Source organism: Cellulophaga algicola DSM 14237 (assembly GCF_000186265.1).
Classification (GTDB): Bacteria; Bacteroidota; Bacteroidia; order Flavobacteriales; family Flavobacteriaceae; genus Cellulophaga; species Cellulophaga algicola.
Genome location: NC_014934.1, coordinates 2,709,209 through 2,824,551 on the forward strand (window position 1 = coordinate 2,709,209; position 115,343 = coordinate 2,824,551).

At 34.5% G+C, this 115,343-nt stretch carries 84 protein-coding genes and 1 tRNA gene (2 of these 85 running past the window's edge); 57 read left to right on the forward strand and 28 right to left on the reverse strand.

Translation table 11 applies throughout. The annotated features are described in order from the left end of the window. The 14 genes from CELAL_RS11840 to CELAL_RS11905 form a co-directional block, all read left to right on the forward strand. Positions 1–969: the final stretch of an Ig-like domain-containing protein gene (locus CELAL_RS11840; protein WP_013551146.1), read on the forward strand. It extends 3,039 nt beyond the left edge of the window; only the last 969 of its 4,008 coding nucleotides appear in the window; its start codon lies off the left edge, out of view; the stop codon is at positions 967–969. 37 nt (positions 970–1,006) lie between these two features. Then, complete coding sequence (locus CELAL_RS11845; protein ID WP_013551147.1) at positions 1,007–1,957, forward strand: PorP/SprF family type IX secretion system membrane protein; 951 nt, start codon at positions 1,007–1,009, stop codon at positions 1,955–1,957. 9 nt (positions 1,958–1,966) lie between these two features. Further along, on the forward strand, positions 1,967–3,904 hold the full coding sequence (locus CELAL_RS11850) for an OmpA family protein (RefSeq protein ID WP_013551148.1): 1,938 nt from the start codon (positions 1,967–1,969) through the stop codon (positions 3,902–3,904). A gap of 269 nt (positions 3,905–4,173) precedes the next feature. Next, positions 4,174–8,664 (forward strand): Calx-beta domain-containing protein, encoded by a 4,491-nt coding sequence (locus CELAL_RS11855; protein ID WP_013551149.1) that lies wholly within the window; start codon positions 4,174–4,176, stop codon positions 8,662–8,664. Positions 8,665–8,790: 126 nt separating this feature from the next. Next, a complete protein-coding gene (locus CELAL_RS11860) occupies positions 8,791–11,697 on the forward strand; it encodes a thrombospondin type 3 repeat-containing protein (protein WP_013551150.1) in 2,907 nt (968 codons plus the stop codon). Between the two features lie 351 nt (positions 11,698–12,048). Beyond that, the gene (locus CELAL_RS11865) at positions 12,049–13,395 is read left to right on the forward strand and encodes an immunoglobulin domain-containing protein (protein WP_013551151.1); all 1,347 of its coding nucleotides are present in this window, start codon (positions 12,049–12,051) and stop codon (positions 13,393–13,395) included. A 356-nt stretch (positions 13,396–13,751) separates the two neighbouring features. Continuing rightward, complete coding sequence (locus CELAL_RS22510) at positions 13,752–19,703, forward strand: collagen-like triple helix repeat-containing protein (RefSeq protein ID WP_013551152.1); 5,952 nt, start codon at positions 13,752–13,754, stop codon at positions 19,701–19,703. Continuing rightward, the gene (locus CELAL_RS22515) at positions 19,645–20,754 is read left to right on the forward strand and encodes a collagen-like domain-containing protein (protein ID WP_013551153.1); all 1,110 of its coding nucleotides are present in this window, start codon (positions 19,645–19,647) and stop codon (positions 20,752–20,754) included. Before CELAL_RS22510 ends, CELAL_RS22515 begins: the two co-directional genes overlap by 59 nt. 28 nt (positions 20,755–20,782) lie before the next feature. Then, positions 20,783–22,801, forward strand: coding sequence for a T9SS type B sorting domain-containing protein (locus CELAL_RS11880; protein WP_013551154.1), 2,019 nt, complete (start codon positions 20,783–20,785; stop codon positions 22,799–22,801). A gap of 1 nt (position 22,802) precedes the next feature. Then, positions 22,803–23,756, forward strand: coding sequence for a PorP/SprF family type IX secretion system membrane protein (locus tag CELAL_RS11885; protein WP_013551155.1), 954 nt, complete (start codon positions 22,803–22,805; stop codon positions 23,754–23,756). Positions 23,757–23,906: 150 nt separating this feature from the next. Next, positions 23,907–24,440 carry an isopentenyl-diphosphate Delta-isomerase gene (gene idi, locus CELAL_RS11890; RefSeq protein WP_013551156.1) on the forward strand — a complete coding sequence of 178 codons (534 nt, stop codon included), beginning with the start codon at positions 23,907–23,909 and terminating at the stop codon, positions 24,438–24,440. Beyond that, on the forward strand, positions 24,437–24,853 hold the full coding sequence (locus CELAL_RS11895; protein WP_013551157.1) for a 6-pyruvoyl trahydropterin synthase family protein: 417 nt from the start codon (positions 24,437–24,439) through the stop codon (positions 24,851–24,853). The genes idi and CELAL_RS11895 overlap by 4 nt, the downstream gene beginning before the upstream one ends. Before the next feature lie 35 nt (positions 24,854–24,888). After that, positions 24,889–25,851 (forward strand): type I phosphomannose isomerase catalytic subunit, encoded by a 963-nt coding sequence (locus CELAL_RS11900; RefSeq protein ID WP_041558124.1) that lies wholly within the window; start codon positions 24,889–24,891, stop codon positions 25,849–25,851. A 65-nt stretch (positions 25,852–25,916) separates the two neighbouring features. Next, the gene (locus CELAL_RS11905) at positions 25,917–26,186 is read left to right on the forward strand and encodes a hypothetical protein (protein ID WP_013551159.1); all 270 of its coding nucleotides are present in this window, start codon (positions 25,917–25,919) and stop codon (positions 26,184–26,186) included. A 72-nt stretch (positions 26,187–26,258) separates the two neighbouring features. On the opposite strand, the gene CELAL_RS11910 is transcribed toward CELAL_RS11905, so the two are convergent. The 5 genes from CELAL_RS11910 to CELAL_RS11930 form a co-directional block, all read right to left on the reverse strand. After that, entirely contained in the window at positions 26,259–26,966 is a 708-nt protein-coding gene (locus CELAL_RS11910) for a DUF4369 domain-containing protein (protein ID WP_041557714.1), read from the reverse strand. Positions 26,967–27,053: 87 nt separating this feature from the next. Further along, positions 27,054–28,316 carry a DUF819 family protein gene (locus CELAL_RS11915; RefSeq protein WP_013551161.1) on the reverse strand — a complete coding sequence of 421 codons (1,263 nt, stop codon included), beginning with the start codon at positions 28,314–28,316 and terminating at the stop codon, positions 27,054–27,056. A gap of 25 nt (positions 28,317–28,341) precedes the next feature. Beyond that, a complete protein-coding gene (locus CELAL_RS11920) occupies positions 28,342–29,160 on the reverse strand; it encodes a Cof-type HAD-IIB family hydrolase (protein WP_013551162.1) in 819 nt (272 codons plus the stop codon). Between the two features lie 10 nt (positions 29,161–29,170). Next, positions 29,171–31,369, reverse strand: a complete 2,199-nt coding sequence (locus CELAL_RS11925; protein WP_013551163.1) for a DUF5916 domain-containing protein — start codon at positions 31,367–31,369, stop codon at positions 29,171–29,173. A gap of 403 nt (positions 31,370–31,772) precedes the next feature. Beyond that, positions 31,773–34,019, reverse strand: a complete 2,247-nt coding sequence (locus CELAL_RS11930) for a transglycosylase domain-containing protein (RefSeq protein WP_013551164.1) — start codon at positions 34,017–34,019, stop codon at positions 31,773–31,775. 117 nt (positions 34,020–34,136) lie between these two features. Between CELAL_RS11930 and CELAL_RS11935 the strand changes: the two genes are divergently transcribed. Then, entirely contained in the window at positions 34,137–34,913 is a 777-nt protein-coding gene (locus CELAL_RS11935; RefSeq protein WP_013551165.1) for a S1/P1 nuclease, read from the forward strand. A gap of 8 nt (positions 34,914–34,921) precedes the next feature. Here the strand turns inward: CELAL_RS11935 and CELAL_RS11940 are convergent, their stop codons facing one another. Continuing rightward, on the reverse strand, positions 34,922–35,521 hold the full coding sequence (locus tag CELAL_RS11940) for an alpha-ketoglutarate-dependent dioxygenase AlkB family protein (RefSeq protein ID WP_013551166.1): 600 nt from the start codon (positions 35,519–35,521) through the stop codon (positions 34,922–34,924). Then, a complete protein-coding gene (locus tag CELAL_RS11945) occupies positions 35,521–36,393 on the reverse strand; it encodes an AraC family transcriptional regulator (RefSeq protein WP_013551167.1) in 873 nt (290 codons plus the stop codon). The genes CELAL_RS11940 and CELAL_RS11945 overlap by 1 nt, the downstream gene beginning before the upstream one ends. 217 nt (positions 36,394–36,610) lie before the next feature. Here CELAL_RS11945 and CELAL_RS11950 point away from each other — a divergent pair, with 217 nt between their 5' ends. Further along, the gene (locus tag CELAL_RS11950; RefSeq protein ID WP_013551168.1) at positions 36,611–37,195 is read left to right on the forward strand and encodes a hypothetical protein; all 585 of its coding nucleotides are present in this window, start codon (positions 36,611–36,613) and stop codon (positions 37,193–37,195) included. 100 nt (positions 37,196–37,295) lie between these two features. On the opposite strand, the gene CELAL_RS11955 is transcribed toward CELAL_RS11950, so the two are convergent. The 3 genes from CELAL_RS11955 to CELAL_RS11965 all read right to left on the reverse strand — a co-directional run bounded on the left by CELAL_RS11955 (position 37,296) and on the right by CELAL_RS11965 (position 40,134). Further along, positions 37,296–39,077, reverse strand: coding sequence for a DUF885 domain-containing protein (locus CELAL_RS11955; RefSeq protein WP_013551169.1), 1,782 nt, complete (start codon positions 39,075–39,077; stop codon positions 37,296–37,298). A 4-nt stretch (positions 39,078–39,081) separates the two neighbouring features. Continuing rightward, entirely contained in the window at positions 39,082–39,723 is a 642-nt protein-coding gene (locus tag CELAL_RS11960; protein ID WP_041557715.1) for an MOSC domain-containing protein, read from the reverse strand. Positions 39,724–39,786: 63 nt separating this feature from the next. After that, positions 39,787–40,134 (reverse strand): DUF6249 domain-containing protein, encoded by a 348-nt coding sequence (locus CELAL_RS11965; protein ID WP_013551171.1) that lies wholly within the window; start codon positions 40,132–40,134, stop codon positions 39,787–39,789. Positions 40,135–40,267: 133 nt separating this feature from the next. Here CELAL_RS11965 and CELAL_RS11970 point away from each other — a divergent pair, with 133 nt between their 5' ends. Then, a complete protein-coding gene (locus CELAL_RS11970) occupies positions 40,268–40,852 on the forward strand; it encodes an RNA polymerase sigma factor (RefSeq protein WP_013551172.1) in 585 nt (194 codons plus the stop codon). Continuing rightward, positions 40,839–41,270 carry a hypothetical protein gene (locus CELAL_RS11975; protein WP_013551173.1) on the forward strand — a complete coding sequence of 144 codons (432 nt, stop codon included), beginning with the start codon at positions 40,839–40,841 and terminating at the stop codon, positions 41,268–41,270. The genes CELAL_RS11970 and CELAL_RS11975 overlap by 14 nt, the downstream gene beginning before the upstream one ends. On the opposite strand, the gene CELAL_RS11980 is transcribed toward CELAL_RS11975, so the two are convergent. The 4 genes from CELAL_RS11980 to htpG all read right to left on the reverse strand — a co-directional run bounded on the left by CELAL_RS11980 (position 41,255) and on the right by htpG (position 44,958). Next, positions 41,255–41,614 (reverse strand): DoxX family protein, encoded by a 360-nt coding sequence (locus CELAL_RS11980; RefSeq protein ID WP_013551174.1) that lies wholly within the window; start codon positions 41,612–41,614, stop codon positions 41,255–41,257. The two genes, CELAL_RS11975 and CELAL_RS11980, sit on opposite strands and share 16 nt — an antisense overlap. Before the next feature lie 2 nt (positions 41,615–41,616). Beyond that, positions 41,617–42,291: a hypothetical protein gene (locus CELAL_RS11985; RefSeq protein ID WP_041557716.1), complete on the reverse strand. Its 675-nt coding sequence runs from the start codon at positions 42,289–42,291 to the stop codon at positions 41,617–41,619. A 12-nt stretch (positions 42,292–42,303) separates the two neighbouring features. Beyond that, positions 42,304–42,957, reverse strand: a complete 654-nt coding sequence (locus tag CELAL_RS11990; protein ID WP_041557717.1) for a hypothetical protein — start codon at positions 42,955–42,957, stop codon at positions 42,304–42,306. Between the two features lie 114 nt (positions 42,958–43,071). Next, positions 43,072–44,958 carry a molecular chaperone HtpG gene (gene htpG, locus CELAL_RS11995; protein WP_013551175.1) on the reverse strand — a complete coding sequence of 629 codons (1,887 nt, stop codon included), beginning with the start codon at positions 44,956–44,958 and terminating at the stop codon, positions 43,072–43,074. A 397-nt stretch (positions 44,959–45,355) separates the two neighbouring features. Between htpG and CELAL_RS12000 the strand changes: the two genes are divergently transcribed. From CELAL_RS12000 to CELAL_RS12020, 4 genes are all read left to right on the forward strand, one after another. Then, complete coding sequence (locus tag CELAL_RS12000) at positions 45,356–46,015, forward strand: TetR family transcriptional regulator C-terminal domain-containing protein (protein ID WP_013551176.1); 660 nt, start codon at positions 45,356–45,358, stop codon at positions 46,013–46,015. Between the two features lie 61 nt (positions 46,016–46,076). Continuing rightward, positions 46,077–47,387: an ABC1 kinase family protein gene (locus CELAL_RS12005; RefSeq protein ID WP_013551177.1), complete on the forward strand. Its 1,311-nt coding sequence runs from the start codon at positions 46,077–46,079 to the stop codon at positions 47,385–47,387. A gap of 198 nt (positions 47,388–47,585) precedes the next feature. Beyond that, complete coding sequence (locus CELAL_RS12010) at positions 47,586–48,596, forward strand: 3-oxoacyl-ACP synthase III family protein (protein ID WP_013551178.1); 1,011 nt, start codon at positions 47,586–47,588, stop codon at positions 48,594–48,596. A 104-nt stretch (positions 48,597–48,700) separates the two neighbouring features. Beyond that, positions 48,701–49,929 (forward strand): IS3 family transposase gene (locus CELAL_RS12020; RefSeq protein WP_085951515.1). Its coding sequence is split into 2 segments (ribosomal slippage): positions 48,701–49,049 and positions 49,049–49,929, totalling 1,230 coding nucleotides; the frame shifts between segments, so codons are not numbered across the junction. Between the two features lie 78 nt (positions 49,930–50,007). Here CELAL_RS12020 and CELAL_RS12025 read toward each other — a convergent pair. Continuing rightward, a complete protein-coding gene (locus CELAL_RS12025; protein WP_013551179.1) occupies positions 50,008–52,458 on the reverse strand; it encodes a TonB-dependent receptor domain-containing protein in 2,451 nt (816 codons plus the stop codon). Positions 52,459–52,876: 418 nt separating this feature from the next. Here CELAL_RS12025 and CELAL_RS12030 point away from each other — a divergent pair, with 418 nt between their 5' ends. The 14 genes from CELAL_RS12030 to rimO all read left to right on the forward strand — a co-directional run bounded on the left by CELAL_RS12030 (position 52,877) and on the right by rimO (position 64,756). Beyond that, positions 52,877–53,236 (forward strand): CoA-binding protein, encoded by a 360-nt coding sequence (locus CELAL_RS12030; RefSeq protein WP_013551180.1) that lies wholly within the window; start codon positions 52,877–52,879, stop codon positions 53,234–53,236. A 52-nt stretch (positions 53,237–53,288) separates the two neighbouring features. Further along, positions 53,289–53,906 carry a recombination mediator RecR gene (gene recR, locus CELAL_RS12035; protein ID WP_013551181.1) on the forward strand — a complete coding sequence of 206 codons (618 nt, stop codon included), beginning with the start codon at positions 53,289–53,291 and terminating at the stop codon, positions 53,904–53,906. An 89-nt stretch (positions 53,907–53,995) separates the two neighbouring features. Further along, complete coding sequence (locus CELAL_RS12040; RefSeq protein ID WP_013551182.1) at positions 53,996–55,330, forward strand: dihydrolipoamide acetyltransferase family protein; 1,335 nt, start codon at positions 53,996–53,998, stop codon at positions 55,328–55,330. Between the two features lie 122 nt (positions 55,331–55,452). Next, positions 55,453–56,229, forward strand: a complete 777-nt coding sequence (locus CELAL_RS12045) for a 3'-5' exonuclease (protein WP_013551183.1) — start codon at positions 55,453–55,455, stop codon at positions 56,227–56,229. Next, positions 56,229–57,140 (forward strand): carboxypeptidase-like regulatory domain-containing protein, encoded by a 912-nt coding sequence (locus CELAL_RS12050; RefSeq protein WP_013551184.1) that lies wholly within the window; start codon positions 56,229–56,231, stop codon positions 57,138–57,140. Before CELAL_RS12045 ends, CELAL_RS12050 begins: the two co-directional genes overlap by 1 nt. A gap of 17 nt (positions 57,141–57,157) precedes the next feature. After that, positions 57,158–57,769, forward strand: coding sequence for a fumarylacetoacetate hydrolase family protein (locus CELAL_RS12055; protein ID WP_013551185.1), 612 nt, complete (start codon positions 57,158–57,160; stop codon positions 57,767–57,769). Positions 57,770–57,773: 4 nt separating this feature from the next. Then, positions 57,774–58,112 carry an Hpt domain-containing protein gene (locus CELAL_RS12060; RefSeq protein WP_013551186.1) on the forward strand — a complete coding sequence of 113 codons (339 nt, stop codon included), beginning with the start codon at positions 57,774–57,776 and terminating at the stop codon, positions 58,110–58,112. Further along, the gene (locus CELAL_RS12065) at positions 58,113–59,363 is read left to right on the forward strand and encodes a competence/damage-inducible protein A (protein WP_013551187.1); all 1,251 of its coding nucleotides are present in this window, start codon (positions 58,113–58,115) and stop codon (positions 59,361–59,363) included. Positions 59,364–59,437: 74 nt separating this feature from the next. Further along, complete coding sequence (gene rpmB / locus CELAL_RS12070; RefSeq protein ID WP_013551188.1) at positions 59,438–59,674, forward strand: 50S ribosomal protein L28; 237 nt, start codon at positions 59,438–59,440, stop codon at positions 59,672–59,674. Positions 59,675–59,696: 22 nt separating this feature from the next. Continuing rightward, on the forward strand, positions 59,697–59,879 hold the full coding sequence (rpmG, locus tag CELAL_RS12075) for a 50S ribosomal protein L33 (RefSeq protein WP_013551189.1): 183 nt from the start codon (positions 59,697–59,699) through the stop codon (positions 59,877–59,879). A 37-nt stretch (positions 59,880–59,916) separates the two neighbouring features. Next, positions 59,917–60,069, forward strand: a complete 153-nt coding sequence (locus tag CELAL_RS21885) for a DUF4295 domain-containing protein (protein WP_013551190.1) — start codon at positions 59,917–59,919, stop codon at positions 60,067–60,069. A gap of 197 nt (positions 60,070–60,266) precedes the next feature. After that, a complete protein-coding gene (gene ftsY / locus CELAL_RS12080) occupies positions 60,267–61,226 on the forward strand; it encodes a signal recognition particle-docking protein FtsY (RefSeq protein WP_013551191.1) in 960 nt (319 codons plus the stop codon). Between the two features lie 132 nt (positions 61,227–61,358). Beyond that, positions 61,359–63,029, forward strand: coding sequence for an amidase family protein (locus tag CELAL_RS12085; protein ID WP_013551192.1), 1,671 nt, complete (start codon positions 61,359–61,361; stop codon positions 63,027–63,029). A gap of 425 nt (positions 63,030–63,454) precedes the next feature. Continuing rightward, positions 63,455–64,756 carry a 30S ribosomal protein S12 methylthiotransferase RimO gene (gene rimO, locus CELAL_RS12090; protein WP_013551193.1) on the forward strand — a complete coding sequence of 434 codons (1,302 nt, stop codon included), beginning with the start codon at positions 63,455–63,457 and terminating at the stop codon, positions 64,754–64,756. Here rimO and CELAL_RS12095 read toward each other — a convergent pair. From CELAL_RS12095 to CELAL_RS12110, 4 genes are read right to left on the reverse strand one after another with little or no spacing between them, the layout of a single operon-like run. Continuing rightward, the gene (locus CELAL_RS12095; RefSeq protein WP_013551194.1) at positions 64,753–65,985 is read right to left on the reverse strand and encodes a DUF3999 family protein; all 1,233 of its coding nucleotides are present in this window, start codon (positions 65,983–65,985) and stop codon (positions 64,753–64,755) included. The genes rimO and CELAL_RS12095 overlap by 4 nt on opposite strands. Then, entirely contained in the window at positions 65,966–68,425 is a 2,460-nt protein-coding gene (locus tag CELAL_RS12100; protein WP_013551195.1) for a DUF2339 domain-containing protein, read from the reverse strand. Before CELAL_RS12100 ends, CELAL_RS12095 begins: the two co-directional genes overlap by 20 nt. A gap of 54 nt (positions 68,426–68,479) precedes the next feature. After that, positions 68,480–69,586, reverse strand: a complete 1,107-nt coding sequence (locus tag CELAL_RS12105; RefSeq protein ID WP_240927967.1) for a serine hydrolase — start codon at positions 69,584–69,586, stop codon at positions 68,480–68,482. Between the two features lie 57 nt (positions 69,587–69,643). Next, positions 69,644–69,886, reverse strand: coding sequence for a hypothetical protein (locus CELAL_RS12110; protein ID WP_013551197.1), 243 nt, complete (start codon positions 69,884–69,886; stop codon positions 69,644–69,646). 136 nt (positions 69,887–70,022) lie between these two features. On the opposite strand from CELAL_RS12110, the gene CELAL_RS12115 reads away from it, so the two are divergent. The 7 genes from CELAL_RS12115 (at position 70,023) to CELAL_RS12145 (ending at position 80,147) form a co-directional block, all read left to right on the forward strand. Then, entirely contained in the window at positions 70,023–70,913 is an 891-nt protein-coding gene (locus CELAL_RS12115) for a peptidylprolyl isomerase (protein ID WP_013551198.1), read from the forward strand. Continuing rightward, a complete protein-coding gene (locus tag CELAL_RS12120) occupies positions 70,900–72,357 on the forward strand; it encodes a peptidylprolyl isomerase (protein ID WP_013551199.1) in 1,458 nt (485 codons plus the stop codon). The genes CELAL_RS12115 and CELAL_RS12120 overlap by 14 nt, the downstream gene beginning before the upstream one ends. A gap of 4 nt (positions 72,358–72,361) precedes the next feature. Next, positions 72,362–73,315: an AAA family ATPase gene (locus CELAL_RS12125; RefSeq protein WP_013551200.1), complete on the forward strand. Its 954-nt coding sequence runs from the start codon at positions 72,362–72,364 to the stop codon at positions 73,313–73,315. Between the two features lie 203 nt (positions 73,316–73,518). Next, positions 73,519–76,299, forward strand: coding sequence for a bifunctional aconitate hydratase 2/2-methylisocitrate dehydratase (locus CELAL_RS12130; protein ID WP_013551201.1), 2,781 nt, complete (start codon positions 73,519–73,521; stop codon positions 76,297–76,299). Positions 76,300–76,644: 345 nt separating this feature from the next. Beyond that, the gene (locus CELAL_RS12135; RefSeq protein WP_013551203.1) at positions 76,645–78,918 is read left to right on the forward strand and encodes an aconitate hydratase; all 2,274 of its coding nucleotides are present in this window, start codon (positions 76,645–76,647) and stop codon (positions 78,916–78,918) included. Between the two features lie 105 nt (positions 78,919–79,023). Next, on the forward strand, positions 79,024–79,584 hold the full coding sequence (locus CELAL_RS12140) for a TlpA family protein disulfide reductase (RefSeq protein ID WP_013551204.1): 561 nt from the start codon (positions 79,024–79,026) through the stop codon (positions 79,582–79,584). Next, positions 79,584–80,147 carry a TlpA family protein disulfide reductase gene (locus tag CELAL_RS12145; RefSeq protein ID WP_013551205.1) on the forward strand — a complete coding sequence of 188 codons (564 nt, stop codon included), beginning with the start codon at positions 79,584–79,586 and terminating at the stop codon, positions 80,145–80,147. Before CELAL_RS12140 ends, CELAL_RS12145 begins: the two co-directional genes overlap by 1 nt. Positions 80,148–80,151: 4 nt before the next feature. Here the strand turns inward: CELAL_RS12145 and CELAL_RS12150 are convergent, their stop codons facing one another. The 5 genes from CELAL_RS12150 to CELAL_RS12170 all read right to left on the reverse strand — a co-directional run bounded on the left by CELAL_RS12150 (position 80,152) and on the right by CELAL_RS12170 (position 84,069). Next, positions 80,152–80,601: a sterol desaturase family protein gene (locus tag CELAL_RS12150; RefSeq protein WP_013551206.1), complete on the reverse strand. Its 450-nt coding sequence runs from the start codon at positions 80,599–80,601 to the stop codon at positions 80,152–80,154. A gap of 2 nt (positions 80,602–80,603) precedes the next feature. After that, positions 80,604–81,443 carry a phytoene/squalene synthase family protein gene (locus CELAL_RS12155; RefSeq protein WP_013551207.1) on the reverse strand — a complete coding sequence of 280 codons (840 nt, stop codon included), beginning with the start codon at positions 81,441–81,443 and terminating at the stop codon, positions 80,604–80,606. Positions 81,444–81,447: 4 nt separating this feature from the next. Next, on the reverse strand, positions 81,448–82,908 hold the full coding sequence (locus CELAL_RS12160) for a phytoene desaturase family protein (RefSeq protein ID WP_013551208.1): 1,461 nt from the start codon (positions 82,906–82,908) through the stop codon (positions 81,448–81,450). A gap of 18 nt (positions 82,909–82,926) precedes the next feature. Next, positions 82,927–83,826 (reverse strand): MerR family transcriptional regulator, encoded by a 900-nt coding sequence (locus tag CELAL_RS12165; RefSeq protein WP_041557718.1) that lies wholly within the window; start codon positions 83,824–83,826, stop codon positions 82,927–82,929. Positions 83,827–83,985: 159 nt separating this feature from the next. Further along, positions 83,986–84,069 (reverse strand) — tRNA-Leu (locus CELAL_RS12170). Positions 84,070–84,224: 155 nt separating this feature from the next. Between CELAL_RS12170 and CELAL_RS12175 the strand changes: the two genes are divergently transcribed. From CELAL_RS12175 to CELAL_RS12195, 5 genes are all read left to right on the forward strand, one after another. Further along, positions 84,225–85,223, forward strand: coding sequence for a GntR family transcriptional regulator (locus CELAL_RS12175; protein ID WP_245529624.1), 999 nt, complete (start codon positions 84,225–84,227; stop codon positions 85,221–85,223). A gap of 4 nt (positions 85,224–85,227) precedes the next feature. After that, complete coding sequence (locus CELAL_RS12180; RefSeq protein WP_013551211.1) at positions 85,228–86,712, forward strand: xylulokinase; 1,485 nt, start codon at positions 85,228–85,230, stop codon at positions 86,710–86,712. A 24-nt stretch (positions 86,713–86,736) separates the two neighbouring features. Then, the gene (xylA, locus tag CELAL_RS12185; RefSeq protein WP_013551212.1) at positions 86,737–88,062 is read left to right on the forward strand and encodes a xylose isomerase; all 1,326 of its coding nucleotides are present in this window, start codon (positions 86,737–86,739) and stop codon (positions 88,060–88,062) included. 9 nt (positions 88,063–88,071) lie between these two features. Further along, the gene (gene xylE, locus CELAL_RS12190; protein WP_013551213.1) at positions 88,072–89,490 is read left to right on the forward strand and encodes a D-xylose transporter XylE; all 1,419 of its coding nucleotides are present in this window, start codon (positions 88,072–88,074) and stop codon (positions 89,488–89,490) included. Positions 89,491–89,718: 228 nt separating this feature from the next. Continuing rightward, positions 89,719–91,041: a Gfo/Idh/MocA family protein gene (locus tag CELAL_RS12195; RefSeq protein WP_013551214.1), complete on the forward strand. Its 1,323-nt coding sequence runs from the start codon at positions 89,719–89,721 to the stop codon at positions 91,039–91,041. A 13-nt stretch (positions 91,042–91,054) separates the two neighbouring features. On the opposite strand, the gene CELAL_RS12200 is transcribed toward CELAL_RS12195, so the two are convergent. Beyond that, positions 91,055–91,924: an AraC family transcriptional regulator gene (locus CELAL_RS12200; RefSeq protein WP_041558127.1), complete on the reverse strand. Its 870-nt coding sequence runs from the start codon at positions 91,922–91,924 to the stop codon at positions 91,055–91,057. A 214-nt stretch (positions 91,925–92,138) separates the two neighbouring features. On the opposite strand from CELAL_RS12200, the gene CELAL_RS12205 reads away from it, so the two are divergent. From CELAL_RS12205 to CELAL_RS12225, 5 genes are read left to right on the forward strand one after another with little or no spacing between them, the layout of a single operon-like run. Then, positions 92,139–95,393 (forward strand): DUF1553 domain-containing protein, encoded by a 3,255-nt coding sequence (locus CELAL_RS12205; protein WP_013551216.1) that lies wholly within the window; start codon positions 92,139–92,141, stop codon positions 95,391–95,393. A gap of 27 nt (positions 95,394–95,420) precedes the next feature. Next, a complete protein-coding gene (locus CELAL_RS12210; RefSeq protein WP_013551217.1) occupies positions 95,421–96,935 on the forward strand; it encodes a DUF1501 domain-containing protein in 1,515 nt (504 codons plus the stop codon). 12 nt (positions 96,936–96,947) lie between these two features. Next, positions 96,948–98,054 (forward strand): twin-arginine translocation signal domain-containing protein, encoded by a 1,107-nt coding sequence (locus tag CELAL_RS12215; RefSeq protein ID WP_013551218.1) that lies wholly within the window; start codon positions 96,948–96,950, stop codon positions 98,052–98,054. 21 nt (positions 98,055–98,075) lie between these two features. Next, on the forward strand, positions 98,076–99,467 hold the full coding sequence (locus CELAL_RS12220) for a DUF2231 domain-containing protein (RefSeq protein ID WP_013551219.1): 1,392 nt from the start codon (positions 98,076–98,078) through the stop codon (positions 99,465–99,467). Positions 99,468–99,492: 25 nt separating this feature from the next. Beyond that, a complete protein-coding gene (locus CELAL_RS12225) occupies positions 99,493–100,983 on the forward strand; it encodes an alpha-L-fucosidase (RefSeq protein WP_013551220.1) in 1,491 nt (496 codons plus the stop codon). Positions 100,984–100,989: 6 nt separating this feature from the next. On the opposite strand, the gene CELAL_RS12230 is transcribed toward CELAL_RS12225, so the two are convergent. The 3 genes from CELAL_RS12230 to CELAL_RS12240 all read right to left on the reverse strand — a co-directional run bounded on the left by CELAL_RS12230 (position 100,990) and on the right by CELAL_RS12240 (position 109,317). Further along, positions 100,990–104,304 (reverse strand): VCBS repeat-containing protein, encoded by a 3,315-nt coding sequence (locus CELAL_RS12230; RefSeq protein WP_013551221.1) that lies wholly within the window; start codon positions 104,302–104,304, stop codon positions 100,990–100,992. A 146-nt stretch (positions 104,305–104,450) separates the two neighbouring features. Beyond that, a complete protein-coding gene (locus tag CELAL_RS12235) occupies positions 104,451–105,992 on the reverse strand; it encodes a RagB/SusD family nutrient uptake outer membrane protein (RefSeq protein ID WP_013551222.1) in 1,542 nt (513 codons plus the stop codon). A 25-nt stretch (positions 105,993–106,017) separates the two neighbouring features. After that, positions 106,018–109,317 (reverse strand): SusC/RagA family TonB-linked outer membrane protein, encoded by a 3,300-nt coding sequence (locus CELAL_RS12240; RefSeq protein WP_148229674.1) that lies wholly within the window; start codon positions 109,315–109,317, stop codon positions 106,018–106,020. Between the two features lie 372 nt (positions 109,318–109,689). On the opposite strand from CELAL_RS12240, the gene CELAL_RS12245 reads away from it, so the two are divergent. From CELAL_RS12245 to CELAL_RS12260, 4 genes are all read left to right on the forward strand, one after another. Next, positions 109,690–110,676 carry a LamG domain-containing protein gene (locus tag CELAL_RS12245; RefSeq protein WP_013551224.1) on the forward strand — a complete coding sequence of 329 codons (987 nt, stop codon included), beginning with the start codon at positions 109,690–109,692 and terminating at the stop codon, positions 110,674–110,676. A 165-nt stretch (positions 110,677–110,841) separates the two neighbouring features. Continuing rightward, positions 110,842–112,530, forward strand: a complete 1,689-nt coding sequence (locus CELAL_RS12250) for a sulfatase family protein (RefSeq protein WP_041558128.1) — start codon at positions 110,842–110,844, stop codon at positions 112,528–112,530. A gap of 26 nt (positions 112,531–112,556) precedes the next feature. Then, the gene (locus CELAL_RS12255) at positions 112,557–114,173 is read left to right on the forward strand and encodes a DUF5060 domain-containing protein (protein ID WP_041557720.1); all 1,617 of its coding nucleotides are present in this window, start codon (positions 112,557–112,559) and stop codon (positions 114,171–114,173) included. Positions 114,174–114,295: 122 nt separating this feature from the next. Beyond that, positions 114,296–115,343, forward strand: partial view of an alpha-L-fucosidase gene (locus CELAL_RS12260; RefSeq protein ID WP_013551227.1) — the 5' portion only. It continues 497 nt past the right edge of the window; 1,048 of the gene's 1,545 nt are visible here — the first part of the coding sequence; its start codon is at positions 114,296–114,298; the stop codon falls past the right edge of the window.

The following is a 115,343-nucleotide window of genomic DNA, read 5'->3' on the forward strand; positions in this document are numbered from 1 at the left end:
GAAGATGATTTTGAGTATACAATTTGTGATACATTAGGTAACTGTGATACGGGAACTGTTACAATTACGGTAACAGCACCAGTAATTCTTGATGTTGTTGATGATTCAGCCATTACGGATGAAAATACACCAGTAGTTATTGATGTATTAGATAATGATTCAAACATACCTTCAGATGGAACCCTTACGGTAACAACACCAGAAAACGGAATAGTTGTTATTAATGATGGTGGTACCCCAGATGATATTAGCGATGATACGATTACCTATACACCAAACGATGGTTTTACAGGTGAAGATGATTTTGAGTATACAATCTGTGATACATTAGGTAACTGTGATACGGGAACTGTTACGATTACAGTAGCAGCTTACGATGTTATTGATGCAGTAGATGATATTTATGAAACAACAACTTCAGGAGGGACATTAGAAGGTAATATTCTTGATAACGATCTATTGAATGGTGAACAAGTTTCTATATCAGAAGTAGAAATAACTTCTACGCCTACTGGTCCATTAATGGTAAACACAGACGGAACAGTTACAGTAGATACCGACACTGCTCCAGGAACTTATACTATAGCGTATACCATTTGTGAAATAGCAGTACCAACCAATTGCGATACAGCAACAGTTACGGTTATTATAGAAAATGATTATCAAAAAATAGAAGTTAACCAGATGGTAACGCCGAATGGTGATGGTAAGAATGATTTCCTATTCATTAGAAATGTGGAATTTGCCCTTAATAATACATTGAAAATTTTCAATAGATGGGGTATATCTGTGTATGAGGGAGAAGGATATAACAATCAAAATAATGTATTTGACGGACGTTCAAGAGGTAGATCTACTTTCTCTAAAGACGAGTATTTACCATCAGGTGTATATTTCTATATATTCGATTATCAAGATGTAAATGGTAAAGCAATAACTGATAGTGCTTATATCTATATAAGTAAATAAATAATAATAAATAATAGTACTGAGAACACTATATATTATGAATAAATTAATTTTTTTAGTACCCCTTGTTTTGGCATCGCTATTTTTTCAGAGCTCACAAGCTCAACAAGATGCGCAATACACCCAGTATATGTTTAATACCATGAGTGTAAACCCCGCTTACGCAGGTTCACGAGGACAGTTGAGTATTGGTGCCTTATATAGGTCTCAATGGGTAGGATTAGATGGTTCACCGACAACACAGACATTAAACCTACATTCCCCTATTAGGAATAGTAGATTGGGCTATGGCGTGTCAATAGTAAATGATGAAATAGGTAATGGAACTGTTCAGGAAACATATCTAGATGGAGTAATATCCTATACAATAGATGTTTCGCAAACTGGAAAGTTATCTTTTGGACTTAAAGCAGGAGGTAATTTATTAAATCTAGATTTTAATAAACTTCGAAATTTTGATAGCGAAACGGTTACTGGTGATAATATAGAAAACAAATTTTCTCCAAATTTTGGATTAGGATTGTACTACCACACAGATAAGTTTTATTTAGGTTTATCAGCTCCTAATATATTAGAGACAGATCATTTTGATAATTCTGCTCGTGATGCAAACTCGGTTGCTTTTTTGTCTACAGAGCGTATCAATTTTTATGCAATTACTGGGTATGTATTTGATTTGTCAAGTGATTTTAAATTTAAGCCTGCTCTTTTAACAAAAGTTGTTGGTGGAGCACCTTTACAAATAGATCTATCTGCTAATTTTATGTACAATGAGAAATTTACTTTTGGTGCAGCATATAGATGGGATGCAGCAGTAAGTGCTATGGCTGGTTTTCAAATATCAGATCAATTTATGGTAGGATTAGCGTATGATAAAGAAACAACAGAATTGGGGTCAACTAGATTTAACGATGGCTCTTTTGAAGTGTTTTTAAGATTTGAGCTAACAAGATCATTCCAAAAATTAGTATCACCACGCTTCTTCTAAATTACAATTATGCTTAGAAAAATACTTTATACAGTAGTTTTGCTACTTGTTTCAATAGGAAGTTTATCCGCACAAGACAAAAGTCTTGAACGCGCAAACGCTAAATACGATGAATTCTCGTTTACTCCCGCTATAGATATTTACAAGAAGGTTCTTGATAAAGGTTTTGTTTCTGCAGAACTTTTAAAGAAATTAGGAAATTCTTATTATTTCAATGCGGAATATAAAGATGCATCTGAAATTTACGGACGACTAGTTACAGAATATCCAACAGAGGTAACTCCTGATTATTACTTCAGATATGCTCAAACATTAAGAAGTTTAGGAGAATACGAAGCAGCCGATGATTTGATGAAGAAATTTTCGGATATGACATCTGGAGATTATAGAGCTAATAACTTTACCACAGAGAGAGATTACCGAAAAGAAATTAAAGAAAATTCTGGAAGATATAGTATAGGACCTTTTGAATCTAACACCGTTTATTCAGAGTTTGCACCATCTTACTATAAAGAAGGTTTACTTTTTTCTTCAGATAGGGATACTGGAAACCTTGCAAAATATAGACATACTTGGAATTCAAAAGACTTCTTGGATATTTATAAAATTAATGTTGATAGCGTTTCTATGAGCAAAGTAGTTAAAATGGATAAGGCGATAAATACGCGTTTTCATGAATCTACTACAGTAGCGACTAAAGATGGTAAAACAATTTATTTTACTAGAAATAATTTTAAAGAGGGTAAATCTGTTAAAGACGATAATGGCGTAATCCGATTAAAGATTTTTAGAGCTGTTATGGAAGATAGTATATTTGCATATATCGAGGAACTTCCATTTAATAGTGATAGTTATTCTGTAGCGCATCCCGCTTTAAGTCCTGACGAAAAGACATTGTATTTTGCCTCAGATATGCCAGGTACTTTAGGAGAATCAGATATTTTTAAAGTAACCATCAATGACGATGAAACTTTTGGTACTCCAGAAAATTTAGGGAATACCATAAATACAGAAGCAAGAGAAACATTTCCTTTTGTAACAAGTGAAGAAATTCTTTATTTTTCTTCAGAAGGACATCCTGGATTAGGAGGTTTAGATGTTTTTGCAACTAAGATTAAAGATAACAACTATACTGGCATTGTAAAAAATGTAGGGGAACCTATAAATGGAAAATTAGATGATTTTACATTTATTTTTGATGAAGATACAAAAACGGGTTACTTTGCTTCAAACAGAGAGAGTGGTTTAGGTAATGATGATATCTATAGTTTTGTTGAAAATATCCCATTAGAATTAGATTGTAAACAACCAGTTTCTGGTGTCGTTAGAGATAAAATTTCAAACCAAGTACTAGTAGGAGCTACTGTAAAAGTAATCAACGAAGATAATGTTGAAATTTTGCAGATCCTTACAGATGCTAATGGTTATTATGAGATTTTGATAGATTGTGATCAAGGTAATTTTATACGTGCAATGACAGATGGTTACATCCCTTCAGAAGAATATATGGGAGAATCTGATGGAAAACCACAGGTAATTGATTTCTACTTGGAGCGAGATAAAATTGGAGCTGGTTTTGGTGATGATTTAGCTAAGTTATTACAGTTGAGTACCATTTACTTCGATTTAAATAAATATAATATTAGACCAGATGCCGAAGTAGAAATACAAAAAGTTATAGCTGCAATGGAAAAATATCCAAGTTTAAAAATCAAAGTTAATTCACATACCGATAGTCGTGGTAAAGATGCTTACAATTTGTGGTTATCCCAAAAGAGAGCAGAATCTACTGTAGGGTATATGGTCTCTAAAGGAATATCTGCAGATAGACTTGAAGGCGAAGGTTTTGGTGAAACTAAATTAGTAAATGGATGTGGTAATAATTCTAAATGTTCTTCTAAGGAACATGACTTAAATAGAAGATCAGAATTTATTATTAGGGAATAGAATACTTTAAAAATTTAAATAAAAAAGCAGTTATCTTATTGGGTAGCTGCTTTTTTATTTATGTGTTTTTACTAATTTTAAGCCGCGATTTTGATCTAATTATCAGTTCTATTTAAAACGGCAACAATCTTTTTCATAGGGATATACTTCGGTTTTTCCTTGCTACACAACAAAATTTAGATAAACGATGTCTCGTTAGGTATTTTTACTGGGAATATAGCGGTGCCAATAATCACTTTAATTAGGTAGGTACTTCTTTAGTAAAATACATGACCCTATTTAAACATATTATTTTTTACATACTATTATTATTCTCAGGAATGATTTCTGCACAAGAAACATTTAGAGATAATTTTAGTACTGTATCCTATTCTAATAATAATGGTAGTTCTAATTTTTCTACAGATTGGATAGAAACTGGAGATAACGACAATGGACCTACTTCTCAATACCTAAGAATTAGTAGTAACCGACTCGAACTTTATTATATATGGTCAGAGAATATACGTAGATCAGCGAATCTTGATGGTGCTTCAATTGCAGTGCTAAGTTTTAATTGGCAAGCTATAAGTCTAGGAGGTAGTAGAGTGTTGGGGATACAGGTTTCAAATAATGGAGGTGTTTCTTATACAACTATAGGTACTATTGGTGATAATAATTCAGGCACGTTTAGTCAAGATATTTCGGGCTTTATTTCTGCTACGACTACAGTGAGATTTGCAAGATCAGGTAATAACTGGCGAAATGATGATTATGCCTACATCGATAATTTTTTGATTACCGCAACTTACCCTGCACCTATACCTATACTAGAAATAAACGATGTAACGGTAGACGAGGATTCCGGAAATGCTGTTTTTACAGTTTCTCATACGGGTTCAAATGCTGCTGCTCCATTTACCGTTAATTATCAAACGGTAAATGGCTCTGCTATAGATGGTAGTGATTATACGGGTAGTACAAGCGTGTTGAGTTTTAATGGTACTGTCGGGGATACAGAAACTATAACCATTCCTATATTAGATGATGGAACTATTGAAAATCCTGAGAATTTTACCATTGAATTTACCTTAACGTCTGACCCAACAGCTGATATTACGGATACGGCAATAGGTACTATTATAGATGATGATGCACTTATCATGACAGATGGAGGAAGCGCGACTACATGTAGTGATACATTTTTTGATCCAGGAGGGCTTTCTAATTACAGTAATAACCAAGATGTAACCTATACAATTTGTCCAGATACGGCAGATACCTATTTAAATATCAATTTCACAAGTTTTGAAGTTGTTACAGGAGATATTTTATATGTTTATGATGGTAACTCTACAGGAGCAGCATTAATAGGGCAGTATGATAGTGCTAATGTTCCAACATCTATAAACTCTTCAGCTGCTTCAGGTTGTTTAACATTTAGGTTTGTTTCCAATGGAAGTAATACAGGAGCGGGTTGGGAGGCAGAGATAAATTGTTTTCCTGATGGACCAATTATAATAATTGAAGATATTTCTTTTGATGAAGATGTTGGTAATGCTGTTTTTACAGTTAGGTCTACAAGAGCTGCTCATGGAAGAAATGTATTCTTATTTGGATTTGTGGAAGCGCCTTTTACTGTTGATTTTCAATCTGTAGATGGGCTAGCCTTAGCGGGTAGTGATTATACTGCAGTATCCGGAACACTAACATTTACAGGAGAACTAAATAATATTCAGACAATATCTGTACCCATTGGTAATGATGGTGTGCCTGAGTTTGCAGAAGACTTTGATATAGAATTTACAGGAGCTACCGCTCAATACGCTACGGTAAACTATAATGATAAAGGAAAAGGAACAATAAACTCACAAATTCTAGCAAATGACCCTTTAACCCTATTTCAAGAATTTGATGGGTATTATGATTATTCTACTACTGGAGGTACATTACGTACGAGTCCTAATGGGGGCTCCCCTTGTGCTGTTACGACATCATCGTCCAATAGTTTGGTTTCTCCAGTTCCTGGCACTGCTGTTGTAGAAAGAGCTTACCTATATTGGTCTCATTCTAGTACGGTACGTGATGCAGATGTTACTTTTGAAGGACAAAGTGTGTCTGCAAATTTTTTGTATCAGACCTCTTTAGGCAACAGAAACTTTTTTGGATATGTAAGTGACGTAACTACAATAGTAAAAGGTGTTTCTGATTTATCAAATAATGTTTTTGATTTTGAAGATTTAACTATAAATAATACAGGAGAGTATTGTACTACGAGTACAGTTTTAGGTGGTTGGGCCTTAATGGTTTTTTATGAAGACAGATCATTACCAGCAGTAAATATTAATTTGTATCAAGGTTTTGATGGTTTAAGTAATGATGGTAATTCGTTTACGTTAGATTCTTTTTATGCTATTTCAGGTGAAGGAGCAAAAGCATCATTCTTATCATGGGAAGGAGATCCAGATTTAGATGGGTCTAGTTCTGGTTCTACAAATCCAGAAGAACTTTCAATTACAAATCAAAGAAATCAGAATTTTATATTGACAGGAGATGGAGGGCAAACAGGAAATAACTCTTATAACTCTACAATTTATGATAATACAGTAGGACCACCAGTTTACAACAATGCTAATATGTATGGTGTAGATTTAGATACTTATGATATTTCATCATTTATACAACCAGCAGATAGTGAAGTAACGGCAAACGTAGATGTTGGTCAAGATTTTGTTATTTCTGCAGCAGTAGTTTTAAAGGTACCTTCTAATTTGATAGCGGGCCGGGTTTTTGAAGATGTTAATTACCCTGGAGGTATAGGTCGTGACCAAGTAATTTCGGGCGGAATAGGAATGTCTGGAACTATCGTGGAACTTTTTGATTCTTCTGGTGTCTTCATCCAAAGAAAAAATACGGAAGCAAACGGAAATTACTCATTTGGAGGTATGGCAGATGGAGATTATTTTATTAAAGTAGTGAGCTCTACAGTGAGATCTACTAGAGGTAATGGGCCAAACTGTTCTTCTTGTTACCCAACACAAACGTATAGGACCGAAATGGTTTCTGGAAGTATTGTAGATGTTACTGATGAAGTAGGGGGAGCTAACCCTAAAGCCACTCAAGACGTATCTTTAGGAGTTTTCAATAATGCACAAAGTATATCTAGTGTAGAGGTTGCAGGTAATGGTGTAGTAGGTATTAATTTTGGATTTAATTTTAATACGATTGTAAATACCAATGAAACGGGTCAGGGTTCTTTACAACAATTTATTCTGAATTCTAATACCCTATCAGAAACAGGTTTAGATATAGAAGCAAATTCTATTTTTGATCCAGCGGCAGAAGAAGATACTTCAATTTTTATGATTCCCCCAACGGGTGATGCTTTAGGCAGAGCAGCAGATGCTAATTATGCAGCTGGAATTTTCGACGTGCTGATTTCTAATGGAAATTCACTTTCTGAAATTACAGGAACAAATACGGTGTTAGATGGGAGAACGCAAACAGCATATTCAGGAGATTCTAATTCAGGAACTATCGGTGCAGGAGGTACAGCAGTAGGAACATCTGCTACCGCATTACCTGATTATATACGTCCAGAAATTCAAATTCATAGGGACAATGGAGATGTGTTGAGTGCATCAGGAACAGATGTGGTTATCAGAAATGTAGCGGTGTATGGAAATAATAATGCAGGAATTATAATAAATGGTGGCGCTGTTACTATTTCTAATTCCTTATTAGGCGTAAATGCACTTGGAAGTGCTGCAGGAAACATAGACTACGGAATAGAAATTAAAAATGGAGTAGCAATAATTGACTCAAATTATATTTCTTCAAATACAGATGCAGGTGTTTTTGTAGATGGAGGAACAAGTACTTTGATTCAAAATAATCATTTTGATGCTAATGGAGCGACAGGTTGTGATGATAATATTTTGTTAGCAGATGGCTCTGGGATACTCATACATCAAAATTTAATTGATAATTCAGCAGCCTTAGGTATTGATGGAGAAGCAATTTCTGGTGGTGTCGTTATCACAGAAAATACGATTACGAATGCAGGTCAGAACGGGGGTAATTGTAGTGGCAAGATAGAAAATGCAGGAATAAGATTGCACGGTAGTGATTCGGCCATTGAAAATAATATAATTGCTACGAATGCAGGTTCCGGAATAGTTATTTCTGGAGGAACTACTTCTGGAAACTTAATATCACAAAATTCTATTTTTGCGAATGGAACTACCGCAGATGCTTTAGGTATAGATTTAGATGCAACAGATTCATTAGGGGATGGAGTAACATTAAATGATTCTGGAGATGGGGATTCAGGACCAAACGGATTGTTGAATTTTCCAATAATTTCAAATGCATTTGTCTCGGGATCTAATTTAGTAATAGAAGGTTGGTCTAGACCGGGAGCTACCATTGAAGTGTTTTTAACAGATATCAATGAAGGTTCTGCTAGCGCTGGAGAAAATCAATTAGGTTTAGCTACAGATTACGGAGAAGGTCAAATCTATCTTGCTACAGTAATCGAAGGTTCTTCAGTAGATTTATTAACAATAACTACTCCATATACCGATGTAGATGGAAATACAGATAATACGAATAAATTTAGATTTGTTATTGCTGGACCACTAAATATTGCTGTTGGTAATTTTATTACATCTACTGCAACTATATCAAATTCAACCTCTGAGTTTTCTCCCTTTAGTATTATTAAAAACTATACGCTAATTACCAATAGAAGGATTACTTATAGAGTAAAGTCAAACTAATATGATTTTAAAACTAAGACTTTAGTCTTACGAACGTTTATACTTACTTCATTTTGGTGAGTTTTTTCTCAATTTATATTTATGGTTAATAATAAACATGAATACTTTTGTTTTATAAAAATGCAAATGAATATTAAAACCTTTCCACTTTACATAAAATTAGGAATTGGCATTCTATTTTTGTTAGTGTTTTTTAATAGCAAAGCAGAAACTACATTTACAAAAAGTGTAGGCTCTTACGAGCCTTGTACAGATCCAACTGGTGTAGATACAGATGGAGACGGAATTAATGACGTTTGTGATTTAGATAATGATAATGATGGAATTTTAGATGAAGATGAATGCTTTCGTTCGTCAAGTTTAGTGGGTAATGGAGATTTTACAAGTTGGATATTCTATACGGATGCTAATAATCCTGGTTGGACAGGTAGTGGTAATCAGTGGAATAAAGATGCTGATAGGGCATGGTTTCCTCAATGGAATGGTACCGGTACAGCATCTTTTTATCAAACAATTAATGTAAGTTCAGGTAGTGAAAACAGTATAACTTTTGATGTAGGTGCCAATACTAGTTATAATAATCAAGTAGTCTTAAATGTTTTGATTGATGGTGCTACAGTATTGTCAGAAACATCAAACCAAATTGCAGTAACAAATGGTGGGCAATCTCAAAACGGTAATGCTACTTTAAATATGGTTTCAAGAACTATTGTTTTTACACCAACATCTAGTACAATCGTATTAAGGTTTAATGGTGTTTCAACATCAGGAAATCATGACATGATGTACATAGATAATGTAATTTTAACTACTGGTTGTTCTGATTTTGATAATGATGGTGTTCTTAATATTCATGATTTAGATAGTGATAATGATGGCATTTATGATACTGTAGAGGCCGGTCATAATCAAACGCACTCTAACGGTGTATTAATAGGAGATGTAGGTACAGATGGTATTCCTAATTCGGTACAGTCAAGTCCGAATAATGGAACTGTAAATTATACAGTTTTAAATTCGGAAAATGAGGGAAATAAAGATTTTATAGATTTAGATAGTGATGGGGATGGATGTAATGACGTTATTGAATCTGGTTTTACTCAGAATTCAACTAAATCTGGAGAATTACAAGGCTCGGGTTATAATGCGACTACAGGAAAAGTAACAGGTAATTTAGATGGCTATACTACCCCTATAGATAATAATAGTAACAATATATATGATTACAGAGAAGCAGGTACTATTCCTATTATAACAACTCAGCCACAAGATAAATTTGTTTCAGAAGGCAGCAATGTAATATATATGGTAGCTACATCTGCAAGTGATAATACATATGAGTGGCAAATAAGTACAAATGATGGAGTCACTTTTTCTAGTATATCAGGTGCTAATGGAGCTAGTTATTCTATAAATGGAGTTTCTAATTCGCAGGATAAAAACTTGTATAGAGTACTTGTTTCAGATAGTTCATTTAAGTGTACTCCAGCAATTTCTTCAGCAGCTATTCTGAGAATAGTTTTAGATAGTGATAATGATGGAGTTGTAGATACAGATGATAGAGATGATGATAATGATGGAATTTTAGATGCTATAGAAGCAACTAATTGTGGTCCTGGAGCTGCAACGGTTAATGTTGTAATTTTTTCAGAAGATTTTGGAATTGCATCTGGTAGTAGAATATCAACACCTTACACAAATTATATTTTTGAAAATGGAAGTAATGACCTACAAGATGGATATTATACAATTTTTGAAGACATTTCATCTACAGCATCTTGGGCTCCTTCACTATGGCAGTCAAGAGGAGATCATACATCAGGGTCTGATAGGATGGCAATTTTTAATGCTAATAATACTGCAGGACGAGAATTTTACAGAAGGACTTTGGTTCAAGTAGAACCAGATGTGCCTTTAGATATATCTTTCTGGGTAATGAATTTGGATGTTGATCAAGATAATAACGACGGAAGAATAGAGCCAGATATAACAGCCTTAATTCAACAGAATGGTGCTACAGTGTTCTCTTTTGAATCAGGTTCAATTCCTAGAGAAGCAAATGGCTCTGCCGATGCTTGGAAAAATTTTATAGGATCGTTTACACCAACATCAACCACCGCGTTAGAATTAGTCTTAATTAATAATGCACCAGGAGGATTAGGTAATGATTTAGCATTAGATGATATTCAAATTGTACAATCTTTCTGTGACTCAGACAATAATGGTATTCCAAATACTTTAGAAGCAGATAGTGATGGAGATGGTTGTACAGATTCAGATGAAGCTTATGCTAATAGAGATGCAGATTTAGATAATAATGGTAAATATGGTTCTGGTGCCCCAATTGTAAATTCAGATGGTACGGTTGTAGCAGCATCCTACCAAACTCCACATGACGGAAACTTAAATGGTATTTATGATTATGCAGAAGCATATACTGTGGTAGCAATTACACAACAACCTTTAAATCAATATACGATTATTGGGGATGATGCTATTTTTTCAGTGACAGCAACAGGTGGTACTAGTGGTAATTTAGATTATCAATGGCAGCAAAGTCTTGATGATGGTGCTACTTTTACAAATATATCTGGAGCGACCAGTAGTAGCTATACGGTGTCAAACGTAAGTACGGCAGATCATAAAAAACAATTTCGCGTCTTAGTTTATGATTCAGCTTATATCTGTACAGATGAATATTCTAATGAAGTTATATTGTTTGTTGACGAAGATACCGATGCGGATGGGATTTTAAATATATTAGATTTTGATGATGATAATGATGGAATTTTAGATGTAGACGAAGGTTGTGGAAATTTAATAATAAACTCTTCTTTTGAACAACAAGATTTCACTGATCCAGCAACTTTTCCAGATGGATTTACAGATGGGTCTGGTACATTTATAGGGGCAACATATAATACTAATGAGTTAGCAGGTTGGAACTATACGACTAATTTAGATGGTTGGGTAGGCGGAGGAAGTCCATCTTGGACTCCAGATGTTTATGCTCCAGCATACCATGGCAACTAATATATAGATGTTACAGGTAATAATAATGTAACAAGTGGAGTAAACAATACGCTTTCTCAAATCATAACTACAGAAGTTGGTAAAACATATATCTTTTCATTCTTTTGGGGAGAAGATATTGGGCATGAGGTAGGAACACAAGTAACATTAGATGTAGATGTAGTAGATTCTGGGAATACTCCTATTATTGATGACACGCTAAATTACACAGCAGAGGGTCTTGTACAAGGTATAAGAGGTCCTAAAAAATGGCTTTACTACGAGCGCAGTTTTGTAGCAACAACAACGGAAACAACAATTCAATTTTATGCAACTCCTGATGGGACTTCAAATGGTGCTGCTTTAGATTTAGTGAGTGTTACTCCAACTACAGAATGTTTAGATAGTGATAATGACGGAGTTCCAGATGTTTTTGATTTGGATAGTGATAATGATGGTATTTATGATGCTGTGGAAGCTGGGCATAATCAAGCTCATACTGACGGAGTTGTTACTGGAGCAGTCGGTACAGATGGCGTACCAGATAATGTTCAGAATGACCCAAATCGTGAGACTGTGAATTATACGTTATCAGATTCGGATTTAGATACGATACCTGATGTTTTAGAATTTGATTCAGACAATGATGGGTGTAATGACTCAGATGAAGCCTATGGTGCAAAAGATACAGATTCTGATGCCAATGGATTTTATGGAAGTGGACAACCAAATGTTGATGTTAATGGTAGAATAACTGCAGCAACATATCCGGAGCCTAATGATGGTGATTCAAATACTGTTTATGATTATAAAGAAAAGAAACAAGCGCCTATAATAGCAGACAAAAATAATACTACAATACAAGCATGTTACAGTACAGATGTAACCTTAATTAATTCTGCTTTATATGCAGATACATTTCAGTGGCAATTATTAAATGGAAGTAATTGGATTGATATATCAGATAGCACAAAGTATTCAGGTACGGGTACCAATACATTAGATATTATAAATGTTACTCTTACAGAAAATGGTAATCAATACCGGTTAATAGCATCACATAGCAGTACTATTTGTGATGAAGATAGTAGTGGCGTAACTACTTTGAACGTTAACGATGAAATGGATGCCCCTGTTAGTGGTGGCGACCAATCTTATTGTTCGGGAGATTCAATTCCACAATTATCAGCGAATGTACCATCAGATGAAACTGTTGATTGGTATGCAAATTTATCAGGGGGTACCGCTTTATTAGAAAGTAGTTTATCGTATACGCCTGCTGGTGCAGGAACGTATTATGCTGAAGCCAGAAGCACAACATTTGTAGGCTGTACTAGTACTACTAGAACACCGATAACTTTAACAGAAGAGTCTCCGTCGGTAGTTACTATTGGTGCTGATCAAGTAGTTTTTGTAGGAGATAATGCTATTTTCACCGCTACAGCCTCAAATTCAGATACTTTTCATTGGGAGGTAAGTACGGATGGAGGAATAACATTTAATTCCGTCGCAGAGAGTTCAGAATATACAGGAACACAAACAGTTACTTTGACAGTAGTTTCTGCCCGAGCTTTACAAAATGGGTATCGCTTTAGGTTTGTAGCATCAACAGCAGGTTCCTCTTGCGGAACTACAAATTCGTCTTCTGCAGTATTGACCGTTAAAGTAAAGACAGTGATCACAAATAGAAGGATAACTTACAGAGTTAAAAAGAATTAGACTCTTCATGTAGTAGAAAAATATAAAAGGTCTAAAAAAGAGGTCATTTAGACCTTTTATAGGTTGTGAAACATTGTAGGTATAATTAAATACAATCCTTAGAATATGTTTTCATCGATGAATTTATACATCTAATCCCTTGTTGCTGTTGGCGATATCGATAAAATGTAGTTAAGAATTTTGTAAGACCTCAGGTATTAGTTCCTAGACCTTGGTATTTTATACATACACAACATTTATTTTCCCTGACTCAAGCTAATGTTAATTTTGTAAAGTGTAGGTGGGCCTATTTTGTTTAATAAAGTAGACTTATGCTAATTATACGCCCTATTAAAGTTTAAGATACCCCCAGAATCATGAATAAAAATTTATTTTTACTAGTATTCCTATTAATGACTACTGTTGCATTTTCGCAAACTACGGTGACGTTAGAAGATCAATGTAATTGTGAAGTATTAAGCGGTACAGATGTTACTGCACCAGGAATGACAACTCCAGCAGGAGCAGATATCGGCGATGTTTATGTGAACACAGATACCGGAACAATTTATTTCTGGGATGGAGATTCTTGGGAATTAACTTCTTCGGACAATCAACAAATTCAAGATTTTAGTTTTGATGAACTGACGAATCAATTAACATTACAGTTAGAAAATGGGGGTACTGTAAGTGTTGATGTTTCTACACTACAAGGTGACGGTAATATAACGTCACCAAATGGTACTATTACTATTTCAGGAGATGCTAATGCGTTATTAGGAGATGTAGAAGTAGATATTATTTCAGGTGGAGTAGATCAAGTATTGGTTACCGATGCCACTGGTGCTGTAGAATGGGTAGATAAATCTACTTTTTCAGCTATTGCCGATCAAGTAACTATTACTGGTTTAGGAACTGTAGCAGATCCTTTTAAAGTAGAAGACTTAGCTATTGTAACAGACAAATTAGCAGCAGATGCAGTGACTAATGATAAGTTAGCGGATAATGCTGTTCAAACAGAAAATATAGTAAATGGTACAATTTTAACTGAAGATATTGCTTCAGGCGGAGTAGATCAAGTATTGGTTACCGATGCCACTGGTGCTGTAGAATGGATCGATCAATCAGATTTTGATGCTATTGCCGATCAGGTAACTATTACTGGTTTAGGAACTGTAGCGGATCCTTTTAAGGTAGAAGACTTAGCTATTGTAACAGATAAATTAGCAGCGGATGCAGTGACTAACGATAAGTTAGCGGATAATGCTGTTCAAACAGAAAACATAGTAAACGGTACAATTTTAACTGAAGATATTGCTTCAGGAGGAAATGATCAAGTATTGGTTACCGATGCCACTGGTGCTGTAGAATGGGTAGATAAATCTACTTTTTCAGCTATTGCCGATCAAGTAACTATTACTGGCTTAGGAACTGTAGCGGATCCTTTTAAGGTAGAAGACTTAGCTATTGTAACAGACAAATTAGCAGCGGATGCAGTGACTAATGATAAGTTAGCGGATAATGCTGTTCAAACAGAAAATATAGTAAACGGTACCATTCTAACAGAAGATATTGCTTCAGGTGGATTAAATCAAGTATTGGTTACCGATGCCACTGGTGCTGTAGAATGGATCGATCAATCAGAATTTGATGCTATTGCCGATCAAGTAACTATTACTGGATTAGGAACTGTAGCGGATCCTTTTAAAGTAGAAGACCTAGCTATTGTAACAGATAAATTAGCAGCAGATGCTGTGACTAATGATAAGTTAGCGGATAATGCTGTTCAAACAGAAAATATTCTTTCAGAAGGTAATGATAAAGTATTAGTAACGAATGCTGCTGGTATTGTTGAATGGATTGATAAAGCTACTTTAGTTCCAGCAACAACGGTTTCAAATACCAGTACAGTAAATACATTAGCTACAACGGTAGATGGAGTTACAGGTGCGGGAGTTGCTATTATAAATAGTAATGAATTATCCTTAGATACGAATAACGAATTAGTAAGTACTATAAATGGTGAAGCGTCTACAGCGTTAGATTTAGAACCAGCAATTGTTGCCAATCAAAAAACTACTTCTGTTATAGAAGGTACAGGTGTAAATGTTACTAATACGACAACAGGAAACAATACAGCATATACCGTAACAGTAGATCCTACAGATATAATAGGAGATGGAACAATTTCTTCTACGGATATTGTAGTTTCTGGTGGAGCAAATTCCACCTTAAACGATGTTACATTAGAGATAGCCGATAATGCTATTACGAATGCGAAAATGGCAGATAATGCTATTACAACTACAGAGATTTTAGATGGTACTATTGCTAGTGCAGATATTGCACCTAATGCAGTAAATGCCGCAACAATAAATGGTGACGTAGCTGGTGCAGGTTTAATTCAAAATGCTACAACAGGAGCACTAGAAGTAAATGAAGCAGCGATAGCAGATGGTACTATTTCTTCAACAGACTTAACCGTGACAGGTGGAGATAATTCAGTTTTCAAAGATGTTACGTTAGAAATTACAGCAGGGGCAGTAGGCACAACAGAATTAGCAGCAGATGCAGTAACCAATTCAAGATTAGCAGATGATGCCGTACAAACAGAAAATATTCTTTCTGAGGGTAATGATCAAGTATTAGTAACGAATGCTGCAGGAGATGTAGAGTGGATTGATAAAGCTACTTTAGTTCCTGCAACGACAGTTTCAAACACTAGTGCTGTAAATACATTAGCTACAACTGTAGATGGTGTAACAGGAGCAGGAGTTACTATCATTAATAGCAATGACCTATCTTTAAATACAAGTAATGAGTTAGTAAGTACTGTAAATGGAGAAGCTTCTTCTGTAATAGATTTAAGTCCATATATAAACACAGATACACAAGATATTAGTAGTAGTGTTATTACGCCAAATGAAACCGTACGTGTAGCATTAGTAGATGGGGGTACTACAGATGTAGATATTCGTGATGCAGATTCAGACCCTACAAATGAATTAACTCAGACAGGATCAGGAGGTCCAACAGGAAGTCCAACAAACGGTACTACATATGTAGATACGGATACTGGGCAAATGTATGTATATGAAGATACTTGGAAGCAAGTAGGCGGAAGTGCGACACCAGCGGCAGATATAGTAACAACATTAGCTAGCTCTGATAATGTGACTTATACCTATACTTCAGAAAATAATACAATAACATCTTTTGATGGTACCGATGATCAAGATGCATCAGAAGTTACTTATGATGATGCTACCTCTTCAATAGGAGCAGCAAATGTTCAGGAGGCAATTGAGGCTTTAGCTTCAGGAAGTACAGATGACCAAGCCTTAAGTTTAGCTACAGGTAATATATTAACCTTAGAAGATGGTGGTACAGTAAACCTAACTCCATTCTTAGACAATACAGATGATCAAGAAATTACAGCTTTTAGTTTAGACAATACATCAAACGTATTGACTTTGACTTTAGAAGATGGAGGTACAGAGACTGTAGATTTCACTACAGTTTTAGCTGCAGCAGGGACAGATGATCAAACTGCTACCGAGGTAGCTGTTACAGATACCGCTAATAATTTTACGGCAACGGATGTAGAAGGAGCATTAGCAGAATTAGCTTTAGAAAGTACAGATGACCAAGCCTTAAGTTTAGCTACAGGAAACATATTAACCTTAGAAGATGGTGGTACAGTAAACCTAACTCCATTCTTAGACAATACAGATAATCAAGAAATTACAGCTTTTAGTTTAGACAATACATCAAACGTATTGACTTTGACTTTAGAAGATGGAGGTACAGAGACTGTAGATTTCACTACAGTTTTAGCTGTTGCAGGGACAGATGACCAAGCCTTAAGTTTAGCTACAGGTAATATATTAACCTTAGAAGATGGCGGTACAGTAAACCTAACTCCGTTTTTAGATAATACAGATGACCAAACTGCTACCGAGGTAGCTGTTACAGATACCGCTAATAATTTTACGGCAACGGATGTAGAAGGAGCATTAGCAGAATTAGCTTTAGAAAGTACAGATGACCAAGCCTTAAGTTTAGCTACAGGAAACTTATTAACCTTAGAAGATGGTGGTACAGTAAACCTAACTCCATTCTTAGACAATACAGATGATCAAGAAATTACAGCTTTTAGTTTAGACAATACATCAAACGTATTGACCTTGACTTTAGAAGATGGAGGTACAGAGACCGTAGATTTCACTACAGTTTTAGCTGCAGCCGGGACAGATAGTCAAGATTTAAGTTTAACAGGCGATGATCTTACATTAACAAACGATCCAACAGCAACAGCAATTGATTTATCAGCTTATAGAGAAACTGTATCTGGTATAAATGACATTACAGTTACGGACGATGGAGCAGGGAATTTTACTGTTGATTATGTTGATGGAGATAAAGATTCTACGAATGAATTAACTCAGACAGGATCAGGAGGCCCCTCAGGTAGTCCTGTAAATGGTACTACATATGTAGATACGGATACAGGGCAAATGTATGTATATGAAGACTCTTGGAAACAAGTAGGCGGAAGTGCGACACCAGCGGCAGATATAGTAACAACATTAGCTACCTCTGATAATGTAACCTATACCTATACTTCAGAAAATAATACGACAACATCTTTTGATGGTACCGATGATCAAGATGCATCAGAAGTTACTTATGATGATGCTACCTCTTCAATAGGAGCAGTAAATGTTCAGGAGGCAATTGAAGCTTTAGCTTCAGGAAGTACAGATAACCAAGCCTTAAGTTTAGCTACAGGAAACATATTAACCTTAGAAGATGGTGGTACAGTAAATTTAACTCCGTTTTTAGACAATACAGATAATCAAGAAATTACAGCTTTTAGTTTAGACAATACAACAAACGTATTGACCTTGACTTTAGAAGATGGAGGTACAGAGACCGTAGATTTCACTACAGTTTTAGCTGCAGCCGGGACAGATAGTCAAGATTTAAGTTTAACAGGCGATGATCTTACATTAACAAACGATCCAACAGCAACAGCAATTGATTTATCAGCTTATAGAGAAACTGTATCTGGTATAAATGACATTACAGTTACGGACGATGGAGCAGGGAATTTTACAGTTGATTATGTTGATGGAGATAATGATGATCAAAACGAGATTGAATTACCAACAGGAGGTACTAGTGGTCAAGTTTTATCAACTGATGGTTTAGGTACTTATGACTGGGTAGATGCTGATACTGGTCCACAAGGAATAAAAGGAGATCAAGGTGATCAGGGAATCCAAGGTATTCAAGGCGAAACAGGTGATACTGGCGCTCAAGGAGTTCAAGGAGAAACTGGTCCACAAGGAATTAAAGGAGATCAAGGTGATCAGGGAATCCAAGGTATTCAAGGAGAAACTGGTGATACTGGCGCTCAAGGTATTCAAGGCGAAACAGGTGACACTGGCGCTCAAGGTATTCAGGGAGAAACGGGTCCACAAGGATTAAAAGGAGATCAAGGTGATCAGGGAATCCAAGGTATTCAAGGAGAAACTGGTGATACTGGTGCTCAAGGAGTTCAAGGAGATCAAGGTGATCAGGGAATCCAAGGTATTCAAGGAGAAACTGGTGATACTGGTGCTCAAGGAGTTCAAGGAGATCAAGGTGATCAGGGAATCCAAGGAATCCAAGGCGAAACAGGAGATACTGGTGCTCAGGGAATCCAAGGCGAAACAGGTGCTCAGGGAGTTCAAGGAGAAACTGGTCCACAAGGATTAAAAGGAGATCAAGGTGATCAGGGAATCCAAGGTATTCAAGGCGAAACAGGTGATACTGGTGCTCAAGGAGTTCAGGGAGAAACTGGTCCACAAGGATTAAAAGGAGATCAAGGAGATCAAGGAGATCAAGGAGATCAAGGAATTCAAGGAGAAACAGGAGATACTGGTGCTCAGGGAGTTCAGGGAGAAACTGGTCCACAAGGAATAAAAGGAGATCAAGGTGATCAGGGAATCCAAGGAATCCAAGGAGAAACAGGAGATACTGGCGCTCAAGGAGTTCAGGGAGAAATTGGTCCACAAGGATTAAAAGGAGATCAAGGTGATCAGGGAATTCAAGGTATTCAAGGAGAAACAGGTGACACTGGTGCTCAAGGTATTCAGGGAGAAACTGGTCCACAAGGAATAAAAGGAGATCAAGGTGATCAAGGTATTCAGGGAGAAACTGGTCCACAAGGAATAAAAGGAGATCAAGGTGATCAAGGAATTCAAGGAGAAACAGGTGACACTGGTGCTCAAGGTATTCAGGGAGAAACTGGTCCTACAAGGAATAAAAGGAGATCAAGGTGATCAGGGAATCCAAGGTATTCAAGGAGAAACTGGTGATACTGGTGCTCAAGGAGTTCAGGGAGAAACTGGTCCACAAGGATTAAAAGGAGATCAAGGTGATCAGGGAATCCAAGGTATTCAAGGCGAAACAGGTGATACTGGCGCTCAAGGAGTTCAAGGAGAAACTGGTCCACAAGGAATAAAAGGAGATCAAGGTGATCAGGGAATCCAAGGTATTCAAGGAGAAACTGGTGATACTGGTGCTCAAGGAGTTCAGGGAGAAACTGGTCCACAAGGATTAAAAGGAGATCAAGGTGATCAGGGAATCCAAGGTATTCAAGGCGAAACAGGTGACACTGGCGCACAAGGTCCAGCAGGACAAGATGGTCAACCAGGTCAGGCTGGTCAAGACGGTGCTACTGGAGCACAAGGTTCTAGGGGGCAAGCAGGTCAAGATGGAGCTACAGGTTCACAAGGTCCAGCAGGACAAAATGGTCAGGATGGTCAAGACGGAGCTACAGGTCCAGCAGGAGATCCAGCGACTGATGATCAAACTTTAAGTTTATCAGGTTCAGATTTGACTATTTCAGGTGGAAATACTATTGATATTAGTAGTATTAATACCGATGATCAATATGATGATGAAGTTTTATTACGTACACCGATTGATGTAGATGAAGGAGGAGAAACTTCACCAACAAATGAAACGACAGTACAAGAAGTAATACAAGCAATAGCTCCAATTACATCTAAGGCGGCTAGAATTTTTTATCCACCTTCAATTGCAGTAGATGTATCTACAAATGGAACATTTACTATTGATTTGTATGATGAGTACATTCAGCAATATGGCTCTCCAACAGTAGGGAGTGCAGGTGCACCAAATGCATTGCCGACCTATACGAGAACAGAATTGTATTACTATGTTACGTATGCAGATCCAGCTGTTTTTGGTAACGGTACAGCAGTCTCAGGTATGTCTATTGATGCAAATGGTAATTTAACATATCAGGTTCAAAATCAGCCAACAAACTACAATTCATTAATCAACGTAGTTTTCGTAGTAAAATAATTTAAGCGAATAAACAGAAAATCATAGTTTGAAAGCAATCAACACATATAAATTTTTATTCGCAATACTAATAGGGCTTTTATGTTCGAATTGGGCAAGTGCTCAGTTCCTACTACAAGCGCCGAATAGTACAGACGAAAACAATTATAAATGGTATAATGCCTCAGATACAAGTACCGTATTGAGTACCGATTTTTTCTATGAAGTGAGTCAGCCTGGTGTTTTTTTTGCAACCTATGATGGTACTGCCTGTGGTAAGAATGCTACGAGTTATTTTATCCTAACAGATTGCGAATCGCCTAATAACGAGGTAACATTAGATATCACAGCAAATGTCCCAGTGGGTGCAAGTATAAGCTGGTCTCCGGCATTAACAGGAGATCAAATAGCACCTCAAATTACAGCGACTAAAGATGTCATTAAATATTTGGCAACATTAGTAAAAGCAGGTAATGCTAAAAATCTTCCGTCTTTTACGGTAGTTTGTATGAGTCAGGCTGCTAATTTAGTAGATGATGTCGCTACAGTAGACGAAGACGCAACAGTAGATATCTCTATTTTTGATAATGATACAGAATTGCCCGTAGCAGGAACATTAACAACATCAGATCCTATAAATGGTACTATTTCAATTGATGATAATGGTACCCCAAACAATCCTTCAGATGATATTGTAACTTATATTCCTGATCCAGATTTCAATGGCCAGGATACATTTACGTATACTATCTGTAATACTTTTGGCGATTGTAGTACCGCTACGGTTACCGTAGATGTATTGCCTATTGTAGATACTTTTGATGATGTGGTGACCACAGAGGAAAACATGCCAATAAGTATAGACAATTGGAGTGCAAACGATAATGATTTACCAACAGTAGGTACGCTTACCATAACGGTGCCAACCAATGGTGCTGTAGTTGTAGACGGTAATGGCACGCCTAATGATCCTTTTGATGATATAATTACCTATACACCAAATACTGATTTTTCAGGGACAGATTCTTTTGACTACACCGTTTGTGATACGTTAGGGAATTGTAGTACCGCTACCATTACTGTAATTACAACAGATCAAGTTGATTTAGATAGTGATGATGACGGAATTTTGGATGCATGGGAGGACTTGAATACCGACAATGATAATAATCCGGCCACTAACCCAACAGATTCTGATGGAGATGGTATTGCAGATTATTTAGATATTGATAGTGATGATGATGGTATACCAGATAATGTAGAAGCACAAACTACATCAGATTATATTGCTCCTAGCGGAGAAGATGCTAATAACAATGGCTTAGATGATGCCTATGAGCAAGAGGGTAACTTGGGAATAATTCCTGTAAATACAGATTTTGAAGATTTACCAGATTATTTAGATGATGATAGTGATAATGATAATGTGCCAGATTATATAGAAGCACACGATCATGATCACGATGGTATTCCTGATGTTGTATTTATCGGTTCAGATAAAGATAATGATGGTTTAGATGATGGTTTTGAAGGCAATACAACTATAGATATTGACGTTAATGATGAAGTAAACGATCCATGGGCAGATTTACCAAACACCGATGGTGACGATGAATCAGATTATAGAGATCCTGATGATGACGATGACGGTATTTTTACAGCAGATGAAGATGTAAATCTTGATGGTAATTATGCTAATGATGATACAGATGGTAATGGAATACCAAACTATTTAGATCCCGATTTAGTAGTTTCTGGAGGAGAAGAAGTAGAAGTATTCAATGTGGTAACTCCAAACGGAGATGGGGTACATGATTACCTTACAATTACAGGGTTAGAAAACTTCCCGAACAATACTATTAAAATTTATAATAGATGGGGTGTATTAGTGTTTGTAACTAAAGCGTATAACACACAAGGGAATGTTTTTACAGGAAGTTCTAATGGCCGTGTTACGGTACAGAAAGATAATATGTTGCCAGTAGGTACGTATTTCTACATCTTAGACTATGCAAATGCAACAAATGATATGAAATCAAAATCAGGATATATTTATATAAACAGATAGTATGAAAACCTTAAATCTTAACACTTCTTATTGCAAATGGATTTTTGGCGTACTATGTTTAGTAGGCTTATTAAATACCACTAGTGTAATTGCACAACAAGATGCGCAGTATACACAATATATGTATAACACCATAAGTGTAAATCCAGGGTATGCGGGTTCTAGAGGAAATTTGAGTGTAGGTTTATTACATAGATCACAATGGTTAGGCTTAGATGGTGCACCAACTACGCAAACATTTAATATGCATTCTCCTATAGGGTACAGGGGAGTAGGCTTAGGGCTATCTATTGTTAATGATAAAATTGGACCGACTTCAGAGACCAATTTTGATGTAGATTTTTCATATACAATTCCTGTTTCTGTAGCTGCAAAAATAAGTTTTGGACTAAAGGGAAGTGTAAATTTATTAGATATTAGATATTCAGAACTAAACCAATATGCTTCAGATCAATCTTTACAACAAGACATAAGTAATCGGTTGTCACCTAATGTAGGTGCTGGGGTATACTACCATACCGATAAGTTTTATGCAGGTTTGTCTGTGCCTCGTATTTTAGAAACTTCTCACTTTGATGAATCTTCATTGTCTACTGCTAAGGAGCAAATGAACTTCTATTTTATTACAGGATATGTTTGGGATTTGAATCCTAACCTTAAATTTAAACCCACATTATTAACAAAGTTAGTACGAGGTGCGCCTTTACAAGTAGATGCATCGGCTAACTTTATGCTTAGTGATAAGTTTATCTTAGGAGCTGCGTACCGTTGGAGTGCAGCAGTAAGTGGCATGGCAGGTTTTTATGTTTCAGAAGGGTTTTTAATAGGTATTGCTTATGATCGTGAAACTACAGATTTAGGAAATACAAGTTTTAATGATGGCTCTTTTGAAATTGTTTTGAGATATGACTTCATTAAAACAAAAGGGAATATGAAATCGCCTAGATTCTTCTAAAGTTGTCTTAACTATTTTACTAGACTTAAGCGGAAGTCTTTATTCGCTATCTTCTTATATTTTTTTTTCTTAAACTTTTTATATCCTATAAAGATGTTATTTTTGTACAAGTGGCGAAAGTCATGATTGCTAAGAATAAAAAAAAGAAAATTGAAAGAAGAACACGTAATCCTTGTAAATCAATCTGATGAACAAATAGGTACCATGCCTAAAATGGAAGCACATGAAAAAGCGGTTTTACATCGCGCCTTTTCAGTGTTTGTCATGAATAAAAAAGGGGAGACTATGTTGCAACAACGTGCAGCACATAAATACCATTCTCCATTATTATGGACCAATACATGCTGTAGTCATCAACGTGTTGGAGAAACAAATATCGAGGCAGGGAAAAGAAGGCTCCAAGAAGAAATGGGATTTGAAACTGATTTGAAAGAATTATTCTCATTTATCTACAAAGCACCTTTTGATAATGGTTTAACAGAACATGAACTTGATCATGTAATGGTAGGTTATTTTGATAATCCACCAGAAATTAATCCCGAAGAAGTAGCAGACTGGAAATGGATGTTGCCGGAAGATGTCAAGAATGATATTGCCGCAAATCCAGACCACTACACCGCTTGGTTTAAAATTATTTTCGAAAAATTCTATAGTTACATTACCCAACATAAATTTGAATCATGAAAGTAAAAGTAAGTAGAAAAGCACATTTTAACGCTGCTCATCGATTGTACAACCCTGATTGGAGTTTTGAAAAAAATGACACTATTTTTGGATTGTGTAATAACCCTAATTTTCATGGTCATAATTATGAATTAATTGTTAGTGTTACCGGTAAAATAGATCCTGAAACAGGCTTTGTAATCGATGTGAAAATTTTAAAAGATTTAATTAAAAGTGAGATTGAAGATGCTTTTGATCACAAAAATTTAAACGTAGAGGTTCCTGAATTTAAAAATTTAAACCCTACAGCAGAGAATATTGCCGTAGTTATCTATGATAAATTAAGACCACATATTACAAGTGATAAAGATTTAGAAGTAGTTTTGTATGAGACTCCTAGAAATTTTGTTACTTACAGAGGTGATAACGAATAAATAAAATAGAATAAGTTAATATTGAAATCATGACTATATACCCTTTAAAATTTAATCCTATATTAAAAGAACGCCTTTGGGGAGGAACCAAATTAGGTGATATTTTTGACAAGCCTATTGAAAATGATATTACTGGTGAAAGCTGGGAAATATCAACGGTTAAAGGAGATATATCTGTAGTTTCTAATGGAGAATTATCAGGAAAATCTCTTCAAGACTTAATAGATACCAATGCTGAGGAAGTTTTAGGGAAAAGTGTAGTGTCGCGTTTTGGAAAAGAATTTCCGATATTGATTAAGTTTATTGATGCTAAACAAGATTTATCTATTCAATTACACCCTAATGATGAGCTTGCTAAAAAGCGTCATAATTCTTTCGGAAAAACCGAAATGTGGTATATTATGGATGCTGATGAAGGGGCAGATTTAATCGTAGGTTTTAATAAAGATGTTACCAAAGAAGAATATCAAAAAAGCATAGAAAACGATAAACTTTTAGATTTATTAAATTACGAGAAAGTAAAAGAAGGCGATACCTTTTTTATCAATACCGGAAAAATTCATGCTATTGGAGCAGGAGTTGTTTTGGCAGAAATTCAACAAACATCAGATGTTACTTATCGAGTTTTTGATTTTAATAGAAAAGATAAAGACGGTAATTTACGCGAATTGCATACCGAAATGGCATTGGACGCAATGGATTATACTAAAAAGGATGATTTTAAAGTAGCGTATGATACCACTACAGATACCGTAAATGAGATGGTAGATTGCCCGTATTTTAAAACAAATTACATCAATCTTACAAAGAATTTAAAGCAAGATATTTCAAGCCGTGATTCTTTTACTATTTATATGTGTGTATCTGGTGAAGCGATCGTTGCGAATGAATTTGGAGAAGCTACCGTTAAAAAAGGGGAAACTGTTTTAGTTTCAGCTAATTCAAAATCAATAGAATTAAAATCTAAAAGAGCTACACTTTTAGAAGTTACGATATAAAAAATGCTTTAATGTGTTGATATACTTGTAAAAAGATTACTTTTGCAAAAAATAAAATTAGTAAAATGGCAAGTATACAAGATTTAAAGAAAGATATTAATTACGTTCTAGGAGATATTATAGAAGCAGTATATTTCTGGGAAGCTTCAAATGGTAAGAAAAGTTCTAAAGAAGGTTCTGCTCTTATTGATGATGCTATTAGTGTTTTTGATGAATTAATCGCTAAAGTAAATATGAAAAGTGTAGAAAACAGAAGTAAGCATTTAAATGGTGTTAAATCTGAATTAGAAGAAAAAGCTACAGTTCTAGTAGAAAAACTAAATAAATTAGGTTAAGACTTACTTAACTTCAATAAAAAAACCATCCAAGTAATTGGATGGTTTTTTGTTTTTATACAAGAATGAAAACTATTTATCTTTCTTTATCTCTTCAAGATATTTTTTAAGTTCTTTTCCGTATTTAGAAGCTGCAACCTCGGGAGTAAGCATTTTATGAATTGAATCTAAATACTTCACATTAGCATCTGCAACTTCTTTAATAGCAATGTAGGGAGCTATATAAGAATCTTTGTTATTTAGCGCAAAGTTTAGGGCATAAGCATAACTTCGGTAAATATTCTTATCAGACAATTTTACTAAAGAATCTAAAGCAATAGAATCTTTATTGACTTTAGGGTCAAAACGCATTTGTAAAATTTCTAAATTTTTCGCGTTATATCTTGACATTCCTTTCTTGTATTCTTCTAATTTTTCATTTGTTTTAGAGCCCGAAATTTTTACAGAAGTATCAAAAGTATCCCAAGCGGTATCTACGGTAATAATTCCTGGTTCTCCAAAAAATGTAATGCGATCATTAATATCGTTATGATCATTTTTTACAAGATATAAATAATAGATATCTGGATTTGCAATTGGTGTATTAAAACTGAAATCTCCATGTCCTTTAATTTCTAAAGAATCAAGGTTTACTAAAATAGTATCCTGTAATTGTTGTAGGTAAAGAGTTCCTTTTTTTAAACCTTTAATAGATCCGTTTATAGTCATTGAATTTTTAGAATCTCCTGAACAGGAAATTAAGAAAAGTCCAACTACGGACAGTAAGAAAATGTTCTTCATGGTATTAATTTTGGTGGGCAAATATCACTATTTTTTTATTTCAATTTGGTATAAATACACGTGTACATAAATTATTTATGCACAATATTACATTTTGGAAGCTAATTCCATAAGATATGCACAAAGTAGGGCGCCACCTGTGCCAACGACATAACCAAATACAGCCAGTAAAACACCAACAGAGGTTAAGGATGAGTGAAACTCAGCAGCTACTACGGGAGCAGATGCAGCGCCGCCTACATTAGCTTGGCTACCTACGGCTAAGAAAAAGTAGGGTGCTTTTATGAGTTTAGCGACTAAGATTAGTAATAAGGCATGTATGGTGATCCATATAAAACCAACAACAAGTAGCCCTGGGTTTTCTAATATTTTAGTAAGATCCATCTTCATACCAATAGTAGCTACTAGAATATAAATAAAGATACTTCCTATTTTACTGGCACCTGCACCTTCATAATTTTTCGCTTTTGTAAAAGATAATAGTATTCCAGAAGCAGTAGCTATAACTACCATCCAAAAGAAATTAGAGCCTAAGAAAGACAGGAAATTACTTGGGTCTGCAACAGCACTGCTATTTTTAGTAAGATACTCACTTATGTTGTCTCCAAAATAATGAGATACTCCAACAGCAGTAAATGCAAAACACAGCATCATCATATAATCATTTAACGTTGGTACACGCGTTATTTTTGCAGTAAAGGCACTTACCTTTACTTTCAAGGTTTCTATAGCAGACGTATCTGCTTTCAACCATTTATCAATAGCTTTTGTTTTTCCTACTCCAAATAAAATAACGGCCATCCATACATTAGCAACGACAATATCTACCAGTACCATTTTGCCATATTCATCTGGATTGTATTTAAAAATTTCTAACATGGCAGCTTGGTTTGCACCGCCACCAATCCAACTACCTGCGATAGTAGAAAGTCCTCTCCAAATAGCATCAAAATCATTACCACCAACGGTTTCAGGAGAAAAAATAGAAACAAGTAAAATCGCTATAGGTCCGCCAATAATAATTCCGACAGAACCTGTTAAAAACATAATTAAGGCTTTAGAGCCTAAATTAGAGATGGCTTTAAGGTCTATACTTAAAGTCATTAAAACAAGGGCTGCTGGCAAAAGATACCTGCTAGCCATAAAATAAAGTTGTGAGATATCGTCTGAAATAATATGACAACTAGCTAAGATTGCAGGTAATAAATAACACATTAATACCGCAGGGACTATATTATAAAATTTACTCCAGAAACCTGTTGTCAATGAAGAGGTATAAAATATAAATCCAAGGCAAAGTGCTAATAATCCAAAAACAACTGCATCATTCGTAATTAAAATTTCATTCATACATTAAAATATCAAGGGTAATTTTTTATAAATATAGGGAATCGCAAAGATGTTCTTTAATAAATTTAGCTACGCCGTGTGCTGTATTTTCTTCTGCAATATAATTAGAGATGTTCTTAACTTCATTTCTTGCATTACCTACAGCAACGCCACAACCTACATATTGAAGCATATCCATATCATTATAATTGTCTCCGAATGCTATGACATCGGCTAAATCTTCATCTGCTTTTAATAATGTTTTTATGGCAGAAAGTTTAGTCACACTTTTTGGAGCTATTTCAATTAACGTATCATTAGAACGGTAGGTGGCAATAGCATCACCATACCTGCTTTCTAGTTCAGGAAAAATAGCATCACAAGAATCTTTTGTACCCATAAGCATTACTTTATGAGCTCCATCAACTTTTCTAGAGCGCCAATCTTGAAATGTAGCTGGTGTTGGTCTAAATTCTGGTGTTGCTTTGGTGTACTTAATCTCTTTTTGGACACGCTCAGAAGTTTCCTCAACATACCACTCATCAGCATAATAAAGGCCTAATTTAATTGCATGTTTTTCTGTATGGCTATAAAGTTCTTTTAGAAGTCTAAGAGGAATAGTTACAGAATCTAAAATTGTATTTCCGTGTAGGATTAATGCGCCGTTATAACATACGATAGGTTGGTTTTCTATTCCTAAATCCTTTTGTAAATACGTCATAGATTTAGGCATTCTGGCCGAAACTAAATATATTTTTACAGCGTCTTTAATTCGTTTAATTTCTGATATGGTTACTTCAGAAACATCACTTTTTGTAGAAAGTAATGTTCCATCTAAATCGGAGCAAAGAATCTTATATTTCAAATTGTTTTTTTTAAATATTTAGCCAATATGTAAATTTTAAGTTTATTGACCTATTTCTTGGTTCAAAATTATTTACAATATAATTATCATTATACACAATGAATAAATCTGATAAGGGAGCAAAACGCCATTGTACCCGAGAATTAAAACCTAAATTATTCCGCTGATTACTATATTGTACTAAGGTAGACCAAAAGATTGATTTGCTAAATGTAAACTCAAAACTAGGACTTACTAACCAAAAATCTGCACTAGAGTAGGGAGCTGGGAGTGTTATTTTATCATAACTCACCAAAAATGAGATAGCCGCTTTTGGTTGTAAACGTAACGTCATTTCCGCGGCAGAAGAAGACCTTGTCCCATTAAAGAAATTACCATAAGATTGTTCTAAAGAATAGGAATATGCTTTCCTAGAATCAGAACTAAAATTAATTGCAGCTGTAGCGTACGTGTATTCAGAATTTGCAGGTAATGCAATAGCATCTTTAGTTCTGCTAGGATCAAACCCGTTAACGAGATACGTATAGTTGGTGTCTACACTGAAATTAAATTCGGTTTGGTTTACAAATTCGGCCCCCCAAGAAGCACGTACCGTGTAATCTGTTGTTTTAAAATCTAGCTCAGGATTTAAGGTAAAAATAGGAAACACTTCAAAGCTATGACTATTAATTTTACTTGCGGTAGGCCAAAATACGCGTTCAAATCCCGTTACGAACTTAAAAATATTTGTTCTTCTTATAAAACCGAGGTCAGACCTAAAGTCATCTCCAATATATACCCAATCGGAAAAAACATTAAATTTTCTACTATTGTAAGACATATAGGCACCTGTAGAAATATCCTTGCTATCGGAATCATGCTGAAAGGATTTATGTATATAAAACTTACCGTTCCAAGTATTGTCCGCAGAAGCTAGATTATAGTCTATTCCTAAAACTCTATTGTACCGATCTTCTGGAGCTACAAAATCATACGATTTAAACGCTTCTCGGTTAATAAAAAATAAGCCAATATTAGACCTAGAGAATACTTTGCGCTGTAGCGCAAACATGGAATTATTGTTAGAGGGAATTTCATTTTCCAAATCCTCGGCCGTTTGAAGATTTAGAAAACCCAAGCGCCAATCCTTACTAAGCTTACCACTTAAACGAAAACCACCAATAATTTTGTTTTCTATGGAGTTGTTATCCTTATCTCTTGCAATACCAATACGTCTAGAAAAAAACGGATTGGCATCTTGACTACCTCCAAAACTAGAAAAGAGATCGCTATTGTCTACGAAAAATTGCCGTTTTTCAGGTAAGGATACTTCAAAACGAGTAAGGTTCGTAAATACATTATCTACTTCTACATTAGAGAAATCGGGATTTAAAGTGATGTCTAAATTCATCCCATTACCAATAGCTACCTTAGCATCACCACCAAACTTAAGATTGGTTCTACTGGCATTGGTTTCAAAATTTTTCTGAGCAAGCGTATTTACATAAGGTATAATGGCAATTGGCGTTCTGTACTTTCCTAAGGGTTTTTCAAAAGTCATTTCTCCCATAAATGCCAAACTATAGATAGATTGGTTTTGTGGAATTTTGGCCCAAGTACTTGTTTCATTATTTTGGGTATCAAACCTATAGCTATTAAAGCGCCATTTGGTTTCTCCTTCTTTAAATTTAAAAGAGGTTAACGGTATGGCAAGCTCAGCAGTATAATAGTTCTCAAAGCTTCTAGCTTCTCCTTTCCATTTAACATCCCATGAAGTATTGAAGCCACCATCACTGCCACCGCCATTAGAAATTAAGGCTTCGCGAATAACCCCAAACGGATTTATACCAAATAGAAAGGCATTGGTACCATCATTAAAGGTGTCAAATAGTAAGCTTATATTGTCATTCCCGCCAGCGCTAAAATCTCTTTTTAAAGATGGAGTTACGTAGTTACTTCCTGTAGTTTCTAAGCGAATACCCACATATAAATGAGTGCCATCATAAAACATTCTGATGTCGGTATCTTTCTGAGCAAGTATGGTATCTGATGGAAAATATTGTTGAAATTTTGTGGCACTTTCTGCTTTCTCCCAAACACGCTCATCTAAAATACCATCTATCTGCGGAATTTCTGGAATGTATTTAATGTTAATCTGTTTGTCCTCATTTTGGGCTAAAACAGATAAGGTTATTAGGAAAAAGAGGCAATATAAAGAGAACTTGAACATTAGGGTTGGTTTCGTTGGTTCTCAAATTTAAGCGTTTATTTTGTTATAAAACATTAAAGAAGTGCCCTATAGTTGTAAATAAACCCTTTTCTACTACTTATTGTGAAATAAATTGAAGTACCGCTGCTATCATTTTTGTTGAAATAGGATATTTAGGGTCAAAGTAACCCTCTAGACCTGTGACCTCAGTGTCTTCTTCTTTCATGATATGATTCATGTTAGGGATAATCATCAAAGATGCATTGGCTTGTGCGGCTTTTAAGTTTTGAGCGTTAGTAATATCAACTTGAATATCTTTATCTCCATTAAGGATGAGTATTGGAATATGTAGTTTTTTTATACACTAAAAAGGTGTATTTAATAACAAGAGGATATTATTATTATTATTAAAATTCAAGTCTAATTAATTAGACTTGAATTTTTTAGTCTTTTTCTTCTCAGGATTTTTAAATAAACGCTTTAAGAATCCATCTTTTTTTATAGGGTCACAGCTGAGGTTTTCTAGGACTTTATCAGATGGGGTTTCAAATTGAGCTTTAGTAATCGCATTAAATTCTTTATCCTTGTTTAGTTTTTGCATTAATAAGGCAAACATAGGAAGGGCAGCATTTGCACCTTGCCCTAAACTAGTACTTTTAAAACCTAATTCATGATTATCTAATCCTACCCAAGTAATGTGCACGAGCTTTGGAGTTACACCAACAAACCAGGCATCTTTATTATTTTGTGTAGTTCCGGTTTTTCCCGCAATAGCATTCGGTAGATTATAAGTGTCTCTCAATCTAGAAGCAGTACCAGAATTGATAGTTTCTTTCATCATCTCTATCATGGTTTGCCTTGTTTCTGAAGAAAAAGCTTCTACTTCTGCAACTTTAGGTTTAAATGTTTCTAAAATAGAATCTTTACTATTGCTGATTGTTTGAATTAAATAAGGGGTTACCGGTTTGCTGTTATTTACAAAAGAGGCATACGCTCCTGCGAGTTCTGTAATTTTTATTTCTCCAGTTCCTAAGGCTAAAGAAGGTTCACTAGGTAGTTTTTCTAAAATGCCCATTTTATTTGCCTGCCGTATAACTTTTAATACACCAACTTCTTCTAAAACTTTTACGGCTACCGTATTTACGCTATTACTCAATGCTTGCTCCATAGAATAATTTAAGTAGGCTTCATCTTTATTACCAGAATTACTAGGAGACCATCCTTTTAAATTTTCATAAGCTACCTCTTGTGCGGAAAAATAAGTACAGGGTGCTAGACCATTTTCTAAGGCGGCAGTATATACTATAGGCTTAAAAGTAGACCCTACTTGGCGCTTACTCTGTGAAATATGATCGTATTTAAAGTATTTAAAATTAACGCCGCCAATCCAAGTTTTTACAGCTCCAGATGTTGGGTCTATTCCTAGTGATCCGGTGTTTAAATATTTAAGATAATGCTGTAAACTATCTAATGTACTAGCTTCAACAGTTTTTTCGCTTTCCCAATCTGCGAGCATCATTTTTCTTTTAATACTTAGTGAATCTAAAATCTGACCTTCAGAAAGTCCATTTTTCTTTAGTCTCTTATAGGCACTGGTTCTCTTTAAGAGCTTGTCTAATAATTTTTTATTCGTTAGCCATGGTGCATTTTTTCCATAACTTTTTTCAAAATCTTTTTGTAAAACTGTCAAATGAGCAACCATAGCTTCTTCCGCTAGTTGTTGCATTTTATAATCTAAAGTAGTATAAATTTTTAAGCCAGAGGTGTAAATATTATACTCCTGACCATTCTCTTTTTGTGTAGCACTCCAAGCTAACAATTGCTTGCGGACTTCCTCTCTGAAATATGGAGCTAGTCCATCATTATAATTAAATTCTTTATAATCTAATTTTAGGGGTAATGCGGTTAAGCTGTCTTTTTGTTTTTCTGATAGGTAGTTATTTTTTTGCATGGCTTGTAATACCAAGTTTCTTCTTTTTAAACTATTCTCAGGGAAAACTCTAGGATTATACCCATAAGTAGCTTTTAACATGCCTACCAAAACAGCTGCTTCTTCTGTATTTAAATTCTTTGCCTTTTTATTAAAAAATTTTAAGGAAGCACTTTCTACACCAAACGTATTATCACCAAAACTTACCGTATTTAAATAATGATATAAGAGTTCTTCCTTACTATAGAGGTCTTCTAGCCGAGAAGCAATAAACATCTCTTTAATTTTATCTACGGCAATATTAGTTTTTTTTCGTTCTTCTCTAGGGTATAGGTTTTTCGCTAACTGTTGAGTAATCGTACTTCCGCCACCAGAACTTTGGTCTTGCATCAGAATAGATTTAAACGCCACGCGCATTAAACTTGGGTAATCAACTCCGGAATGGGTATAAAAACGTTCATCTTCAATGGCAATTAAAGCGTCTAAAAGGTTTTCAGGAAATTCTTCAAAGGCAATGGGTTGTCTGTCAAATAAATAATATTTACCAATTAGTGTGCTATCTGCGGCATATACTTCGCTTGCTTTTTGATATTCTAAATTGCTTAACTCTTTTTTACTTGGTAAACTACCCCATAGGCCTATTTGAATACTTCCTATAAATAGGATAAAAAATAGAAATACGCTTAGTATCGCAATAAGTAAGTACCTTAGAATTGGAGATTTAATTTTTTTGAAAATCACGCGGGTAATTTTTTTAGTTAAAATAGTTAAAACTATATACGACTTAATGATACATTAAGGTTGTAATGTTTATTTTTGAGTGTATAAAAGTGTAAAGATTGCGCAAATTTTAAATTGATGAAGAAAATTACCATTTTATTATTAACCCTATCCATTCAATTTGTTTTCTCTACAGAAGGGGAGTGGTCAAAAACGGGGCATAGAACAACAGGTGAAGTTGCACAACGTCACTTAAACAAAAAAGCAAAAAAAGCAATTGCTAAATTATTAGATGGACAAAGTTTGGCTTTGGTTTCTACTTTTGCAGATGATATAAAATCCGATAAAAAGTACAGAGAGTTTAGCGCTTGGCATTATGTAAACTATCCTGCAGATAAAAAATATACAGAGGTAGAGCCTAGCCCATACGGAGATATTGTTTCGGGAATTCAAAAATGTGTCGCTATCGTAAAAGACAAAAATAGTACGCAAGAAGATAAAGTATTCTACCTTAAATTTCTAGTGCATTTATTAGGAGATTTACACCAGCCTATGCATGTGGGAAAGCAAGAAGATAAAGGGGGTAATGATATTCAAGTTCAGTGGTTTGGAAAAGGATCTAATTTACACCGACTTTGGGACAGTAATATGATTGATGACTACGGAATGAGTTTTACTGAAATTGCAGATAACTTGCCAGAGCTAACAAAAGATGAGGTGAAGGGAATTCAAGAAGGTGATGTTTTTACATGGGTCGAAGAATCTAAAGGTTTAGCAACAGAATTATACGGTTCTGTTGAAGTAGGTGAAAAACTAGGCTACGCCTATAGTTATAAGTATTGGGGACTTGTAGAAACGCAATTGCAAAAAGGTGGGTTGCGTTTAGCAAAGGTCTTAAATGAGCTTTTTAAATAGACTCAGCTTTAATAAACAACCCTAAAAGTTAGGTTAATTCTCTCTTGAATAGGCTTAGCTGTTTTAGGTATTTGATGCAACCAGTGCTGCTGTGTTGTTCCTTTCATAAGTAAGAGGCTACCATGTTCCAACAAAAGTTTATGTTTTAAATTTTTGTTGGTTCTGTGTTTTAAGTGAAAATAGCGCTCTTCACCAAGGGTAATGGAAGCTATTATAGGGTTTTTTCCTAATTCTTTTTCATTATCTGCATGCCAACCATTACTGTCTTTACCATCTCTATATAAGTTTAACAAACATGTAGTAAAATTTGTTTGCGCAACTTTTTCTACTTCCTCTTTAATTTGTAAAAGCTCCTTAGAGAAAGGATGCGGATGCATGGTAATATTGGAGTAGGAATACGGTAAATCATTAGTAGCATACAATGCCGTTAATCTTGGTTGTGCATATTTCTTGCCAAATACAGTAATATCATCTTGTTGCCAAGGTGTTTCTTCTTTGAGAATTTTAAAATATTCAGTAGCAGAAAGGGCATCAAAAAAATTAGGATAGTATATAAGGTCACTATCTGGTAGCTTTAAGGGAAGCGCTTCAGAAAAAAGATTGGCCATTATTGTATGATTGACTTTAGTTGGTTTCTATACTCAGAAGGATTTTGCCCTGTAAACTGTTTGAAAGATTTGTTGAAATGTGAGAAATTATTAAATCCGCTTTGGAAAGCAACATCTGCAATACTCATAGGTTTCTCTGCTAAAAGTTTTGAAGCATGTACTAAACGGTATTCATTTACAAACTGTACAAAGGTCTTTTTTGTAATCTTCTTAAAATACCTACAGAAAGAAGGAACCGTCATACTCGTTAAATCTGCAATTTTTTCTAAGGTAATCTCTTCTTTAAAATTTTCTTTCACAAAATTGAACACCATATTAATACGGTCATTATCTTTCATAGAAGATTCCATAGAGAACCCTTCTGCGTTCAATAATTTAAATTCTTCAGAGTTCCCTAATTCATTTAATATATTAAGGATAGAAAGTAGCTTTTGAAAATCTGTTTGATATTCTAAAATTTCTATTTTCTCGCCAATTTTCTTTTTTGTCTTTCCGTAAAAAGCTATTCCGCCTTTACACGCTTCAAAAATGGTTTGAATTTTTTTCATCTCAGGAATATTGAAAAAATCAAAACCAAGAAAGTCTTGTTTCATCTGTACAACAGTCTCTGCCTTGTTGCCTGTTGCTCCATCTGTAAAGCCACAATGAGGAAGATTAGATCCTATTAATATAAGGTCGCCATCATTATAATACGATACATGGCTACCAATTTGTCGTTTTCCAGAACCACCATTAATATAGACTAGTTCTAATTCTGGGTGGTAATGCCATACCGTATTCATATTAGGATTGTCCTCATCAAATTTTTGATACGTAAAAGAATGTCCAAAATCTGGAGCAATGACTTCAAATGTAGGTTTTTGTAGTAACATGCTTTTTTTGTTTTTAAAAGATTAGATATAGGCTTCATTTTGCTTCTATGGTGCAAAGTTACCTATAATGTATGTTATATTAACGTTAAGGTCATATTAGAATTGTATTGATGTTAAAATAGCATAGAAAGTGGAAAACCCTGCATCACTTTCATGTACATATCCGTCATACATTTGTCATGTAAATAATTGAGAAACCCTCCAAATACAAATAGTTATGAAAAAAGTTCTAAAATTTACCGCAATTGCCGCTTTAGTGTTCAGTACTTTTACAGCTTCAGCCAGTGAACTAAAATTAAATGTTGCAGCCGATAAGGAAGCAAAAAGTTTAATTTTCGAATTAGACATTGTATCTAAAGACACAAAAATTCAATTTATAGATAGTAAGAATAATGTTATCTATTCTAATAGTAATTTGAAGAGTAGTTCTCTTCGTAAAAAATTCGACCTTAGTAAATTAGAAAAAGGAGTTTATACTTTCAGAGTAGATGATATGACTCTAGTAACTACCTATGCTATATTAATTGATGGTGAGTCTATTCGTATTCTAAACAAAGACGAGGTAATTAAGCCTGTTTTTAGAATGAAAGATGGTATGATATTCGTTAATCTATTAAACGTAGATAAAATGGATGTTGAAATAAAAGTTTATGATTCTAATGATAGAGTTTTATTCACTCAAAAAATAGCGGATACTTTAATTGTTGAAAAAGCAGTAAACTTTAAGACGGCTCACAAAGGTGATTATACGATCACAGTGAAAAATGCTAACGGAGTTTACAGGCAAAACGTAAGTATATAATATTGAAAATTTGGTTTTAAGTTAAGTTGAGTTAATTTTTTTAAACCTAAAAGGGGAGCGAAAGCTCCCCTTTTTATTTTTTCCAATTTTTTGTAATTTATTATTTAGAATTTAAAATCCAAGTAGTGATCTTCTTTTCTAATAAAGCTAAGGGTACACAGCCTGTTTCTAATACTTGGTTGTGAAATGCTTTAATATCAAATTTATCGCCTAATTCCTTTTCTGCTTTAGCGCGTAACTCCATAATTTTAAGCTGTCCTATTTTGTAAGATAAGGCTTGCCCTGGGTTGGCCATGTAGCGTTCAATTTCAGAAGTAATACCTGCTTCAGATTCTGCTTCGTTAGCTAAAGAGTATTGAATAGCTTGCTCTCTGGTCCATCCTTTAGAATGTAAACCTGTATCTACAACCAAACGGATAGCTCTGTGCATTTCTGCTCCTAACATTCCAAAATATTGGTAAGGATCTGTGTATAGTCCTAGCTCTTTACCTAAAGACTCTGTGTATAAAGCCCAACCTTCTCCATAAGCGCTATACCATAATGTTTTTCTAAATTTAGGAAGTTCTTCATTTTCTTGTGTTAATGAAATTTGAAAGTGATGCCCAGGAATAGCTTCGTGTAAGAATAAATCTTCATCGGAGTACATATTGTATTTGGTAACGTCTGGTATAGGAGTATAAAAAATACCTGGTCGTGTACCGTCAATAGATCCAGGGTTGTATTCTGCACTAGCAGAAGCTTCTCTAAACGCTTCAGTTCTTCTAACTTCAAAAGGCGTTTTAGGCTGGTTGCCAAAAAGCTTATCTACTTGAGGCTTCATTTTCTCATGTATGACCTTAAAGTTTTCAATAACTTGTTCGGGAGAAGTAAAAGGCATTAGTTCTTTTTTATTCCGAACAAAATCAAAGAATGCTTTTAAATCACCTTCAAAACCAACCTCTTTTTTAATTTTTTCCATTTCAGAAGAAATACGTGCTACTTCACTTAAACCTAATTGGTGTATCTCATCGGCAGTCATGTCTGTCGTCGTGTACAATTTTATAGAATAGTCATAATATTCTTTTCCATTAGGAATGCCTTCTATACCACTAGTAGTTCTAGCAGCTGCCATATATTCCGTATTCATAAAATCATATATACTTTGATATGCAGGAATAATTTTTTCAGAAATCATTGCAGAATAAGCTTCTGTTAAACGGTCTACATCTACATCAGAAAAACTATCTGGCATATTTTTTATAGGAGTAAAAAACAAGTGATTGTCTAAATTAGGCTCTGTCATGTCTTTTAACTGTGGTGTAATCTTAACGACTAAAGATTTTGGTAGCACATGACCTGTTTTAATACCTTCTTCCATTCTTACTTTAGCACTAGCCAACCAAGAGGTGTAGTCCTCTAATCTTTTTAACCAATTGTCATAATCTTCAACGGTTTTAAAAGGTTGAGAGCTTGCGCCACTTGCTAATTGGCCCATCATTAATTGCATGGTCCACATTTGATTGATAGGAAGTAGTTCTTCTCTAAACCCTAAACGTTCCAAATTACGGTCACATTCCCAAAGTAAAATTTCCTTACTCATTTGCTGACTAGAGGTAAGCAATTTATCGTCTACTTCGGCAAGTGTTTTTTTATAGCTAGAGTAAAAATCATTTTCAGAAGTTCTGAATTCATCGCTTAAAAAATTTGGTAACATATCATTGTAACGCGTATCTCCTTGCGAGGTAGCATTCAAAGGATATAATTTTAAACTTTCTTCAAAATAATCATCAAGGACATCATCAAATTCGGTATTGTTTATGGCAACAGCAGGTTCTTTTTTAACCTCATCTTTGCAAGAATATAGGCTGAATACGCATAAACTAAGGATTAAAATTTTTTTCATAATATTATTGAGTTTTTAGTGAGTTTCGTAATCTTTCTTTTTTGTATTCAGGTAAAGTATCATTGCTTAAAATTAATTGAATTACTTCAGGGTCTTTAGTTTTAGCAAATAAAAATTGATAGTATTGATTAATGGTTAAGCTGTTTTTTGATTGGGATATAAGGATCATATCATCACCGGTGGTAACCGTTCCTGTTTCCAAAACTTTAACGTAGGTACCGGGATAGTTATGAGTTACAAATTGCTTGATGATTTTAGAATCATTAAAACGAATGCCTAGTTTATAGCAAGGCTCCCTTGGCTGGGTAATTTGTACTAAGGCTGTACCTAACTTGTAAGTAGCACCAATCCGTAACTCAGACTCATCAAGGCCTTCTATGGTTAAGTTTTCTCCAAACATTCCCCAATCCCATCCTAAATTAGGATAGAGGTTTTTCCAATACGGATATTGATCTGCAGAATACAGGTAGCATGCCTTATTAACACCACCATGGTGTTTCCTATCAATTACAGTATCATTGGCAACATCTTCATTTAGGAGCTGTATAGCTTCTGAGGTAGGGTATTTGTAGATCCCCGTTTGTTCTTCTTTACCATTCCATAGTATGGTGGTTGATTTTCCTAAGTTGGTTGAAATTACCTTCATGTTATAAAGATAGAAAACCATCATAGATAACTATGATGGTTTTTAAAATAAGGTGTTTTTTGTCTAGCTAGTTAGTTTTTTGCTCACAAAGAAACCTGCTAAAAGGGCAATGCCTGCCATTAAAAAGATAGTAGCCGGATAGGCAACTTCAGAGGGTACCCCAATATTAGCCACCAAAATGGAGGCTATGAATATTGCCAATCCTACACCAATTAATAGTAAGGAGAAATTTAAAATAAATATTTTCCATACAGGAGATGTGTTTTCGCGTTTGGCTTTGTTGAAAATAGTGGCATCTAAGTCTTTCTCAATAAGAGCCATGCGTTCTCTATTGCGCGTTGAATAATAGAGGTAAGTTATTCCAAATACTAATAAAAAAAAGCTAACGGGGATTAAAATTGCTACTGCCATGCTGATTGTTTTTTAATTGATTAATTTAATACGTTCAAGTATAGGACGATTATTTTTTTATCATGGTTACATAAATTATATTTTTTAATGAATTATGTAACCATGATTGTTTTTTATTCGTCTAATCAATTAAATGAGCAACCACCAAGATCAATATTATATAGATAAAACATTAAGAGGAGATGCTCAGTCTTTTTCTATATTGATTGATCGGTATAAGCATATGGTTTTTACGGTTGCATTTAAAGTGACAAGTACTAGAGAAAATGCAGAGGAAGTTGCGCAAGATACTTTTGTGAAGGCATATCATTCTTTAGCTACCTTTAAAGGAGAATCAAAATTCTCTACATGGATTTATAAGATAGCCTATTATGGAGCCCTAGATTATTTGAAAAAAAATAATAGAAGAATTAAAACCAGTACGATAACATCAGATCACGACATTAATATATCAGAGTTAACTAGTGTTTTAGATCAATTTGAAATGCAGGATCGCAGAGAAATCATAAAAGAATCGCTTGAGCAGTTGGGTGCAGAAGAATCAGTGTTGGTAACATTACATTATTTTAAAGAATTATCATTACAAGAAATCTCTGAAATCATGAATATACCTGCAAATACGATTAAAGTTCGGTTATTCCGAATTAGAAAAAAATTAGCAGATATTCTAGAAAATAAATTAACCCCAGAAACGATTAAAAGTTATGGAAGGAAATAATATAAACGAATTTGACATCTTTTTGCGCAAAGCAATAAAAGAAGTAGGTACAGAAGCTCCAAGTAAAGACTTCAATAGTATGATACTCTCACGATTACCGCTAGCTCAAGAAAAGTTAAAGTGTACTCATCCACCATTGATTTCTAATTTTGTGTGGCTATCGATTGCTATGGGAGTCGTGGCTTTAACTGGCTTTACTTTAATGTATGATGAAAATAGGTTTGTTGGCAGCACATATTTTGAATTTTTAAATAATTTTAGAATTTTAAATGTAATTGATTCTAATTCAATTTTTACCCCTTCAAAAATAGTATGCTATGGCATTATTAGCGTCTTGGTCTTTTGCTATATTCAAATTTTTGTTCTTAAAAAATATTTTTCAATACACAATTATGCTCTTAATCAGTATGCTAAATAGGAAAATGCCCAATACATTAACGCGAATTGTAACGGTATTCTAAGGATCAGAATCCATTTTGGAATTCCCGCACTTTGCTTTTCTCCAGAAAGCATATAAAAGTGGACTAATAGAAACACCGCTAGCATGGCAATAATGCCGTAAATAGATAGGTTTTTTGTGGCAGGGAAACAGAGTCCAATACCTAGTGCTATTTCTGCTATACCACTCAAGGATACTAACAGTTTAGGATTGGGTAGGTATCTGGGCATAATGCGCAGATAGGTTTTTGGCTTAATAAAATGCATAACACCTGCAAAAACATAAATTGCGGCTAATAGGTATAGATGAAATGGGTAGTTCATAATTAGTCTTTAAAGTGCCAAAAAGGAATAGTGACTAAGGTGTCATTTTCTACTTTAGTACTATCTGCTGGCGGTGCTAAGATACGCAGGATATGTTTGCCTTCATTTAAATCTCGTATATTGAGGTAGGTTTCAAAACCTAGCCTTTTATGTTGGTCTGTGGAAATTACATATTCACTTGAAAATAGGATGCTATCAATTTTAATCTGATATAAGCTTTCAAATGTTTTTAAATAGTCAAGTTCATTTTTATGATTTTCAAAACTTCCTCCAGATCCATTCATTCCATTATTGAAATGCATCTTAAAACCTAGGTTAAAACCTCTCACATCTTCTTTAGGTTTAATCGAGGAGTTAATGTCGAATATTTGATCTTCCATTTGTTTTTTGAATACAATGAATACTTTTAAATGGTTGTTTTTGATGACTTTGGAAGGAATCGATGCAGTTTCAATAAAATCATTACGATCTAAAAGTAGATCCTCATAATTATTTGGATTAGAATAGTTTTCCCAAGACTCCTCATTGTTTTTTAAATAATTAGATTGCTTAAAATTTAGTCCTCCTAATATACTTATTACGGCATAAATGGGAATTAAAAAAAAGACAAGACGTTTTCCGAATTTATTATCTAAGAAATTATAGACCAGTGGTCTATATAAAAAGGATAGCGTCAAATAACTAAATAGCTAGTAAATAGGGAAGTAGATTTTAGCAATATATTTATTTTTCTTGAGTATTCCTTGACCAATAAAATCGATAAACACAATCAGCATAAGTAGGCAACAAATAAGTAAGATGGAAACTAGAGCTATTCCCACCGAAATATTATGCTGTATATCAAAATTTGTTGCGATTAGGATTATAATACCTGCTAATAATGACATGATAATATATAATGCCAGCATGTAAAAGATGAGTAAAAAGGAAATAGCAAAAAGTACACTGCAATATTTCTCCAGTTGTCCTATATATTTGTCAAAAGAGCCTACATTTTTTTTTAAATAAGTAGTGAATTTTTCAGAATAGTTTAACGCCTTATAATCAATATCTCCTGAGACATAGCGCAAACCAACAGCGCCAATCCATAGTCCTCTTAAAATAACGTGTAAGACTAAATTAAATATTAAGATACCCCACATTACTTGAACCACAGACCAGATAATCCTCCAAGCTTCTATTTGACTGGCTTTGGCTGTTTCGTATAAAAGCTCCAAGGGCTCGTAGGCCAAAATCAAAGCATAAATGGCAAAACCTGAAATAATTAATTCTAATTGCCAACTTTCTTGCTGCAATTTGTCTAACCATCTTTTAAAGGAAGGGCTGCGATAATCGTTATTCATTGGTGTGGTTGTTTGCTGAAAGATACTAACTTTTCTAAAAATAAAAAGCCGCTTCAAATAAATGAAGCGGCTTTTATCATGTTCCTATAATCAACCAATAACGGTTGGTAATTATTATTTCACCATCTCGTAACTACGCTTGATAAAGTTTGTAAGTTCTTCACCTTTTAGTAGTCCTTTAGATAAACGTGCTAAATCTAAAGATTGATTAATTAATCGTTCTTTTTTCTTAGCTGTTTTTGTAGTTAAAATTTCAGATACCAACTCGCTGTTTGTGTTCACTGTAAGGTTATACATTTCTGGCATATTCCCCATTCCGAACATTCCGCCACCGCCAGTTTGTTGCATCTCTTTCATACGACGCATAAACTCAGGCTCCGTAATGATAAAAGGAGAAGCAGCACTATCCATAGCTTCTAACTGAATCGTATATGATTTATTCGCTATTGTTTCTTCTAAAACCTTTTTAAGTGTTTCTTTTTCTTCGTCAGAAAGTTTAGAGATTTGCGCTTCATCTTTCTTGATTAAGTTTTCAATATGATCAGAATCTACACGCGTAAAAGAAATATTTTCTTTAGAAGTCTCTAGTTTTTGCATCAAGTGCGAAATAATAGGAGAATCTAAAAGTAACACCTCGTATCCTTTGTCTTTTGCAGTTTCAATATAACTGTGTTGCGCTTCTTTATCTGAAGCGTAAAGAATAACTAACTTACCATCCTTATCTGTTTGGTTTGCTTTTAACTTCTCTTGCAACTCGTCAAACGTAAAGAACTTACCATCTACCGTTGGGTAAAGTGCAAACTTATCTGCTTTTTCAAAGAATTTATCTTCAGAAAGCATACCGTATTCTATGACTATTTTAATGTCATTCCATTTTGCTTCAAAATCTTCTCTGTTATCTTTAAATAAAGAAGAAAGTTTATCAGCTACTTTTCTAGTAATATAAGATGATATTTTCTTTACAGCACCATCAGATTGTAAGTAAGAACGAGAAACGTTTAAAGGAATATCTGGAGAGTCTACAACACCACGAAGCATCATTAAAAACTCAGGCACAATACCTTCAACATTATCTGTTACATACACCTGATTCTGATATAACTGAATTTTATCTTTCTGACTATTTAAGTCATTCGTTAACCTAGGGAAGTATAAAATACCAGTTAAATGAAAAGGATAATCCACATTTAAGTGAATATGAAATAAAGGCTCCTCAAATTGCATTGGATACAATTCTCTATAGAACTCTTGGTAATCTTTAGTCTCTAAATCTGCTGGTTGTTTTGTCCAAGCAGGAGTAGGATTGTTTATGATATTATCTACCTCTTCTGTAGGAGCTTCATCTTCTTCTTTAGCACCTTCTGGTTTTGGTAATGTTTCAGTTCTAGTTCCAAATTTTATTGGAACTGGCATAAACTTGTTATACTTTGATAAAAGCTCACTAATTCTATTGTCTTCTAAAAACTCAGTAGAATCATCAGCTACATGAAGTACAATTTCAGTACCTCTATCTGTTTTGTCGGAAGGTTCTAAATCAAAATTAGGAGAACCATCACAAGACCAATGAACTGCTGGCTCATCTTTAAAACTCTTAGTGATAATCTCTACTTTACTAGCTACCATAAAGGCAGAGTAAAATCCTAAACCAAAGTGACCTATAATTCCAGAATCTTTTGCACTGTCTTTATACTTGTCTAAGAATTCTTCTGCACCAGAAAAAGCTACTTCATTAATGTACTTTTTTACTTCGTCCTCGGTCATTCCCAAACCTTGATCGATAATATGGATTTTCTTTCCTTCTTTATCAACTTTTACCTCGATAATTGGATTACCATATTCTACAGATGCTTCACCAATAGAAGTCAAATGCTTTAATTTTAAAGTTGCATCTGTCGCATTAGAAATCAACTCTCTTAAAAATATTTCGTGATCGCTGTAAAGAAATTTCTTTATTAAAGGAAATATATTATCAACGGACACATTAATCTTACCTGTCGCCATATGTAAATTAAAATTTATAATTATTAATATGATTCTTAACAGTCAAAAAAAATACCAATCTGACAGAAAATGACAAACTGGCACTTTTTTTATTTTTTTCAGTAAAATTGTTAGTTCCTGTCTACTTATTCGACTAAATAAGTGAGGTGATTTGCATCTTTTTAAAGTCATCTAAAAGATTAACAAAAATTTTGTTTAATTAATTTTTAAAATAGTTAAACATTTTTGTATCTTTGAAGTGTAATCGAGGAAGATTAATTGCTATGAAAAAGAATTTAGTTTTTTAATCGATTACCATTATTGGTTAGGTTGTTTAAAAACGTATTTCCGTCTTCTAGGAGATACGTTTTTTTGTACCAATAGTAAATTGCTTTGTCACTCTTAAACTATAAACGTCATGGCTAAAAAATCAGAAACAAAAAAAATTACAGAAGATCAAATAATAGGAATGTACATGGATTATGTCTTAGAACATGAAACTGTACCTAAATCTATTTATAAGTTTTGTAAGTCAAATGCTATCAAAGAAGAAGAGTTTTATAACTTCTTTGGATCAGTAGAAGGGCTACAAGCGGCCATATGGGAAAAGTTCTACACCAATACTGTGGGCGTTATGGCTAAAAACGAGGATTACGAGTCATTTTCTAATCAAGATAAAATGCTCACTTTCTTTTTCTCTATGTTTGAATTACTTACCATGAATAGGAGTTATGTTCTTTTTGCATTAAGAGAACATGATAGCATGTTAAAGAACTTAAGCCAGTTAAAAGGCTTACGTTCTAATATAAAAATATTTGCATCAGAACTAGTACAAGATGCTAATGCAGATAAATCGTTCAAAATCACAAAGAAAAGTCCACAATTATATGCTGAGGGTACTTGGGTGCAATTTTTATTCTTGCTTAAATTTTGGATGGAAGATACCAGTGCAGGGTTTGAGAAAACGGATTTAGCTATTGAAAAATCTGTAAAAACAATTTTTGATGTTTTTGAAAATACTCCTTTAGAGAGTATCATAGATTTTGGCAAATTCTTGTATAAGGAAAAATTTGCTTAACTCTTATTTTTAAACCTAACCACCACATACTGTTTTGAACACTTTTAACTAAAAGTACTTTATGAAAACATTAGATAAAATTCCAACAGGTAAGATAGAAAGAGCAGGAAAGCTTGTGAAAACAGGCGTTAAGATTGGTGGTAACTATGTAAAATATTACAGCAAAAAGTTAGTAAATCCTGAGCTGTCAAAAGATGAATTGAATGAGGATAATGCGGGTGATATTTATGACGGACTCAAAAGTTTAAAGGGTAGCGCGCTTAAAGTGGCTCAAATGTTAAGCATGGAGAAAAATATTCTACCAAGTGCTTATGTAGAGAAATTTTCACTATCACAATTTTCTGTTCCGCCACTATCTGCACCTTTAGTGCGTAAAACGTTTAAAAAATATTTAGGAAAATATCCAGAAGAGGTTTATGATACTTTTGATAAAGATTCTATAAATGCAGCGAGTATAGGTCAAGTGCATAAGGCTACCAAAGATGGAAAAACCTTGGCAGTAAAAATTCAGTACCCAGGAGTGTCAGAAAGTATATCTAGTGATTTGGCTATTGTTAAACCTATAGCTATACGCATGTTCAACTTAAAAGGTAAAGATTCAGATAAATATTTTAAAGAAGTAGAGAATAAACTGGTAGAAGAGACCAATTATATTCTTGAAATGAGACAGAGTCAGGAAATTACAAAAGCATGCGCTGTAATTCCGAATATGGAATTTCCGGAATATTATCCAGACTTGTCTAGTGAACGAATCATTACCATGGATTGGATGAATGGTTTGCATTTAAGTGAATTTGCTAAAACAAGTTTTACTGCTGCAGAAGGAAATAAATTGGGGCAGGCTTTATGGGATTTCTATATGTTCCAAATTCATGGACTTAGAAAGGTTCATGCGGACCCGCATCCAGGAAACTTTCTAGTAAGTAAGAGCAATACACTTATTGCTATAGATTTTGGTTGCATTAAAGAAGTGCCAGATGAGTTCTATATTCCTTATTTTGAACTTGCAAAGAAAGAGGTTATTGAAAACGATTCGCACTTTATGGAAAAACTGTACGAATTGGAGATTCTGACCCCTACAGATTCTGAAGAAGAAATTACATTTTTCAAAGCCTTATTTAAAGAGATGTTACTGTTGTTTACATCGCCTTTTAATGGAGATACTTTCGATTTTGGTTCTGATGATTTTTGGCTTCAAATAGCTGATTTGAGTCAGCGGTATTCTAAAGATGATCAGATTAGAAAAATGAATGGCAATAGAGGTTCAAAGCATTTCTTATACATGAATAGAACGTTCTTCGGACTCTTTAATTTACTTCACGATTTAAAAGCTAAGGTTGAGGTGAATAATTTTAGACAGTATTTAGATTAAAAAATAGCTTAAAGAATTGAGCAGAAAGACAGAAGTATAACAACATATTTCTGACTTTTAATTTGTTAGGATACAAACTAAAAGTATAATTACCGAATGATTTTACAACATTGTAGAATAATCCTTAAATTGCGTTCTTGTTTATTTAATTCGTAACTTAAATAAATGTATAATAAACAGATCAGATAACTAAACTGTATGTATAATTCGAAAATTATAGGCTTAGGACATTACGTTCCTGAAAACGTTGTGACTAATGATGATTTATCAAAGGTCATGGATACTAATGATGCGTGGATTCAAGAAAGAACAGGTATTAAAGAAAGACGTCATGTTATAAAAGGCGATGGCGATACCACCACTACAATGGGGGTTAAAGCTGCTAAAATCGCTATTGAAAGAGCAGGTATAGATAAAGATGATATTGATTTTATTGTATTTGCGACCTTAAGTCCAGATTATTATTTTCCTGGCCCAGGTGTCTTAGTACAACGAGATTTAGGTATTAAAACAGTAGGAGCCTTAGATGTAAGAAATCAATGTTCTGGTTTTGTTTACGCTATTTCTGTTGCCGATCAGTATATTAAAACAGGCATGTATAAGAATGTTTTAGTTATTGGATCAGAATTGCATTCTCATGGTTTAGATATGTCTACACGTGGTAGAGGTGTTTCTGTAATTTTTGGTGACGGAGCAGGAGCTGCGGTTTTATCAAGGGAAGAAGATAACAGTAAAGGAATCCTATCTACACATTTGCATTCTGAAGGGCAACATGCAGAGGAATTATCTTTGATAGCTCCAGGAATGGGAAAAAGATGGGTTACAGATATCATTGCAGATAATGATCCTAACGACGAATCTTATTTTCCTCACATGAATGGCCAATTTGTATTTAAAAATGCAGTGGTTCGTTTTAGTGAAGTTATTATAGAAGGTTTAGAAGCTAATAAATTAGCAGCAACCGATATTGATTTATTAGTACCACATCAGGCTAATTTAAGAATTTCTCAGTTTATACAGAAGAAATTCCAATTGTCAGACGATCAGGTTTTTAATAATATTATGAACTACGGGAATACTACAGCAGCGTCTATTCCAATTGCTTTAACAGAAGCTTGGGAGCAAGGTAAAGTTAAAGAAGGAGATTTAGTCGTATTAGCTGCTTTTGGTAGTGGCTTTACATGGGGTAGTGTTATTATCCGCTGGTAAAAATCTATAAAATTATAATTTAAGAAAGCCCCAACATAATTGTTGAGGCTTTTTTATTTAACTTGTCCCGTCCTGAAATAAGTTGACACAAAATCGACTTATTTATGAAACATTCAATTATTACGGTAGACAAGCGTACCCAACGCGATTATAATTTGGGCTTTAAATTAAGTGTTGTCCATCAGGTTGAAAAAGGCGAAATGACTTATAAGCAGGCGCAAAAGGCTTATGGTATTCAAGGTAGAAGTACTGTTTTGGTTTGGTTGAGAAAACATGGTACATTAGATTGGACTAAACCAATACGCCATCAAATGCCAAAATCAAAAGAAACACCTGCCCAAAAAATCAAACGCTTGGAGAGAGAGCTTTCCGATGAAAAACTCAGGAACAAAATTCTCAATACTATGATTGACATCTCCGATAAACAGTATGGTACCGCTATCAGAAAAAAGCATTCGCCCAATCAATCCAGCGCATCCGACAAGAACAACGATTAAGTTTATCTCGTTGTTGTCGATTGTTTGGGGTAAGTAGACAAGCGGTCTATCAAGCAGAAAAACGGATTATAAAAAGAGAACAGGAGTTTATAAAAGTAAAGAACTTGGTTGAAGGTGTTCGCAAGGATATGCCCCGGCTCGGTACACGAAAGCTGTATTACCTGTTAAAGGAAGAATTCGCAAAGCACAATTTAAAAATAGGAAGAGATGCCCTGTTTGGATATTTGCGCTCGGAATCGATGCTGATAAGGCCAAGGAAGAATTACACCAAGACAACAAACTCTAAACATTGGCTTAGAAAACATCCTAATCTGATGAAAGAAATCAAAGTTTCCAGACCAGAAGAGTTCTTCGTCAGTGACATTACATATATCAAAAGTAGAGAGCGGACACATTATCTATCCTTGGTAACCGATGCCTATAGTAGAAAAATAATGGGATATCACCTTAGTGATGATATGAGTGCCGAAAATGTGGTAAAAGCAGTAAGAATGGCTAAAAACAATAGATTGACAAGTAAAGATCTAATTCATCATTCCGATAGAGGATTGCAGTATTGCTCCGGCATATACCAAAAAGAACTAAGGCTAAGCAATATGACTCCGTCAATGACAGATGGTTATGATTGCTACCAAAATGCATTGGCAGAACGAATCAACGGCATATTGAAAGGGGAATTCCTAATCTATAAATGTAACACTGGCAAAGAGTTGAAAAAGCTTATAGCAGAATCAATAAAAACGTATAACAACAAAAGACCACACTTGAGTCTAAAATATAAAACACCTAACTTTGTACATAACAAAAAACCAGAGAAGCTAGCTTCTCTGGTTTAATATTAATTATTTAAAAACTGTCAACCTATTTTAGGACGACTCAACTAGAAACTCTTTTAAAAGAAAGGAGTATTTGTTTTATAAAATTCCGCCGCCGCCTTCTTTGGTGTTATTATCTCTATTTTTTCGTTTGCTCGCTTTATTTTTGCCGCTACCAAACATATAAGATAAACCTGCATATACAGTTCTGCTTTCCCAATTAAATTGTCCTGTTGATGCATAAGGTCTTGTGCTATCAAAGGCAAAACGCATCGTATTAAATACATCGTTAAAATTTAGACTTAAGGTTCCTTTTCCTTCTGCGAAACTGTAGCGAGCACCTGTATTTATAAAATACATAGACTTCACGTCAAACTGTATGTTTTTATTTGCACCACGATAGAATCCAAAGACCTGGAAGCTTAAGTTTTTAGTAGCTTTTAGGCTGTTATTCATTCTAAAATTCCAAGCCGTATTTTCTACTTCCACTTCTTCTATAGCAATATCATCTACAGTGGTATTAGGATCTTCTGTGGGTAGAGTCTCTGTTATGCCTCGTTGCGTTTGTGAGAAAAGATCAAAACTACCATTGATGCTCCACCAGGTTAATGGTTTGTAGTTTAAAGATACTTCCATTCCATAGGCTGTGGTATTATCAAAATTATCATAGGTTAAAATAAGTTTGTTTAAGTCTAAGCGATCTACATAGACAGCTCTGTTTATTTCATCTTTGATCTGACGGTAAAAAATACCCGTAGTGATACTTCCTTTTTCTAAACGTTTGGTATAGTTTACTTCATAAGAATTGGTAAACTGAGGCACAAGATTTTGGTTTCCAAAAGAAGATATTAAGGGAGTAGACCATTCTCTTATAGGATTTACTTGTTGCAATCCAGGTCTGTCTACTCGACGACTAAGACTTAGTTGAAACTGATTTTTATCATTGGGAGAATAGGTTATATAGGCAGAAGGGTAGAGTTGGGTGTATTGATCAGAAAAAGTACGAATGTTATTCGTATCTGCTTTTACTTCCACATTTTCTACACGCAAGCCAGCTTGATAGGACCATTTCTTATAGTTCTGACCAAAAGTGGCATAGGCAGAATAGATATCCATTCCGTATACAAAATCAGTATCTGGTGTTGGAATTAAATTCCCCGTTTCATTAAAAGATAATCCTGTAGAGGTATAATCTACATTGGTTTCAAAATTTCTAGATTCTACACCTAATTCTAGTTTAGAAATAGAATCTAAGGGGTTTACATAATCAAGATTAACGATGGTCTGTTTGCGATTGGTGTCTACCATATCAACATAATTAGGGAAAACGCTATTCCCGGAAGAAGAAAATAAAGCATCTTCGTCTTGGTTAAATTTGTTGTAATCAATTTCTAGCTCAATATTGTGTCCTTCTTTCTTAAACTTTAGTTTGTAATCAAAATTATATTGTTCACTAAGGTTGTCTTGAAAATTATCAAAGATTTGATTTGAATTTCTGTTGGCATCGTTATAATATAAAATATCGGTATCTCCCTTTCCCTTACCGTCAAAAGAATTCTGATTGGTGAAAAATGAAATGGTATGGTAATCATTTAAATAAAAATCAACGCCTACTTTGTATAAGTGTGATTTGTTGTTATTTAGAAAACTAAAAAGTTGTTCTGAATTGTCATCAAGCCTGTATAGGCTTCCGTTATTTACATATTTACCAATATTATTTCCATAGTTTCCATAAATATTAATTTTTCCTGAACGGTAATTTAAGTCAATAGCACTATTAAATTTAGCCTCTTCGCCGACCGTGAGTCCTGTGCTAATCGTCCCGTTAAACCCATTATTGGCATTCTTATGAAGTATGATATTGATGATACCGCTCATGCCTTCAGGATTATATTTCGCAGAAGGATTGGTAATTAGTTCAATAGATTTTATAGCGCTAGACGGAATTTGCTTTAGCAATTGAGCAACGGGAACATTAGATAATTTTCCGTCTACCATAACTCTTACATTAGAATTGCCACGCATAGAAAGTTCACCTGTCTGTTGGTCTATGTTTACAGAAGGAATATTATTCATAATGTCTGATGCAGATGCACCTGTGGTGGTCAGATCTTTACCGACATTAATTACTTTCCGATCTATTTTTTGTTCAATGGTTGTCCGTTCTGCGACCACTTCTACTCCCGATAATTCTTGAGTTTGATCTTCAAGATAAATAGTTCCTAAGGCTATTTTTCGGTGGTTCTTATCAATAGTAACTAGCTTTGAGTATGTTTTGTACCCTATGAATTGAACTAAAAAGGTAAGTGTTCCTTCGGGAATATTTTTTATTTCAAAAGTTCCGTTCTCTTCTGTAATACCTCCAGTAATAATAGTAGACTTATCTTCAGATTTAATAACAATAGCAGCAAATGCTATAGGTTCTTGTAAAGATTGGTCTAAAATGGTACCCGTGATGGTACCTAATACAACATCGGTATTAGAGGGTTCCGTGTTTGCGAATAATGCACTGTTGATGAGCAGTGCAATACATACGATTGCTTTTTTCATGAATGTTCGTTTTAGTAATTGATTTGATTGATTGATTGATGATGAATTTCTAGCTACAGGACGACATTAAAGAACTATTGTTACACAGTAATTTAATTTTAACAGTTTTTAACGTATCTGAAAGGGATAGAAGAATATTCCTCAGTTTTGAGGTTAAAATCTAAAGTTTAATTAAGTTAATCTTGTAGTGTAATTTTTGTACTCGAAAGGGGGAGTATTAGGATGCAGAGGTATATAAAAAACAAAACCCTCATTTACATGAGGGTTTCTATTATCGATAATGTGCACTAAACACTAACCATTAACTATAAAAATACAGCATTAACGACAAATTCATAATATCTTTAGTTTACTAATAGACGCAAAATTCATATGATAATTACTTTAATTAACAATTTTTAACATCATTTTCGGTAAAATGCAAAAAACACTTGTAATAGGCGCTTCATTAAAATCAAGTAGATATAGTAATGTAGCTATAAAAAAGCTGACAGAAAAATCTATTAAAACAGAAGCTTTTGGCTTAAAAGAAGGTATTCTTTACGGAGTGCAAATTAAGACTAATTTTGACGATTTTCAAAATATACACACGGTTACTTTATATTTAAACCCAAAATTTCAGGAAGCGTATTATCAAAAGATAATAGATTTAAATCCTAAACGGGTCATTTTTAATCCAGGGACAGAAAACCCCAATTTCTATGCGTTACTTAAAAATAGTAATATTGAAGTAGAAGTGGCTTGTACACTAGTTTTGCTCGCTACAAATCAATTTTAAATTCTCATGAAGAATAAAGAAATAAAACCGATAAAGTCGTAATTTTGTGGCTATGGAATTTTCGTCAAAACTTTTAGAAAATGCAGTCTATGAAATTTCGCAATTGCCTGGAATTGGAAAACGTACAGCATTGCGTTTGGCTTTGCATTTGCTAAAACAACCAGAAGAGCAAACATCTCATTTAACAAGTGCTTTAGGGAAATTAAGGAGTCAAATTAAATTTTGCTCTAATTGTCATAATATATCTGACGTAGCACTTTGTGAAATTTGTGCAAATTCTAAGAGAGATGCTGCTATAATTTGTGTGGTAGAAGATATTAGAGATGTAATGGCGATAGAAAACACAGGCCAGTTTAGGGGGTTGTATCATGTGCTGGGAGGTAAGATCTCTCCGATGGAATGCGTAGGCCCGCAAGATCTAACCATAGTTTCGCTTGTTGAAAAAGTAAAAAAGGGAGGTGTGAGTGAGCTTATCTTTGCATTAAGTTCTACTATGGAAGGAGATACAACTAACTTTTATATCTTTAAGCAATTGGAAGGTGTAACAGTAAAAACATCAACCATTGCAAGAGGGATTGCTGTAGGTGATGAGCTTGAATATGCAGATGAAATTACCTTAGGACGTAGTATTTTAAACCGAATTCCATTCGAAAATTCTATGAAAGCATAAATAAAATAGTTGTACTAAATTTAAGTAAAAGACGATATTTTTATTATTTTCGCAAAAAATTATTCTGAATAAGTATATTAATTGATGATATGTCAAAGTTTGAATTAAAATTACCACAAATGGGAGAGAGTGTTGCAGAAGCAACACTGACTACTTGGTTGAAAGAAGTAGGTGATACTATTGAAATGGATGAAGCTGTTTTTGAAATTGCTACAGATAAGGTAGATTCGGAAGTGCCTAGTGAGGTTGAAGGTGTTTTGGTTGAAAAACTTTTTAACATCGATGATATTATATCGGTAGGTCAAACGGTTGCAATAATCGAAATTCAAGACGGTTCTTCAGACACTGTTGCTGTAGAGGATAGTAAGCCTGTTGCAGCAGCTGCAATTGAGCAGGAAATTGAAAGTGTAAAAGATGTGGTTAGTGCGCCAGTTGCAGATTATAGTGGTACAGATCGTTTCTATTCTCCTTTAGTAAAAAATATAGCTAAAGAAGAGGGGGTTTCTGTTGCAGAATTAGATCAAATAGCGGGAACAGGCAAAGAAGGTAGAGTTACTAAAAATGACATTCTTGAATACGTAGAAAATGGCAAATCAGGGAAGCAGGTTGCTTCAGCTCAAGAGGCTTCGCCAGTTACTCCTAATGTAGCATCATCTGCTCCAGTTAAGAAAGAGGTTGTTGCTAGTGAAGTTGCTTCAAATGCAAAAATGGCGAATGGTGATGAGGTAATCCCGATGAGTAGAATGGGGAAACTTATTGCTCAGTATATGCGAGATAGTATTTCTACATCAGCACATGTGCAAAGTTTTATAGAAGTAGATGTTACCAATGTAGTTAATTGGAGAAATAAGAATAAAATCAGCTTTGAGAAAAGAGAAGGAGAGAAGCTTACTTTCACTCCAATCTTTATGGAGGCTGTAGCTTTTGCTTTAAAGAAATATCCTATGATGAACATTTCTTTAGATGGCGATACAGTCGTTAAGAAGAAAAATATAAACATAGGTATGGCAGCAGCTTTGCCAGATGGTAATTTAATTGTTCCTGTAATTAAAAATGCAGACCAGTTAAACCTTGTAGGTATGGCGAAAGCAGTTAATGATTTGGCAACTAGAAGTAGAAATAATAAACTAAAGCCAGACGAAATAAAGGAGGGTACGTATACGGTAACTAATGTTGGTACATTTGGGAGTGTCTTTGGTACGCCAATTATAAACCAACCGCAAGTAGGTATTCTTGCGTTAGGAGCTATACGTAAAGTACCTTCTGTTATAGAAACTCCTGAAGGAGATTTTATAGGAATTAGAAGTAAGATGTTTTTATCTCATAGTTATGATCATAGGGTTGTAAATGGTGCGTTAGGGGGTATGTTTGTGAAAGCGGTAGCAGATTTCTTAGAGGCTTGGGATGTTAATAGAGAGATTTAATTACAGTAAATTATACCTAAAAAAGCTTCCTTTTTGGAAGCTTTTTTGTTATCAATACATTTAACTAAGGCTAGTTTTTTCTTAAATGTTGAATAAACTATCTTTGAATAAATTCTTTAAAAATGCAATTAAAATTAACACGTCCTATTTGTTTTTTCGATTTAGAAACAACGGGTATCAATGTGGCAAAAGATCGGGTCGTAGAAATAGCAATTCTTAAAATTCATCCTAACGGAAATAAAGAAAGTAAAACTTGGTTGGTAAATCCAGAAATGGTGATACCTGATGAGGTGATAGCTGTTCATGGTATTACGAATGAAAAAGTAGCTAATGAGCCTACTTTTAAAGAGTTATCTAAGGATATTTATAACATGATTAAGGATAGCGATTTAGGAGGTTTTAATTCTGATCGGTTTGATATTCCATTGTTAGCAGAAGAAATGCTGAGATCTGAGATAGATTTTGATATGAAAAATAGAGTTGCAGTAGATGTACAGACTATCTTTCATAAGATGGAAAAGAGAACTCTTGGTGCGGCTTATAAATTTTATTGTGATAAAGATTTGATAGATGCGCATAGTGCTGCGGCAGATACCAATGCTACCTATGAAGTTTTATTGTCTCAATTAGATCGGTATCCTGAATTAGAGAATAATATGAAAATGTTAGCAGAATTTTCGTCACATAAAAGAACGGTAGATTTTGCAGGGTTTATAATTTTAGATGAAGATGAAGAAGAAGTATTTTCATTTGGGAAACATAAAGGTAAAAAGGTTCATGATGTGTTGGCTAAAGAGCCAGGATATTTTAGTTGGATCTTAAATGCGGATTTTCCATTATACACTAAAAAAATATTGACTCAAATTAAATTGAGTAAACTGAATAATAAACTAGGCTAATGTTACGCTTTTTTTTATTATTTATTTTGGGATTAAATGTGCTTACGGCGCAAGACATTTTTTTTGAAGGTGTTGTTTATGATAGCAAAACAGAAGAAACAATCCCATTTGTGAATTTAAGTTTTCTGAATACGCTAAAGGGGACTTCCTCAGATGAGGAAGGGCATTTTTTTATGAATCTACCTTCTTCTTTCTTAGAGAAGCAACTTCATATTTCTTCCTTAGGGTATAAAGATACTATTGTTGCTGCTGCGGCTATATTTAAAGCTAAACGTTTTAATTTGGTTCCGGAATCTTTTGAGCTAAATGAGGTTGTTGTTTCGGAAACCTTAGGGAATTCAGATGTATTAAATCCTATTGGTAGTTATAGTATGAAAAGCGGATTTTCATCATCATCAACTCCGTGGGTATTGGCCTTGTATTATCCTAATATAGGACAGCAAAAAAAATACCTAGATAAAGTCACCATATTTTTTCAGAATAATTCTGCCTTTAAAAGAAAAGCATCAAAATTTAGAGTAAGGGTTTATGATGTGGATAAGGAGACGAGGAAACCAACCAAAGATTTGCTGAGAAAAAGTTTTGTTTTAGAGACAGAAGTAAATAAGGATTACGTTTCATTAGACTTATCAGGGCTTCAGATAAAAATGCCTAGAGAGGGTGTTTATATAGGTTTAGAGTGGTTGTTTGTACCAAGCAATTGGTATAAGAACTCTGGCAAACACAGTATCACTAATAAATTAGTAGTAGAAGATAGGTTTGCGCCCACTTTTGGTGGTGTGTATAATAAAAATCAGAACTTTAAAGTTATGGTTTATGGAATGGGGGAATGGACAGATTTTGTAGTGAAATCTAAAAATGAAACAGGAAGTCTTATACCCGCAGTGAGTTTAAAATTGTCAAAAAAATAAATTAAAAAAGTTCTTGTATGAAAATAATTTGTATTGGAAGAAATTATGCAGCTCATATCGCTGAGTTGCAAAATGAAAAGCCTCTAGATCCTGTGGTTTTCATTAAGCCAGACTCTTCTGTTTTGCCTAAGGAGCAAGATTTTTATATCCCTGAATTCTCTAAAGATATTCATTACGAGGTAGAGGTTTTGGTTAAAATAAAGAAAGTAGGTAAGCATATTTTAGAGAAATTTGCGTCTAATTACTATGATGAGATAGGTTTGGGGATAGATTTTACAGCTAGAGATGTGCAACAGGCGTTAAAAGAAAAAGGATTGCCTTGGGAGAAGGCAAAAGGTTTTGATGGTGCTGCTGTTATCGGAAACTGGATTGCTAAAGAGAAATTTGAAAATATTGATAATTTAGGTTTTCAATTATTGAAAAATGATGAGGTGGTTCAGGATGGAAATACCAACTTGATGCTCTGGAAGATAGATGAATTAATAGCGTATGTAAGTACTTTTTTCACCTTAAAAAAGGGAGATGTCATCTTCACGGGTACACCAGCAGGTGTTGGTAGTGTTAAAACTAATGATTACCTTTCAGGGAGGTTAGAAAGTATAGAAATGTTTAATGTAAATATTAAATAAACAAATGATTTATAGTTTGGATAAAATTAAAGAGTTGGCAGATGGTGATGAGGATTTTATCCAATCCGTTGTTTCTGCTTTTCTCGACGAAGTTCCTGTGGATTTGGAGCAGTTAGAAATGGCTATAGGTCAAAAAGATTATTCCAATATCTATCAATTAGCGCATAAGATTAAGCCTAATGTAGATTTGCTAGGAATGGAACAAGCGCGCGCAGCATCCCTAGAAATAGAGAATATAGGTAAGATTGGAGCTGAGGATTTAACATTGGATCAAAAATTTCCTATGTTAAAAAAAGATATCCATCAAGTAATTTCTGAACTTAAAAAAGACTTCAATCTTTAAATGAATGCAGAGATAATTACCATTGGTGATGAAATTCTTATCGGTCAGATTGTAGATACAAATTCAGCATACATTGGTAAAGAATTTAATAAAATAGGAGTATCTGTATATCAAATCACTTCTATTCAGGATGATAAAAATCAAATTCTACAGGCTTTAGCTGACGCTGAATCCAGAGTTGATATTGTTATAATTACGGGAGGTTTAGGGCCTACTAAAGATGATATTACTAAACATACACTTTGTGAATATTTTGATGATCACTTGGTGCAAAATGATATGGTTTTAGATCATGTTAAAGAATTGTTCAAGAAATATATTTCTACGTCTCCTCTTTTGCAAGTAAACATAGATCAGGCACTTGTGCCGTCTAAGGCAACAGTCTTACATAATGCTAATGGCACTGCGCCTGGTATGTGGATGACAAAAAATAATACTGTCTTTGTTTCTCTTCCTGGAGTACCTTTTGAGATGAAATATTTAATTCAGGATGAGGTAATCCCGAAAATTCAAAAAGAATTCAATAGGCCATTTATCCTTCATAGAACAGTAAATACGTACGGCATTGGCGAAAGCGCTTTGGCTGATCGTATTTCTGATTGGGAGAATGCACTGCCTTCTAGTGTAAAATTAGCTTATTTGCCAAGTTTGGGAAAAGTGCGGCTACGATTAAGTAGTAAAGGACCTGTAAAAGAAATAGTGGAGGAAACAATAGCGGTAGAGGCTAGAAAATTATATGATTTAATTGCTGATGTAATTTACGGTGAAGAAGATGATGAAACTATTGAAGCAGTAATAGCTAAGCTACTGACATCAAAAAATAGGACATTGTCTACCGCAGAAAGTTTTACAGGAGGAACTATAGCGGAACAAATAACGGCAATGCCGGGCGCGTCAGCTTATTTTAAAGGAAGTGTAGTGAGTTATGCTACGGAAGTTAAAATTAATGTTTTGAAAGTCTCAAAGGACTTAATTAAAGCGCATACAGTGGTGAGTGCTCAGGTTGCAGAAGCGATGGCGTCTAATGTTCGAGAGTTGTTAAAAACGGACTTCTCAATTTCGACTACAGGTAACGCAGGACCATCAAAAGGAGACTCTAATAAGGAGGTTGGAACCGTCTATATTGCAATTGCAACACCAAAAGGAGTCCATTCTGAGAAGTTTATGATGGGGAGTCAGCGAGAAAGGGTTGTGCAAAAGTCTGTAAATAAGGCACTTGAGATGTTGAAAAAAGAAATTTCAAAATATTAAAAAAGAATTTTGTACGTCCGATAAAAAAGATATAAATTTGCAGCCTGTTTAAAAATAACACAAACCCTAGCGATATGTCAAAAGTTTGCGAAATTACCGGAAAGAGAGCTATGTTTGGAAACAACGTATCGTTTTCCATTAATAAGACAAGAAGAAGATTTAATGTAAATCTTTCCAAAAAGCGTTTCTATATTGAAGAAGAAGACCGTTGGGTTACTTTGAAGGTATCTGCGCGTGCATTAAAATCTATCAATAAGAAAGGTATTAGTGCAGTATTGAAAGAAGCTAAAGCAAATGGATTAACTAAGTAATCCGAAAAAATAATCTAGTATAATGGCTAAGAAAGGTAATAGAATCCAAGTGATTTTGGAATGTACAGAGCATAAAGAATCAGGACAACCTGGTACTTCAAGATACATTACAACAAAAAATAAGAAGAACACTCCTGATAGAATTGAACTTAAGAAATTCAATCCAGTTCTAAAGAAAATGACTGTTCATAAAGAAATTAAGTAATTTTCCGTCCATACGGGAATGATAAAAATTATAAATCATGGCAAAGAAAACGGTAGCAAGTTTACAAACCAGTTCTAAAAGATTGACTAAGGCTATAAAAATGATTAAGTCACCTAAATCAGGTGCTTATACATTTACAGAGTCAGTTATGGCACCTGAAGAAGTTGGTGCTTGGTTGAGTAAAAAATAAGACATTTCAATTTTATATTGATAAAAGCTACTTTCATAACGAGAGTGGCTTTTTTGTTTTTATACCTGAAATAGTGTGGATTGTTTAAAGCTTTAATCTCCCGGTAAATCCAATAAACATGAACCGTCTTTCCATTATTTTGTTTAAGTATTAATCAAGTATGTTTCATATATTTGATACAACGAATTTTTAACACTATGAGTTTATTTAAAAAGATATTTTCTTCTAAGAAGAAAGAAACACTTGATAAAGGTCTTGAGAAATCCAAAACTTCATTTTTTGGAAAATTAGGTAAGGCTGTAGCAGGTAAATCTAAAGTAGATGATGATGTTTTAGATAATTTGGAAGAGGTTTTGGTTGCTTCTGATGTGGGTGTAAATACTACCTTAAAAATTATTAAAGGAATAGAGGCGAGAGTTGCTAAGGATAAATATGTTGGTACAGATGAGCTTAATGAAATTTTAAGAGAGGAAATAGCGCGTTTATTATCCGAAACAAACTCTGGAGAAGATGTAGAGTTTACAATTCCTAAAGACAAAAAACCTTATGTAATTATGGTGGTTGGTGTCAATGGAGTTGGTAAAACAACAACTATAGGAAAATTAGCGTATCAATTTAAGAAGCAAGGGTATAAAGTTGTCTTGGGTGCGGGTGATACTTTTAGAGCTGCCGCTATAGATCAATTACAAATATGGGCAGATAGAGTAGGTGTTCCTATAATTAAGCAGCAGATGGGAAGTGATCCAGCTTCTGTGGCTTTTGATACATTGAGTTCTGCAGTAAAAAGTGATGCTGATGTTGTTATTATTGATACAGCCGGAAGACTTCATAATAAAATAAACTTAATGAACGAGCTTTCAAAAGTGAGTAGAGTTATGCAAAAAGTTGTTCCAGATACACCAAACGATGTGCTTTTGGTTTTAGATGGATCTACTGGGCAAAACGCTTTTGAACAAGCAAAACAATTTACGAAAGCTACTAATGTAACTTCATTAGCGGTCACTAAATTAGATGGCACAGCAAAAGGCGGAGTGGTAATTGGTATTTCAGATCAATTTAAAATTCCAGTACGTTATATTGGAGTAGGTGAGGGTATTGAAGATCTTCAAGTTTTTAATAAGTATGAGTTCGTAGATTCTTTCTTTAGTAATAAATAAGAATTCTTACGCTTTCAAAGCGGAGTCTCTAAACAATCAATTCATTGATGTTTAGAGATTTTTTTTTGTATATAATGGTTGTGATAATTTTGTAATACCTTTTTGGTACTTTTAAAATATAAATAAAAACATATGAAAAATCTTGCGGTACTTTTTTTATTGGTATTGGTGTTCTCTTGTAAGGAGAAAAGTAGTGTCAAAGAAGCACAGGTAATTTGGCACCCTTATAATGATTCATTGGAAATAGTAGCGAATGCAAATCATGAGAATACGCGAATGCAATACAAGCTAGTGCAATCTAAGGTTTTAGATAAGAACGATGTGTTTGTTCCTCTTTATAATGAAGTGTCAAAAATTTCAGAGCTGGATTATGAAAAATGGAAGCCCTTTGTATTAGAGCAAGATATTCTAACAATACAAGCAAATATTAAGGATGGAAACTTAAGCTATGAAAACCTTGTGCTTTTTTATTTATATCGTATTTATAAATATGAATTGAATAATGAAACAACTTTAAATACAATCCTAGCATTAAATAAAGCTATTTTAGATCAAGCGCGTAAATGTGATGAAGCGCTTGCTGAAAATCCTGATGAAAGTAGGCATCCAATTTATGGAATGCCAATTTTACTAAAAGATAATATAGACACGTATGGTATGAAGACTACTGCGGGTGCTATAGCTTTCATGGATAATGAAACAGATGATGCTTTTATTGTTGAACGGTTAAAGAAAAATGGAGCTTTAATATTAGGTAAAGTAAATTTGAGTGAATGGGCTTATTTTTTATGTGAAGGTTGTCCTGTAGGTTATAGTGCTGTAGGTGGCCAAACGTTGAATCCTTACGGGCGTAAAATTTTTGAAACAGGAGGTTCTAGTGCAGGAAGTGGTACTTCGATTGCAGCAAATTATGCAGTGGCTGCCGTTGGTACAGAAACCTCAGGATCTATACTTTCTCCTTCTAGTCAGAATTCTGTAGTGGGTTTAAAGCCTACTATTGGTTTATTGAGTAGAAGCGGAATTGTTCCTATTTCTAGTACCTTAGATACCCCCGGACCTATGACAAAAAACACGATTGATAATGCCATATTATTATCAGCAATGACGGGTAAAGATCTTTCAGACATAAAATCAGTAGATACTTTTAAAAATTATATTGAGGCTGTTAGTTTGCCTACTTCTTTACAAGGTAAGCGCTTTGGGGCTTTTAAGGATTTAATAGAATCAGATACTATTTATGCCGCAACTATTTTGCATTTACAAACTCTGGGGGCAACAGTAGTTCTCTTTAGTCCAAAGCAATTAGAATTAACAGGGTTTCTAAGTATTTTAAATATTGATATGAAAAATGATTTGCCGAACTACATTGAGCAAAACGTAAAAAATAAAAATCTTGTTGAAGTAACTTCAATTGAGGATGTTATAGCGTTTAATAAGAAAGATTCGCTAACTAGAATTCCATATGGTCAAGCATTATTCGAGGGTATAGTTGCTGATACTACTTCGCTTGCGAGTTTAAAATTGATTATTGCTGATTTAGAACAGAAAAGTAGAGCGTACTTCGATGACGTGTTAGAACGTGATAATTTAGATGCTATTTTAAGTATCAATAATTATCATTCGGGTTATTCGGCTGCTGCAAAATATCCGGCTCTAACGGTGCCAATGGGCTACAGGGCTACAGGAGAACCAGTAAGTTTAACGTTTATAGCGAAACAGTTTGAGGAAGATAAATTGCTGCAACTTGGTGCTGCTTTTGAGAATGCAACGAAGTTTAGAAAGATGCCTAAGGGGTATAATTAAAATATTTATTTTGGCCTAAAGCTCATTGTTGAAATTGCCTTAGGAGAAATTTTTATCTGTGCCGGTGCTTCCTATTCTTATGATTAACTGGTTTTCAATGAGAACTACGTGTACTTTTTTGATTACTTTTCTCTAAAGTGATAGGTCTATTTTTATGTTTCGTTATGGGTTAATGTAGTGTTAGATGTCCTTAGTAGCTGGGGTGGCGTAACTAGGTTTTTTATTTGTTTCTTTTAAATTACCTAATATGGCGGTTCGGTTATTACCATTCTAGTTTAGTTATTCAGGGATATGGTCTCTAAAGTTTTAGAACCAATCATAGAGATTTGAATGTTTAAACGGTAATATAGTGCGGCATCAATAAAAATCAATATAAATAAGTCTGATCTTTTTCCTTGTTGTATTTTTGCACTTTAATTTAAGCTATGCGCACAAAAACACTTAAGAAGAATAAAATTAACGTCGTAACATTAGGTTGCTCTAAAAATGTGTACGATTCGGAAATTTTAATGGGACAACTAAAAGCCAATAAAAAAGACGTTGTACATGAAGGAGAAGGAAATATTGTAGTGATAAATACCTGTGGCTTTATTAAAAATGCCAAAGAAGAAAGCGTTAATACAATTTTAGAATTCGTACAAAAAAAAGAAGCTGGTATTGTAGATAAAGTTTTTGTTACGGGGTGTTTAAGTGAGCGTTATAAGCCAGACTTACAAAAGGAAATTCCGAATGTAGATGAATATTTTGGTACTACAGAGTTGCCTGGTTTATTAAAAGCATTAGGAGCAGATTATAAGCATGAATTAATAGGTGAGCGATTAACGACTACTCCTAAAAATTATGCCTATTTGAAAATTGCAGAAGGGTGTGATAGGCCTTGTTCTTTCTGTGCCATTCCTATTATGCGTGGAAAGCATAAAAGTACACCAATAGAAAATTTAGTTATCGAAGCTGAGAAATTAGCAGCAAACGGAGTTAAAGAATTAATTTTAATTGCTCAAGATTTAACGTATTATGGCTTAGATATTTATAAGAAAAGAAATCTTGCAGAGCTTCTTGAGGCACTAGTAAAGGTTGATGGTATTGAATGGATTCGTTTGCATTATGCATTTCCAACGGGCTTTCCTATGGATGTGTTGGCGTTGATGAAAAAAGAACCGAAAATTTGTAATTATTTAGATATTCCACTACAACATATTTCAGATGCTATTTTGAAAAGTATGCGTAGGGGAACTACAAAAGAAAAAACAACAAAGTTATTGTACGATTTTAGGGCTTTGGTTCCTGAAATGGCTATTAGAACTACTTTAATTGTTGGTTATCCGGGAGAAACAGAAGAAGATTTTCAGACCTTGAAAGCCTGGGTTGAAGAAATGCGTTTTGAACGTTTAGGATGTTTTACCTATAGCCATGAAGAAAATACACATGCCTATACTTTGGTAGACGATGTTCCTGAAGATGTAAAGCAAGAACGTGCTTCTCAAATTATGGAAATTCAATCCCAAATTTCTTGGGAGTTAAACCAAGAAAAAGTGGGACAGACACTTCGTTGTATTGTTGATAGAAAAGAAGGACCTCATTTTATTGGTAGAACCGAGTTTGATTCTCCAGACGTAGATAATGAAGTGCTTATTGATGCTTCTAAATTCTATTTAAAAGTGGGCGACTTTGTGAATATAAATATCACGGAAGCTGCAGATTTTGATTTGTACGGAGAACCTGTTTAGGTCTTTTTAATCATTTTAATAGTGTAGTATCCTATCAGAGAAATTATTAAAATCATAATAGCCCAAAGCCATTTTTTATCTTCGAATAAAGGTTTGGCTTCGGGCTCTTGTATTTTAGCTTCACTACTTAATTCTTTTCCTAATGCAGCAGTTTTTGCAGTTTTAGGAACTACTTTGTCCATTAAATTAATGTCATAAATTGGCTCAGAAGCTGTTGGGTTTCCGTAAGTCAAAAAGTATTGAGCAGGTTGGTTAAACCTAGCAATTAATTCATGCTTATACCCTTTTAATTGAATAGTACCAACCTTTAAAGCTTCGTTGTCTTGATTGCTAATGGTGATTTTTAGTTTTTTTACTCGAGTACTGATAAAATCAAATTCATTCTTATTAATAGAGCTCAATATACTAGAAGCTAAACTTCGGTATTCATAATGCCAGCCTTTAGTGGTTTTAATGCTATCGCTAACATAACTTATGTGAATTGGTCTTAAGTAATTTACATTATCCAGAATGTTCACTTTTATGTGACTTAGAGGTACTGCATTTTTTAGTTCTACAGTAACAACGCTTTCTTTTGTTTTCTGATTTTTTGTAATTTCTGTTTTTAACGGAACATATGTGTTGTATTCCGCTGGGATGGTATTGTTTTCGAAAATTTTAGCGCTTTTTAATTCAGGATCTTCTGATGTGTTTGCTGTTATTCTGTAGTAACTATAGGTAGAAGTTGGTATTTTAGCTGTAGTGAAATTAAAGCTAGTTATCCCATTCTCTATGGAAAGAATTCGGTAATCCTCTTTAATAGTATACCATTCCTTATCATTATGACCGCCTTCTACTTTAATAGTGAAATCAAAATTTAGTTGTTCAAAATTTAAATATATTTCATTTATTTTAGAATCATTATCTATTTTAAAAGTATAGAAATAGTTGTCTTCAGTATGGCTTTCGTTTATTAATTCAAAAGCCACATCATCAATTTTTTCGATACTCTTTGTTGCTTTCAAGGCATAAGGAGCTTCTATAGTATCCTTCTTCGTAATACCATAAATTCGAATATCAGCAAGATTCATTTTCGTCTTCCCGTATAGAGATTCAGGTAGTTCTATGCGCTGCCATTGCTCTGAAATATCCTTGATTTCTCGCTTGAATTGATATGTTTTCATTTGAGCAAAGAGGCCTGAACTCACTAAAAACAAGATAAATAAAAGTTTATAAGTCTTTTGGGTCATTTTCAATCTGTTTGGTGTATTTGTTATATAAAAATGAAATTAATAATAAAAGCAATCCTAATGAGACGAATACAATAGTTTTAGATATGGTATCTAGATCGGCTATATCGTAAAAGAAAAGTTTTACAAGTGTAAGTCCAAATAGGCTAATTCCACTGATACGAATGTGTTTTTTTCTTTTCCAGATACCGATAATTACCATGAATAAAGAGTAAGCTCCCCAGAGAATACTTAAATTCATTTTATATAATCCTGAAGCTCCTGCAAGATCCATCCAATGCAAAAGTTCACTGCTTAGTATCCATAGGGTAATAAAGTATAAGAATATTTGAAACATATTCTTAATTTTTAAATTCAAATAGTCTTGTTTGGTGTACCAGTAGACGGTGTATACTAGAAATGCTAAAAAGGCTAATGAAATATATCTTATATAGAGAAAGTAGCTGCCAATGTTGTAATGTTCACCCAGATATTGTGTAACGTAATTTTCTCTAAGTGTACTGATGATTAATAACCCTCCAATTAAGAATATAAATGTAAGGATGTTATTAATAACAAAGTTTGCAATGGCTAATGTTCTGTTTTTTATAAGCTTGATGTTTGCTACGGCCAAAATAGAAAAGAACAATAAGGAGTAATTTATAAGCCAAATACTTTTGAAATCTAATAAGTTGTAATTTCGTGTGCTGCTTAAATTACCGTCCTCGTTGGTGTAGTTTATAAATGAATCTAAGAACTGTTGCTCCCAGTACATATTTATTTCAAGGGAGAAGGCTAAATAGCAAATTAAAAGTAATCCTACAGGAATTAAGAATCCCATGATCTTATCCATTGCTTTTTTAGGCACTTCTAAATCTTGGAATTTCTGAGCTTTATTCAGCCAGGTAATAAATCCGAAAGCTGTAATAACGACTACAGAGCTTAAGAAATTACTATTAAAAATAGGGGCTATTTTTTCCTTAGAAGGGTGTAAATCATATATATGAGACCAATCTTCCAGGAGGCTTATAAATGCAATGACCATTAATATATAGGAAAGGTTTTTGTATACCGTAATTTTCTTCGTGGTAGCAAACCAGAAAAGCAGTGCGGCTTCAGCAGACCATAATATAGTAACCCAGCTGCCGTCTAGTTGAACCGGAATAGTTATCGTGATAAAAGTAAGTACTAGTGCCGCTATCAAGTAGAATAATTTTTTATCCACTAACTTCTTTTTGTAAACGATCACGGTTGGTATAAAGTGAATCACAGCATTGCCAAGGGTGAATAGTCCTAATAATTCTTTTCCAAACGTTTCATGCGAGTTCAGTAGATAATAGCCAATACCGTAAAAGAAAAATGAATTAATGAAAAGTAAAATGACATCTGTGGCTTGAAACTTTTCGTTTTTCAAGGTCTTGTAAGCTAAAAACATGCAATAGAAAAGTATGAAAAAGATACTCAAGAAAGTAAATGCAAATCTAAAATCTTCAACGTAATAATAGTCTTTTAAGATCCATCCTAGGTAAATTAACCAGGTAAAACTAAAGGATACATAGTACAATGATTTCCAATATTTTTTAAATGAAATTATAAGAATCCCAATATTGATAATGGTCATGTAGCTAAAAAGTGCAGTTACATTACCAGAATTATTACTTAGTAAAAATGGAATAGAATAAGCACCTACTAATCCTAAATGGGCAATCACTTGCTTGTCGTAATTTATGGCGGCGACCACTGTAAAAATGGTAAGGAGTGTCATTATGCCAAAAGCAAGGAGCTGCGGGAATAGTCCATAAAAATCATATCCCATGAAGGTGATGAAATACATCATGGTTATAGCTCCGCTAACCAATACGGCGCTAAAATTTAGGTACTTTTCTTTTAGTTTTAGACCAACTCCTAATATTCCAAAAGAAAGTAGGTAGCCTAAAATAATTCGTGTTAATGGGCTAATAAGATTGTTTTCAATACTATATTTTACGCCAATGATAACCCCAATAATGGTAATTAGGATTCCAACTTTATTAATTAAGTTTTCTCCAATAAATTTTTCTAAACTCGATTTTGTTTCTGGTATTCTTGAGGTGTTTGTACTAACTGTTTCGTTTTTAGTATCCTGGTTGGTAAATGTCTCTGCTTGCGCCTGGTCTGAAATTTTTTGGGCTACTTCCAGGTTTTGTTGCTTTTCTGTAGGAATGGCAATTTGCTCAGCTTGTATTTTTTCTACAGGTATGTCTGCAGGTGCTTTAACCTCATTTGTTATCGTTGGAGGTTCTGTTGCAGCGGTAGTCTCTTTTATAGTGCTGGTAAGAGGAGTTTCTGTAGATAGATCTTTTTTAAGTTGTTCTATTTCTCTATAAGCAGCCATTAGGTTTGTGGCAAAGTTTTCTTGCTTAGCCAAAAGGTCTTCAAGTTTTTGCTCTAGTAATTTTAGCTGGTCTTGTTGGTTGTTCATGTGTTTTGTATAAAAACTAGGGTGTAACCTAAGGATAACTCACCTTTGGAGTACTTATTGCTTTTTTTGTTGAAGTTCTTGGTCGTAGAGTTGTCTGCTTAGTTCTGCTAAAAAAGGAATTCCGACAGCCTCGTATTCGTAAGTGTTATCATTGAATGTTTGGTTCTTGTTTACTAAAATTGTAGCGGTAAGTAAAAATTCAATAGCGTTAGTGCTATCTTTTATATACGCGCAATCTGTGAGTGTCCCATAGGCATAGCCTACTTTATTGTAAATTTTAATTGTATTGGGTATTGGTTTTTGCTGGTCACCAAACATAAAAAACTTCACATAACTATCATAGTATTCCGTTTTGTCATACCCTGCTTCCCTTGGTAATGAACGCATAGCAGTGAGAAGGAAATCTCTTTGGGTAGTGCTTATATTAAATTGTTCTTCTTTTTTAAACTTCTCCGGAAATATTATTCGTTTCAATACCTCATGTTGTGCCTCAATAGGATAATAGTTTTTCAAACTAAAATCAAAAGGTTCATTTACGAATTCATCATCCTCGTTTATAAAGCTTTTTCCTTTTTTTATATGATGAAGGTCAAGAGGTTTTATTATTTCATTGCTTCGCCTCTCTCGTACGCGGGTTGTACTATCATTCATATAAATGATAATTGGCTTGGTGGTAATATTGTCAGCATTTTCTATAGACATCCGATGTGAGATACGAACATTTTTAATCCCTTTGTTATGTAATGACTGGTTAATGGTATCTTGACCTAAAAATTCAAACAATCTATTGTAAGCTTGGTTATCGCTAACCGCAAAAATTTTAGTTATTTCTTTGGCGACTGTTGTTTCAATAGTGTCTCCTTCTATATAAAATTTAGTATATAATGTTACATCAGGAATTTTATTAATTTCTTCTAATGCTAAAACAGCAATGGGTAACTTTACAGAACTTGCAGGGTAGAAGTAATCACTTTCATTAGTTTGAAAATTATAATCTGTAAAAAACACGTCATCATTTTCTCTGCGTATTCGCGTAAATTTTAATTGTACCTCGTGGAGTTTTATGCTGTCTACAACGTTTTTTATTTTAGTAGATGTTGCTTCTAACGCCGTTTCTATAGGATGTGTAATCACTATTTGAGGGGTTTCTTTACAGCTCATACTGAGAATTAAAAATATAAGAATGCCAATAGGTTTAGAAAGCATTGGTTTGCGTTTTTAGGGATTGTAAATTTCTCCTCGGTGTGGTTTTAGAGCATCTCTAACTTTTAACATTTCAGATTCTTCAACGACTAAAAAAGCTAAGCTATACATGTCATTTAAGTGTAATACATCTGTAATATTTAATTCCAGGTTTTCTGCGCTAATAAATTCTTTTAGGTGTATTACGTGGTGTTCAGCAGTTTTGGCAGCTGCGGGACCTCGAAAATCCCAAATCAATTTAATTTTTTTGGAGCTCATAGTGTAAAATTAATCAGGTTTTAAATTTATTGTATCCCTAAATTCAGTGATAATTCTAAAGGGAAAGTTAAAAGTACTTGAAATTTGTCAGAAATTAGGAACTTGCACAACATCCGTTATTTGTTATTTTTGCAAGATGCAGTTAGAAAACATTGTTTTAAATAAATTGGTACGCTTTGTATCCGTTTTTGCGCTTATTTCTTTATTCATTTCCTGTAGTTCAATTTGGAAGAAAAAAGAAGATAGGGAGCCGCTGGCACGCGTGGGTAACTCCTACTTATATAAAGATGATATTGTTGCTTTACTAAAAGATAATGTTTCTAAGGAGGATAGCGCATCTTTTGTTACGAATTATATTAATAATTGGGCTACCAAGCAGTTGCTATTATCTAAATCTAAAATAAATTTGCCCGAAGAGCAATTAAAAGAATTTAATGAGCTTATAGAGAATTATAAGACCGATTTGTATACCCGAGCTTATAAAGAAGCTTTAGTGAGTCAGACAGAAGATACTATTGTTACAGATGCTCAGCTTACTAGTTTTTACGAAAACGAAAAAGAGAACTTTATGTTGAAAGAGAAATTAGTTAAACTAAGGTTTATTGAGCTTTCTGCACAGTTTTTAGATAAAGAGCAAGTTGCGACACGTTTAGATCGTTTTAATGAGAAAGATATAAAGTTTTTAGATTCCATAGGGATACAATTTAAAAACTTAAATTTTAATGATTCTATATGGGTTAAAGCTTCTAGAATTGTCAATGAAATTCCGCCCTTAACCTTTGAAAATGAGGATGCATACTTAAAAAAATCACAATTTTTTGAATTACAGGATTCAATAGGGGTATATTTGGCGAAGGTTACAGATGTATTGAATACGAATGATACTGCTCCATTATCATTTGTAAAACCATCAATCAAGCAAATTTTATTAAACAGGAGACGGTTAGAATTAATTAGAAAGTTAGAAACCGAGATTATTGATGATGCAATTAAAGATAAAGAATTTGAAGTTTATGTTAAAGATTAAGAACACGATTACACTTTTAGTAGTACTTTTTGTTGGGATACTAAATGCACAAGAAGAAGTTATTGAAAGTGCTATAGAAGAAGGTGTAGAAAGCCCTACGGAAGAAGCAAAAGATGTTGCGGTTGTACCGATGATTTCAGACTCTGTAAATTCTTTTAAGAGGATTAAGATTGATGGTGTTGCTGCCGTAGTTGGTGATTATTTAATTTTAGAATCAGATATTGATAAAACTTTAATAGACCTGCGGAATCAAGGCGTGTCTGCTGATGATGTTTCGCGTTGTAGTTTGTTAGGGAAGTTAATGGAGGATCGTTTATATGCACACCAAGCAGTTCAAGATAGTATTTTGGTAGCTGATGATGAGGTGAATGCAACTAGTGATGCCCAAATTCAACAATTAGTAACTAGAGTTGGTTCTATGGAAAAAGTATTATCTTTTTACAAAAAAACCGATGAAGAAAGCTTTAGAGAGGAATTATACAAGATTAATAAACTTCGTATGCTTTCTGAGCGTATGCAACGTAAAATTGTAGAGGAGATAGAGATTACCCCAGAAGAAGTGCGTCAGTTTTTTAATAAAATACCTAAAGATCAGCGTCCAGTTTTTGGTTCAGAGTTAGAGATTGCACAAATTGTAAAAAAACCTGTTGCTCCAGAAGAAGAAAAACAAAAAGTAGTAGATCGTCTCAATAGAATTCGTGAAGATATTTTAGAGAAAGGATCAAGTTTTTCTATAAAAGCGATTTTAAATAGTGAGGATCCTGGATCTAAGCAGAATGGTGGTTATTATAAGATTGATAAGCAAACAGGATTTGTAAAGGAATTTAAAGATGTAGCTTTTAGCTTAAATGTAGGTGAAGTTTCTGAGCCTTTTGAAACTACATTTGGGTACCACATTATTACAGTAGAAAAGATTTTAGGGCAAGAACGTGAAATACGTCATATTTTGATGATTCCTAAAGTGCCGCAGCGTGCTTTAGATGCATCAAAGCAAGAGTTAGATTCTATTCGTAATCAAATTATAGAAGGTAAATATACCTTTGCAGAGGCGGCATTGAACTTCTCTGATCAGAAAGAAACAAAATTTGATGGAGGGCAGTTGCGTAACCCAGCAGATTACAGTGCTAGATTTGAGTTGACAAATATGGATCCTACATTTTACAATCAGATTCGTAACTTAAAAGATAATGAAATATCTCAGCCAATATTAGAAGACGATGCTCGTGAAGGTACTAGTTTTAAAATCATGAAAATTACAAACCGTCATGATGAGCATGAGGCAGATTTTTCTAAAGATTACCTAAAGATTCAAGAATTGGCGAAAACTCAGAAGCAAGCAGATGCTATTGCAAAATGGATGGCCGCGCATATTGATGAAACATATATAAGTGTAAATGAAACGAATGTAGGTTGTGATTTTGCAAATAACTGGATAAAAAAGTAATTACATGTCTGATGTTGCTGCAATAACTAATCTGGTAGAAAAGCATGTTGCTTTAAAAAAAGAAATTGCCAAAATTATTGTTGGGCAAACTGAGGTGGTAGAACAGATTTTGATATCTGTTTACACAGGAGGTCACTCGCTGTTGATAGGAGTGCCTGGTTTGGCAAAAACATTAATGGTAAATACCATTGCACAAACATTAGGTTTAGATTTTAAACGTATTCAATTTACTCCAGATTTAATGCCTAGTGATATTCTAGGGAGTGAAATTCTCGATCAGGATAGAAAGTTTAAATTTATCAAAGGCCCAATATTCTCTAATATTATTTTAGCCGATGAAATAAATAGAACCCCTCCAAAAACTCAAGCAGCGTTGCTAGAGGCTATGCAAGAGCGTTCTGTTACCATTGCGGGTGTCAATTATAAATTACCCGCGCCCTATTTTGTTTTAGCAACTCAAAATCCAATTGAGCAAGAAGGTACCTATCCTTTGCCAGAAGCGCAATTAGACCGTTTTATGTTTGCTATAGAGCTTAAATACCCATCTATAAGTGAGGAGATTGCTATTGTGAAAGCAACTACTTCAGATGTTAAAAACGAAATAAATGCACTATTAGGTGCAGAAGAGATTATAGCGATACAACAATTAGTTAGAAGAATTCCGGTTCCAGATAATGTGGTAGATTACGCTGTAAAATTAGTAAATAGTACACGTGCTAACCTAGAAGGTGCTTCAGATTTTGTAAAGCAATATATTGATTGGGGAGCTGGTCCAAGAGCTTCTCAAAATTTAATTTTAGGAGCAAAGGCGCATGCTGCAATTAAAGGGAAATATTCTCCTGATATCGAAGATGTAAAAGCAGTTGCTTTAGGAATATTAAGACATCGAATTATAAAAAACTACAAGGCAGAAGCGGAAGGTATATCAGAAGATGCCATTATTCGTGAATTACTGTAGAAATCTCCTTTACTTCAAACGTTTTCGTAAGGAATATTTTATAAATAACTACCAAAAAATGTAGTATTCGTTTTTTTGGATGCCCTTTTTAGAAATTTTCTTAAAATCAATCGAATCAATTCATAAATCTTTTATTTAGCCTGAAGATTTTAGTAATTTTGAAAGATTGCAACAACGTTAAAAAACGTAGATTTTCTAAATATATGAGCATTTATAAAGATTACCTTAAACAGATCGAAGAACGAAAAGATCAGGGACTTCATCCACAGCCAGTTGATGGTGCAGAATTACTAAGCCAAATCATTGCGCAGATTAAAGAATTAGATAACGAGTACAGAGAAGACTCTCTTAACTTTTTTATCTATAATGTTTTGCCAGGAACGACTAGTGCTGCTTTTGTAAAAGCTAAATTCTTAAAAGAAATTATTTTAGGTGAATCTATAGTTAAAGAAATTACCCCTGCTTTTGCTTTTGAGCAATTATCGCATATGAAAGGTGGGCCTTCTATTGAGGTGTTGTTAGATTTGGCATTAGGTAATGATGTGGCTATAGCTAAAGAAGCTGCTGTTGTGTTAAAGACACAAGTTTTTCTTTATGAAGCTGATATGGATCGTTTAGAAAGCGCATTCAAAAGTGGTAACGAAATAGCTAAAGAAATTATAGAAAGTTATGCTAAAGCAGAATTCTTCACCAAACTTCCTGAGATAGATGAAGAAATTGAAATCGTAACGTTTGTTGCTGGTATTGGGGATATTTCCACGGATTTACTATCTCCAGGGGGTGACGCACATTCAAGATCCGATAGAGAATTACATGGTCAATGTCTATTTGAGCACAATAAAGAACAACAAAATGAATTAATAGCTTTGCAAAAACAGCACCCGGACAAGAGGGTGATGTTAATTGCAGAGAAAGGTACAATGGGAGTTGGTTCTTCTAGAATGTCGGGTGTAAATAACGTGGCATTATGGACAGGTATAAAATCGAGTCCTTATGTTCCATTTATTAACATAGCTCCAATTATTGCAGGTACAAACGGTATTTCTCCAATTTTTCTAACAACAGTTAGTGTTACTGGTGGTATAGGGATCGATCTTCAAAACTGGGTAAAAAAGCAAGATGCCGATGGTAATACGATCCGTAATGAAGCTGGGGAACCTGTTTTAGAAGAAGCTTATTCTGTTGCTACAGGAACTGTCCTTACGGTGAATACAAAAGAGAAGAAGCTTTATAATGGCGATAAGGAATTAATGGACATTTCAGCATCATTAACGCCTCAGAAAGTAGAGTTTATTAAGGCTCGTGGCTCTTACGCTATTGTGTTTGGTAAAAAGCTTCAGGCATTTGCAGCGAAGGTTTTAGGTATTGAGTTAGTCTCTGTTTATGCAAACTCAAAAGAAGTTTCTAATGAGGGACAAGGGCTTACAGCTGTAGAAAAAATATTTAATAAAAATGCCGTTGGTACCACGCCAGGCAAGACATTGCATGCAGGTTCTTATGTTCGTGTAGAAGTAAATATTATTGGTTCTCAAGATACAACAGGACTAATGACCTCTCAAGAATTAGAGATGATGGCAGCAACAATTATCTCACCAATTGTAGATGGTGCATATCAATCTGGTTGTCATACAGCATCAGTATGGGATAATAAATCCAAGGCAAATATTCCTAGACTTATGAAGTTTATGAATGATTTTGGTTTAATTACCGCTAGAGATCCTGAAAACAAATATAAGCCAATGACCGATGTGATTCATAAGGTTCTTAACGACCTTACTGTTGATGATTGGGCGATTATTATCGGAGGAGATTCTCATACAAGAATGTCTAAAGGGGTTGCTTTTGGTGCAGATTCAGGAACAGTTGCCCTTGCCCTTGCTACAGGTGAGGCGTCAATGCCAATTCCAGAGTCAGTAAAGGTTACCTTTAAAGGGGAAATGAATCCTTATATGGATTTCCGTGATGTGGTACATGCCACTCAATCTCAAATGCTAAAGACTTTTGGTGGAGATAATGTATTCCAAGGAAAAATTATTGAAGTACATATAGGAACACTTACGGCAGATCAAGCCTTTACATTTACAGACTGGACAGCAGAAATGAAAGCAAAAGCTTCTATCTGTATTTCTGAAGATGCTACTTTAATTGAATCTTTAGAGATTGCAAAGGGTAGAATCCAGATCATGATTGATAAAGGAATGGACAATAAATTGAGCGTTCTTAAAGGACTGATTGCTATTGCTGATAAAAGAATTGCTGAGATTAAATCAGGAGAGAAGCCAGCTTTAACTCCAGATGCAAATGCAAAATATGCTGCGGAAGTTATTGTTGATCTTGATTTGATTGAAGAGCCAATGATTGCAGATCCAGATGTTAATAATGCAGATGTATCTAAGCGATACACGCATGATATCATTAGACAACTTTCGTATTACGGAGGAACTAAACAAGTAGATCTTGGTTTTGTGGGCTCTTGTATGGTGCACAAAGGTGATATGAAAATTTTAGCTCAAATGCTTAAGAATGTAGAAGAGCAATATGGTAAGGTAGAGTTTAAAGCACCTCTTGTAGTTGCGCCTCCTACGTATAATATTGTAGATGAATTGAAGGCAGAAGGTGATTGGGAAGTTCTTGTGAAATATTCTGGTTTTGAATTTGATGATAATGCACCTAAAGCAGTAGCGCGTACTGGGTATGAAAACATGTTATATCTAGAGCGTCCAGGGTGTAACCTTTGTATGGGGAACCAAGAAAAAGCAGAACCGGGTGATACCGTAATGGCAACTTCAACTCGTTTATTTCAAGGAAGAGTTGTAAAAGATTCTGGAGAGAAAAAAGGAGAATCATTACTTTCATCAACACCAGTTGTTGTGTTGTCTACAATTTTAGGTAGAACGCCTACTATGGATGAGTACAAAGCTGCAGTGAAAGGCATTAACCTTACGCAGTTTACACCACCACATAAACTATTAGTTAGAGCATAAAAGAGTGCTTAACTTATACTAGAAAAGCCTGAGTCTACGACTCAGGCTTTTTTTTTATAAATTATTTTAAAGATTTAATTTGTTTTAAGAATAGTGCAAATTAATTTTTAAAATATATAGCCGATAATTTCTTTTTTTAAATGGACATCATGCAGGCTTTAATTTTAGATAAATCGCCTAGATTTCTTAATTTAGAACAAAGAATTGCTGTATCACAATTAAAAAATATAATCAATAGAAAAAATTCTTTTTTATAATCATTCTATATTTCGTTTACCTTTCGTAGTCATTCTATATTTTGTATCTTGTAGTACTTAAAATAATACTAAAAAATATATAAATCTTATGGCATTTGATATAGATATGATAAAAGAGGTATATTCCAATATGTCTGATCGTGTTAGTAAAGCACGTAAATTAGTTGGAAAACCACTGACACTTTCTGAGAAAATTTTATATTCCCACCTTTGGGAAGGAACAGCTTCTAAAGCTTTTGTTAGAGGAAAAGACTATGTAGATTTTGCACCTGATCGTATTGCTTGTCAAGATGCTACGGCACAAATGGCGTTATTACAGTTTATGCAAGCTGGTAAACCTAAAGTTGCCGTACCAACTACAGTACATTGTGATCACTTAATTCAGGCTAAAAATGGTGCTACTGCAGATTTAAAATCAGCGAACAACACAAGTGCTGAGGTTTTTAACTTTTTAGAATCTGTTTCTAATAAATATGGTATTGGTTTCTGGAAACCAGGAGCAGGTATTATTCACCAAGTGGTATTAGAAAATTATGCATTCCCCGGGGGTATGATGATCGGTACTGACTCTCACACCGTAAACGCTGGTGGTTTAGGAATGGTCGCTATTGGAGTAGGTGGTGCTGATGCTGTAGATGTTATGGCGGGAATGGCATGGGAACTTAAATTTCCGAAATTAATTGGTGTAAAGTTAACAGGAACAATTTCTGGTTGGACAGCACCTAAAGATGTAATACTTAAAGTTGCCGAAATTCTAACTGTAAAAGGTGGAACAGGGGCTATAGTAGAATATTTTGGTTCGGGTGCGTTATCATTATCATGTACAGGAAAAGGTACTATCTGTAATATGGGTGCTGAAATAGGAGCTACAACTTCTACCTTTGGTTACGATGATTCTATGGAACGTTATTTGAGAGCAACAGATAGAGCAGATATTGCGGATGCTGCAAACGAGGTTAGAGCGCATTTAACAGCAGATGCTGAGGTGTATGAAAATCCAGAACAATATTTTGATGAAGTTATTGAAATTAACCTATCAGAATTAACACCATTATTAAATGGTCCTTTTACGCCAGATTTATCTACTAAAGTTGGTGCAGATATGACGGAAAAGGCAACTAAAAATGATTGGCCATTAACTGTGGAGTGGGGATTAATTGGTTCTTGTACCAACTCTTCTTATGAAGATTTATCAAGAGCTTCATCTATTGCACAGCAGGCTATTGATAAAGGTTTAAAAATGAAATCAGAATTGGGGATTAATCCTGGTTCTGAACAAGTACGATATACAGCAGACCGTGATGGTATTCTTGGGATATTCGAGAAATTGGATGCTAAGATATTCACGAACGCTTGTGGTCCTTGTATAGGGCAATGGGCAAGATATAGTGATCCAAAAAATGCACCAAAGAACAGTATCGTACATTCTTTTAATAGAAACTTTGCGAAACGTGCGGATGGTAATCCTAATACACACGCTTTTGTAGCTTCTCCAGAAATTACAGCAGCGATTGCTATTGCAGGTAGATTAGACTTTAATCCAATGACGGATAAGTTAATCAACGAGAATGGTGAAGAAGTAATGTTTGACGAGCCAACAGGATGGGAATTACCTCCTAAAGGTTTTGCAGTAGAAGATGCAGGGTACTTAGCTCCAGATAAAGATGGTTCTGGCGTTAGTGTTAAAGTGGCTACAGATTCTGAAAGATTACAGTTGTTAGAGCCATTTACTCCTATAAAAGACGAAAGCCTGATGGGTGTTAAATTGCTAATCAAAGCTTTTGGTAAATGTACAACGGATCATATTTCAATGGCTGGTCCTTGGTTACGTTTCCGTGGGCATTTAGATAATATATCAAACAATTGTTTAATTGGAGCGGTAAATGCTTTTGGTCAGAAAACAAATTTTGTAAAGAACCAATTAACGGGAGAATTTGGTGGTGTTCCTGATACGGCACGTGCCTATAAAGCTGCAGGTGTTAGAAGTATTGTTGTTGGAGATCACAACTACGGAGAAGGTTCTTCTCGTGAACATGCTGCAATGGAGCCTAGACATTTAGGTGTTGCTGCAGTTTTAGTAAAGTCGTTTGCGCGTATTCATGAAACAAACCTTAAAAAACAAGGAATGTTAGGCTTAACTTTCGCTAAAGAAAGTGATTATGACCTAATACAGGAAGACGATACATTCAATTTTATTGATATCGCAGAATTTGCTCCTGATAAGCAATTAACAATTGAGGTAGTTCATGCGGATGGAAGTAAAGATGTCATTAAAGTAGATCATACGTATAACCAGCCTCAAATAGACTGGTATAGAGAAGGTTCTGCTTTAAATGTGATCAAAAAAGAGAATGCTGCCTAGTGAAAACAGAGTATTAAATTTAAGTTAAAAATTAATTAATATTAATTGAACAAAACTCCTGATATTTATCAGGAGTTTTTTAGTTTTGAGGAAACGTAAATACGTATGAAAATTAACAAGAAAACAGTATTAAATATTTTATTGTTTGCATTTATTCTTTCATTTTTTGTTACTCCTTTAGGTGATTATAGTAAGGTACTATTAAACAAAATTTTCTCGTTTAGCCCCTCAGTTACAGAGGAATCCGATAGAAATAAGATTACAGATTATGATTGGACATTGAAAGATGAAAATTGGAATTTCTTCAATTTTAAAAAATCAAAAGGAAAAGTAGTATTCGTAAATTTCTTTGCATCATGGGTGCTTCCTTGCGAAGCAGAACTGCAAAGTATTCAAACATTGTATGATAAATATGAAGGCCAAGTAGATTTTTATGTTATTTCTGACGAAGAAAGAGCACCTGTCGAAGCTTTTATGGCAGAACAAAATCTAAGCTTTCCTGTTACTTATTTATTCATAGGAGAGAAAATGCCTTTAACGGATGTTAAGGCACCAACTTCTTATTTAATAGATAAAGAGGGTAATATTGTAATTCATAAAGAAGGAATCGCTGATTGGGATAACTCTAAGATTTATGATCTAATAGACAGACTTTTAGCTAAGTAATGAAACTTACTAAGGATAAAATTATTAACCTTGCCGTACTTATTGCGGCAGGTATTATTTTATTTACACCCTTGGGATTTCCTGTAAAAGTATTTGTGAATAAGCTTATTTCTTTTGCGCCTACCGAAGTTAGTAAAGACGAGCAGTTAAAGCTTACTGATTACAACTGGAAGATAATTTCATCTGATCAACAATCTTTAAATTTTGAGCAGTACAAAAACAGTGTAATTGTCATAAATTTTTGGGCAACATGGTGTCCTCCATGCGTTGCTGAAATGCCTAGTTTTCAAGATTTATATGATGATTATGGAACTAAGGTGGTATTCCTTTTTGTTACCAATGAAGAGGTGCCTGTAGTAGATGCCTTTATGAAAAAGAAAGGCTATACGTTACCTGTTTATTATCCTCAAAATACGACCCCATCCATATTGAAATCTTCTGCAATACCTGCAACATTCGTGATTAGTAACACAGGAGAGATTGCAATAGATAAAACGGGTGCTGCTGATTGGAATAGTGAAAGCATTAGAGCATTATTAGATCGTTTATTGGAGCTAAAGTAAAGCGTTACTTTTTAAAATACTTAAACGGAACAAATAACATTCCGAAACACTCCCCATCTTCTTTTCCGGTATGTTTGTGGTGCATTTTATGTGCTCTACGTACCCCTTTTGCATATCTATTATTGGCGTTTCTAAACACTTTAAATCGTTGATGGATAAAGATATCGTGGACTAAGAAATAAGCTGCTCCATAGGCCATAATGCCTAAACCTATAGGCAAGCCATACCAGAACCATGTTTTTACTCCGGCTAAAATAAAAGACATACTGACTACTGCATAAATTATAAAAAATGCATCATTACGTTCAAACCAGGAATCGTGGTCTTTATGATGATGGTCACTATGTAATACCCATAAGAAACCATGCATGATATATTTGTGACTAAACCAAGCCATAAATTCCATAAAGGCAAAAGTGCTAATAAATATAAATATCCAGATAAGCGTATTCATTTTTAAACTAAATTAAGTTTGTAATTTACGTATGATTTTGCAAGCAGTCCAAACTTTTCATAATTAGGAACTCTAATTCTTGCATTTTGTATTTCTAGAGGCGGTGTCCTTTGTAGTTTGGTTAAGAGTCTTGAGTAGTACTTATAAGCGGTATAGACTCCAAATTTGGCAGTGTGAGGCAACCTTTCAATGCCTTCGTAACCTAATTGGAAATCGGCTTTTATTTCGTCTACAATCCTTTTTTTGGACACTTCATCCAGCTGTTTTAGATTTGTATTTGGGAAATAGGTTCTATTTAAACCTTCAAAATCATCTTTTAGATCTCGTAAAAAGTTTACTTTTTGAAAAGCAGAACCTAGTGCCATAGCAGAAATTTTTAAGCTTTCGTAGCTTTCTTCATTTCCTTGTACAAAAACCTTTAAGCACATTAGCCCAACTACATCCGCAGAGCCGTATATGTATTCCTTGTATTCCGCATCTGTTTTATAAACCGTTTTGTAAAGATCCATTCGCATACTTTTCATAAAAGAAGCTACCAAATGATATGGAATATTATAAGTGTGATAGGTATGTTGAAAAGAATTCAAAATAGGATTAAGGCTTATTTTGTGTTCTATCGCATCTTTTAAGTCATTTTCAAACTTATCAAAAAGCAATTTTTTATCATAGTCGTGAAAAGTGTCTACAATTTCATCTGCAAAACGAACAAATCCATAAATGTTATAGATATCTCCACGAATAGACGTGTGTAGCATTTTTGTTGCTAATGAGAATGATGTGCTATATGATTCTGTCACCGTCTTGCTGCAGCTATAAGAAACTTGGTCGAAAATACTTTTCATAGTTTTAGTTATTTGATTTGGTAATCAATTCAGACACTAATTTCCCCGAAATTAATGCTGGCGGAACTCCTGGTCCTGGAACGGTAAGCTGGCCGGTAAAAAATAAATTTTTCACTTTTTTGCTTTTGAGATTGGGTCTTAAAAATGCGGTTTGAGTTAATGTATTAGCTAAACCATAAGCATTCCCTTTATAAGAATTGTATTCTTCAATGAAGTCATTCACACAAAAGGACTCCTTAAATATAATATTGTTTTTTATTTTTTGATTGGTTTTTTCTTCAAATCTTTCCATAATTAAATTAAAATATTCTTCTCTAACTTCTTCAGTATCTTTTAAATCTGGAGCAATGGGAATTAAGAAAAACCCTGTTTCATTACCTTCGGGAGCCATACTTTTATCTGTCACTGACGGAAAATTGGCATAGAATAGTGGGTTTTTAGGCCATTTAGGTTCGTCATAAATTTCTTCAGCGTGCAATTCAAAGTCCGTATCAAAAAATAGGTTATGATGTTCTACGTTTTCTATTCGTTTATCAAAGCCAACATAAAATAATAATGAGGATGGGGCAAATGTCTTTTTACTCCAGTAAGTTTCTGTAAACTGCCTGTCTTCTTTATTTAGTAAAGTTTCAGAATGGTGGTAGTCTGCACCGCTAAGTACAAAATCTGCTAAATGTGTTTCTCCGTTGGCAATTATCCCAATTGCTTTTTTATCCGCAACAAGTATCTTAGAAGCAGGGCTATTGGTATTTATTTTAACCCCCAATTCTTTAATCAGACTTTCCATGGCTAAGATAATTTCATACATGCCCCCTTTTGGGTGCCATGTTCCTAAACCAAAATCAGCAAAATTCATAAAGCTGTAAAATGAAGGTGTTTTACTTGGTTTTGCCCCTAAAAAAAGAACAGGAAACTCTAAGGTTGAGATTAATTTTTTGTTTTTGAATCTTTTTCGAACTTCAGAGCTTATCGTTTTAAAAAACTGATCAACTCTGGTTATGGTTTCAGGAGTAATTAATTCTAATGGGGATAGTCCTGGACGTAAAACAATTTTATTAATGGCGATATCATAATTTTCCTGAGCTATGGCTATAAATTTTCTAAGTTGAATAGCACTACCTTTTTCTATTCGTTCAAATTCTTCACAAATTTTATTCATGCAATCGCCAATCGTGATTACATCGTCGGAGAAAAATATTTTATAGGCAGGATTAAGTTTATCTAGCTGATAATAATCAGAAGTTTTCTTTCCGAATTCTGCAAAAAAATTATCAAATATATCTGGCATCCAATACCAGCTTGGTCCCATATCAAATGTGAATCCGTCTTTTTTTAGTTGGCGTGCACGCCCACCTACGGTACTATTTTTTTCAAAAATAGTAACATCAAAACCATCTTTAGCTAAATAAGCTGCAGCTGATAATGAAGAAAATCCAGAACCAATAATTATCACCTTTTTTTTCATGTACTTCTTAAAAAAATATTACAATTCACTAACTAATTTTTCTATAGATTTAAATTTCTTCATGTTTTTAGGGAGCATATCTCCTTGTATGTGTTGCACTTGATGTCCTAAAACCCAAAATTTATAATTGGTATCAGCGCCTAATTCGGTATGAAAGTTCTCTATATACTTACGTAGTTTTCCCTTATTGGGTTCTACCGTGAAATAGGATAGAAAATAGATGTTTTCACAATAACCAAGCAAATCTTTTAGGCACTCAATAGGTACGGTCTGCCCTAAATAGATTGTCTTGTAGCCTTTTAACGTTATTTCATAATTTAAATAGAGTAAGCCAATATCATGAATTTCGTTATCAGGTAAGAAAAGAACAAACGTTTTGTCTGTCTTGCTAGGTTTGTTAACTAGTAGTTTTTCTGTATTTAAAATAATTTTTTGTTTGATAAGATTGGTTATGAAATGTTCGTGAGATGGACTCACGGCATTGTTTTGCCAAAGTAATCCTAACTCACTTAAGAGCGGTATAAATGCTTCGTAAAAGACCTCTTTAAAACTACTTTCTTTTAATAAGTTATTGTAGGTGGTATAAAACAAGTTAGAGTCAAAATTGACCATCGCTATTTTGAAGGAATTTATAGCATGGTTTTTAATAGTTTTTTTTTCAATAACTTCTTGAACAAAATTTGGGATCTCAGTGTCTGGAATTTGAGCGATTTTAGAAATTTTATGTCCGTTATTATAGAGCAAGGTGATATTTAATAGCTTTTGTAGACTTTTTAAGCTATAATTTCTAATGTTTGTTGTTGTTCTTTCTGGCTCTAATAAGTTATACCTCTTTTCCCAAATACGAATCGTATGGGCTTTTATTCCAGATAAATTTTCCAAATCTCTAATACTAAAGTATTTTTTCATGTTGTTCATTTATTTTGAAAAAAGGTTAAACAAATTTAATCTTTTTAATGATTGAAATGATTTTTTTTAGTCCTTTTTTAAAAAGAGAAATGAAGGGGGTTTACTTTAGGATGGAATATGCGCGTATAAAAAAAGTCATTTAAGAAAAAAATCCTTAAATGACTTATGTGCCCACGACTAGATTCGAACTAGCACGTCCTTGCGAACACCACCCCCTCAAGGTGGCATGTCTACCAATTTCACCACGTGGGCATTTTGAGTCTGCAAATTTACTAAACTTTTTTTCAAACGCATTCTATTTTTTTTTATTCAAGACATAATTTGTTAAAACGCAAATTATTTTTGCTTTTTCAAATTAATGCTATATATTTGACACATACCAGAACAGACCAGTACGGTTGATGATTATGCAAAATAGTTTTAGTTTTATTATTGATCATGAGAGTGATGTACCAAAATATCAGCAAATTGTTGATATCATTAACCAATCTATCGCAAAGGATGTTTTGGCTATTGGTGATTCATTGCCTTCTGTGAATGCTTTTTGTCAAGAACATCATCTATCAAGGGATACCGTTTTTAAGGCATATACTATTTTGAAAGAGAATGGGGTTATTAAATCTGTTCCCAATAAAGGTTATTATATCGCTAGTAAAAACAGAAAAGTTTTATTGGTTTTAGACACCTTTAAAGCGTATAAAGAAGTGTTGTATCATTCTTTTATCAATAAAATGGAAGATGATATTATTACCGATGTTCAATTTCATCATTACAATATTGACAATTTTAAAACGATACTTAACAATAGTTTAGGGAAATATTACAAGTATGTAGTAATGGGTTTTGATCATAAGCAAGTTGCAAAAACCTTAGCTAAAATCCCGAATAATGACTTGCTATTAATAGACTGGAACATTAATTCTACTCCAGAAAATAATTATGTTTTTCAAGACTTTGGACGCTCTTTTTATAAAGGATTAGAGTCTATTACCGAAAACTTCAAGAAATATAAGGCACTTCATTTTTTATATCCTAACTATACCAATCACGCCAAAGAGACGGTAGATTATTTTGAAAAGTATTGCCAGGATAACAACTTCGAGTATCAGATTAAAACAAATCCACAGGAATATACAATAGAAAAAGGGGTGGCTTACCTTAGTGTGAGTGACCGAGTATTAGGTATTTTTTTAGAACAGTGTCGTAAACAAAATTTGGAACCAGGTGTAGATGTAGGCTTTTTGTCCTATAACGATACACCTATGAAAAAGTTTATTTATAAAGGGATAACGGTAGTGACTACTGATTTTGAGCAGTTGGGCATTAGTGCCGCAAAGTTTATCAATTCAGATAAACCACTTCAAGTGTATGTGCCCACTAAAATTATTGTAAGAGATTCATTATAAAAATATGTATTACATAGGATTCGATTTAGGAAGCTCGTCTATAAAAGCGGCTTTAGTAGAGATTAAAACAGGAAAAAGTCTAGGGGTCGTTCAAGAGCCAGAGACCGAAATGAGCATGCTAGCTTTGAAAAATGGTTGGGCAGAGCAAAACCCTGATGAGTGGTGGAAACACATTTGTAAAGCTATTGAACGCTTAAAAAGAAAATATGCTGTTTCTAAAGCAGATATTAAGGGGATAGGTATTTCTTATCAAATGCATGGCCTTGTCATTGTAGATAAAGAAGGCAAACCGTTGAGAAAAAGTATTATTTGGTGCGATAGTAGAGCCGTGGAAATTGGTAATACCGCTTTTGAAGTTTTAGGAGAAGATAAGTGTGCTGCACATTTATTAAACTCGCCCGCTAATTTTACAGCCTCTAAATTAAGATGGGTAAAAGAAAATGAACCAGACGTATATGCTAAAATTCACAAGTTTATGCTACCTGGAGATTATATTGCTTATAAATTCTCTAACGAAATAAATACCACTATCTCTGGTTTATCTGAGGGTATTTTTTGGGATTTTAAAACCGATAGTATTGCTCAATTTCTTTTAGACTATTACGAAATAGAGGAGGCTCTTGTGCCTACTATAGTAGATACTTTTGGTTTGCAAGCTAAGGTAGATGAAAAAGGCGCCGAAGAGAGCGGTTTGGCTGTTGGAACGCCCATTTTTTATAGAGCAGGAGACCAGCCAAATAATGCCTTGTCTTTAAATGTGTTTAATCCAGGAGAAGTAGCTGCTACCGGGGGTACATCTGGTGTAGTTTACGCAGTAACAGCTAGTTTGTCTGGTAAAGAAAGCACACGCGTAAATAATTTTGCACACGTAAATTACAAGAAATCAGACCCGCGTATTGGTAAGTTGCTAAATATTAACGGAGCAGGAATACAATACCGTTGGTTGTTAAATAATTTAGCAGTAAACTCTTATGAAGAGATGAATACACTAGCTTCAGAAATAGCTATAGGCGCTGATGGGGTTTGCATGCTTCCTTTTGGAAATGGCGCTGAGCGTATGCTGAATAATAAAGACATAGGGACAAGGTTGGTTAATGTAAATCTAAACAACCACCATAAAGGTCATTTATGTAGAGCAGCCTTAGAAGGCATAGCTTTTTCTTTTGTATATGGAATGGAAATTTTAAAATCAGACGGTATTAATGTGAATGTAATTCGTGCTGGAAATGACAATTTATTTCGATCAGACATTTTTGCAAATACAGTCGCTACATTAATAGGGTATGAAATAGAGATCTATAATACTACGGGTGCTATTGGGGCAGCCAGAGCTGCAGGTTTACATGAGGGCGATTTTGATACCTACGGTAAATTAATCATGGATAATGATCATGTGATGACTTTTATGCCTTTTAAGGATAAAAAACCGTATCAAGAAGCGTATCAAAATTGGAAAAAAGAATTAGAACTCGTTTTAAATAATAAATAGAATAACAACTTAAAATTAAGTAATATGGCAAACTTAGGAGATAAAGAATATTTTAAAGGTATTGGAGAGATTAAATTTGAAGGCAAGGATTCTGATAATCCATTAGCATTTAAATATTATAATCCAGAGCAAGTAGTTGCAGGAAAAACAATGCGCGAGCATTTTAAATTTTCTATAGCTTATTGGCATACATTCTGCGGTCAAGGAGGAGATCCTTTTGGTCCTGGAACTCAAAATTTTGAATGGGACAAAGCTTCAGATCCTATCCAAGCGGCAAAAGATAAGGCAGATGCTGCATTTGAATTTATTAGTAAAATGGGCTTTGATTATTTCTGTTTTCATGATTATGATTTAATTCAAGAGGCATCAACTTTTGCAGAATCTGAGAAAAGATTGGCAACAATCACCGATTATATCAAAGAAAAGAAAGCAGCTTCAGGTGTAAAATTACTTTGGGGTACTGCTAACTGTTTTTCTAACCCGCGCTATATGAATGGTGCTGCAACAAATCCTGATTTTAATGTGCTTTCTAGAGCTGGTGGTCAAGTGAAGTTGGCTTTAGATGCTACCATGGCATTAGATGGTGAAAACTATGTTTTTTGGGGTGGTAGAGAAGGTTATATGTCTTTATTGAATACAGATATGGGCCGTGAGTTAGACCATATGGGACAGTTTCTAACCATGGCAAGAGATTACGCAAGAGCTCAAGGGTTTAAAGGTAATTTCTTTATTGAGCCAAAACCTATGGAGCCAATGAAGCACCAGTATGATTTTGATTCTGCTACAGCCATAGGATTCTTAAAAGAATATGGTTTAGAGAAAGATTTTAAAATTAATATAGAAGTAAACCACGCAACCTTAGCACAACACACATTTCAGCATGAAATTGCTACAGCTGCAAAAGCAGGTATGTTAGGTAGTTTAGATGCTAACCGTGGAGATTATCAAAATGGATGGGATACAGATCAATTCCCGAATAACATTCAAGAAACTACAGAAGCTATGTTGGTCTTCTTAAAAGCTGGCGGTTTGCAAGGTGGCGGTGTTAATTTTGATGCTAAAATTAGAAGAAACTCTACAGATATGGAAGATGTATTCTTAGCGCACATTGGAGGTGCAGATACATTTGCAAGAGCCTTGTTAACAGCAGATAAGATTATTACTTCTTCAGCTTATGATGATTTGAGAACAAAACGTTACAGTTCATTTGATGCAGGAAAAGGTAAAGATTTCGAAGCAGGTAAGTTAAGCTTGGAAGACTTGTATAAAGTAGCTCAAGAAAATGGCGAACTAGAATTAAAAAGCGGTAAGCAAGAGTTATTTGAAAACATCATCAACCAGTACATATAAACTAGATTTATGGAAGCTCCTAGAAATTCTAAATACTTAATGCAACTGACGCTGGTTGCTACATTAGGCGGGTTACTTTTTGGATATGATACAGCGGTAATTTCTGGAACGGTAAGTGCATTAGATAGTTTCTTTGTATTGCCTTTTGGTTTAGATGAAATGTCGGCTAATTCACGCTTAGGTTTTTTAGTGTCTAGCGCATTAATCGGTTGTATTATTGGCGGAATTTCTGGAGGATATATTAGTAAAAAAATAGGAAGAAAAAAAGGATTGTTGCTCGCAGCAATCCTTTTTCTTTGTTCTGCATTAGGCTCTGCAATGCCAGAGCTTTTTATGAAACCTATTGGCGCAGGAGACCATACTTTTATTTATCTCTTTATTGTGTATAGAATAATAGGGGGTATGGGTGTAGGGCTAGCGTCTATGTTATCTCCATTATATATCGCAGAAATAGCACCTGCAAAAATCAGAGGTAAATTGGTTTCGCTAAATCAGTTTGCCATCATTTTTGGAATGTTGATTGTTTATTTCGTAAACTATTATATCGCAGGTCAAGGAGATGATACTTGGTTAAATACTGTGGGATGGAGGTGGATGTTTGCTTCAGAAGTGATTCCGGCATCCTTATTTCTAATCTTTTTGCTATTTGTTCCAGATACACCACGCTCCTTAGTGCTTAAAAATGAACCAGAAAAAGCTCTACAAGTTCTTGAAAAAGTAAATGGAAAATTAGAAGCTCAAAAAATATTAAGTGACATTCAAAATACCGTATCACATAAATCTGGCAAGCTATTTTCTTTTGGAATGGCAGTGGTAGTTATTGGGGTTTTGATATCCGTATTTCAGCAATTTGTAGGTATTAATGTGGTATTGTATTACGCTCCAGAAATTTTTAAAAACATGGGATCTGGTACAGATACAGCTTTACTACAGACAATTATTGTAGGAGGTGTAAATTTACTATTTACGGTTCTTGCAATTCTTACCGTAGATAAATATGGTAGAAAGCCTTTAATGATTATTGGAGCCTTGGGGATGGCAGTAGCTATGTTTGCACTAGGAGCAACTTTCTATACGCAAACTGTAGGGATTTTAGCATTAATCTGTATGTTGGTCTATGTTGCAGGTTTTGCCATGAGTTGGGGCCCCGTAACTTGGGTGCTATTGTCTGAAATGTTTCCGAACAAAATAAGAGATAAAGCCTTAGCGGTGGCAGTAGCTGCACAGTGGATTAGTAATTACGTAGTGTCTTGGACTTTTCCAATGATGGATAAAAACAGTTACCTCTTGGAAAAATTTAATCATGGTTTTGCGTATTGGATTTATGGTGTGATGGGATTAATAGCCATGTTTGTGGTGTGGAAGTTTGTACCTGAAACTAAAGGTAAGACACTAGAGGAAATGGATGACGTTTGGGAAAAGAGTTAAGAAGCACTTTTTTAAACGTACATATCCTATATATTATAAAATCCTTGGCAGTAACTACTGTTCAAGGATTTTTTTTTGTTTGTACCCAGCGACAAAAATCATATATAGTATCTTTTTACTCATATATGATTCGTCATCCTTTTATGATGTTATAGTTTTATCAGAGTGAAAACCAAATACTAGTGTGACTAAGCTAGAATATCAACCTATAAAAAGAAGCAATTAAAAATGGAAGACCAAAAATTAAAAAATAAAAAAGTATTAGATCAAAATATATCTCGTAGAGGATTTATTACAAAAACGGCATTAGCAGCAGGGGCAATTAGTATTTTACCTAGGCATGTATTTGGAAGAGGGTTTATAGCCCCTAGTGATAAAATGAATTTAGGATTTATTGGCTTGGGAAAACAAAGTCAAGGTCTTGCTAAAAATTTCATAGGGAATACTACGGCACAAGTCGTGGCCGCTAGTGATGTTTGGAGTACTAAGAACCAATGGTTCAAAGGGCACGTAGAAAAACTATATGCAGAAAAAAGAAATGTGTCTGCTTATAATGGTATCAGCACGTATCTAAATTACAAAGAGCTTTTAGAACGATCTGATATTGACGGTGTAGTTATTGCCACGCCAGATCATTGGCATGCTATTCAGGCTATTGATGCCATGAAATCTGGTAAAGATGTCTATTGTGAGAAGCCTTTAACGCATACTATAGAAGAAGGTATTGCCTTGGTAAAGACGACAAAAAAAACAGGTCAGATTTTACAAACAGGAAGTATGCAACGTTCTTGGGATTCTTTTAGAAAAGCATGTGAATTAATCAGAAATGGACATCTCGGAGACATTCAAAAAGTTTTAGTGAATGTAGGTGACCCTGCAGTTCCTTATAATTTAAAAGCAGAAGCAATGCCTTCTGAGGTTAATTGGAATAGTTGGTGCGGACCAGCGCCAATGCTTGCTTACAATCACCGATTAGCACCGTCTCGTAATGATGTAGATTTCTGGCCAGATTGGAGACTTTATGAAGAAGTGGGTGGTGGTATTCTTTGTGATTGGGGTGCGCATATGTTTGATATTGTACAATGGGCTTTAGATATGGATAGTTCTGGACCCGTTAAATACATACCACCTACAGATAGAAATGCAGTTCGTGGGTTAAAAATGTATTATGAAAATGGCATAGAAATGATCCATGAAGATTTCGGTAGAGGTTGGGGTGTTCGTTTTATTGGTTCTGAAGGTACTATGGACGTTAGCCGTAGTTATTTAGAGACTACTCCAGAAAATTTACTTACTGCAGATTTATCTAATGCAAAGGTAAAGCTATATAACAGCAAAGGAAACCATTTGCAAGATTGGGTAAATGCAACAAAAACAAGAACACAACCTATTTGCGGTGTAGAAACAGGACATCGTTCTGCAACAGTATGCAACATTGCCAATATTGCCTATAATTTAGGTAGACCTTTGGAATGGGATCCTAAGAAAGAGAAATTTATGGGAGACTCAGACGCTAATAAAATGCGTGGTAGAAAAGAGCGTAAGTTTTAATACGATATAACAATTAGATATGCACCTGCTCTTTTCTAAAAAAAGCAGGTGTTTTCCCTGTATGCTTTTTAAATAGTCTAGAAAAGTAGGAGATGTTATCTAGCCCCACTTTTTCAGCAATCTCTTTTAAAGAGTCATTAGTGGTCAGTAACAATAGTTGAGAGCGCTCTATTCTTTTTTCCTGAATAAATTTATTAGGACCAATGTTGTAGATCTGCTTAAACTGTTTAGAAAAATAATCGGGGCTATAATTACAAAAGGTGGCAAGTTCATCAACAGTAATCGGTAAATGCAAATTATGGTTGATATAATTTAGTGTTTTTTGCATTCCAAAATTATTCACCTTTCGTTCATTTTGTACTTTGTAATTGGTAATAAATTTTGAAAATAGCACGGTAAGTAGGCCTTGTGTTTCTAGAAAATCTTTAGTATTTAAACTTTCATTTTGCTTTATGAAATCTAATAGTGTGGGTTTATTGTCATACGTTTTTGGATCACTATTTTTTATTTCACGCTTATTATTCAACTCCGTTAGCCGTTCAAAGTAAGTTAGCATATGAGGTGTTGCTTCTATTTCGTAAACAAAATCTTTTAGACTATAGATAGATACGCCATTGTTTACTTCTTCTAGAAAGCTTATATAATATTGTTCATGGTACTCTTCGCAAGAATATCTAGCATAAGCATAGCTAGGAACAATGTACATAAAGCCCGGTTTTAAGGTAAAAGTTTGATTATTGTGATACACTTTAGCGCTTCCTTTAGTGATATAATACATGCGGGTAAAAGGACTAATGACATTGTCAAAATTCCAGGAGCTATCAAGTTTAGCATAGCCAATATTTAATAAGGTTAAACGTAGGGATTGTAGAATTTCGATCATTTTAAATCTGTTTTTTGCGCTATTAGAACTGAATATGTCATCTTTTCTAATTACATGCAACTGCGTTAGTCCTGCTAAATTAAGAAAATATGAGCTGAAATACACTAGACAAAAAATGAACATGTCGGAAATGTGCATTTTATGAACTGTTTTGTTCAATCGTATGTTTCTTTTAAATTCTATTTTTGGTGAGTTACTTATTTTATAAATTTTTATGATGAAAATTAGCAATTATATATTTTTTGGAATCTTGATAGCTTTCTTGGTATCCTGTGGTGGTCCTGAGCTTCCTGAGATGGTCTCGTTAGAATATGAAAAGCTACCTGAGAAAGTCGATTTTAACCAGCATGTGAAGCCTATATTATCGGATAAGTGCTATTTGTGTCACGGACCAGATAAAGGAAACATAAAAGGAGGCTTGCAGTTGCATGAAGCGGAGTTCGCTTATGGAGAATTAAGTGAAAGCCCCGGTAAATTTGCAATAACACCTGGTAATTTAAAGAAAAGTGAATTTTTTCATCGGATTATGTCTAGTGATCCAGATTTAATTATGCCAGCACCAAGTTCTCATTTAACACTTACAGATTATGAGAAAGCAGTATTGATAAAATGGATAGAGGGCGGAGCTGAATATAAAGAGCATTGGGCTTTCCTAAAGCCAGAGAAATATGAAATTCCTAAAGTTGATCATAAAGAATTAGTAGGTAATGAGATAGATAATTTTGTTTTGGCTAAATTAAAGGAAGTAAACTTGGTGCCTTCCAAAAAAGCAGACAAAGAAGTTTTATTGCGTAGAGCTTCATTTGATTTAACAGGATTACCACCTACTACAGAAGAAATAAATAATTTTTTAAACGATACCTCTTCTAATGCTTTTGAAAAACAATTAGACAGGCTTTTAGCTTCAAAACATTTTGGAGAGCAAATGACCTTAGATTGGATGGATGTATCCAGGTATGCAGACACCCACGGGTATAGTAATGACAAATATAGAGACACGTCTCCTTGGAGAGATTGGGTGATTAATTCTTTTAATAAGAATATGCCTTATGATGATTTTATGACCTGGCAATTGGCTGGAGATTTATTTGAAAATGCGACCCGAGATCAAAAATTAGCGACCACTTTTAATCGGTTACATCCCCAGAATTTAGAAGGAGGTATTATCGATGAGGAGTTTAGATCTGAATATGTGGCCGATAGAACAGCTACGGTGAGTCAAGGTATGCTAGGCTTGTCCTATGCTTGTGCAAAATGTCATGACCATAAGTATGATCCTATATCTCAAAAAAATTATTATGAGATGTACAGTTTCTTTAATAACATAGATGAAACAGGGCTAATACCTTGGGATTTGGCCACTCCGGTGCCAGCTATGATGTTGCCTACTAAGGAGCAAGAAGGCGTCCTTGCGTATTTAGATGAAATTGTAAAAACTAGTGAGAAAAAACTAACAAAAACAATTACAACAGAAAGCCAAAAAGCAGCGCAATGGCTGGCCAATGGTTCTTATAAAAATATTGCCACAAATGTGAAGCCAGATGGTTTAGTAGCGGCATTTAATTTTGACGACCAAAGACTTGTAAATGCTATTGGTGGTAATGGCAAGAACAAGGTTCAAATGCGTCAAGAGTTTGTGGAAAATGAAAAGGCCGTTTACAAGCAAGGTATCTCAGGAAAGGGACTAGCTATGGATGGTGATACTTGGCTGGACTTAGACAAAATTGGAATTTTTAAAAGAAACCAACCTTTTAGTATTTCTATACAAGTTTTTATCCCTGAGAAAATTACGGATGGTGTCATTTTTCATAAGATGAATAGTTCTGAACTGCACAGTTTTAGAGGATATCACTTGAAAATAAAAGAAAATAAGATTGAAGCCTTATTGGCACATGTATATCCAGATAATGCAATTGTTATTGAATCTTTAAATGATGTACCTAAAGAAAAGTGGGTGCAGTTAACCATGACGTATGATGGTTCTAGCAAAGCGAATGGGATACATATTTATCAAGACGGTGAGCAATTGAAAACCAAGATGAAGTTTGATAATCTTTATAAGGATATCGTCTTTAATGGTTTACAACTATATGGAAAAGAAAGTCCAAAATTAGAGCCCGGCTTACGAGTTGGAGCTATTTGGAGGGATAAAGGTATCGGTGGTGCTGTAGTAGATAATTTGTTGGTTTTTGATAAAGAAATTTCTCCAATTGAGGTCTTACAAATTAGCACCTCAGATAAATTAAAAAAACTACAGAAAAAACCATATTCTAGTTTAAGTGCGCTAGAAAAGCAACAATTAACCCAGTATTTTTTAAATACAAAATCTCAGGAATATGTATCAGTCTTAAAAGACATAGAACATAAAAGAGAGGCTTTGGTAGATAGCACAGAAGGGATCAAGCAGATTATGGTCATGAAGGAGAGTAAACATAACAGGCAGTCTTATATTTTAGATCGTGGAAACTATGACTCACCTACAGATTCTGTTTTTCCTAATGTGCCAGAAGATATTTTTGCTTGGAAAAAAGAATGGCCTAAGAATAGGCTAGGCTTGGCTCATTGGATTACCGATAAAGACAATCCGCTAACGGCTAGAGTTACCGTAAATAGGTATTGGCAAAATCTCTTTGGAAATGGTCTTGTGGTTAGTTCAGAAGATTTTGGAAATCAAGGTAATTTGCCTACGCATCCTAAATTGTTAGATTGGTTGGCAATTCGTTTTGTAGACTCTGGTTGGGATGTTAAAGCGTTGCTTAAAACTATAATGATGTCTCATACCTATCAGCAAAGTTCTGTTATTAGTGAAGAAGTTTTAGCTGCCGATGGAGATAATAAATGGCTCTCTCGTGGCCCATCAACAAGACTTTCTGGTGAAATGCTTCGTGATAATGCCCTATATGCTTCTGGATTATTAAATGAAAAAATAGGAGGAGAGAGTGTTAAGCCATACCAGCCAGAAGGTTTATGGGAGGTAAATGGAGATACTTATGTGCAAGATGGTGTAGAAGGCTTGTATAGAAGGAGTATGTATACCATTTGGAAAAGAACAATTCCGAATCCTACTATAGCCACTTTTGATGCTCCAACAAGAGACTTGTGTTCTTCTAGGAGGCAGAAAACGAATACACCGTTACAAGCTTTGGTAATTCTTAATGACCCTACCTATATAGAGGCTTCAAGAGTCCTAGGTAAGCTAATGGCAGAGGAAAAAGATATTGATTCAGGAATTAGATTAGCTTTTATAAAATTAACAGGTAGAAGTGCAACGAATAAGGAATTAAGCTTATTAAGGAAATTACAAAAATCTGAATATGAGAAGTTTACTACTAACTTATCTAAAACGGTAGGATGGTTAAATTCAGGTGCATTTAAATTAACTGAAACCGATAACAAAGCCTTAATAGCAGCAAATGCCGTAGTCGCAAGTACGATAATGAATGCGGATGCTACAATTACAAAAAGATAAATTATAAACCTTATACTATCAAAAACTATGTGTACTAATCATCACCATAAATTAGGGTCAGATAATAAAGATTTACAAGAAATAGAAAAACAAGTAGACCGTAGAGCATTTTTAAAGAAAACGTCTTTAGGACTTGGTGCTTTGGCATTAGGGAGTCTTTTAGGAGCCGATAAAATGTTCGCGGGTATCGGAAAAGATAGCTCTCCAGAGGATATTTTGAAATCCTATAATAAAAATAGATTGGGATTACCGCACCATTTGCCTAAAGCAAAGAGAATTATTTATTTATTTCAAAGTGGTGGCCCTTCACAGATGGATTTGTTTGATTACAAGCCAAAATTGACGGACATGTTTGGAAAAGAATTACCAGATTCGGTTATGAGTGGTCAAAGATTAACAGGGATGAGTGGGAACCAAAGTACCTTGCCTATAGCGCCCTCTACATTTAATTTTAAGCAATATGGAGAATCTAGGGCTTGGGTGAGTGATGCTATGCCTTATTTATCAGAAGTGGTAGATGATTTGTGTTTTATTAAAGGAATGCAAACAGATCAAATAAACCATACTCCGGCTATTACCTTTATGCAAACGGGTAATCAGTTGCCAGGAAGACCTTCTATTGGTTCTTGGTTGAGTTATGGATTGGGTTCGGACAATGAAAACTTACCTACATTTATTACGCTGGTTTCTAAAAATGGAAAAGGGCAACCTTTAAAAGCTAGTCTATGGGGTAATGGTTTTTTACCCACAGAACATCAAGGAGTACAATTTAGATCAGGTAAAGATCCAGTATTGTATTTAAGTGATCCTGAAAATTATGATGGCCAGGATCGTAGAGATATGTTAGATTATCTAGGTGACTTGAATGATTTACAAAAAGATGCCTATGGAGATCCTGAAATTCAGGCTAGAATGTCGCAATATGAAATGGCCTTTAAAATGCAAACTTCAGTACCTGAAGTTTCAGACTTATCAGATGAGTCAGACAGTACTTTTGAGATGTACGGTAAAGATAGTAGGGATCCAGGAACTTATGCAGCCAATTGTTTAATGGCTAGAAAGCTATTAGAAAAAGGCGTAAAATTTGTACAATTATACCACCAAGGATGGGATCAACATAACTATTGTCCGGGAGGTGTTAAGAGTCAATCACAAAAAACAGATCAACCTACAGCAGCTTTGATAAAAGATCTAAAACAACGAGGTATGTTAGATGATACTTTAGTGGTTTGGGGTGGTGAGTTTGGTAGAACAGTATATTCGCAAGGACAGTTAACCAAAGAAAATTACGGAAGAGATCATCATCCAAAAGCATTTACGATGTGGATGGCAGGAGCAGGTGTTAAGCCTGGGTTTAGCTATGGCGAGACAGATGATTTTAGTTACAATGTCGTTAAAGATCCAGTACACGTACATGATTTTCATGCAACCTTACTTCATTTATTTGGGGTAGATCATGAACGTTTAACCTTCAAGCATCAAGGAAGACGTTATCGTCTAACAGATGTGCACGGAAATGTAGTTAAAAGTTTACTTACCTAAAAAACCATTTACATGTCAACCAGAAGAAATTTCATAAAAAAAACCACAGCGGCAACGGCAGCATTAGCGGCTGTACCGTCATTCGGATTTACCATATTAAAAAATAATAAGCCAGAAGAAACTATTTTAGGTCATGGCGATTACCAATATAAAGTGCATAATGATTGGGCACAAATAAGTTCAGTAAGAACACCTTTACTTAACTGCCATGAAATGCAAATGGATAGTAAAGGGCTATTAATTATGATCGGGGATCACCCTCAAAATAATGTTCTGATTTTTGATAAGTCAGGTAAGCTCTTAGATTATTGGGGAACCGCATATCCAGGAGGGCATGGATTAACTATTTCTAATGAAGGTGGGGAAGACTTTTTGTTTCTTGCAGATTCTGGATGGTATTTAAATAAAACAGGGCAGTGGATTAAGCATAATGGAAGAATTTCTAAAACGACTACAGATGGAAAGGTTCTTTTTGATATTGGACACCCACAAACAATAGGAGTGTATGAATCAGGATTAAATTTTTGTCCTACAGAAGTTGCTATAGGACCTAATGGAGATATCTATGTGGCAGATGGCTATGGTCAAGATTTTATTTTACAATATTCATATAAAGGTGAGTTTATACGTAAATGGGGTGGTCATGACAATGAAGATGTTAATTATAATTTGCAGAATGCACATGGTGTAGCCATAGATTATAGAGATAAAAATAACCCCTTGGTAGTATGTACTTCAAGAAATGAGCAATCTTTTAAGTGGTTTACTTTAGACGGTATCTATGTTAAGACCTTATTCTTACCAAACATGCAAGTGTGTAGACCTGTTTTTGATGATGTTAATTTATACTCAGGTGTGTGTTGGTCTCAGCCAAAAGAAGGGAAAACAAACTGGAAAGACCATACCGGTTTTGTTACCATTCTAGAAGGTGATACGGTTGTTTCCAATCCGGGAGGGACAGCACCAGACTATAAAAAAGGAACACTTCAGAAATCATATCAATTAGAAAACAAGCCCATTTTACATGGTCATGATGTTTGTGTAGATGAGGATAAAAATTTATATATCTGCCAGTGGAATGCCAATAAAACAGCACCGATCAAATTAGAACGCGTTTAAAAGTATTAAGAAGTTAGTGTTATGGAGAACAGTGTTCCAGATATTGTATTGTTTTTAGGTAGGTTTCATCCGCTTGTAGTGCATTTGCCTATTGGCTTTTTGTTTTTCGCCTTTTTTTTAGAAGTCTTTAGTCGGTGGAAAAAGAACCCTGTACTTACTTCGGGGATTCCTTTAGCCTTGTTTTTAGGAGCACTTAGTGGCACCGTGGCCTGTATTTTGGGGTATATGTTGTCTTTAAGTGGCGATTATGAAGAGGGTGCTCTAGATACCCACTTTTGGTTTGGTATGGCTACTACGGCCATTGCATTTTTAGCTTGGTTTATCAGAATTGAAAAAATTAAGATAGCAAGCTTAAACAAGCTTCAACCTAATATAGCGGCACTCACATTGCTAGTTATTCTTTTAAGTGTTACGGGGCATTATGGCGGTAACCTTACCCACGGTAGTGATTATTTGGTGAAATATATGCCTTTTGGTGGCGATGAGAAAAAAGAACTTGTTGCGGTAACTAAGGTAGAAGACGCTGAGGTTTTTGGCCATCTTGTGGAGCCTATTTTACAAAATAAATGTGCTAGCTGTCATAATTCTAGTAAGAAAAAGGGTGGACTCTCCATTGCAGACAGCGTGTCAATTTTAGCTGGGGGTAAAAACGGAGAAATACTAATTCCTGGTAATGCCACTAATTCTGAAATACTTAAAAGAGTATTGTTAGATCCGCATGATGATAATTTTATGCCTCCTGAAGGTAAAACGCCATTAACGGAAGCGGAAATAGCAATTTTGACGTATTGGATAGAAAATGCTAAAGCGGGTTTCAGTACCAAAGTAGCCACAGTAGAGACCAATGAAACGATTACGGGAATAGCAAGTACAATGTTGGGCTTGACTAGCACTTCTTCTGAAGGTGGTGAAATAGAAATACCTAAAGTAGCTTTAGTGGCTGATGATGCCATAATTGGGTTGCAAGCAGAAGGGTTTAGACTTAGAGAACTCGCATTTGAATCTGGTTTATATGAAGCTGTATTAGCGCCAAATTCTAATGCAAATGGCACATCAAAGCGTATGTCTGAAAAATTAGAAAAATTACTTTCGATAAAAGAAAACATCCTTTGGTTATCTTTAGAAGACAATCAGATAGGAGATGAACATATAGCCTTGATTGCTCAATTTCCAAATATTCAAAAACTGAAATTAAATAATAATCCATTGTCTGATGATGCGGTAACACGACTGATAAAATTAGAGAATTTGACTAGTGTTAATTTATTTGGAACCAAAATATCTTCTAAGAGTATCCCTGCTTTTTCTGAAATGAAGAATCTTAAATATGCCTATGTTTGGAAAACAAATATTAAAAAAGAGGACCTGGAGAACCAATCAATAGATGATTTTCCTAAGATTATAATTGAGTAAACTTTTATAGAAAGTAGTGAAGCCCATGAAGAAAGGTATTATATTCAGTAGTATTATCGCATTAATCGCCATCAGTTGTACCTCACAAAAAACGATGGTTGATACAGAAATTAGTACGGAGAAATATACCGCGGATTGGGAATCTTTGCAGCAGTATGAAGTTCCGGAATGGTATAAAGATTTAAAATTCGGAATTTATTTTCACTGGGGCCCTTATTCCGTTCCTGCGTATGAAAATGAATGGTACTCTCGTTGGATGTATGTTGATGGGCATCTTATCAACAAACATCACAAAGAAACGTATGGGGCACTAGATACTTTTGGGTATAAAGATTTTATTCCGATGTTCAAAGCAGAAAAATTTGATGCTGAGGTTTGGGCAGATTTGTTTGTAAAGGCGGGGGCACAGTTTGCAGGTCCAATTGCCGAACATGCCGATGGTTTTGCCATGTGGGATAGTAAAATAACCCAATGGGACGCCAAAGATATGGGGCCAAAAATAGATGTCGTTGGTGCCATGGAAAAGGCAATAAAATCTCGCGGACTTAAATTTATCACCACGTATCATCGGCATTGGTTATATGCATGGTACCCAACATGGGATGAAAATACAGATGCATCAAATCCACTTTACGAAGGGCTATATGGTCCAAAAGTACCAGAAGGTACTTTTGTGATGGCTAATAAACCCACAAATCCATTGCCAGATGCGGCGTTCAATCAAGAATGGTTAGATAGGCTTACTGAATTGACAACTAAATATGATCCAGATATTGTATGGTTTTACAATAAAATGGATATCATAGGAGAAAAATATAGAAAGCAATTTTTAGCAGATTTTTACAATCGCGGTCTTGAGAAAGGAAAAGAAGTTGTGGTTACGTACAAATTTGAAGATTTGGCGGTAGGTTCTGCAGTTTTAGATCTAGAGCGTTCTAGGATGAGCGAAAAAAAAGAGTTTACTTGGCTTACAGATGATTCTATTGACTGGAAAGCGTGGAGCAATATTCAAAACCCAGAATACAAATCTACCAACAGACTTATAGATTTTTTAGTAGATGTGGTCAGTAAAAATGGGGCAGTGCTATTGAATATAACCCCTACGGCGGGGGGAGAAATACCTAATCAAGTACAAGAACGCTTGTTGCAAATGGGAGATTGGTTAGCCATAAATGGCGAAGCTATTTACGGAACTAGGCCATGGAAAATTTATGGAGAAGGCCCTGCAGAAGTTGTAGAAGGGCATTTAAGTGAGCACAAAAATCCAGATAATACAGCAGACGATATTCGGTTTACTACTAAGGGTGACATTCTCTACGCAACGGTTCTAGATTGGCCGCAAGAAGAAATACATATAAGGGCTATGGGTAAACAGCACCGTAAAATAAAAAGTATCCAACTCTTAGGGAATCCTGAAAAAATCTCTTGGGAGCAACATGCTACCGAACTAATTATTCAACCTTCCGATGCTAAAATTGGTGATTACGCATTTACCTATAAGATTAAGTTTTACTAATACCTTTTATTTCATTTGCAGTAATCGCAGTTCTTGATTATTTATTGCGGTTAAAATACCTACCGTATTTCCAATTCTTATTTTTTGGATATCTTTTACATTGTCGGGTAATAAAATGCCACTCTCTAGATGGTTAACAGGCTTGTAATCTCCATTTGTTTTTCCTAGAAATAACAGCCCAATTGATGCATCTGCTCTTGTGGTTTCTACTTCAACCTCAAATTTATTTCCTGCGATTAAAATATCAAGGATAGTATCATTATTAAAATCATCTATGACAATGCCATTGATAACTGAAAATTGAGCTTCCATGGGTAATTTTTTAATTTTGAAAACTCCATTATCATTCGTTAAAATAATACTTTCAAACATTTGAGCTTCATACATTAAAGCCTTAGATACATTCGGGATTATGTCTTTTATAGCTGCTTTAGCAAACTCTTGATAGGTTTTAAATTTTTGTCCAATTTGCGGCAACTGTTCCGAAGCACATTGTTTGCCACGTACAGGTACCTGCCTGTTTTTGTAATGCTGCGTTAGAAATATATCATTAGTGCCATTGGCATCAAAATCATCAGCATAAATTATGAATGGTGATTTTTTAGTAGCTTTAAACTTATAATTTAGGCCAAGATTACCTAGTACAAAATCTATATCGCCATCTTTATCTATATCTTTGGCTACAATTTTATTCCACCAACCAACGGTATGTTCTAATTGTAATCTAGAAGTTATATTTACAAATTTATCGCCCTCCTTTTTAAATATTGAAATTGGCATCCATTCGCCAACAAGCACCAATTCTTTTATCTCATCGTTGTCAATATCGACCCAAACGGCGGAAGTTACCATTCCTATAGTGGCTAATTCTGGGGCCAATGTTTTAGTGACATCTGTAAAGATACCATTGGTGTTTTTTAGTAAATAGCTTTTTGGTGCACTTGGATATTTATTAGGCACGAGTCTGCCACCCACAAACAAATCTAAATCACCATCGCTATCAAAATCATGTGAAATTACACAAGAACCACTATCAGAATTAGAAGGTAAATTGGGAGATAATTTATAGTTGCCGTCGCCTATATTTAAATACAACCTATCTTTATAAGTAGGGTTACTTGCATTAAATTCATTGCCACCACTTACCACGTATAAATCAAGATCACCATCAGAGTCAGCATCAAAAAAGTGGGCACCCACATCTTCAGAATTCTTTGCGTCATTAAAAATTTTAGTATTTAATTTTTCAAACCTATTAGTAGTTAATTGTGTATAAATAGCACCAGATTGTCCTGAGGCACCGCCAACGTAAAAATCATCTAAACCATCATTGTTAATATCTGCAATGGCTAAACAAGGACCATTTTGTGATAATTTATGGGGTAATAGTAGCTGCGATTTAAAATCATCAAAGATGTTTTCTTCATGTTTATAATTAGCTTTTATATGTGTAGTTATGTCTTTGAAAATAGGGTTGGTTATTTTTACGTTTTTTTCAATTGTAATTGCAGACTTATAATTAATTGTCACTTGTTGGTTGGCCTTTACATTGGTAAGAGTACTATATTTGCCATCAGCCCATGCTACTTCAAGACTACTAATATTACTATCTTTGCCAAGTCCAAAATGTGTAATTGGTTCTACAGAAGATAAATAACCTCTTACCGTTTTAAACTCATAAAACTGTTTCTTATTATTGTGTCTAATGGTTATTTTGGCACCTAAACCTGTGGTATTGTTCTTTGGTCCTTCTAATTTTATTTTTATATAATTATTGCCAATTTTTTCTGCATTATTTTGATAGATGAATGCTGGGTCGTCAATATTATTTACAATCAGATCTAAATCACCATCATTATCTAGATCTGCAACAGCAGCACCATTAGAGAAGCTAGGGATTTGCATACCCCAATCTTCTGTTTTTTTAGTAAAGGTGAGATCTCCATTATTTTTGTAGCTGTAATTAGAAATTTTGTTTTCTTTGAATAGATTAATAATATATTGCGCATTCTCTTCATTTGTGCTTGTTCTAGCTGTTGCGCTTCGCATATAGGCTGAAAATTTCGCATTTGCATCTTTATCCCAAATATCACGTTTAAAGCCATTGGTGATGTATAAATCTCTGTACCCATCATTGTCAAAATCACTTCCTAAACATGACCAACTCCAGTCTGTTTTCGAGATTCCAGAATATTGAGCAATATCACTGTAAATTCCGTTACCACGATTTAACTGTAGTTGATTGTGCATGTATTGGTAATGAAAACCATTGTTGGTCAAATCTTTAAACAGTTTAATGTTCATAGAAGCCATTGTGGTTTTAGAGCGTTCATAATCCTCAGGAAGCATTTCTAATTGTATGATATCTTCAAAACCATCATTGTTAAAGTCAACGACATCTATACCCATAGCATAAAATGGGATGTGATTAAATCGTTTTTCTATTTGATCTTCAAAAGTTTTGTTTTTTTGGTTGATGTATAAATAATCACGTTCTAAGTAATCATTAGCAACCATGATATCCGTATAACCATCACTATTAAAATCTGCTGTGGCTAAACCTAAACCATACCCATAATTATTTTTTATTCCAGAAGTTTTGCCAAGCTCTTTAAACGTGCCGTTTTCATTTATAAATAGTTTATCTCGGAACATATCTTCTTCTTTTGCCTTGCCTTGTAATACTTGTTCATAGCCCATAAAAAATTTATTAGGTCTATTGGTTAAATATAGATCTAGATCATTATCATTATCTAAATCAAAAAAAGAGGCCATTAAAGAATAGCCAGAATCATCTAGACCATATTTTTTGGCCTCTTCTTTAAATGTAGAATCACCTTGATTAATATACAGTAAATTTTTTCTGTCATTTTCAGTATCAATATGACCGCCTCGGCAGATGTAAATATCTTGTAATCCGTCTCCATTAATATCGGCCATGACAACACCATTATGCCAGCCTTTACCACCAGCTACATTTGCTTTATTTGTAATATCTTCAAAAACAAGATTTCCTTTATTTAGATACAATTTATTGGGCACCTCATTGCCTACAAAATAAATATCAGATAAGCCATCATTATTAATATCACCAATAGCAACTCCTGCACCATTGTATACATAGTTAAAAACAGCAAAGAAGTTATTGAAGTTTTCCTCTATGTGATTATTGAAAGTGATGTTTGTTTGTTTTTGGTCTATCAGCGTAAATAATTTACCCTTTTCTTCTGGAGTGTTATTCGGTTCTTTTTTTTCTTTTTTTGAATTAGTACAACTAAGTAAAAGACAGCAAACAGTTATTATTTTAAGTAAAGATTTCATATGATGAAGAATAATATAAGTACGTAAGATTTTTTGCTCGTATTTAGTTAGGACTCTAGAACCAAAGGGGCCTGTCTATAGTACAATTTAAAAAGGCTTATTTGTTTTTTACCAAATAAGCCCTTTTAAATTAATTCAAAATACTCTTAATATCCCTCGTTTTGGATGAGGTTAGGATTTATATCCAATTCAGATTGTGGTATTGGCCATCTAATTTCATAGTCTTGAAATTCAGGTCCTGGATCACCAGCATTAGGTCCTCCTTGTGTTATTCCAGAGATTGCTTCTTTATACACACCAAATCGTGTTAAGTCATTACGCCTCCATCCTTCAAAGCATAATTCTTTTCTTCGTTCTGAAAGGAGTTCTGAGGCGTTATCTGCCTGATTTGAAAGAATCATATTGGGCAAGGCCGTTTCACTCATTCTAGCCCTAGCTCTTAACCTATTGATGGTCATATCTAAATCTGCTTGAGTTAATGTTCCTTGACCATTTCTTGCTTCTGCATACATTAATAATACGTCTGCGTAGCGAATGTAAGGATTATCAAAAGGAGTATCATTAGGATAGTTGTTAGGCTTTTCAGCATGCCATTTCCAGCCTCTCCAATTGTTTTTATTTACGGTATGTGTCGTAATATCTGTAGCGCCTTCTTCAGGAGTAGATTCATTTGCTTGATGTTTTGCCACATTATTAAATAATCTTGCGTCTTCTCTATCATAAGATTCTTCGTGGCTATGATTTATATAGACTGTTCCCCAGCCACCGCCATTGGTTACTTGTCCATTAGGGCCATAAAAAGTACTTAAGATACCACCTTCATTTAAAGAAGGTCCGTCCATGCTAATAGCGTAAACCATTTCATTACTTTGTTCATGATTTAAATCAAAAACATCTTTATAATTGTCTAGTAAATCATAAGTACCACTATCCATAACTTGCTTAAGTACTGTTTCGGTATTTGCAAACTTATCTGTTTGGTTAAGAGGGAAACCTGTCATTTGAAGGTATAATTTTCCTAACAATGCCAGAGCAGCTCCTTTTGTAGCTCTTCCTCCGCCTTGTTCATCTGGTAAGATTGCTGCAGCTTCTTGTAAATCTTTGATCATAAAATCATAGACTGCCTCAGGTGTGGCTTGAGAAACTTCTAAAGCGTCTAAATCTTTTGTCTCACTAGTCATTAGAGGGATGTTTTCCCAAGTAGATACTAAAGAAAAATTAACCATTGTTCTAAGGTATTTAGCTTCTGCAACAAATTTATTTTTATCCTCAGAATTAATTTGATCTTCTGTCATTGCACCAACTCTATCAATAACACTATTTATTCTATTTAGAGAGACAAATAGGTCTTCCCAAATTTTACGTATAAGTGAGTTGGAAGGGGTTACTTGATGTAAGTAAATAAATTTACGATCTCCAGCCCAGGGTGGGGAAGTTACTTCATCTGCAGCAACTGTACCCCACTGTACAGCCCATCCTTCTTTACCTTGACCTCCAGAAGAAACTGTGTGTTGCACAGCATCATAAGCTCCAATTAAATAAGTTTCGGCTCCTTTTTTGTCAACCAACAATGCATCGGGTGTTAGGAATTGAGTTGGTTCTTCGTTTAATATATCATCATCACATGACGCCAATGATAGCACTAAACTTGCTATGATTGATAGGTGTACTAGTTTATATTTTTTCATTTTTTTCATTTTTTTGGTTATGTTTTTAGAATCCTATATTGAGTCCTAATCTAAATGTTCTGGGTCTTGGATAAGAATCGGCATCTAAACCAGGTGTAAGCTGATTTGAGCCCACACTGACATCTGGATCATACCCATTATAATCACTCCATACATACACGTTATCTACAGCACCATAAACACGCAAAGATCTTATTCCTAGCTTACTTTTTAAATCATTCGGAAGTTCATAACCAAGCGTTATATTGCTTAACCTAAAGTAAGAACCATCTTGAATTAAGTTAGAATAGGCAGTACCATTTATACCAGCATCGCCATCGCCCCAAATAGAAGGTTCTATGGTGTTAGGTGTTTCTGGAGTCCATCTGTTGGAAACTCTAGAATATTTATTAAAAAAAGGAATGGCTTGTGCTGTTCCTTTATTTAAACTTTTGTTATAGATGTCATTCCCATAAGACCATTGTGTTAGCACCGAAAGGTCAAAATTTTTGTAGGTGATATTATTTGTAAAACCTCCAAAATGTTTAGGCAATGCATTACCAATTATTTTTCTATCATCAGAATTTACAATTCCATCAGCAGCGTCTGGGACACCGTCCCCATCTGTATCTACCGTTATTTGATCTGCAAATTTAGGCATACCAGGTCTGTATTTTGTTGGGTCTGGTTGTCCAGATGAAAGCACCGTTCCTTCTTTTAACTCATAAACAACATCATACCATACTAGTTCTTGATCTGCTGCATCTTGTCTTAATTTTTCTCCTGCCTGGGCATCAGATAAACCGTCAAAAGCAGCAAAATCGCCATAGTTGTATACACCGTCTACTTCTAGACCATACATAGAACCTAATGATTCTCCTACTTTTATAATATAATCATTTTGGATTTGATTATCTCCTAGAGCGTTGACAAAAAACTGTTCTGCTTTTCCTAAGTCTAGTACCTCGTTTTTGTTAAAACTAATATTAAAGTTACTCGTCCATTTGAAATTATCAGTTTGAACATTTGTGGTCGTTAAGGAAAATTCTAAACCTTTATTTTCTACTTGACCTAAGTTTTTGAAAACTGTTTTGAAACCTGAAGTAGAAGGCAGTGGCACTTCTAGTAAGAGATCGTTTGTTTCCTTTCTATAATAATCTACTTCAAAAGCAATACGATTTTTTAAGGCACTTAATGATAGTCCCAGATCAAATTGTTGCGTTGTTTCCCAAGTTAAATCTTCATTAGCCAATTGGTTAATTGCAGCTCCGGTAACTATTTGATTACCACTAAAAATTGAACTTGCTACGCCTGCCTGTGCAAATGATCTATAGGAGCCAATTTGGGTATTTCCTGTTTCTCCATAACTAGCCTTAAACCTCAAGGAATTAAGGGTGTTGTTTTCTTTTAAAAAATTCTCTTGAGCAACATCCCAAGCAAAACCAACAGAAGGGAAAAAACCGTATTTTTTGCCTTCTGCAAATCGAGAAGACCCATCATATCTTGCACTTGCATTAAGAATGTATTTCCCTTTGTAACCATATTGAATTCTACCTAAATATGATTTAAGCGCAGTTTTTGTAAATCCAGTTTTGTTTGGAAGCGTTTCTGTTGCAGATGACAAATTATCTACATTGACACCAGGTAAGTCAAAACCTGTTGCGGCAGAGGTAAGAAACTCAAAAGAGTTTTGTTGCTCCTCATAAACAGCAGTTGCATTAAATGAATGATCGCCAAATATTTTAGAATAATTTAAGTTTTGCTCTGTAATTAGCCCCGTACCCATATTAGTACTTAGAAAAGCCCTTCCGTTTGCGGTTCTACCCCAACTTATTTTTTCAGAGAAATAAGCATTTCCTTTACTAGCCGAAATATTACCTCGTACAGACGTTTTAAACGTTAAATCATCTGTAATGTTATATTGTAAAAATACACTACCAAAAGATTGAAAAGAATTTCTGTTATTGGTATTATATTCTAACATGGCTAATGGATTAGTGATGTCACCATCTCTTACAGAAATTAATCTTCCGTTTTCATCGTATTCTGCTCCTTCGTAAGCTCTAATACCTTGAACAGGGCTAAATAATACAGCACTTGTTATAATACCATTACGTCCGTTTCCATTTTCACTTGCTGCGGATACAATTCCTGAATTTTTGGTAATTCCTAAATTAATGTTCATACCTGCCTTAAGCTTATCACTGATGTTCTGATTGATGTTTAAGTTACCACTATATCTTTCAAAGTTTGAAGTTTTTACAATACCTTCTTGATTTAAGTATGAAAAAGATGCAGAATAAGAATTTCTATCTCCCCCACCAGACATAGATAAGCTGTAATTCTTAGTTACAGCAGTTCTTGTAATTGCATCTTGCCAATCTGTAACAATTACTCCGGGAGTAGATAAACTGATAGGGTTTCCTTGTTCATCTCTGTATGCTTTCATGAAGTTATCATCTAAGTTATCTGAATCGTAAGGAAAATAATCATTCCAGAAATCAACAAATTCCTGACCACTTAATAATTCTAAAGGCCTTGCTAGGGTAGAAATACCTGTATAAGTTTCAAAATTTAATGTTGCTCTTCCTTTTTTTCCTTTTTTCGTAGTTATAATAATAACTCCGTTCGAACCGCGAGAACCATATATCGCTGTAGCCGATGCATCTTTTAAAACTTCAATAGATTCTATAGAACTGGGATCTATTGATGCAAGAGGGCTGGAGTTTGAGTTTCCAATTCCTACTGATGTATTGTTGGCATCTCCAGCAATGGCAAAACCATCAATCACATAAAGAGGATCATTACTAGCGGTAATAGAGCTTCCCCCTCTTACTCTTATATTAAATCCAGAGCCTGGTTCTCCACCAGATTGTACCACCTGAACTCCGGCAGCTCTAGCGGCTAAACCGCCCTCAAAACTAACAGGCTTAACTTTATCTAAATCTTCTCCTTTTATAGATGCAATAGAGCCCGTAAGTTCTTTTCTTTTTGCGGTACCATAACCAATTACAACAATTTCGTCTAAAGCAGCAACATCTTCTACTAGACTAATAGTAATACTTGTTCTTCCGCTAACATTCACTTCTTTTTTAGCAAAGCCAATGTACGTATATATTAAAACATCGTTCTCTTTTGCGCTAATGCTGTAATTGCCATCAAAGTCGGTAACCGTTCCTGTGGTAGATCCTTTTACAACCACACTAACTCCAGGTAACGGTCCGTCTTCGGATGTAACGGTTCCTGTAATTGTAGATTGAGCTTGTGCAAAACCTGTTCCTAAGAATGACACCAATGCCATTAGGAGGATTTTAAATTTCCATTTAAATAAAGTGTTGATTTTCATAGTCGTGAATTCTTATATTAAGTTTAGTTTAACAAATATTTAATAATTCTACTATTTGAATGAAAACAAATGTTTTTTAAAAGGTAACAAATGTGTTTTTCTAAAATAAATGTTAAATTACTTAAACTCTTCAAATTTAGGCCCGCTTTATTTATAATCTAATATTGTATCTGTTTAATAATTATGATATCTGTTTTTAAGTTTATTTTGAACTTTGTCTTTTTATTATTTTTAATAGTTGTTTAGGCAGCATGTGTTTTGTTCTTTCAACTTAGAATAACTTGATGTTTGTCTATTTTATATCAAGTTTAATATTAAATAATAATTAAAATTTTTCATCAAATTTGAGAAAATAAAAAATTACTTAGAATTATGATAAAACTCAAATTGATAGCGCTAATCCTAATTTTTCAGATTGCGTCTTGTAGTAAAAGTAGTACCGATGAAAAACCAACAAGTGAGGAAGATAATCAAGGAGAAGTAATCACCCCAGAAGAGGAGGTTGAGGAAGAAGTTGTAAAAGATTGGAAAACTATTCCCGTGCCAGCAGATGCAGGTGCAGGCAATGTATGGGAATTTCAAGAGCTTTCAGATGATTTTGATTACGATGCCCCTGCCGATGCTAAAGGTGCTAAATTTGATAAAAAATGGACAGATTTTTATCATAATCTATGGGCTGGACCAGGTTTAACGGAGTGGAGGAGAGATCATTCTTTAGTGGTTGATGGTAATTTGCAAATGATAGCCAATAGAGCTGAGGGTTCTAATAAAATAAATTTAGGCTGTATCACTTCTAAAGAACAGGTAGTATATCCTGTTTATATCGAAGCAAATGTTAAAATAGCCAATACGACGCTAGCTTCAGATGTTTGGTTATTGAGTTCCGATGATACACAAGAAATAGATATTGTAGAAGCTTATGGAGCTAGCTATTCAGAATTAGCCGATAGTGATCAAACGTGGTATGCAGAACGTATTCATATAAGTCATCATATGTTTATTAGAGATCCTTTTCAGGATTACCAACCTACAGATGCTGGTAGTTGGTATCGTGATGGTACCTTATGGAGAGAAGATTATCATACTGTTGGAGTGTATTGGAAAGATCCGTTTCATTTAGAATACTATATAGATGGTAAATTGGCACGAACAACTTCTGGTACGGAAATGATTGATCCTAATAACTTTGCGGAAGGTAAGGGCTTATACAAGCCTATGGATATTATTATCAATGCAGAAGATCAAACTTGGCGTTCTGATAACAATGTTACGCCTTCTGATAAGGAACTAGAGAACAAAGAGAATAACACTTTTAAGGTAGACTGGATCCGTATTTTTAAACCAGTCCCGGCTAATTAAAGGAATTGAGATAATAAATGTTATAAAACGTATGAGTTGGATTCTAACTCATACGTTTTATTCATAAAATCATATGTTATCTTATTTTCTAAAAAAAAAGCTAACTTTTGTAAAGCGCTTCCTGCGCTTTTTCCTTTTTACAAAAAGATAAAAAATTTTCTAAAGATGCTTAAAAAAATCGTTGTTCTTTCCGTTCTATCCATCTCCTTTTTTTCCTGCAAGGAAGCTCCTCAAGAAGAAGTAGTGCCCGCTAAAAAGCCAAATATTATTTATATCATGGCAGATGATCATACCACACAGGCATTTGGTATTTATGGTAGTAGGTTGGCAAGTTTAAATCCTACTCCTACCTTAGACCAATTAGCGCATGAAGGAATGGTCTTTGATAATTGTTTCGTGACTAACGCTATTTGTACACCAAGTAGAGCAACCATACTTACAGGACAATATAGTCAAGCAAATGGAGTGTTAGATTTAGAGGGGCATTTAGAAACATCGAATCAATATTTACCGGTAGAACTTAAGAAATTAGGCTATCAAACTTCTTTAATTGGTAAATGGCATTTGGGTGAAAAGCCCAATTTTGATTATTATAACATTTTTACAGAGCATGGTGGGCAAGGATCTTATTTTGATCCTAATTTGACGGAAAGTGGTATGAATTTCGCAGAATACGGAACACCAGAGTATGAAGGAAAAAAGTATACCGGTCACAGTTCAGATATTGTGGCAGACATATCTATAGATTGGCTTAAAAATAAGAGAGATAAAAGCAAACCTTTTATGTTAATGGTGCAGTTTAAAGCACCACATGATGATTTTGAATATGCACCTCGCTATAATGATTATTTAGCAGATACCTATATTCCAGAGCCCGCTAGCTTATATGAAAATGGGAATAATGGTTCTATCGCAACCCGAGGAAAAAATGATTCCTTACTAAGTGTCATTGGTTCATCAGTTTCTAAAAGAAATACTATAAGAAGTATGGGAATGCGGCTATGGAGTGATGATTTTACCAAAATATCCAACCCAGATTTTGATGCATCAGTGGGAACCAATTTAGATTTAAGTGACAAGGAGTATACGCATGCCACCTATCAAGAATATTTAAAAAGATACCTGCGCTGTGTAAAAGGGGTAGATGATAATGTAGCACGCTTAATCAAATATCTAAAAGAAGAAGGGTTGTATGATAGTAATACAATTATCGTGTATACTGGAGATCAAGGATTTATGCTTGGAGAACATGATTATATAGATAAACGATGGATGTATGAAGAGTCTATGCGTATGCCATTTATTGTTCATTATCCAGAAAAAATTAAACCCAATACGAGAACAAATGCAATTATTAATAATACAGATTTTGCTCCTACATTAATTGATATAGCGGGTGGGACAGTTCCAAAGCAAATGCAAGGACATAGCTTCAAAACTATTTTAGAGACAGGAGAAGAGCCAGAAGATTGGCAGCAGTCTACCTATTATAGGTATTGGATGCATATGGCTCATGCACATGCCAATCCAGCGCATTTCGGAATTCGGACAAAACAATACAAGCTTATCTTTTTCTATGGTAAATACTGGGTAGATACTAAAGATCCAGAAGCTACCTGGAATAAAAAGAGTTGGGGCAACCAATTTGAAATGGATACCCCTGTGGCTTGGGAGTTTTACGATTTAAGTAAGGACCCTAAGGAGATGAATAATGCCTATGATCATCCGGAATATAAAGCTATTATTGCCGATTTAAAAAATCAGTTGATAGAAAAACGTAAAAGCTTAAATGAAGAAGATGGAGCTAAATATCCACATATTCAGAAGGTGATTGACGCCCATTGGAACGATTAAATATAACCTCGTAGAACCAACTTTTTATGAAAATAAGCATTAAAATACTGGTAGTTATGGTGTTGCTAGTTTCTGTTGCAGGAAACAGCCAAATGAAAAAAGAGCGGTATACTTCTAGAACTATTTCCATTCCAAAATGGGAAGTTGTAGATATTAGTTTTAAAAGTAATGAAGAGGCAATTGCGCCCTACACTACAGATTTTTCAGCAATTTTTACTAATGAACACGGTAAGCAACAAGAAATACCTGGTTTTTATAACGGCAAAAATGAGTGGGTCATACGTTTTTCTAGTAATGAAGAGGGGCAGTATATCTATGAAACAGTGTCTGAACTAAAAGGACTTAACCGGAAAAAAGGCAAGATTAAGGTTACGACTTCGAGCAACACTAATCATGGGGGTATCGTAATTAAAAAAGAAAATCCACAACATTTTTATTATGAAGATGGTACACCTTATTTTTTATTAGCTTTTGAATGTGATTGGCTGTATGCCTTAGATTACCACACTGAAAAAGACTTGCCTAAGACAAATCATTTACTGGATTTAATAAAGGAAAACGGATTCAATCAAATTGTGATGAACGTGTTTTCTTACGATGTGAGTTGGCAGAAAGATGCGAAACTAGCACAGCATCCAGAACATGAATTTGGAGGTCCAAAGGATATTTTTCCTTTTCTAGGGACAAATGATAATCCGGATTACAGCGCTTTGAACCCTGAATTTTTTCAAAAGCTAGACAGGACCATCAGCTTAATGCATGATAAGCGCATAGCATCACATTTGATGATTTATGTATGGAACAAATTAGTCGCCTGGCCCGATATGAATAGTGAGGCAGATAATATGTATTTTGATTATGTGATTAAACGCTATCAAGCTTTTCCAAACATGGTTTGGGATATTTCTAAAGAAGCTTTGTTTTATGGTAGGGCAGATGAAGCGTATATTCATGGAAGAATTGAAAGACTACGTAAAGCAGATCAATTTAATAGATTGGTCTCGGTACATGATTTTAAATACTGTTCTAATTTCCCTGAAAAGGTAGATTTTATATCTAGCCAAAACTGGTCGCATAATCTGTATGACAAGATGATAGCTGCTCAGACAAAATTTAAGGATAAGCCTGTTTTTAATATAGAACATGGCGGTTATGAAGAGGCCCCGTATACCGTTTTTACAGGAGATTATACAAATGCAGAAACGTGTCTAAGAAGAAATTATATGTGTTTGTTTGCAGGAGTATACACTACATATTACTGGCAAGGAGCTTCTTGGAATGCTATTATTTATAATCCTTTTGAACAGCCAGAAGATTTTATAAAACCAAAATTTGAATACTTTGATCACATGTCGAAATTATTTACGGCATTTGATTTTAGCAAAATGAAACCTACACCTTGGCAAAATGGGAGCGCTTATAATTTGACCAATGAAGAAAAGACTGTTTTACTTTATATACATAAAGAAAATTACGGTATTGATGCTGCGTTTCTAAAAAAAGAAAGTAGCAAAAGAACCGTACAATGGTTCAATACATTAACAGGAGAATTTAGTAGTGTAACAGCTATGCAAGATTCAGGTAAGTTTATTTCTCCTTGGTCAGGAAAAGCAGACGCTATTTTGATTTCTAAGCTCAGATAGCCCCAAAAACAAGTGTTTTAATCATTTGCTCTATTATTAAAGACATACGTTTTAATACTTTTCGCAGGATAATTCGAATTTCGCTATAGAAACTAAAGGAAACCATTTAAGAATTATTTACCATGAATTTAAGAAGATATATGTTGTTTGCCATTCTGGTTTGTTCGTTGGCAATTTCTTCCTGTACAGAAAAAAAGGAGAAAAAAGAAATCGTAGAACAAGAAAAGCCTGTATACGAAGCAAACTGGGAATCTATAAAAGCGAATTATAAAGACCCAACATGGTTTAATGAAAAAAAGTTTGGAATTTTTATACACTGGGGAGCATACAGTGTTCCTGCTTATAGTTCAGAATGGTATCCTCGTAAAATGTATATGGATACAGCTACATTTTCTGCACAATTAAAATTAGGAGAAAAGGGTCCTTCAGATGTTTTTTTACATCACAAAGAAAATTGGGGAGATCCAAAAACATTTGGATATAAAGATTTTATTCCAATGTTTAAAGGTGAAAAATTTGACGCTAATGAATGGATCAACATCTTTGAAAAAGCAGGTGCAAAATATGTAATTCCTGTAGCAGAACACCATGATGGTTTTGCAATGTATAAATCAAATGTGACCCGTTGGAATTCTGTAGATATGGGGCCTAAGAAAGATATTTTAGGAGAATTATTTAAAGCAGGTAGAGAAAAAGGCATGATTATGGGAGCTTCATCTCACTTTGCTTTCAATTGGTCTTTCTATAATAAAAAAGACAAATTTGATACGACAGACCCAGAATATTCAGATTTGTATTCTACCAAGGGTAAAGACTTAACGCAGCCTGTATCTGAAGAATTTAAGGAGCTTTGGTGGGCAAGAACTAAAGATATTATAGATAACTATCAGCCAGATATCTTATGGTTCGATTTTTATTTAGATATCCCTGATTTTGCAGATCAACGTCCAAAGTTAGCCGCCTACTATTACAACAAAGGTATTGAATGGGGGAAAGAAGTGGTGTTGCAGGATAAAAACTTCTCTCATGAAGCATTTCCAGAAGGAACGGTTATCTATGATTTAGAAAGAGGTAAACTACCGGGAATTAGAAAATTGCCATGGCAAACGGATACCTCAATAGGGAAAAACTCTTGGAGTCATGTAACCAACTGGGAATCTAAGACGGCCA

Excerpts from the sequence above, each read along its gene's own strand:
- CELAL_RS11845 (WP_013551147.1), top strand. The coding sequence starts at position 1,007 with ATGAATAAATTAATTTTTTTAGTACCCCTTGTTTTGGCATCGCTATTT.
- CELAL_RS11850 (WP_013551148.1), top strand. The coding sequence starts at position 1,967 with ATGCTTAGAAAAATACTTTATACAGTAGTTTTGCTACTTGTTTCAATA.
- CELAL_RS11855 (WP_013551149.1), top strand. The coding sequence starts at position 4,174 with ATGACCCTATTTAAACATATTATTTTTTACATACTATTATTATTCTCA.
- CELAL_RS11860 (WP_013551150.1), top strand. The coding sequence starts at position 8,791 with ATGAATATTAAAACCTTTCCACTTTACATAAAATTAGGAATTGGCATT.
- CELAL_RS22510 (WP_013551152.1), top strand. The coding sequence starts at position 13,752 with ATGAATAAAAATTTATTTTTACTAGTATTCCTATTAATGACTACTGTT.
- CELAL_RS11885 (WP_013551155.1), top strand. The coding sequence starts at position 22,803 with ATGAAAACCTTAAATCTTAACACTTCTTATTGCAAATGGATTTTTGGC.
- CELAL_RS11895 (WP_013551157.1), top strand. The coding sequence starts at position 24,437 with ATGAAAGTAAAAGTAAGTAGAAAAGCACATTTTAACGCTGCTCATCGA.
- CELAL_RS11905 (WP_013551159.1), top strand. The coding sequence starts at position 25,917 with ATGGCAAGTATACAAGATTTAAAGAAAGATATTAATTACGTTCTAGGA.
- CELAL_RS11910 (WP_041557714.1), bottom strand. The coding sequence starts at position 26,966 with ATGAAGAACATTTTCTTACTGTCCGTAGTTGGACTTTTCTTAATTTCC.
- CELAL_RS11915 (WP_013551161.1), bottom strand. The coding sequence starts at position 28,316 with ATGAATGAAATTTTAATTACGAATGATGCAGTTGTTTTTGGATTATTA.
- CELAL_RS11925 (WP_013551163.1), bottom strand. The coding sequence starts at position 31,369 with ATGTTCAAGTTCTCTTTATATTGCCTCTTTTTCCTAATAACCTTATCT.
- CELAL_RS11935 (WP_013551165.1), top strand. The coding sequence starts at position 34,137 with ATGAAGAAAATTACCATTTTATTATTAACCCTATCCATTCAATTTGTT.
- CELAL_RS11940 (WP_013551166.1), bottom strand. The coding sequence starts at position 35,521 with ATGGCCAATCTTTTTTCTGAAGCGCTTCCCTTAAAGCTACCAGATAGT.
- CELAL_RS11945 (WP_013551167.1), bottom strand. The coding sequence starts at position 36,393 with ATGTTACTACAAAAACCTACATTTGAAGTCATTGCTCCAGATTTTGGA.
- CELAL_RS11950 (WP_013551168.1), top strand. The coding sequence starts at position 36,611 with ATGAAAAAAGTTCTAAAATTTACCGCAATTGCCGCTTTAGTGTTCAGT.
- CELAL_RS11955 (WP_013551169.1), bottom strand. The coding sequence starts at position 39,077 with ATGAAAAAAATTTTAATCCTTAGTTTATGCGTATTCAGCCTATATTCT.
- CELAL_RS11960 (WP_041557715.1), bottom strand. The coding sequence starts at position 39,723 with ATGAAGGTAATTTCAACCAACTTAGGAAAATCAACCACCATACTATGG.
- CELAL_RS11965 (WP_013551171.1), bottom strand. The coding sequence starts at position 40,134 with ATGGCAGTAGCAATTTTAATCCCCGTTAGCTTTTTTTTATTAGTATTT.
- CELAL_RS11970 (WP_013551172.1), top strand. The coding sequence starts at position 40,268 with ATGAGCAACCACCAAGATCAATATTATATAGATAAAACATTAAGAGGA.
- CELAL_RS11975 (WP_013551173.1), top strand. The coding sequence starts at position 40,839 with ATGGAAGGAAATAATATAAACGAATTTGACATCTTTTTGCGCAAAGCA.
- CELAL_RS11980 (WP_013551174.1), bottom strand. The coding sequence starts at position 41,614 with ATGAACTACCCATTTCATCTATACCTATTAGCCGCAATTTATGTTTTT.
- CELAL_RS11990 (WP_041557717.1), bottom strand. The coding sequence starts at position 42,957 with ATGAATAACGATTATCGCAGCCCTTCCTTTAAAAGATGGTTAGACAAA.
- htpG (WP_013551175.1), bottom strand. The coding sequence starts at position 44,958 with ATGGCGACAGGTAAGATTAATGTGTCCGTTGATAATATATTTCCTTTA.
- CELAL_RS12000 (WP_013551176.1), top strand. The coding sequence starts at position 45,356 with ATGGCTAAAAAATCAGAAACAAAAAAAATTACAGAAGATCAAATAATA.
- CELAL_RS12005 (WP_013551177.1), top strand. The coding sequence starts at position 46,077 with ATGAAAACATTAGATAAAATTCCAACAGGTAAGATAGAAAGAGCAGGA.
- CELAL_RS12010 (WP_013551178.1), top strand. The coding sequence starts at position 47,586 with ATGTATAATTCGAAAATTATAGGCTTAGGACATTACGTTCCTGAAAAC.
- CELAL_RS12025 (WP_013551179.1), bottom strand. The coding sequence starts at position 52,458 with ATGAAAAAAGCAATCGTATGTATTGCACTGCTCATCAACAGTGCATTA.
- CELAL_RS12030 (WP_013551180.1), top strand. The coding sequence starts at position 52,877 with ATGCAAAAAACACTTGTAATAGGCGCTTCATTAAAATCAAGTAGATAT.
- recR (WP_013551181.1), top strand. The coding sequence starts at position 53,289 with ATGGAATTTTCGTCAAAACTTTTAGAAAATGCAGTCTATGAAATTTCG.
- CELAL_RS12040 (WP_013551182.1), top strand. The coding sequence starts at position 53,996 with ATGTCAAAGTTTGAATTAAAATTACCACAAATGGGAGAGAGTGTTGCA.
- CELAL_RS12045 (WP_013551183.1), top strand. The coding sequence starts at position 55,453 with ATGCAATTAAAATTAACACGTCCTATTTGTTTTTTCGATTTAGAAACA.
- CELAL_RS12050 (WP_013551184.1), top strand. The coding sequence starts at position 56,229 with ATGTTACGCTTTTTTTTATTATTTATTTTGGGATTAAATGTGCTTACG.
- CELAL_RS12055 (WP_013551185.1), top strand. The coding sequence starts at position 57,158 with ATGAAAATAATTTGTATTGGAAGAAATTATGCAGCTCATATCGCTGAG.
- CELAL_RS12060 (WP_013551186.1), top strand. The coding sequence starts at position 57,774 with ATGATTTATAGTTTGGATAAAATTAAAGAGTTGGCAGATGGTGATGAG.
- CELAL_RS12065 (WP_013551187.1), top strand. The coding sequence starts at position 58,113 with ATGAATGCAGAGATAATTACCATTGGTGATGAAATTCTTATCGGTCAG.
- rpmB (WP_013551188.1), top strand. The coding sequence starts at position 59,438 with ATGTCAAAAGTTTGCGAAATTACCGGAAAGAGAGCTATGTTTGGAAAC.
- rpmG (WP_013551189.1), top strand. The coding sequence starts at position 59,697 with ATGGCTAAGAAAGGTAATAGAATCCAAGTGATTTTGGAATGTACAGAG.
- CELAL_RS21885 (WP_013551190.1), top strand. The coding sequence starts at position 59,917 with ATGGCAAAGAAAACGGTAGCAAGTTTACAAACCAGTTCTAAAAGATTG.
- ftsY (WP_013551191.1), top strand. The coding sequence starts at position 60,267 with ATGAGTTTATTTAAAAAGATATTTTCTTCTAAGAAGAAAGAAACACTT.
- CELAL_RS12085 (WP_013551192.1), top strand. The coding sequence starts at position 61,359 with ATGAAAAATCTTGCGGTACTTTTTTTATTGGTATTGGTGTTCTCTTGT.
- rimO (WP_013551193.1), top strand. The coding sequence starts at position 63,455 with ATGCGCACAAAAACACTTAAGAAGAATAAAATTAACGTCGTAACATTA.
- CELAL_RS12095 (WP_013551194.1), bottom strand. The coding sequence starts at position 65,985 with ATGACCCAAAAGACTTATAAACTTTTATTTATCTTGTTTTTAGTGAGT.
- CELAL_RS12100 (WP_013551195.1), bottom strand. The coding sequence starts at position 68,425 with ATGAACAACCAACAAGACCAGCTAAAATTACTAGAGCAAAAACTTGAA.
- CELAL_RS12105 (WP_240927967.1), bottom strand. The coding sequence starts at position 69,586 with ATGAGCTGTAAAGAAACCCCTCAAATAGTGATTACACATCCTATAGAA.
- CELAL_RS12110 (WP_013551197.1), bottom strand. The coding sequence starts at position 69,886 with ATGAGCTCCAAAAAAATTAAATTGATTTGGGATTTTCGAGGTCCCGCA.
- CELAL_RS12115 (WP_013551198.1), top strand. The coding sequence starts at position 70,023 with ATGCAGTTAGAAAACATTGTTTTAAATAAATTGGTACGCTTTGTATCC.
- CELAL_RS12120 (WP_013551199.1), top strand. The coding sequence starts at position 70,900 with ATGTTAAAGATTAAGAACACGATTACACTTTTAGTAGTACTTTTTGTT.
- CELAL_RS12125 (WP_013551200.1), top strand. The coding sequence starts at position 72,362 with ATGTCTGATGTTGCTGCAATAACTAATCTGGTAGAAAAGCATGTTGCT.
- CELAL_RS12130 (WP_013551201.1), top strand. The coding sequence starts at position 73,519 with ATGAGCATTTATAAAGATTACCTTAAACAGATCGAAGAACGAAAAGAT.
- CELAL_RS12135 (WP_013551203.1), top strand. The coding sequence starts at position 76,645 with ATGGCATTTGATATAGATATGATAAAAGAGGTATATTCCAATATGTCT.
- CELAL_RS12140 (WP_013551204.1), top strand. The coding sequence starts at position 79,024 with ATGAAAATTAACAAGAAAACAGTATTAAATATTTTATTGTTTGCATTT.
- CELAL_RS12145 (WP_013551205.1), top strand. The coding sequence starts at position 79,584 with ATGAAACTTACTAAGGATAAAATTATTAACCTTGCCGTACTTATTGCG.
- CELAL_RS12150 (WP_013551206.1), bottom strand. The coding sequence starts at position 80,601 with ATGAATACGCTTATCTGGATATTTATATTTATTAGCACTTTTGCCTTT.
- CELAL_RS12155 (WP_013551207.1), bottom strand. The coding sequence starts at position 81,443 with ATGAAAAGTATTTTCGACCAAGTTTCTTATAGCTGCAGCAAGACGGTG.
- CELAL_RS12160 (WP_013551208.1), bottom strand. The coding sequence starts at position 82,908 with ATGAAAAAAAAGGTGATAATTATTGGTTCTGGATTTTCTTCATTATCA.
- CELAL_RS12165 (WP_041557718.1), bottom strand. The coding sequence starts at position 83,826 with ATGAACAACATGAAAAAATACTTTAGTATTAGAGATTTGGAAAATTTA.
- CELAL_RS12175 (WP_245529624.1), top strand. The coding sequence starts at position 84,225 with ATGCAAAATAGTTTTAGTTTTATTATTGATCATGAGAGTGATGTACCA.
- CELAL_RS12180 (WP_013551211.1), top strand. The coding sequence starts at position 85,228 with ATGTATTACATAGGATTCGATTTAGGAAGCTCGTCTATAAAAGCGGCT.
- xylA (WP_013551212.1), top strand. The coding sequence starts at position 86,737 with ATGGCAAACTTAGGAGATAAAGAATATTTTAAAGGTATTGGAGAGATT.
- xylE (WP_013551213.1), top strand. The coding sequence starts at position 88,072 with ATGGAAGCTCCTAGAAATTCTAAATACTTAATGCAACTGACGCTGGTT.
- CELAL_RS12195 (WP_013551214.1), top strand. The coding sequence starts at position 89,719 with ATGGAAGACCAAAAATTAAAAAATAAAAAAGTATTAGATCAAAATATA.
- CELAL_RS12200 (WP_041558127.1), bottom strand. The coding sequence starts at position 91,924 with ATGATCGAAATTCTACAATCCCTACGTTTAACCTTATTAAATATTGGC.
- CELAL_RS12205 (WP_013551216.1), top strand. The coding sequence starts at position 92,139 with ATGATGAAAATTAGCAATTATATATTTTTTGGAATCTTGATAGCTTTC.
- CELAL_RS12210 (WP_013551217.1), top strand. The coding sequence starts at position 95,421 with ATGTGTACTAATCATCACCATAAATTAGGGTCAGATAATAAAGATTTA.
- CELAL_RS12215 (WP_013551218.1), top strand. The coding sequence starts at position 96,948 with ATGTCAACCAGAAGAAATTTCATAAAAAAAACCACAGCGGCAACGGCA.
- CELAL_RS12220 (WP_013551219.1), top strand. The coding sequence starts at position 98,076 with ATGGAGAACAGTGTTCCAGATATTGTATTGTTTTTAGGTAGGTTTCAT.
- CELAL_RS12225 (WP_013551220.1), top strand. The coding sequence starts at position 99,493 with ATGAAGAAAGGTATTATATTCAGTAGTATTATCGCATTAATCGCCATC.
- CELAL_RS12230 (WP_013551221.1), bottom strand. The coding sequence starts at position 104,304 with ATGAAATCTTTACTTAAAATAATAACTGTTTGCTGTCTTTTACTTAGT.
- CELAL_RS12235 (WP_013551222.1), bottom strand. The coding sequence starts at position 105,992 with ATGAAAAAATATAAACTAGTACACCTATCAATCATAGCAAGTTTAGTG.
- CELAL_RS12240 (WP_148229674.1), bottom strand. The coding sequence starts at position 109,317 with ATGAAAATCAACACTTTATTTAAATGGAAATTTAAAATCCTCCTAATG.
- CELAL_RS12245 (WP_013551224.1), top strand. The coding sequence starts at position 109,690 with ATGATAAAACTCAAATTGATAGCGCTAATCCTAATTTTTCAGATTGCG.
- CELAL_RS12250 (WP_041558128.1), top strand. The coding sequence starts at position 110,842 with ATGCTTAAAAAAATCGTTGTTCTTTCCGTTCTATCCATCTCCTTTTTT.
- CELAL_RS12255 (WP_041557720.1), top strand. The coding sequence starts at position 112,557 with ATGAAAATAAGCATTAAAATACTGGTAGTTATGGTGTTGCTAGTTTCT.